The 115,343-nt window shown below is 46.9% G+C and carries 99 protein-coding genes (2 of these 99 only partly in view); 65 read left to right on the forward strand and 34 right to left on the reverse strand.

Going from position 1 to position 115,343, the window contains the following annotated elements; all coding sequences use genetic code 11:
- Positions 1–29, reverse strand: the 5' portion of a protein-coding gene (locus AC5JBY_RS01450; RefSeq protein WP_495902757.1) for an START-like domain-containing protein. It extends 352 nt beyond the left edge of the window; 29 of the gene's 381 nt are visible here — the first part of the coding sequence; it begins with the start codon at positions 27–29; its stop codon lies beyond the left edge, outside the window.
- 311 nt (positions 30–340) lie between these two features.
- On the opposite strand from AC5JBY_RS01450, the gene AC5JBY_RS01455 reads away from it, so the two are divergent.
- From AC5JBY_RS01455 to rimM, 4 genes are all read left to right on the forward strand, one after another.
- Complete coding sequence (locus tag AC5JBY_RS01455; protein ID WP_495902758.1) at positions 341–1,216, forward strand: sigma-70 family RNA polymerase sigma factor; 876 nt, start codon at positions 341–343, stop codon at positions 1,214–1,216.
- 141 nt (positions 1,217–1,357) lie between these two features.
- Positions 1,358–2,677: a signal recognition particle protein gene (gene ffh, locus AC5JBY_RS01460; RefSeq protein WP_495902759.1), complete on the forward strand. Its 1,320-nt coding sequence runs from the start codon at positions 1,358–1,360 to the stop codon at positions 2,675–2,677.
- 203 nt (positions 2,678–2,880) lie between these two features.
- Positions 2,881–3,318, forward strand: a complete 438-nt coding sequence (rpsP, locus tag AC5JBY_RS01465; protein WP_315818048.1) for a 30S ribosomal protein S16 — start codon at positions 2,881–2,883, stop codon at positions 3,316–3,318.
- A 76-nt stretch (positions 3,319–3,394) separates the two neighbouring features.
- On the forward strand, positions 3,395–3,910 hold the full coding sequence (rimM, locus tag AC5JBY_RS01470; RefSeq protein ID WP_495902760.1) for a ribosome maturation factor RimM: 516 nt from the start codon (positions 3,395–3,397) through the stop codon (positions 3,908–3,910).
- A gap of 3 nt (positions 3,911–3,913) precedes the next feature.
- On the opposite strand, the gene AC5JBY_RS01475 is transcribed toward rimM, so the two are convergent.
- Complete coding sequence (locus tag AC5JBY_RS01475) at positions 3,914–4,645, reverse strand: LytR/AlgR family response regulator transcription factor (RefSeq protein WP_495902761.1); 732 nt, start codon at positions 4,643–4,645, stop codon at positions 3,914–3,916.
- 2 nt (positions 4,646–4,647) lie between these two features.
- Complete coding sequence (locus AC5JBY_RS01480; protein WP_495902762.1) at positions 4,648–5,757, reverse strand: sensor histidine kinase; 1,110 nt, start codon at positions 5,755–5,757, stop codon at positions 4,648–4,650.
- Positions 5,758–5,933: 176 nt separating this feature from the next.
- Between AC5JBY_RS01480 and AC5JBY_RS01485 the strand changes: the two genes are divergently transcribed.
- The 3 genes from AC5JBY_RS01485 (at position 5,934) to AC5JBY_RS01495 (ending at position 10,792) form a co-directional block, all read left to right on the forward strand.
- Complete coding sequence (locus AC5JBY_RS01485; RefSeq protein WP_495902763.1) at positions 5,934–8,135, forward strand: outer membrane beta-barrel protein; 2,202 nt, start codon at positions 5,934–5,936, stop codon at positions 8,133–8,135.
- Between the two features lie 9 nt (positions 8,136–8,144).
- Positions 8,145–9,488, forward strand: coding sequence for an erythromycin esterase family protein (locus AC5JBY_RS01490; RefSeq protein ID WP_495902764.1), 1,344 nt, complete (start codon positions 8,145–8,147; stop codon positions 9,486–9,488).
- A gap of 131 nt (positions 9,489–9,619) precedes the next feature.
- The gene (locus AC5JBY_RS01495) at positions 9,620–10,792 is read left to right on the forward strand and encodes a serine hydrolase domain-containing protein (protein ID WP_495902765.1); all 1,173 of its coding nucleotides are present in this window, start codon (positions 9,620–9,622) and stop codon (positions 10,790–10,792) included.
- A gap of 5 nt (positions 10,793–10,797) precedes the next feature.
- Here AC5JBY_RS01495 and AC5JBY_RS01500 read toward each other — a convergent pair whose 3' ends face one another.
- From AC5JBY_RS01500 to AC5JBY_RS01510, 3 genes are all read right to left on the reverse strand, one after another.
- Positions 10,798–11,406, reverse strand: a complete 609-nt coding sequence (locus AC5JBY_RS01500; RefSeq protein WP_495902766.1) for a DinB family protein — start codon at positions 11,404–11,406, stop codon at positions 10,798–10,800.
- A gap of 147 nt (positions 11,407–11,553) precedes the next feature.
- On the reverse strand, positions 11,554–12,255 hold the full coding sequence (locus AC5JBY_RS01505) for a hypothetical protein (RefSeq protein WP_495902767.1): 702 nt from the start codon (positions 12,253–12,255) through the stop codon (positions 11,554–11,556).
- Positions 12,256–12,365: 110 nt separating this feature from the next.
- Positions 12,366–12,953: a Crp/Fnr family transcriptional regulator gene (locus tag AC5JBY_RS01510; RefSeq protein WP_495902768.1), complete on the reverse strand. Its 588-nt coding sequence runs from the start codon at positions 12,951–12,953 to the stop codon at positions 12,366–12,368.
- A 136-nt stretch (positions 12,954–13,089) separates the two neighbouring features.
- On the opposite strand from AC5JBY_RS01510, the gene dinB reads away from it, so the two are divergent.
- The 4 genes from dinB to AC5JBY_RS01530 all read left to right on the forward strand — a co-directional run bounded on the left by dinB (position 13,090) and on the right by AC5JBY_RS01530 (position 18,152).
- A complete protein-coding gene (gene dinB, locus AC5JBY_RS01515; RefSeq protein WP_495902769.1) occupies positions 13,090–14,232 on the forward strand; it encodes a DNA polymerase IV in 1,143 nt (380 codons plus the stop codon).
- Between the two features lie 222 nt (positions 14,233–14,454).
- A complete protein-coding gene (locus AC5JBY_RS01520) occupies positions 14,455–15,096 on the forward strand; it encodes a peroxiredoxin (RefSeq protein WP_495902770.1) in 642 nt (213 codons plus the stop codon).
- 105 nt (positions 15,097–15,201) lie between these two features.
- On the forward strand, positions 15,202–16,512 hold the full coding sequence (locus AC5JBY_RS01525) for a metal-dependent hydrolase family protein (protein WP_495902771.1): 1,311 nt from the start codon (positions 15,202–15,204) through the stop codon (positions 16,510–16,512).
- Positions 16,513–16,643: 131 nt separating this feature from the next.
- On the forward strand, positions 16,644–18,152 hold the full coding sequence (locus AC5JBY_RS01530) for a glycosyltransferase family protein (RefSeq protein WP_495902772.1): 1,509 nt from the start codon (positions 16,644–16,646) through the stop codon (positions 18,150–18,152).
- Between the two features lie 53 nt (positions 18,153–18,205).
- Here AC5JBY_RS01530 and AC5JBY_RS01535 read toward each other — a convergent pair whose 3' ends face one another.
- The 4 genes from AC5JBY_RS01535 to AC5JBY_RS01550 form a co-directional block, all read right to left on the reverse strand.
- Complete coding sequence (locus AC5JBY_RS01535; protein WP_495902773.1) at positions 18,206–18,925, reverse strand: RluA family pseudouridine synthase; 720 nt, start codon at positions 18,923–18,925, stop codon at positions 18,206–18,208.
- 2 nt (positions 18,926–18,927) lie between these two features.
- Complete coding sequence (locus tag AC5JBY_RS01540; RefSeq protein WP_495902774.1) at positions 18,928–20,361, reverse strand: pseudouridine synthase; 1,434 nt, start codon at positions 20,359–20,361, stop codon at positions 18,928–18,930.
- Positions 20,362–20,452: 91 nt separating this feature from the next.
- Positions 20,453–21,508 carry a dual-specificity RNA methyltransferase RlmN gene (rlmN, locus tag AC5JBY_RS01545; protein ID WP_495902775.1) on the reverse strand — a complete coding sequence of 352 codons (1,056 nt, stop codon included), beginning with the start codon at positions 21,506–21,508 and terminating at the stop codon, positions 20,453–20,455.
- Between the two features lie 31 nt (positions 21,509–21,539).
- Positions 21,540–22,940: an amidohydrolase family protein gene (locus AC5JBY_RS01550; protein ID WP_495902776.1), complete on the reverse strand. Its 1,401-nt coding sequence runs from the start codon at positions 22,938–22,940 to the stop codon at positions 21,540–21,542.
- A 132-nt stretch (positions 22,941–23,072) separates the two neighbouring features.
- On the opposite strand from AC5JBY_RS01550, the gene AC5JBY_RS01555 reads away from it, so the two are divergent.
- The 5 genes from AC5JBY_RS01555 to AC5JBY_RS01575 all read left to right on the forward strand — a co-directional run bounded on the left by AC5JBY_RS01555 (position 23,073) and on the right by AC5JBY_RS01575 (position 26,518).
- Positions 23,073–24,275 carry a thiolase family protein gene (locus AC5JBY_RS01555; RefSeq protein WP_495902777.1) on the forward strand — a complete coding sequence of 401 codons (1,203 nt, stop codon included), beginning with the start codon at positions 23,073–23,075 and terminating at the stop codon, positions 24,273–24,275.
- A gap of 61 nt (positions 24,276–24,336) precedes the next feature.
- Positions 24,337–24,912 carry a hypothetical protein gene (locus tag AC5JBY_RS01560; protein WP_495902778.1) on the forward strand — a complete coding sequence of 192 codons (576 nt, stop codon included), beginning with the start codon at positions 24,337–24,339 and terminating at the stop codon, positions 24,910–24,912.
- Complete coding sequence (locus tag AC5JBY_RS01565) at positions 24,909–25,382, forward strand: DinB family protein (protein ID WP_495902779.1); 474 nt, start codon at positions 24,909–24,911, stop codon at positions 25,380–25,382. The genes AC5JBY_RS01560 and AC5JBY_RS01565 overlap by 4 nt, the downstream gene beginning before the upstream one ends.
- Positions 25,383–25,439: 57 nt before the next feature.
- On the forward strand, positions 25,440–25,766 hold the full coding sequence (locus AC5JBY_RS01570) for a hypothetical protein (protein ID WP_495902780.1): 327 nt from the start codon (positions 25,440–25,442) through the stop codon (positions 25,764–25,766).
- Positions 25,767–25,837: 71 nt separating this feature from the next.
- Positions 25,838–26,518 carry a hypothetical protein gene (locus AC5JBY_RS01575; RefSeq protein ID WP_495902781.1) on the forward strand — a complete coding sequence of 227 codons (681 nt, stop codon included), beginning with the start codon at positions 25,838–25,840 and terminating at the stop codon, positions 26,516–26,518.
- A 25-nt stretch (positions 26,519–26,543) separates the two neighbouring features.
- On the opposite strand, the gene AC5JBY_RS01580 is transcribed toward AC5JBY_RS01575, so the two are convergent.
- From AC5JBY_RS01580 to AC5JBY_RS01600, 5 genes are all read right to left on the reverse strand, one after another.
- Positions 26,544–27,740 carry an FtsX-like permease family protein gene (locus AC5JBY_RS01580; RefSeq protein ID WP_495902782.1) on the reverse strand — a complete coding sequence of 399 codons (1,197 nt, stop codon included), beginning with the start codon at positions 27,738–27,740 and terminating at the stop codon, positions 26,544–26,546.
- Between the two features lie 24 nt (positions 27,741–27,764).
- Positions 27,765–28,406: an ATP-binding cassette domain-containing protein gene (locus AC5JBY_RS01585; protein WP_495902783.1), complete on the reverse strand. Its 642-nt coding sequence runs from the start codon at positions 28,404–28,406 to the stop codon at positions 27,765–27,767.
- Between the two features lie 101 nt (positions 28,407–28,507).
- Entirely contained in the window at positions 28,508–30,124 is a 1,617-nt protein-coding gene (locus AC5JBY_RS01590) for a DUF4836 family protein (RefSeq protein ID WP_495902784.1), read from the reverse strand.
- A 109-nt stretch (positions 30,125–30,233) separates the two neighbouring features.
- Positions 30,234–31,631, reverse strand: a complete 1,398-nt coding sequence (gene hisS, locus AC5JBY_RS01595) for a histidine--tRNA ligase (protein ID WP_495902785.1) — start codon at positions 31,629–31,631, stop codon at positions 30,234–30,236.
- Positions 31,632–31,646: 15 nt separating this feature from the next.
- The gene (locus tag AC5JBY_RS01600) at positions 31,647–32,105 is read right to left on the reverse strand and encodes a low molecular weight protein-tyrosine-phosphatase (RefSeq protein WP_495902786.1); all 459 of its coding nucleotides are present in this window, start codon (positions 32,103–32,105) and stop codon (positions 31,647–31,649) included.
- A 441-nt stretch (positions 32,106–32,546) separates the two neighbouring features.
- Between AC5JBY_RS01600 and AC5JBY_RS01605 the strand changes: the two genes are divergently transcribed.
- From AC5JBY_RS01605 to AC5JBY_RS01705, 21 genes are all read left to right on the forward strand, one after another.
- Positions 32,547–33,377 carry an energy transducer TonB gene (locus AC5JBY_RS01605; protein WP_495902787.1) on the forward strand — a complete coding sequence of 277 codons (831 nt, stop codon included), beginning with the start codon at positions 32,547–32,549 and terminating at the stop codon, positions 33,375–33,377.
- Between the two features lie 114 nt (positions 33,378–33,491).
- Complete coding sequence (locus AC5JBY_RS01610; RefSeq protein ID WP_495902788.1) at positions 33,492–33,743, forward strand: hypothetical protein; 252 nt, start codon at positions 33,492–33,494, stop codon at positions 33,741–33,743.
- Between the two features lie 176 nt (positions 33,744–33,919).
- On the forward strand, positions 33,920–34,861 hold the full coding sequence (locus AC5JBY_RS01615; RefSeq protein ID WP_495902789.1) for a PstS family phosphate ABC transporter substrate-binding protein: 942 nt from the start codon (positions 33,920–33,922) through the stop codon (positions 34,859–34,861).
- Positions 34,862–34,914: 53 nt separating this feature from the next.
- Positions 34,915–36,609 (forward strand): tetratricopeptide repeat protein, encoded by a 1,695-nt coding sequence (locus AC5JBY_RS01620; protein WP_495902790.1) that lies wholly within the window; start codon positions 34,915–34,917, stop codon positions 36,607–36,609.
- A 137-nt stretch (positions 36,610–36,746) separates the two neighbouring features.
- Positions 36,747–37,151, forward strand: a complete 405-nt coding sequence (locus tag AC5JBY_RS01625) for an NADH-quinone oxidoreductase subunit A (RefSeq protein WP_495902791.1) — start codon at positions 36,747–36,749, stop codon at positions 37,149–37,151.
- A 127-nt stretch (positions 37,152–37,278) separates the two neighbouring features.
- Entirely contained in the window at positions 37,279–37,857 is a 579-nt protein-coding gene (locus AC5JBY_RS01630; RefSeq protein WP_495902792.1) for an NADH-quinone oxidoreductase subunit B, read from the forward strand.
- 5 nt (positions 37,858–37,862) lie between these two features.
- Positions 37,863–38,381, forward strand: a complete 519-nt coding sequence (locus AC5JBY_RS01635; RefSeq protein ID WP_495902793.1) for an NADH-quinone oxidoreductase subunit C — start codon at positions 37,863–37,865, stop codon at positions 38,379–38,381.
- Between the two features lie 85 nt (positions 38,382–38,466).
- Positions 38,467–39,702, forward strand: coding sequence for an NADH-quinone oxidoreductase subunit D (locus AC5JBY_RS01640; RefSeq protein ID WP_495902794.1), 1,236 nt, complete (start codon positions 38,467–38,469; stop codon positions 39,700–39,702).
- Positions 39,703–39,726: 24 nt separating this feature from the next.
- Complete coding sequence (locus AC5JBY_RS01645) at positions 39,727–40,224, forward strand: NADH-quinone oxidoreductase subunit NuoE family protein (RefSeq protein ID WP_495902795.1); 498 nt, start codon at positions 39,727–39,729, stop codon at positions 40,222–40,224.
- 27 nt (positions 40,225–40,251) lie between these two features.
- A complete protein-coding gene (locus tag AC5JBY_RS01650) occupies positions 40,252–40,725 on the forward strand; it encodes a copper resistance protein NlpE (protein WP_495902796.1) in 474 nt (157 codons plus the stop codon).
- 14 nt (positions 40,726–40,739) lie between these two features.
- Complete coding sequence (gene nuoF, locus AC5JBY_RS01655; protein ID WP_495902797.1) at positions 40,740–42,101, forward strand: NADH-quinone oxidoreductase subunit NuoF; 1,362 nt, start codon at positions 40,740–40,742, stop codon at positions 42,099–42,101.
- A gap of 41 nt (positions 42,102–42,142) precedes the next feature.
- Positions 42,143–43,228, forward strand: coding sequence for an NADH-quinone oxidoreductase subunit G (locus AC5JBY_RS01660; RefSeq protein WP_495902798.1), 1,086 nt, complete (start codon positions 42,143–42,145; stop codon positions 43,226–43,228).
- A gap of 28 nt (positions 43,229–43,256) precedes the next feature.
- The gene (gene nuoH / locus AC5JBY_RS01665) at positions 43,257–44,321 is read left to right on the forward strand and encodes an NADH-quinone oxidoreductase subunit NuoH (RefSeq protein WP_495902799.1); all 1,065 of its coding nucleotides are present in this window, start codon (positions 43,257–43,259) and stop codon (positions 44,319–44,321) included.
- 99 nt (positions 44,322–44,420) lie between these two features.
- A complete protein-coding gene (gene nuoI / locus AC5JBY_RS01670; protein ID WP_495902800.1) occupies positions 44,421–44,978 on the forward strand; it encodes an NADH-quinone oxidoreductase subunit NuoI in 558 nt (185 codons plus the stop codon).
- Between the two features lie 17 nt (positions 44,979–44,995).
- Positions 44,996–45,499: an NADH-quinone oxidoreductase subunit J family protein gene (locus AC5JBY_RS01675; RefSeq protein ID WP_495902801.1), complete on the forward strand. Its 504-nt coding sequence runs from the start codon at positions 44,996–44,998 to the stop codon at positions 45,497–45,499.
- Between the two features lie 15 nt (positions 45,500–45,514).
- A complete protein-coding gene (nuoK, locus tag AC5JBY_RS01680; RefSeq protein ID WP_495902802.1) occupies positions 45,515–45,844 on the forward strand; it encodes an NADH-quinone oxidoreductase subunit NuoK in 330 nt (109 codons plus the stop codon).
- A gap of 72 nt (positions 45,845–45,916) precedes the next feature.
- Positions 45,917–47,836 carry an NADH-quinone oxidoreductase subunit L gene (gene nuoL, locus AC5JBY_RS01685; RefSeq protein WP_495902803.1) on the forward strand — a complete coding sequence of 640 codons (1,920 nt, stop codon included), beginning with the start codon at positions 45,917–45,919 and terminating at the stop codon, positions 47,834–47,836.
- A 72-nt stretch (positions 47,837–47,908) separates the two neighbouring features.
- Complete coding sequence (locus AC5JBY_RS01690; RefSeq protein ID WP_495902804.1) at positions 47,909–49,378, forward strand: complex I subunit 4 family protein; 1,470 nt, start codon at positions 47,909–47,911, stop codon at positions 49,376–49,378.
- Positions 49,379–49,399: 21 nt separating this feature from the next.
- Positions 49,400–50,779: an NADH-quinone oxidoreductase subunit N gene (locus AC5JBY_RS01695; RefSeq protein WP_495902805.1), complete on the forward strand. Its 1,380-nt coding sequence runs from the start codon at positions 49,400–49,402 to the stop codon at positions 50,777–50,779.
- 70 nt (positions 50,780–50,849) lie between these two features.
- Positions 50,850–52,127 (forward strand): ABC transporter permease, encoded by a 1,278-nt coding sequence (locus AC5JBY_RS01700; protein ID WP_495902806.1) that lies wholly within the window; start codon positions 50,850–50,852, stop codon positions 52,125–52,127.
- 90 nt (positions 52,128–52,217) lie between these two features.
- Positions 52,218–53,654: a vWA domain-containing protein gene (locus AC5JBY_RS01705; protein ID WP_495902807.1), complete on the forward strand. Its 1,437-nt coding sequence runs from the start codon at positions 52,218–52,220 to the stop codon at positions 53,652–53,654.
- Positions 53,655–53,730: 76 nt separating this feature from the next.
- On the opposite strand, the gene AC5JBY_RS01710 is transcribed toward AC5JBY_RS01705, so the two are convergent.
- A complete protein-coding gene (locus tag AC5JBY_RS01710) occupies positions 53,731–56,283 on the reverse strand; it encodes a zinc-dependent metalloprotease (protein ID WP_495902808.1) in 2,553 nt (850 codons plus the stop codon).
- A 469-nt stretch (positions 56,284–56,752) separates the two neighbouring features.
- On the opposite strand from AC5JBY_RS01710, the gene AC5JBY_RS01715 reads away from it, so the two are divergent.
- The 6 genes from AC5JBY_RS01715 to mnmE all read left to right on the forward strand — a co-directional run bounded on the left by AC5JBY_RS01715 (position 56,753) and on the right by mnmE (position 62,496).
- The gene (locus AC5JBY_RS01715) at positions 56,753–57,613 is read left to right on the forward strand and encodes a MotA/TolQ/ExbB proton channel family protein (protein ID WP_495902809.1); all 861 of its coding nucleotides are present in this window, start codon (positions 56,753–56,755) and stop codon (positions 57,611–57,613) included.
- Between the two features lie 148 nt (positions 57,614–57,761).
- Entirely contained in the window at positions 57,762–58,430 is a 669-nt protein-coding gene (locus tag AC5JBY_RS01720; RefSeq protein ID WP_495902810.1) for a biopolymer transporter ExbD, read from the forward strand.
- A gap of 31 nt (positions 58,431–58,461) precedes the next feature.
- Positions 58,462–58,989 carry an ExbD/TolR family protein gene (locus tag AC5JBY_RS01725; RefSeq protein ID WP_495902811.1) on the forward strand — a complete coding sequence of 176 codons (528 nt, stop codon included), beginning with the start codon at positions 58,462–58,464 and terminating at the stop codon, positions 58,987–58,989.
- Positions 58,990–59,057: 68 nt separating this feature from the next.
- Positions 59,058–59,894: an energy transducer TonB gene (locus AC5JBY_RS01730; RefSeq protein WP_495902812.1), complete on the forward strand. Its 837-nt coding sequence runs from the start codon at positions 59,058–59,060 to the stop codon at positions 59,892–59,894.
- 204 nt (positions 59,895–60,098) lie between these two features.
- Complete coding sequence (locus AC5JBY_RS01735; protein ID WP_495902813.1) at positions 60,099–60,932, forward strand: energy transducer TonB; 834 nt, start codon at positions 60,099–60,101, stop codon at positions 60,930–60,932.
- 184 nt (positions 60,933–61,116) lie between these two features.
- The gene (gene mnmE / locus AC5JBY_RS01740; protein WP_495902814.1) at positions 61,117–62,496 is read left to right on the forward strand and encodes a tRNA uridine-5-carboxymethylaminomethyl(34) synthesis GTPase MnmE; all 1,380 of its coding nucleotides are present in this window, start codon (positions 61,117–61,119) and stop codon (positions 62,494–62,496) included.
- A gap of 30 nt (positions 62,497–62,526) precedes the next feature.
- On the opposite strand, the gene AC5JBY_RS01745 is transcribed toward mnmE, so the two are convergent.
- Genes AC5JBY_RS01745 through AC5JBY_RS01755 form a run of 3 tightly spaced genes read right to left on the reverse strand, consistent with a single transcriptional unit; the run spans position 62,527 to position 64,053 of the window.
- Positions 62,527–63,513: a type II toxin-antitoxin system HipA family toxin gene (locus AC5JBY_RS01745; protein WP_495902815.1), complete on the reverse strand. Its 987-nt coding sequence runs from the start codon at positions 63,511–63,513 to the stop codon at positions 62,527–62,529.
- A gap of 1 nt (position 63,514) precedes the next feature.
- Complete coding sequence (locus AC5JBY_RS01750) at positions 63,515–63,838, reverse strand: HipA N-terminal domain-containing protein (RefSeq protein WP_495902816.1); 324 nt, start codon at positions 63,836–63,838, stop codon at positions 63,515–63,517.
- On the reverse strand, positions 63,835–64,053 hold the full coding sequence (locus AC5JBY_RS01755) for a helix-turn-helix domain-containing protein (protein WP_495902817.1): 219 nt from the start codon (positions 64,051–64,053) through the stop codon (positions 63,835–63,837). Before AC5JBY_RS01755 ends, AC5JBY_RS01750 begins: the two co-directional genes overlap by 4 nt.
- Before the next feature lie 294 nt (positions 64,054–64,347).
- Here AC5JBY_RS01755 and AC5JBY_RS01760 point away from each other — a divergent pair, with 294 nt between their 5' ends.
- Positions 64,348–64,881: a hypothetical protein gene (locus AC5JBY_RS01760; protein WP_495902818.1), complete on the forward strand. Its 534-nt coding sequence runs from the start codon at positions 64,348–64,350 to the stop codon at positions 64,879–64,881.
- 105 nt (positions 64,882–64,986) lie between these two features.
- Here the strand turns inward: AC5JBY_RS01760 and AC5JBY_RS01765 are convergent, their stop codons facing one another.
- The 3 genes from AC5JBY_RS01765 to AC5JBY_RS01775 form a co-directional block, all read right to left on the reverse strand.
- On the reverse strand, positions 64,987–65,598 hold the full coding sequence (locus AC5JBY_RS01765; RefSeq protein WP_495902819.1) for a peptidylprolyl isomerase: 612 nt from the start codon (positions 65,596–65,598) through the stop codon (positions 64,987–64,989).
- 398 nt (positions 65,599–65,996) lie between these two features.
- On the reverse strand, positions 65,997–66,407 hold the full coding sequence (locus AC5JBY_RS01770) for a DoxX family protein (RefSeq protein ID WP_495902820.1): 411 nt from the start codon (positions 66,405–66,407) through the stop codon (positions 65,997–65,999).
- 36 nt (positions 66,408–66,443) lie between these two features.
- Positions 66,444–66,911 (reverse strand): YHS domain-containing (seleno)protein, encoded by a 468-nt coding sequence (locus tag AC5JBY_RS01775; protein WP_495902821.1) that lies wholly within the window; start codon positions 66,909–66,911, stop codon positions 66,444–66,446.
- A gap of 260 nt (positions 66,912–67,171) precedes the next feature.
- Here AC5JBY_RS01775 and AC5JBY_RS01780 point away from each other — a divergent pair, with 260 nt between their 5' ends.
- Positions 67,172–70,333 carry a TonB-dependent receptor gene (locus AC5JBY_RS01780; protein WP_495902822.1) on the forward strand — a complete coding sequence of 1,054 codons (3,162 nt, stop codon included), beginning with the start codon at positions 67,172–67,174 and terminating at the stop codon, positions 70,331–70,333.
- Positions 70,334–70,437: 104 nt separating this feature from the next.
- The gene (locus AC5JBY_RS01785) at positions 70,438–71,349 is read left to right on the forward strand and encodes a PLP-dependent cysteine synthase family protein (protein WP_495902823.1); all 912 of its coding nucleotides are present in this window, start codon (positions 70,438–70,440) and stop codon (positions 71,347–71,349) included.
- Between the two features lie 75 nt (positions 71,350–71,424).
- Here the strand turns inward: AC5JBY_RS01785 and AC5JBY_RS01790 are convergent, their stop codons facing one another.
- Positions 71,425–73,824 (reverse strand): TonB-dependent receptor, encoded by a 2,400-nt coding sequence (locus AC5JBY_RS01790; protein ID WP_495902824.1) that lies wholly within the window; start codon positions 73,822–73,824, stop codon positions 71,425–71,427.
- 123 nt (positions 73,825–73,947) lie between these two features.
- On the reverse strand, positions 73,948–75,030 hold the full coding sequence (locus AC5JBY_RS01795) for a helix-turn-helix domain-containing protein (RefSeq protein WP_495902993.1): 1,083 nt from the start codon (positions 75,028–75,030) through the stop codon (positions 73,948–73,950).
- Positions 75,031–75,110: 80 nt separating this feature from the next.
- Between AC5JBY_RS01795 and AC5JBY_RS01800 the strand changes: the two genes are divergently transcribed.
- The gene (locus tag AC5JBY_RS01800; RefSeq protein ID WP_495902825.1) at positions 75,111–75,944 is read left to right on the forward strand and encodes an alpha/beta hydrolase; all 834 of its coding nucleotides are present in this window, start codon (positions 75,111–75,113) and stop codon (positions 75,942–75,944) included.
- Between the two features lie 314 nt (positions 75,945–76,258).
- Here the strand turns inward: AC5JBY_RS01800 and AC5JBY_RS01805 are convergent, their stop codons facing one another.
- From AC5JBY_RS01805 to AC5JBY_RS01835, 7 genes are all read right to left on the reverse strand, one after another.
- Complete coding sequence (locus AC5JBY_RS01805; protein ID WP_495902826.1) at positions 76,259–77,251, reverse strand: ABC transporter ATP-binding protein; 993 nt, start codon at positions 77,249–77,251, stop codon at positions 76,259–76,261.
- 47 nt (positions 77,252–77,298) lie between these two features.
- On the reverse strand, positions 77,299–78,375 hold the full coding sequence (locus AC5JBY_RS01810) for a Gfo/Idh/MocA family protein (protein ID WP_495902827.1): 1,077 nt from the start codon (positions 78,373–78,375) through the stop codon (positions 77,299–77,301).
- Positions 78,376–78,503: 128 nt separating this feature from the next.
- Positions 78,504–79,244 (reverse strand): SDR family oxidoreductase, encoded by a 741-nt coding sequence (locus AC5JBY_RS01815; RefSeq protein ID WP_495902828.1) that lies wholly within the window; start codon positions 79,242–79,244, stop codon positions 78,504–78,506.
- Positions 79,245–79,316: 72 nt separating this feature from the next.
- Complete coding sequence (locus tag AC5JBY_RS01820; protein WP_495902829.1) at positions 79,317–79,919, reverse strand: TetR/AcrR family transcriptional regulator; 603 nt, start codon at positions 79,917–79,919, stop codon at positions 79,317–79,319.
- Positions 79,920–80,059: 140 nt separating this feature from the next.
- Positions 80,060–80,887 (reverse strand): aminotransferase class IV, encoded by an 828-nt coding sequence (locus tag AC5JBY_RS01825; RefSeq protein ID WP_495902830.1) that lies wholly within the window; start codon positions 80,885–80,887, stop codon positions 80,060–80,062.
- Between the two features lies 1 nt (position 80,888).
- A complete protein-coding gene (locus AC5JBY_RS01830) occupies positions 80,889–82,016 on the reverse strand; it encodes a DmpA family aminopeptidase (protein WP_495902831.1) in 1,128 nt (375 codons plus the stop codon).
- A 206-nt stretch (positions 82,017–82,222) separates the two neighbouring features.
- Entirely contained in the window at positions 82,223–85,129 is a 2,907-nt protein-coding gene (locus AC5JBY_RS01835; protein WP_495902832.1) for a M16 family metallopeptidase, read from the reverse strand.
- A 259-nt stretch (positions 85,130–85,388) separates the two neighbouring features.
- Between AC5JBY_RS01835 and AC5JBY_RS01840 the strand changes: the two genes are divergently transcribed.
- The 6 genes from AC5JBY_RS01840 to AC5JBY_RS01865 all read left to right on the forward strand — a co-directional run bounded on the left by AC5JBY_RS01840 (position 85,389) and on the right by AC5JBY_RS01865 (position 92,531).
- Complete coding sequence (locus AC5JBY_RS01840) at positions 85,389–87,380, forward strand: patatin-like phospholipase family protein (protein ID WP_495902833.1); 1,992 nt, start codon at positions 85,389–85,391, stop codon at positions 87,378–87,380.
- Between the two features lie 39 nt (positions 87,381–87,419).
- On the forward strand, positions 87,420–89,795 hold the full coding sequence (locus AC5JBY_RS01845; protein ID WP_495902834.1) for an AAA family ATPase: 2,376 nt from the start codon (positions 87,420–87,422) through the stop codon (positions 89,793–89,795).
- On the forward strand, positions 89,792–90,667 hold the full coding sequence (locus tag AC5JBY_RS01850; protein WP_495902835.1) for a retron system putative HNH endonuclease: 876 nt from the start codon (positions 89,792–89,794) through the stop codon (positions 90,665–90,667). Before AC5JBY_RS01845 ends, AC5JBY_RS01850 begins: the two co-directional genes overlap by 4 nt.
- Before the next feature lie 48 nt (positions 90,668–90,715).
- On the forward strand, positions 90,716–90,838 hold the full coding sequence (locus tag AC5JBY_RS01855; protein WP_495902836.1) for a hypothetical protein: 123 nt from the start codon (positions 90,716–90,718) through the stop codon (positions 90,836–90,838).
- Between the two features lie 61 nt (positions 90,839–90,899).
- Entirely contained in the window at positions 90,900–91,445 is a 546-nt protein-coding gene (locus AC5JBY_RS01860) for a DUF1415 domain-containing protein (protein ID WP_495902837.1), read from the forward strand.
- A gap of 126 nt (positions 91,446–91,571) precedes the next feature.
- Complete coding sequence (locus AC5JBY_RS01865; protein ID WP_495902838.1) at positions 91,572–92,531, forward strand: c-type cytochrome; 960 nt, start codon at positions 91,572–91,574, stop codon at positions 92,529–92,531.
- A 5-nt stretch (positions 92,532–92,536) separates the two neighbouring features.
- On the opposite strand, the gene AC5JBY_RS01870 is transcribed toward AC5JBY_RS01865, so the two are convergent.
- Positions 92,537–93,424 (reverse strand): diacylglycerol/lipid kinase family protein, encoded by an 888-nt coding sequence (locus AC5JBY_RS01870; protein WP_495902839.1) that lies wholly within the window; start codon positions 93,422–93,424, stop codon positions 92,537–92,539.
- A 53-nt stretch (positions 93,425–93,477) separates the two neighbouring features.
- Here AC5JBY_RS01870 and AC5JBY_RS01875 point away from each other — a divergent pair, with 53 nt between their 5' ends.
- The gene (locus tag AC5JBY_RS01875) at positions 93,478–94,452 is read left to right on the forward strand and encodes an App1 family protein phosphatidate phosphatase (protein WP_495902840.1); all 975 of its coding nucleotides are present in this window, start codon (positions 93,478–93,480) and stop codon (positions 94,450–94,452) included.
- Here the strand turns inward: AC5JBY_RS01875 and AC5JBY_RS01880 are convergent.
- Positions 94,449–96,878, reverse strand: a complete 2,430-nt coding sequence (locus tag AC5JBY_RS01880; protein ID WP_495902841.1) for an outer membrane beta-barrel protein — start codon at positions 96,876–96,878, stop codon at positions 94,449–94,451. The genes AC5JBY_RS01875 and AC5JBY_RS01880 overlap by 4 nt on opposite strands.
- Positions 96,879–97,023: 145 nt before the next feature.
- On the opposite strand from AC5JBY_RS01880, the gene AC5JBY_RS01885 reads away from it, so the two are divergent.
- Positions 97,024–97,548 carry a DinB family protein gene (locus AC5JBY_RS01885; RefSeq protein WP_495902842.1) on the forward strand — a complete coding sequence of 175 codons (525 nt, stop codon included), beginning with the start codon at positions 97,024–97,026 and terminating at the stop codon, positions 97,546–97,548.
- Positions 97,549–97,551: 3 nt separating this feature from the next.
- On the opposite strand, the gene AC5JBY_RS01890 is transcribed toward AC5JBY_RS01885, so the two are convergent.
- Positions 97,552–98,502, reverse strand: a complete 951-nt coding sequence (locus AC5JBY_RS01890; protein ID WP_495902843.1) for a hypothetical protein — start codon at positions 98,500–98,502, stop codon at positions 97,552–97,554.
- A gap of 129 nt (positions 98,503–98,631) precedes the next feature.
- On the opposite strand from AC5JBY_RS01890, the gene AC5JBY_RS01895 reads away from it, so the two are divergent.
- The 10 genes from AC5JBY_RS01895 to AC5JBY_RS01940 form a co-directional block, all read left to right on the forward strand.
- Positions 98,632–99,678 (forward strand): nucleoid-associated protein, encoded by a 1,047-nt coding sequence (locus AC5JBY_RS01895; protein ID WP_495902844.1) that lies wholly within the window; start codon positions 98,632–98,634, stop codon positions 99,676–99,678.
- Positions 99,679–99,721: 43 nt separating this feature from the next.
- Positions 99,722–101,797, forward strand: a complete 2,076-nt coding sequence (locus AC5JBY_RS01900; RefSeq protein ID WP_495902845.1) for a CehA/McbA family metallohydrolase domain-containing protein — start codon at positions 99,722–99,724, stop codon at positions 101,795–101,797.
- Positions 101,798–101,849: 52 nt separating this feature from the next.
- Positions 101,850–103,454 carry a SusR family glycan utilization regulator gene (gene susR / locus AC5JBY_RS01905; protein WP_495902846.1) on the forward strand — a complete coding sequence of 535 codons (1,605 nt, stop codon included), beginning with the start codon at positions 101,850–101,852 and terminating at the stop codon, positions 103,452–103,454.
- A gap of 239 nt (positions 103,455–103,693) precedes the next feature.
- Positions 103,694–106,831, forward strand: a complete 3,138-nt coding sequence (locus AC5JBY_RS01910; RefSeq protein WP_495902847.1) for a SusC/RagA family TonB-linked outer membrane protein — start codon at positions 103,694–103,696, stop codon at positions 106,829–106,831.
- Between the two features lie 20 nt (positions 106,832–106,851).
- Entirely contained in the window at positions 106,852–108,678 is a 1,827-nt protein-coding gene (locus tag AC5JBY_RS01915; protein ID WP_495902848.1) for a RagB/SusD family nutrient uptake outer membrane protein, read from the forward strand.
- 1 nt (position 108,679) lies between these two features.
- Positions 108,680–110,263: an endo-1,3-alpha-glucanase family glycosylhydrolase gene (locus tag AC5JBY_RS01920; RefSeq protein WP_495902849.1), complete on the forward strand. Its 1,584-nt coding sequence runs from the start codon at positions 108,680–108,682 to the stop codon at positions 110,261–110,263.
- Positions 110,264–110,287: 24 nt separating this feature from the next.
- Positions 110,288–112,447, forward strand: a complete 2,160-nt coding sequence (locus tag AC5JBY_RS01925) for a glycoside hydrolase family 97 protein (protein WP_495902850.1) — start codon at positions 110,288–110,290, stop codon at positions 112,445–112,447.
- Between the two features lie 219 nt (positions 112,448–112,666).
- The gene (locus AC5JBY_RS01930) at positions 112,667–113,527 is read left to right on the forward strand and encodes a helix-turn-helix domain-containing protein (RefSeq protein ID WP_495902851.1); all 861 of its coding nucleotides are present in this window, start codon (positions 112,667–112,669) and stop codon (positions 113,525–113,527) included.
- Between the two features lie 239 nt (positions 113,528–113,766).
- Positions 113,767–114,525 carry an alpha/beta hydrolase gene (locus AC5JBY_RS01935; protein ID WP_495902852.1) on the forward strand — a complete coding sequence of 253 codons (759 nt, stop codon included), beginning with the start codon at positions 113,767–113,769 and terminating at the stop codon, positions 114,523–114,525.
- Positions 114,526–114,711: 186 nt separating this feature from the next.
- Positions 114,712–115,343: the 5' portion of a helix-turn-helix domain-containing protein gene (locus tag AC5JBY_RS01940; protein ID WP_495902853.1), read on the forward strand. Its footprint extends 226 nt past the window's final position; the window shows 632 of its 858 coding nt (coding positions 1–632); the start codon lies at positions 114,712–114,714; its stop codon lies off the right edge, out of view.

Here is a 115,343-nt window from a genome sequence, read left to right on the forward strand (position 1 = left end):
TCTAACGTAAATTGTTGTTTCTTACTCATCTACTCCTTGTATTGATCTTTTTGTAATACCAATGCGCAATAATAGAAAAATAATGTAACCCCCAAAATTTTTTTGTTACAACACCCGTTAAAGGTAGGGAAAGTCATATATAACCCGAAAAACTTTAAAGCTACTGACAACCAGCAATTTATAATTAAATTATTTGGATTCCGGGCCGGAATTCCTTAAATTGCTGAATACGAACTTTTACAAGTTGGTCGTCCGGATATAAGAAAATAACGCCCCCGGCGTTTTTCTTGTGTCTGATCCGTAGCCTTTAAACCTTAAAAACCCTTTAAATGACCTACCTATGAGTATGCGTCAACTCAAGATCACGAAATCGATCACGAATCGTGAATCTCAGAGCCTTGAAAAGTACCTGCAGGAAATTGGCAAAGTAGAACTGATTAGCCCCGAAGAAGAAGTGCGGTTGGCACGAAAGATTAAACAAGGCGATCAGCTGGCACTCGACAAGCTCACGAAGGCAAACCTGCGGTTTGTGGTCTCTGTAGCCAAACAGTACCAGAATCAGGGCCTCTCTCTGCCGGACCTCATCAATGAGGGTAATTTGGGCCTGATCAAAGCAGCACAGCGCTTTGATGAAACCCGTGGTTTTAAATTTATCTCCTACGCTGTTTGGTGGATCCGTCAAAGCATTCTGCAGGCCCTGGCCGAGCAGTCGCGCATTGTACGCCTCCCGCTCAACAAAGTAGGGCTCACCAACAAAATTCAAAAAGCCTTCTCACAACTGGAGCAGGAGTATGAACGGGAACCCTCACCTGAAGAACTGGCAGAACTGCTGGAACTTGAAACAGAAGAGGTTTCTGCCACACTCGGCATCGCCGCCCGCCATGTGAGCATGGATACGCCACTCTCCGAAGGGGAAGACAATACCCTCGTAGACGTGCTGGCCAATCCCAATGCCGAACATGCCAATGCCAACATCGAGCACAATGAATCCCTTAAACAGGAAATCGAGCGCTCCATGAAAATGCTCACAGAACGGCAAAAAGAAGTGATCTGCTATTTCTTCGGAATTGGTCAGGACCATCCGATGAGCCTGGAAGACATTGGGGAGAAATTCAACCTCACCCGCGAGCGTGTCCGCCAGATCAAAGACAAAGCCATCACCAAATTGCGCACCAACTCCCGCTCCAGAGAATTACGCGGATATTTGGGCGTTTAACCTTAAAAAACTAAGCACAACTACAGAAAACTTTACACGTTATAAGCGAATCTTACTGTAAATTTGCAGTCCGTTCAAAGGTGAATGTTTAACTACATTCACCTTTGATCTTTATAGGAATGCTAAAACAATCAATAGTTTATGTTTGAGTCATTATCGGAGAAACTCGAATCCGCGTTTAAACAGATAAAAGGTGAAGGCCGGATTACCGAACTCAATATTGCTGCCACCGTAAAAGATATCCGCCGTGCATTGGTAGATGCCGACGTGAACTATAAGATCGCCAAGGAGTTTACCGACAAAGTGCGGGAAACAGCCTTAGGCCAAAAAGTGCTCACCGCTGTGAGCCCCGGCCAGTTGATGGTCAAGATCGTGAAAGATGAGCTCGTAGAGCTCATGGGAGGCACTGAAAGCACTTTTAACACCAAAGGAAACCCCGCCGTCATCCTCATTGCCGGCCTGCAAGGTTCGGGTAAAACCACCTTTAGCGGCAAACTGGCCAACTTCCTCAAGTCCAAAAAGGGCCTGTCGCCCCTCCTGGTAGCAGCAGATATCTACCGCCCTGCGGCCATCGACCAGTTGAAAGTACTGGGCGGTCAGATCGGTGTCGACGTATACAGTGAGCCGGAAAACAAAGATGCGGTAGCCATTGCCACCAATGCCATCAAAGAAGCCCGCAGCAAGAATAAGAACGTAGTGATCATCGATACGGCCGGCCGTTTAGCCGTAGACGAGGCGATGATGACCGAAGTGGCCAACGTCAAATCCGCCGTTTCCCCCAACGAGATCCTGTTCGTAGTGGACTCTATGACGGGTCAGGATGCCGTTAATACAGCCAAAGCCTTCAACGACCGCCTCGACTTCTCCGGCGTGGTGCTCACCAAGCTCGATGGCGATACCCGTGGTGGTGCGGCCCTCTCTATCAAGTACACCGTCAGCAAGCCCATTAAATTCGTCAGCAGTGGCGAAAAGATGGACACTCTCGACGTATTCTACCCCGAGCGGATGGCCCAGCGTATCCTGGGGATGGGAGATATCACCACCCTCGTGGAAAAAGCCCAGGCCCAGTTCGACGAAGTACAGGCCAAAAAGCTGGAAAAGAAGATCAGGAAGAACCAGTTTGATTTTGAGGACTTTAAACAACAGCTTGATCAGATCAAGAAGATGGGTAATATCAAGGACCTCCTGGGTATGATACCTGGCGTTGGTAAAGCTGTGAAAGACATCGATATCAGCGACGATTCATTCAAAGGCATCGAAGCCCTCATCAATTCCATGACGCCTCAGGAACGCAGCAATCCCGACCTGATCAGCGCCAGCCGCAAAGCGCGCATTGCCAAAGGAGCGGGAAAAGACCTGAATGAGTTGAATGCCTTCCTCAAACAATTTGAGCAAATGAAGGAAATGATGAAGATGATGAACAAAATGCCGATGGGCCGGATGGGATTAGGCAGAAGATAAAGCAGGCACGTATTTGTTGATGAAATTCTAAAATAAAGGCCATTTTACCGTTAATATTTTTTTAATTATAATTTTGGCCAAGGTTAGCTGAGTTTTAAGACGAATTATTATATTTGGAAAAATCAACCGGATTGCTACCTTTGCAATCCTTGAAAAAGTAGAAAGTAACCCTATTTGTTCACGCATTTAAATTTCTATTTAAAATGCCAGTTAAAATCAGACTGCAACGTCACGGGTCTAAGAAAAGACCATTCTATTTCATTGTAGTGGCAGATGCCCGCTCCCCCAGAGATGGAAAATTTATCCAGAAATTAGGTACGTACAATCCGCTTACAGTTCCGGCTACTATCCAGCTTGACCGCCAAAAAGCCCTCGATTGGCTGCACAAAGGCGCTCAACCAACTGACACTGTACGCAGAATTTTGTCGTTTAAGGGAGTACTGTATCTCAAACACTTACTCCGTGGTGTTAAGCTCGGTCTGTTCGACGAGGCTGCTGCAATGGTGAAATTCCAAACATGGCACTCAGAACATGAGATCCATGTGAAGAAACGCCAGGAAGCAAACGCGAAGGACAGAAGAGTTCGCCGTGGTGGTGTTGGCGCTCCTATCAGAAGGAGAAGCGAAGGAGAAGCCTCCTAAGCGACAGTATAGCTAAAGCCAAACTCATTAAAATCCCGATGACTATCTTTGTCGTCGGGATTTTTTATATCAACTTATGACCAACTACATCAGCATCGGAAAACTGGTAGCCACCTTCGGCGTAGGAGGAGAATTAGTACTGCGCCATGATTTGGGCAGAAGAACCGCCCTAAAGGGCCTGGAAGCATTATTCATTGAAGCAAAGAAAGAAGAGTTCCTGCCCTACTTCATAGAAACAGCACGCATCAAAAGCGAGCAGGAGATATTCATCAAGCTCGAGAACATCAATACCAAAGAAGCTGCCCAGAAGCTGGTCCAAAAACAAGTATGGCTCGAAGAAGCAGCCTTCCACGAGCATGCTGGTAAATCAGCCCCTATCTCCCTGCTGGGCTTTCACATCATCGACAACGGCAATGATATTGGCGAGATACTCGAAGTAATAGAACAACCCCACCAGGTGCTCTGCCGCATCGACCTCGATGGCAAAGAAGCCCTCATTCCCATCCACGCAGAGACCCTGCAAAAATTAGACAAGAAGAAAAAACAAATAGAAGTAGACCTCCCCGATGGCCTCCTCGACATTTTCCGGTAGTAGCTATTTCTTAAATCGTTCCATCACTGTTTCCGCGTAATTCGCACTCACCGGAATATTCACCGTATTAGCCAGCACCACATTATCTGGCTTCAGCGACCTGATCTGCCTCAGAGACACAATAAACGACTTATGCGTTCTTACAAACAAGCTCGGCGGCAATGACTCCTCCAGCTTCTTCATGGTGAGATGTACAAGGTGATGCCCATTGGCGGTGAAGATCTTCATATAGTCACGCGAAGCCTCGATGTAATAGATGTCGTTGTAAGCGATCTTCATCAACCCCTCCTTCTCTTTGATCAGCAAGTAATCATTGTCGTCAGTAGCGGTAGCCGGCGTAGTCGCAGTTGTAGGCTGCAATACCTGCCTTACTTTCTCGATGGCCTTCGAGAACCGGTCGAATGAGAAAGGCTTCAACAGGTAATCAGTGACGTTGAGGTCATAACCCTCCAAGGCATAGTTGGCATACGCAGTAGTAAAGATCACCTTGGGAGGATTGGTCAACGTTTTAAGAAACGTAATACCATTCACCAATGGCATTTCTATATCGAGGAAGATGAGATCGATGGCATGTTGTTCCAGCTTGGCAAAAGCCTCCAGCGCATTGCGGCATTTGGCTACCAGCACCAGACCGGGCATTTGCAGAATATATTGCTCCAGTATCTGGTGAGCCATCAGTTCATCATCGGCAATTAAACACCGGATCACCGGACCTGTATAAGATGAATTACTCATAATTAAGATAATGACAGCGTAAGCCGCACTTCAAAAATAGTGTTATCAGAATGGATAGTAAGCGTATGCTTGCCGGGATAATACAAAGCCAGCCGTTGCCGCACGTTGTTGATCCCAACACCCCCATATTGCTTTTGCCCTGCAGGCATGTTAGCCGGCGTAGGAACGGCAAACACATCATTACGTAGCTCAAAGGTCAGAGAGTTATCATGTACCGTCAAAGAGCCATGAATAAAACCCGTATCATTCAACCGGTGGGCGCCATGCTTAAAGCTATTCTCAAGGAACTGGATAAACAGCAAAGGTGCGATCTGCTTACCGGTGGCATCACCAGTTACTGTGAATTGAATATCGGCAGCGGGATAACGGCGCTTCTCCATTTCGAGATAGTTATCGAGGAAGGCAATATCCTTTTCCAGCGCTACCTGGTTTTGCTGACAGTCATACAGGATAAAACGCATCATGTCCGACAGGCGCAGAATAAAATCAGGCGTTTGCTTATCACCGGTAAGGCTCATGCCATAAATATTATTGAGCGTATTGAACAGGAAGTGCGGGTGAAGCTGTGCCTTTAATGCGTCCAGTTGCAATACGAGATTGTCCTTCTCCAGCAGGTGCTTCTTACGTTCGTTCTCAAAAGCATACCAGGTAAAAGTGAGCGAGAGGAAGGCGATCAGGTCAGTGACGAGCAGGTTAAGGTCCCATAGCGCAATGCCCTGCGAACGGTAGGCAAGGTTCAGGTATTGGTATTCATAATACTTTACCAGCACAGGATCTGTACTCAATACATGAAAAATGACACTTACCAGCCAGCCAGCCCATTTGGCCCCAAAGCCGAAATACAGGAGCGTGGTAAGCGAAAACCAGCCATACCTCCTTTTGCGCAATAACATGGGCGCCAGCCAGCGGTAAAAAGGAATAGTGTACAGCGTCATTGCAATAGCATACAGGATCAGCTGCGGGTAAGGAAAGTTGAGGTGTAGCCCATGCGGGATCGGGGCTGCTTCCACATAATAAGAATACTTATATAAACAAACATATATGAGCCAAAGCAATAGCTCATATACATAAGGGAAACGGCTTTTTCTGTCAATAAGATGTTGCTTTTCCATGCTGCAAGAATAAAATACGCTGATCCGGGTTCCTACCATCCTTCGATGTAATCCCCATTTCTTTCGACGTAATTGGCAGGCCGAAATTATGTAGAAAAAACCTGCCCGGTAGTGGAAACCCACTGGTTGCCCTGTGTCGCATGTTGTTGTTTTGTCTCAGCAAACACGACAACAACATGCAAACAATACAAACCAACGTTATGAACCTCCTCCTCAAATTAGCAATTGTATTCCTGGTAACCATCAGCACTATTGCCACACAGGCACAACAGCCAGGTGCTGCCGCAGCCGATACCACAAAGATGAAAACCGACAGTATGAAAGCTGTCACCATTACCGCTACCAAGCCCTATATCACACAAAAGATCAATAAGACCATCGTGAATGTAGCCGGTAGCCCACTGGCAGCAGGTGGCACTGCATATGAAGTACTTTCCCGGGCGCCCGGTGTTATCGAGCAGGATGGCAACCTGCAGTTGAAAGGTAAAAGAGTAACAGTGTTGATCGATGGCAGGTATACCAACCTGAGCGGAGAAGACCTCAAGAACATGCTGAGCGCCATGCCAGCCAACGGCATTGAAAAGATAGAACTGATGTCTAACCCTTCTGCCAAGTACGATGCACAAGGCGGCGCCGTCATCAACATCATCATGGCCAAAAATCCTAAGCTTGGCCTCAATGGTACAGCCACAGCAGGCGGAAGAGCCGGCACCTATGGCTCCTGGAATACCGGCCTTTCCCTCAACTACCGCAACAAGCACATGAATGCCTACGGCAGCTATGATTACCTCGACAATCAGCAATACAACAAAAGCAACTTCAACAGGTTCCTGGGTACAGATAAGTCAGTTGCCGACAACACGGATGGCATCAGCCACCAAAGTAGTCATTCCTTCAAAGCTGGTCTGGATTATGACCTCAACAAACGCAACTCGCTGGGCATACTGGTAAAAGGAATGGTAAACACCATCAACAAAACAACCGGTACCCGTTCCGTAGCCGACAATCCTGGCACAGACAATGATTCTCTTTCTACCGTCACGGCTCTTGGTCGCACCCGCTACGTGACGCCCTCCATCAACCTGTACTACAAAACCATCCTCGATACAACCGGAAAAGAGCTGAGGTTCAATGCCGATTACTTCAGCTATGATAAAAAATGGAATGACAACTTCTCCACCAGCTTCTTCGATCCTAAAGGATGTGCCTATGCAACACAACTACTCAGGGCCCAAGCCCCGGCTTCCAATGACATCAAGTCCCTGGCAGCCGATTACACACAGCCCATTAAAAAAGGTAGCCTCGAAGCTGGTCTCAAAATATCACAGGCCACTACAGATAATGACGCAGTATGGGAAAGAGGAGAGAATGGCGGCTGGGCCAAAGACCTGGGTAAGACCAATCACTTCATCTACAAAGAAAACATCTACGCGGGCTATATAAACATCAATAAGAGCGTTAAGAAATTCAGCTTCCTGCTGGGATTACGTGCCGAACAAACACACATAGAAGGCAACTCCATTACTACCCAACAGGTGAATACCAACAACTATTTCAACCTGTTTCCCAATGCAGGCATCCAGTACCAGGCATCGGAGGCACACCAGTTTGCTTTCTCTTACCGCAAAAGCATAGAACGCTACAAATACGATGTGGTAAATCCCTTTATTATCTACAGAAGCCAATACAGCTATTCCCAGGGCAACCCTTACCTGAAGCCCGGTATCCAGCACAACTTTGAACTGTCCTACGCTTGGAACAATGAGCTCTTTGCCTCACTTACCTATGCTCGCTTCGGGGATGTGCTGGCCGATGTGTACCGCAAAGACAATACTTCCTCCGCTATCATCAGCACCTACGACAACCTCAGCAGTGCCGACTACATGGAAGCAGCCGTTACACACAGCAAATCACTTCTCAACAACAAATGGATGACCACCAATGGATTCTTTGTAGCCTATGCAAAATTCAATGCCCCTACCGGTTCTGAGTTCAACAACGCCAAGGTGATGGCCTTTGTCAACAGCGATAACACGTTCCTCTTGCCCAAAGGCTACAAACTGCAGGTGTCAGCGGCTTATTACTCTCCCATGGTGTTGGGCGTAGTAACCTACCAAGACCGCTTTAGCATGAGCCTCGGCGCTTCCAAAACCTTATTCAAAGGAAGCGGTACACTGGCGGTAAACATCAGCGATCCGTTCAATACTTACAACTCCCGCTACAGCATATCATCCTTTGGTGTACAATCAACCAACTATTCCAAACCTGAAACCCGCTTCGTGCGCGCCACCTTTACTTACCGCTTTGGCAACAAGAATGTAAAAGCCCGCACCAACCGCAAAAGCAGCATCGAAAACGAAAGCAACCGGATGCAATAAACAACAACTATGAAGAAGATCATCAATTCCCTGCTAAGCATTACGACAGTATTAAGCACAATTACTGTATCTGCAAGCGCACAACAGATACCACCCGCAACTAAAGACAGCGCCCATCAATGGGTAGAGCAGCACCGGACACCGATAGACATCAGTAACTATCCGTCTTTTAAACAATCCATGATGCCTTCACTCAACACGATGGCAGGCGCGCAGGTAGTAGGGTTAGGAGAGGGCACGCACGGCACCAGTGAGTTTCAACACGTACGTACCTGGATCACCCGCTACCTCTGTGAAGAAAAAGGATTTACCATAATAGCCTTTGAAAACAGCTACGGCTGGTGCATTGAGCTGAACAAATACCTGCAAACAGGCGCAGGCAACCTCGATACCCTGATGCGGCAAAACCTGCTGGGCATGTGGCAAAATGCAGAAATAACAGAACTGTTGCAATGGATGCGGCAGTACAACCAGACACACAGACATAAACTACAGCTGGCAGGCATGGATTATTCGGAAACCTCCACCAATGCCCGCATTATACAGGAAGCCATTAATAAGTTGAAAACCCCGACACTCACATCTCTGACAGATACACTACTGGCACGTGCACAGTTGATGGATGATGCCTATGCAGACATGAATAATGCAAAACGCACGTACGAATGGTCAGCCGTTCTCGACAACGGTGTGAAGGCATATGAAGTAACCAAACGCATAAAAGCAACGCTCGATAGCCTGAGCAGACAACTGCACCGACAGCTTAGCGGCGCTGTCATCAAAGCCCTGTACACCGCTTTATACAACAGCGAACTGGCATACTACAGCATTTACAGGCCCGTAAAAGAAGGCAAAGAAGCCTCCCGTGATGAGGCAATGGCCCAAATGGTAAAGAAAATATCGGAAGATCAGCAAGGCGCTAAAGTGATCGTATGGGCCCACAATGCCCACCTGGCCAGAGCTCAGATATTTGGTGACGCCAATAGTGGTGGTGTAGCTGGTATGTACTTGAATGAATATTTCTCCGGTAATTATTTTGTAGTGGGCACCGGAACAGCAGAAGGCGCCTACAGCAGCACTGCCGATCGTTTTATCGTTAATACCAGCCGGTTTAAAAGCCGCTCCCTTTTCCCCGCTGTTCCTGACTCATGGGAATTTTTGATAAGAGCAGGCAATGACAAGACGTGGTATATGGATACGCGTGATAGACAATATGCCCTGCCATTATTGTCGCTACGGTTTACCGGTTACAGAACTTCAGATAAAAATGACTTTATAATGAGCCGCCTCAACCAGCTTTTTGATGGGTACATATTCATACCTGTTACACAGGCTACAACTATGCAACAATAAATTGTACGGTAACCATACAGCAACTGTTCATAAACGAACACCTTGCTGCAATACAACACATAAACTATTCAAGATCAATGCTGCACAAATATGGCACGCTTTTTAACCAATGATGAGCAAAAGAAAATAAGATGAAATCGATAATTGTATTCCTGCTTTGTGTTGCCATTACCACTACTGGTTTTGCACCAGAACGGGAAGATATACCCATGCTGGATGGACGAACCAAAACAAGCAGCGAACAATTAAGTAAAAGATTACAGGCTATAGCGAAAGCTGAAAACGTCACTGGTCTTTCAGTGGTGGTGGTGAAAAACCGTGTGATCATCTATCAAAAATACTTTGGTGTAAAGAACGCAGCTACCAATGAGCCCTTCACTGATAATACGGTGTCATATGCAGCCTCACTTACTAAACCTATGTTCTCCTATCTCTTTCTGAAGTTGGTAGATAAAGGCATGTTTGAATTGGACAAACCAGTATATACGTACCTGAAGAATCCCATCGGGTCTTATGAAAAATGGAAAGACCTGGGTAAAGAACCTGAATTCAAAAACATCACAGCCCGCATGCTGTTGAGCCATAGCTCAGGCTTGCCCGTATTGCGTTATTTCGTAGGCGATAGCAATACCCTTACACTGATCAGCAAACCCGGAAAGGCTATGTATTATTCCAATGAAGGCATGAACCTCCTGGGGGCTATCGTGGAAGAGCGTACCGGTAAAGACTTGCAGACCCTGTTCAAAGAATACATCTACGAACCACTGGGCATGAAACACACAGCCATGGTATGGCAGAAAGAATATGAAGGCGACTATGCAGTAGGTCACGATAAAAATGGCAAAGTGATCGGCGCAGAGAAGCGTAGCAGCGCAAGAGCTGCCGGCTCCATGGTAACCACTGCAGCTGATTACAGTTTATTTGTAGCTGATGTATTAGGCAAAAAGGGGCTTTCCGAAAAGCTGTATAACGAGATGCTTACACCGCAGATCAAGGTGACCAGCAAGCGTGGTTTCGGTCCACTGCGCGATAGCATGACCACCCCCGGTGAGTTCAGCAATATGCAATTGTCATGGGGCCTTGGGTGGGGGCTGTTTAAAACCCCGCACGGCAAGGCATTTTTTCATGGCGGACACTCAGAAGGATGGCAGAATTACTGCGTGAACTATCCTGATAAAGGCATTTCCATTGTACTGTTGAGCAATAGCGACAACTTTGAATTGGCAGCAGGTAAAATATTAGCCACAACTATCGGAGACTCTTGGTCACCCCTGAAGTGGATGGGGTATTTCGATCAACACTAAAAATACTATTGCACTGCAACGCCGGAAGAAGGGAAAGTATAGCCATGATTACCTCGTACGGCTTGCAGTGTATTAGACACCTGCACAAAGTGACGCTGGTGATGCGCAATCAGAAAGCGGAAAGTATCACCCAGTTTTATTTTGATGAACTTCGCAATAGAGATGGGTATCTTGATCTTATTGAGATCGGAAGTGCGGGCCTGCTGCAATAACTCCAGCAACAACTTTTCCTGATTCATAAATTCATTCAATACGGTAAAGCTGTCTACATGCGGAGAAGGACGATGATTTTTGGGCGCATTCATCTTGTTGGGAATCCGGCCATCTTCCTTCGGTAGCATGGATTTCACAAAATAATCACCCAGCCATCCCGGTTTAAAAGACGCATTGGCAGGGTAGGTAGATTGCTGTAGACCCTGTTGCATCAACGGTAGATAATAACGACCATAAGAATTGAGGTGTTCCGCTATCTGCGCCACACTCCATTTGCCAGCGGCAGGTTGCTGTGTCAATACACCCGGGTCTTCCTGCAACAGGTAATGCAAGGTGAGAATGATCTGTTTGGTATCTGCTTCCAGCTGATCCAGCAACTGGTTACTTTGCATCTGTTTCATTGTTTCCTGTTTTGATACCACAAAGCTACCGGCCTCCAATTTCAAAAATCTTGGCGTACACCATGATTTTTGAAACCTGCTGGGCGTTCAAGGTGACACCTTTTCAAAACTTGTCCCGCTCTGCGGGAAGGTGTTACCTTGAACGCGTTATTTGAACCAGTTTACTTCACGTTTAATCCCGATCCCCACTGTATAAAATCCTCCATTCGAATGCTGCGTAGCTTTTACAGCAGCTCCATTTTCAGGAACATAGCCAATCTGCTGAGCCATTATTTTGTTAATGCCACCGTAGAAATTAGTACTGAGGCTGAGCAGAGTTTTAGGCCAAAGCCGGATATCGATTCCTATACCCACCTGAACCAAAGAAAATACCTGCGAAGGATAAGTCGTAGTATACATATACCGGATATTCGTAGCACCAACTTTATAGTCGGCACTATCCAGCAAACCGCCTTGCCCTTCATCGGTAACACCAAACGTAAAGCCTACTATCGGACAAATGGCCAATGCACCTTTGAACAGTGGTAGCCGTCCACCCACGCGCAGCGGCACCAAATAACCTGTCCGGTCAGTACCACTGGAACCATAATTATCATCGAACGCCACCCCCAATTTATAAGCCCTTGTATAGATGCCTCCTTCCAGGAACAGATTCTTCGATAAGGTGTGGCGTATCGTAGCGCCCAATAGTGCGCTGCTGATCTCCGGATGCGTCACCCGGCCACCAGGATCACTGATCTTGAAAAAATCAGCCGAAACGGCCACCTCAGCACCGATATAGGTGGTTGACTGCGCCAGACAGCCAACACTCAGTAAGAATGAACAGCAAAAAGTAAAGATCCGGACCATGCGGTATAGTTTATGAGGTCAATGCTACCAAACAAGCCCGGCAGGGAAATCTTAAATTGGTTGAATTGTGTGTTTGGTCGTATGAACGTATCTAATCACGGTGTCAACCGTCACTCAATCCGCACACTTGCCATCAGTTTGCTGAACGTACTGGCATCGATACCCATGTAAGAAGCGAGGTATTTGTGCGGTATCAGCTGTAATACATGCGGACTGCGCTTAAGCAGGATGCGGAACTTCTCTTCGGCACTGTAACTCAACAATTCGATCTGCCGTTCCAGCAACCCCATCATCACCCAGGAAATGGACATGCGTACCCAGCGTTCGATGTTGTGGTGTTTATCCATCAGTTGCTGTACCTGCTGGTAAGTGGTGCGCAGCATCTTGCTGGTAGTAAGCGTTTCGAGGAAATAGCGGGAAGGCTGTTGTGTGAGAAAGGAATCCACAACGCCCGAGAAAGAAGGTGCATAGCTGAAGACTACCGTAGCCTCGGGGTGACGGTCATCTACATAAAAAGCCCGCTGTACCCCTTCCGTCACAAAGTACAGGTAGCGCTCTGTTTCCCCGGCTGTGGTAAGAATAGTCTTGCGTTTGTATTGTACAGGCTGCCAAATGGCCGCAAAATCGTCCCATTCTGCTTCCGACAGCGGATGTAACGCAAAGATCTGCTTCCGTAACAGTGCCAGTTCCTGCTCCATATGGTAAAAATAGTCAAAAGCTAATAGTCGTTAGCGCTTAAAAACGAATGCTTTCCCCTATCAACTTTTCAACATGTTAACTTTCCAACTACTTCAACTTATCAACCTCTCAACTGTTACCTAACTTTACACCCACATGTCCACCCAGCGCATCATAGCACATTTCGACCTCGATGCATTCTTCGTATCTGTAGAGTGCCTCAACAACCCTTCCCTGAAGGGAAAGCCGCTGTTGGTGGGTGGCCGGGAGAGGGGCGTGGTAGCCGCCTGTAGCTATGAAGCCCGTAAATACGGCATTCATTCGGCCATGCCGATGAAAACAGCGCTGCGGCTTTGTCCGCATGCGATTGTGACCAACAACAGCCGCGGCGATTACAGCAAATATTCCCGCATCGTTACCAATATCATTGCCGAGAAGGCGCCGTTGTTTGAGAAGGCTTCCATCGACGAGTTCTACCTCGACCTTACCGGGATGGATAAATACTTCCAGCCCTTTCAGTGGACCATCGACCTGCGGCAGGAGATCATCGACAAAACAGGGTTACCTATTTCCTTTGCCCTGGCGGCTAATAAAATGATCGCCAAGATCGCTACCGATGCGGCCAAGCCCAATGGATATTTGCATATTCCGTTCGGGAAAGAAAAAGACTTCCTGGCGCCGCTGACGGTGAATAAGATTCCAGGAGTTGGAAACCATACCTACGATGCACTCAAAACACTGGGCGTTTATACCATCCGTGATCTGAGCGAGCAATTGCCTGAAGTACTGGAGAAGCGATTTGGCAAATACGGCCTTGAGTTGTGGAACAAATCACAGGGCATTCACCACGGCGAAGTGACGCCTTACTACGAGTCCAAGTCCATCTCTACCGAAAATACATTTGAGGAGAATCTGACAGACGTCAACCGCCTGATGACGGAGTTGGTCCATATGACCGAGCGCGTGGCTTATGAGCTGCGGCAGGACAACAAAACGGCCGGCTGCATTGCCGTCAAGATCCGCTATCCCGACTTCGAAACTACCTCCAAACAAACCACCATACCTTACACTTTTTACGACGATGAGTTGATTCCAAAAGCTAAGGAGTTGTTCCACAAGCTCTGGCGCAAAGGACACCCCATACGCCTCATGGGGGTGCGGCTCAGCGAACTGACCGACGAAGCAGTGCAGACCAACCTTTTCACCGATGCGGAGAAAAAGAACGGCCTCTACAAAGCCATCGACGACGTAAAGAATCGCTTCGGGAAGTATGCCATTACCAAGGCTACTGGTAAATAATGCATTGCTTTATAATTAGTTATTATGTGAAATTTGCGGCCTGTTGCCTACAAGTCCGGCACCATTCTGCTTAAATTCCGGCAACATTGCTGCAATCGGAAGTTTTCAGGGACTTAAATGGCAGGATAAGAGAAAATTAACAATTTAGTCTACTTCTTAAGTAGGGAATCAGTATCTTCGTAGCCTTTTCCGGATAATTTTTTTAACCATAAATATCTTTGTATGAGTTTAAGATTGGGAGACATCGCGCCAAATTTCCAGGCGAAAACGACTGCTGGCGATATCGACTTCTACGAATTCCTTGGCGATAGCTGGGGTATCCTCTTCTCTCACCCTGCCGATTTCACCCCCGTGTGTACAACTGAACTGGGTAAAACCGCTTTATTGCAAGGTGAATTCGAAAAACGCAATGTAAAAGTACTGGCTGTTAGTGTTGACACACTCGATCACCACTCCAGCTGGGTTAACGATATAAACGAAACACAAAGCTGTAACGTGGGCTTCCCCATCATCGCCGATACAGATCGCAATGTTGCTACCCTGTACGATATGATCCACCCCAATGCTTCAGCAACAGTAACCGTTCGTTCACTGTTTGTGATCGGACCCGATAAAAAAGTGAAGCTGACTATTACTTACCCTGCTTCTACCGGAAGAAATTTCTATGAAGTATTGCGTGTAATAGAATCACTCCAACTGACTGCTGATTACAGCGTAGCTACTCCTGCCGACTGGAAACATGGTGAAGATGTAATTGTGGTGCCTGCTGTATCTACAGAAGACGCTATCAAGAAATTCCCCAAAGGTGTACAGGTAATTAAGCCTTACCTGCGCTACACGCCCCAGCCCAACCTGGAGAAATAGTGGTTAATTGTAATTTCTGACATCGATATACAACCTTCCCGTTTTTACGGGAAGGTTTTTTGTTTTTAGCCCATTTCAGAATATCTTACTACAAATTAACTGTTCATGAGAAATGCTCTACTCCGCGGGCTGCGCGCACTAAAGCCTGCTATGCTCCTGCTCGTTGCATTCCTTCCCTTGCAGCTATTGGCCCAACGGACCATCCTGCACTGCGGTAAATTGATCGATGTTTCCAAAGGACAGGTATTGACACAATACTCCATCATAGTAGAAGGTAATAAAATAACAGATGTACAAGCCGGTTATACCAAAGCGGCAGGTACCGATAAAGTGATCGACCTGAAAGATAAAACGGTGATGCCGGGCCTCATCGATTGCCACGTACACCTCGAAGATGAAACCAGTCCCAACCAGTATATCCAGAAGTTTACTTTCAACCCCGCTGATTATGCTTACCAGTCGGTAGTGTATGCCGAGCGTACATTACAGATCGGGTTTACTACGGTGCGCGACTTAGGCGGCACGGGTGTAAACATTTCCCTGCGCAATGCTATCAATAAAAGACTGATCAAAGGGCCACGTATAGTTACTGCCGGCAAGTCCATTGCCACTACCGGCGGCCATGCCGATCCTACCAATGGTTACCGCAAAGACCTGATGGGCGATCCTGGGCCTGCTGCCGGCGTAGCCAACGGTCCCGATGAATGCAGGCAGGCAGTGCGCCAGCGCTATAAAGATGGCTCCGACCTGATCAAGATCACCGCTTCCGGTGGTGTATTGAGCGTGGCCAAAAGTGGAGAGAACCCACAGTTTACCGAAGAGGAGATCAAAGCCATTGTATCAACTGCCAAAGATTACGGCTTTAAAGTAGCAGCCCATTGCCATGGTGCAGAAGCCATGAAGCGCGCCGTGAAAGGTGGCGTAAACAGCATTGAGCATGGCACCCACATGGACGATGAGACCATGCAACTCATGAAGCAGTATGGCACCTGGTATGTACCTACCATTACAGCCGGCAAGTCGGTGGCCGACTCGGCAAAGAAGCCCGGCTATTATCCTGATCTCGTTACACCCAAAGCCCTGGCTATCGGACCTAAAATACAATCCACTTTTGGTAAGGCTTACAAGGCAGGCGTAAAGATTGCCTTTGGCACCGATGCGGGCGTGTACATGCATGGAAAGAACTGGATGGAATTTGTATACATGAACGAGGCAGGCATGCCTGTTATGGAGGCCATACAATCAGCCACGGTGTCCGCCGCAGACCTGCTGGGTATGAGCGATGTCATCGGCAGTATTGAAAAAGGCAAGCTGGCCGACATTGTAGCTGTTGACGGCGATCCTACCAAAGATGTACAGGCGATGGGCAAGATGAAGTTTGTAATGAAAGACGGCGTGGTATATAAGAATGAGTAATTTTTCCCACAGGTATACGTGTTAAATAATTGTCATTTCAAATGCAGCGGCGAAGTGAGTAATGACAGATGGTGGCAGGGAGGCAAATCTTGGCTATATTTACCCCTTCTTATTGATTATTATACCATCCCATGTTTACTGACATAAAGCGTATCATTCAAAGCGACCGCCGGCTGCAACTGATTTTAATGGGGGGCATCCTCCTTCAGCTGATTACAGCTATTACAGCTATCGGGTACTCCAGCGCAGACCAGCATTTCCAGATCATCGAATTCTCACTGTTCCAGCAAGGAGTGGATAATGGGGCGAAATACGTATGGGAGATCAACCACTTTGTTAGGCCCACCATCCAGGTATATTTATTTACGGGTTATAATAAACTCTGTAACGCTATTGGCTTTACGGACCCCTATGCCCAGTTGACCGTTCTGCGGGTGATACTGGGCCTGGTGATGTATGCAGTGTTCAACCTGATGGCCTTCCATTACTTTAAGAATGGCCCACGAAAGATATTGGTGTATGTGTTGCTGCTGATGAACTTTACATGGGTACTGCCTTATACGCGTACGCTGTTCTGCTCGGAGATGATGTCGTCTGTAGCATTTTTTGGAACACTGTTGTGGTATGATGTTAAGAAAGATAAACAACCGGGCTTTTTATTCCTGTTGTTGATTGGGTTCTTATTCAGCATAGCATTCTATTTCCGGTTCCAGATCGGGTTTGCCATGGCGGGCATAGGTATCTGGCTGTTATTCTTCGAAAAGAAATACAAGCACCTGCTGCCCATCGCTATTGGCTTTGGAATAGGCTTTGTGCTGAATGTTTACCTGGATTATCTGTTTTATAAAGAGTGGGTGCTGACACCTTACACGTATTTCTATACCAATATCTTCGACAAGCGGGCGGCTGGCTTTGGTGAAAGCAGCTTTGTGCGCTATATCGGACTGATATTGGGAGTAATGCCGGCGCCGTTATTCTGCCTGATATTTTTCTATTACGCGCTCAAATCATCCGTCAAGCTTTACCGCAACCCGATATACCTGGGCACGGTGCTGTTTGTGATCGCCCACTCGATGGTGGGACATAAGGAAGAACGTTTCATATTCCCCATCTTTAATGTGTTGCCGCTGATCATTGGCTGGACATTGCCCGACCTGGAGCATTTTTACCAGAACACCAAACAATGGGTACGGAGTTTCATGAAAGGACTGTTGTGGTTTACGATCGTGCTGAACTGTTTCGCGTTGGTGATGTTTGCGTTTGTTCCCTACGGACAAACGGTCCAGTTCTCTCACCTGTTGACAAAGAAGTTTGACGGGCAACCCGTAACGATCTATTCACTGGGACAGCATCCGTTTGAAACACCGAGTGCGAGCCCCCAGGTGTTCTACAAAAACGGTGCACCGAACATTACCATTAAGAAGTTCAAAGATCCTGATTCGATCAGGGTGATGACACAAAAGGATACCTACTTCGTGAGCACTTATAACGAGATTATTAAACACCAGGCAGTGGTAGATAGCATGGGCTTTAAGCCGGTGATGCATTCTTCCGATTTCTTATGGGGACTGAATGAGTTCCTGCACTCGAAGAAAATGAACTCTATCAATGAGATTTGGGTGTTATACAAGAAGGAGTAATACTTCCTGGATAGGCAGCGTATTACTCCTTCGTCTACTATAGAACACTATAATTACTTGCGCTTTCTCAGTTGCTGCAACAGTGCCCGCATATCTTTTGGTAGCGGAGCCTCTATGTTATAAGCTGTTCCCTGTGCATCGGTAAACTGCAGCCTGGCGGCATGCAGACCAAGCCTGCCAAGGATGGGCTTTTCTTCCTCTTCGCTTTTAGAAAGATTATAGTTGCGTTTGAAAGAAGATACAAGGATGGGTTTGGGATCACCATAAAGCTCATCCACTACGATGGGGTGACCTTCATGCTGCATGTGCACCCGTATCTGGTGCGTACGCCCCGTATGAATGCGAAACTGCATCAGGGAGAATTTTCCAAACTCTTCCAGCACCTCATAATCGGTGATGGATTGCTTTCCACGCTGATGGATCAGCATCACGCCGCGCTTGGTCATATTCTCGGCAATGGGCTCATTGACGGTCTTCTTCTTGATAGGTGGCACGCCATTCACAATACCCTGATAGTATTTCTCTACCGTTCTTTCTTCGAACGCTTTGGAAAGGAACTTGTGCGTTTCCTCATCCCGGGCAAATACGATGATGCCGCTGGTATCGCGGTCGAGGCGGTGCACGGTAAATATCTGGCCATACTTTTCCTGCAGCATTTGCTTCAGGGAAAACTCTTTGCCTTCACGATCGGGGATACTCAACAGGCCCGACGGTTTATTGAGCACAACAAAATGATCATTTTCCAACAATATCTCAGGAGCTATCTTAACCACGGTTAGACATTTTGTTTTTTAGTGTACGAACTATTGAGGTATTTCAGCAGGCGTACTTCCTTCTCGTTGAGGAAACGCCATTTGCCGCGATCTACATTTTTCTTGGTGAGGTTAGCATACATCACACGGTCCAGGTTGCGCACATCATAACCCATGTGTTCAAAGATGCGACGCACGATGCGGTTGCGGCCACTGTGTATCTCGATGCCGATCACGCTCTTGTCCTTGCTGTCGGCATAGGCCAGTGCGTCAGGGGCAATGAACCCGTCTTCGAGGGTAATACCATTCACGATGGTATCGAAATCTTTCTTCACCAACGGCTTGTCCAGCTTTACCTCATAAATCTTCTTCACCATGTAGCTGGGATGCGTTAGCTTTTGCGCCAGCTCGCCATCATTGGTGAGCAGCAACACACCGGTGGTGTTGCGATCGAGGCGGCCAACAGGATATATCCTTTCGGTCGTGGCATTCTTAATAATGTCCAGCACTGTTTTTCTGCCTTGCGGATCTTCAGTAGTAGTGATGAAATCTTTGGGCTTATTGATCAGGATGTACACCATGGTTTGGCGTATCTGTATCACTTTGCCATTCACTTTTACCTCATCCTGCTTGCTCACCTTAAAGCCTGGCTCTGTAATTACTTTGCCATTCACCACTACAATACCTGACTTCACAATATCAGCTGCATCCCTGCGTGAGGTAATGCCGGAGTGTGCAATAAATTTATTGAGAGGAAGAACGTTTGTCGCTGCTTTGCCCGAAGCAGGCTTAGCTGTCTCTTGTGTAGATTTTGTAACAGCCAGCTTAGGCTTGTTGCCGGCAACAGTTGCTTTAGCTGCAGGTGCTTTAGTAAAGGCTGGCTTGTTGGCCGGCGCTTTGGTGAAAGCAGGTTTGCTTTCCGTGCGCTTTTCAAAAGACGGTTTATTGCCTGTTGTTTGCGGTTTGCTTACTGCCGATTGCCGATTGCCGATTACCGGCTTTTTATTGCTTTCCGGCTTCTGACTCTTGTATTCTGGATTCTGAATTCTGGCTTCTGGATTCTGCATCTTCTCCGCCTGCTTCTTCTTCCGTTCCATGTAGCTCATGCGGTTATAGCCCTTGTTCACAAACTTCTTGCCGGTACCCTTTGTACCTCCTTCCCGCATGCTGTCCCTTCCACTTTGCCAGTCGTCGGTATTTTGGTTGTCGGTCGATTTAGGCTTTCTGCTTACTGCACTGGGGAAACCACCCTTGGGTGTTTTAGGAGCTGCGCCGGCAGCATTGGCTGCATTACCTTCACGGAATGCCCTGGCGTCTGCTTTCTTCTTATCAAAATAGGCTTTCGTTTCCTGGCGCACAGCTTTCTTCTCCTGGCGGATGCGTTCTTTCTTTTTTGCGCCTGTCTCTTTTTGCTGGATAAACTTACCGAATGAGGCTGAACCTTTACTCTTGCTCATAAAATTGATTTGCTGTTTTACAACAGTAATGATGAAATATAAATGATTGCTAACCTCTAAAACTAACGCCTAAAGGCTAACAGCTAAAACCTTAATTGATGATGCCTTCCTTATTGGCCAACTGGCCACAGGCAGCATCGATATCCTTACCCCGGCTTCTTCTCAGCCGTGCATTCACACGGTGCTTCTCCAGGTACTCCATAAAAGTGTTGGTCACCTTTTCATCCGGCTTGCGGAAGGTGGCCATATCGATAGGATTGTACTCTATGATATTTACTAAGTCGGCTGGTACCTGCCTGTATATCTTGATCAATTCATCGGCATCCTTGAGGCTGTCGTTGAAATTGTTGAACAGGATATATTCAAACGTGATCTCGTTCTCTGTCTTCTTATAAAAATAATTCAGCGACTCGATCAATGCCTCCAGGTTGTTGCTCTCATTGATAGGCATGATCTCATTACGCTTTTTATCATTGGCAGCGTGTAACGACAGCGCCAGCTTGAACCGCACATTGTCATCACCCAGTTGCTTGATCTGCTTGGCTACGCCAGCAGTAGAAACTGTGATACGGCGGGGGCTCATCCCCAATCCATCCGGTGAGGTGATGCGTTCGATCGACTTCAGCACATTACGATAGTTCAATAAAGGCTCACCCATACCCATGAACACAATATTCGTCAGCTTCTTTTCATACACACGTTCACTTTGCTGGTTGATCAACACCACTTCGTCGTAGATCTCGTCAAAATCAAGGTTCCGTTTACGTTCCATGTAACCCGTAGCACAGAACTTGCAGCTCAGGGAGCAGCCGATCTGTGAGGAAACGCAAGCCGTTTTACGATCGTCAGTGGGTATCAGTACACCTTCTACCAGGTGGCCGTCATGCGTTTTGAAACGCGACTTAACAGTGCCATCGGCAGAGTATTGAGTAGCATCTACAGTAAGTGCAGGAAGTGAGAAATTATCGGCGAGTTTGGCACGTAGCTCCTTGCTCAGGTTGGTCATGGCATCAAAGGATTGAGCCTGCTTCAGCCATAACCATTCATACACCTGTTTGGCGCGGAACTTCTTTTCCCCCAGTGTTTCAAAATAACTATTCAATTCATCCGGCGTGAGGTGCCGGATATTTTTCTTCGCCGTTTTCATCGCTGCAAAGGTACTTTAACCGGCCGACAATTTAGTTACCGGCCAGTTTACGGGCTTTTTGGAGCAGCGCGTCCACCCCTGAAGGGCCTATAAAACGCCCTTTTAGGATCACGGCCCCGATGTTCCGGGTATTGCCAATGTTCTCTAAAGGATTGGCTTTCAATATCAATAGGTCGGCATACTTGCCCGCAGCAACCGTTCCGTGCTCCTTTTCAATGCCGAAGTACAGGGCCGGGTTCAGGGTGGCCGTCCGGAGCGCCTGGGCGGGTGTAAGGCCACATTCCGTGAAAATCTGCAGTTCCTCATGGATCGAGAAGCCGGGATAGCAATACGGGTTGGGAATGTCTGTACCGGCCAGCAAAGGGATGCCGGCTTCGTTCAGCGCCCGGATAATCTTCTTATCCAGCTCGTAAATTCTCCGCAGCCGGTCGAAATACAAGGCATCCGCATTTTTAAACCGGAAATCCTTGGTAGGGTCCCACATGTTTTTGATCATAAGCGGCAGGTATACCGCGCGAGGATCGTTGGCAAAAGAAGAATCATTCATGATGGCAATGCCCCGGTTTACCGTCATGGTAGGGCAGAACCAGGTGCCCAGTTTCTTCAATTCTTTGATGGCTGCCGCCAGCTTTTTTTCACTGAAGGTGCGCAGCAACATTTCAGTCTTGGAGCCGGGCGCATTGTAGTTACTGTCTTTAATAACCCCTTGTATCAACTGATAATAATAATCGCTGCTATCCGAAGCTATTTCTTTGAAACCATCCATGTGCTCCATACATTTCTGGCCTGCGCGGGCAGCTTCCAGCAAAGAGACTTTGTTGGGTACGTGACCGGCCACTACCATCCCTTGCTTTTTAGCCTGGTCCATAACGGTATAGTACACATCCCTTTCCAGCAATGAGTACACTTTAATGAAATCTACTTTCAGCTGGTTCTTGAGCGAGTCTACTACCACCCGCGCCCTGGCAGTATCGCCTATGGCCGCACTGCCAGTCCAGATCGGTTTAGGACCATCCACGATGGGGCCGGCATAAAAACCACGTGGTGTAAGTTCTCCGGCGGTATTACCCTTCTGCCGCCAACCATTAATAAAGAAAGGCGACTCGAACATACCCCGGATGCCGGTAATGCCATTGGCAATAAAGAGGGAGAAGAAATAATCGGGCGCCCACACATGCGTGTGCATGTCCCACAGACCGGGAGTTAAGTATTGCCCGGTGCCATCTGCCACGCTATCCGCAGGCGTAGGTTTGAAAGTGCTGGCTTTGCTGATGGATGTAATGCGATCGCCGGTGATGACCACCGTCTGACCGGAAAGGACCTTGCCTTTCTCTACATCTACCACATTAATATTTTGGAGAATAAGTCGCTTTTGTTGGGCAAAGCTGCCCGTTGCAATGAACAGGACCAGGATAAAGGTTGTTTTTCTCATGGCTTGTTTTGGTTACCGCACAATTTAACTATAAACAGTTTGTATTTAAGCTAAAAGCTAACACTTAACGGCTAATGCCTGAAAACTAATGCCTGTTAGCTTATATTTGCCCCTCAATCCCAATAAAGCTATATGAGCAAAGTATATGTAATCGATGCTGTTCGTACCCCTATAGGAAAGTATGGTGGTGTATTGAGCACCATTCGTCCCGACGATCTGCTGGCCCACGTGATCAAATCGTTGTTACAACGCAATACCAGTATTGATATTAATGCCATTGAAGATGTGATTGCCGGCGATGCCAACCAGGCTGGTGAAGACAATCGCAACGTGGCGCGTATGGCCGCCCTGCTGGCTGGCCTGCCGGTAACGGTGCCCGGTAATACGGTTAACCGTCTGTGCGCTTCGGGCTTGCAGGCCATCATGGATGCTGCACGTGCCATTATGTGTGATGAAGGCGAGCTTTACATTGCTGGTGGCGTAGAGAGCATGACCCGTGCTCCGTTTGTAATGGCCAAGGCTGGTACTGGCTGGAGCAGGACCAACGAAATGCATGACAGTACCATTGGCTGGCGCTTTGTAAATAAAAAACTCACCGATCAATACCATCCCTATTCCATGGGCGAAACGGCCGAGAATGTAGCTAAGAAATGGAACATAGGCCGCCAGGAACAGGATGAGTTTGCTTTGCAAAGCCAGGAGAAATATTTTGCCGCACAAAGCAAAGGCATCTGGAAAGCGGAGATCAGTGGTGTGGAGATATTGGGCGGTAAGAACGAGAGCGAGAAGATATACCTTGAAACAGATGAGCCGCCCCGCAAAACTTCTATGGAGAAACTGGCTTCTCTGCGGCCTGCATTTATAAAAGATGGTTCTGTTACGGCCGGCAACTCTTCCGGTATCAATGATGGCGCTGCCGCTTTGTTGCTGGCCAGTGAAGCCGCTGTAAAAAAATACAACCTGCAGCCGATGGCTACTATCCGCTCGATGGCTGTTGCCGGTGTTGATCCTGCTATCATGGGCATCGGACCTGTGCCTGCTTCCCGCAAAGCTTTGCAGCGCGCTGGCATCACTGCCAAAGACCTTGACCTCATCGAGCTCAACGAAGCCTTTGCTTCCCAATCTATCGCCTGTATGCGCGATCTCGAACTGGATGCCACTAAAATAAATGTGAATGGAGGCTCCATTGCTATTGGTCACCCACTGGGTTGCAGCGGCGCGCGTATATCGGCTACCTTATTGCATGAAATGAAACGCCGCGGTGCGAAGCGTGGCCTGGCCACCATGTGTGTAGGCGTAGGGCAGGGCGCTGCCATTGTATACGAGAGGCTATGATAGTTGACGGGTTTTGAGTATTTTGTTGGTGGGTAATGATTACCTACTTAACTCCAAACCTATGCAGGAACATACACTTTCTACGGTATTTTATAAATACAAACGCTTTGCGGCTGCCAAAATGATCCTGTATGTGATTGCTGCAATTGGCTTTATCATTGGCGGAAGTGGTAATATTTACATGATCCTGGTGGGAGTAGCCATATTGGTGGGGGTTCCTTTATGGAGTGCGATCAATCAAAGATCTTTTTTCAGTCTGCGGGCCTGGGATGATAGAAAGCTAATCGTTACGCCCGGTTACATTCAGATAGGTGCCGATAAATATGAGTTTGAAAATATCCAATCCATAGCAATATACCTCGGAGGGTATTACGGATTCAGTTTTGGAAGGTCCTCTCAAAGCGGAAGCCGTGGTTATGGTAGCGTAAACGGCGATGATAATGTGCTGGCGTTCCGGTATCAGGGCAAAACACAGAGCTACGAGTTTTTCCTGCGTGATTTCGACAGCTATGTGGCCATTTGCCACATCATCGACGCCTGGAAAAAGAGTGGCAAATCTTTTGTACTGAAAGAACAGTTTTCACGTGATTATATTCGTGACCAGGTACGTACGCATCCAATAAATTCGCAATCATGACTATCGAACAGGTGATCATCGACTTAACCGCCCATATCAACAATATTCCGGCGCGTATCCAGGAGATACCTACAGAGGAACTGCTGGCAAAGCCAATACCTGGCAAGTGGTCGAAAAAGGAGATACTGGGCCACTTGATCGATTCTGGGATCAACAACCTCAAGCGGTTTGTAGACGTACAAAGTCAACCACAACCATATACGATACTGCGGTATATGCAGGATAGTTTAGTAGCCATCAATCGCTATCAGGATTTACCACTCGACCACATGCTGCATTTGTGGAAATCAATCAACCAACAGATCGTATACGTCATCAGCAGCGTCCCTGCTGAGAAACTTCCTTATACGGTGATCACCCCTGCCGGTGACTCCAAAACACTCGAATGGCTGATCATCGATTACATCGAACACATGGACCACCACTGGCGGCAGGTATTCGGTGAGCCTTCTGGTACTGTTGTAGTGTGATTTTATTTAATATATCGTGTGGAATCATTATCTTGCAGATAATTGCAAAATATCATAATGCAACACAGGCCTATACATACTACTTCATCAACTGCCGGGATCGATGCACAGGCTAAAGCGCTTATTGAACAGTTCGAAACAACGCTGTCCAATAGCCTCAAAGAAGATGTATTTGCCAGTACTTATAGTTCCATTGATGACATCCTTATCCGTAAATTTCACTTATCAGACATCGACAGGATGGATTTCCCTGACTTCTCCCATAAAACAGAGTTCATTCCCAAAGGAGTTCGCGGTAACATTCAAAAAGCAGAAGGAAAGATCCTAACGTACAAAGAGGCAGATGATATAGTAGACATGGGCCTGAATGAGGAAATGCCTTAATCCATTAAGTATCAGACAGAATAATTATAACTAAAGCCTGTAATAGCAGGTTTTATTGTTAACGAACTGCTATGCCATTGAACGAACAAAAAGTACAGGAAAGCATCTATGCTTTTCTAAAAGAAACATTGGATATTTTTAACCTCATTAAGAAATATTCAATTCTCATCGAAGAAAAACTACCAGATCATAAAGCGCCGGTTCATGCTGCCAATGAATTGAAAAGTCTTGTCTTTCATTTGTATAACACCATCTCCTTTCCGGAACATGTCGAGATTAATATATTGGAAGCTAAAGAACATCTATGCAGGGCGTTTTATGATTTGCATTGTATTACAATCTCTCTCTTTATAGAAGAAATAAAAGATAAAATTAGTTGCTATAAGATAACTACGGTTGCTAATGCTTTTCCGGAATACGGAAGTATAATACGGCCTGCCATCAGAAATATCCAGGAACAGTTGAGGGACATCAGAACAAACAGAAATACAGACACTACTTTATTAAATGTCGACATTGATACGTTCTCAGAGCAAGTGAGAACTATGGCAAGGTTTGATGATATTGTTGAAAGTATGAAACCGGTGCTCAATAGGTATGATGAAGAAAAGGAAGAGGAGGAAAGAAGGAGAGAAGAAAAAGACAAACGTAAAAGACATAAGGATAAGATATGGGATATTGCCAAAATAGTAATAGGTGCAGCCATAGGAGCTGTTATCACTTGGTTGATCAAAAGCAATAAATCGTCCTAATCCTTACAATCATCTAAGCCATAGCTCACACCATCTTATACAGCAACTTCCTCACCATCCTGTAATTAGTAACCAGCGAAAGGAATATCAGGAATACCGCCACTACAAACACACTCCAGTGAAGAGGCGTAGAAAGCTCATCCCTGTCGAACATAGCGAAGTGGTGGAAAGCCCACTGCATGAGTTGCGTAGCTGCCAGCGCAAAGAATACAACGAGGATATACACAGGAATAAAACGGCGCGACACATTTTTACTGAGCCAGTTGGGCGAATAGCCGAGCACCAGCAGCAATTGCAGGTTGTCCTTACTGCGTGCAATCATCAGTTGCAGGTAAAAAGAGAAAAGCATAAGTGCCAATACTACGACCAGCAAACCAAAAATGCCCAACCCGCTGAATATACCCTGCAACACTTGCTTCACGCGGCCAAACTTCGTCTTGTCCTTATTTACCTTATAATTCTTCTGCTGCAGGAAATTGAGAAAGTCAGGGTTGTTGGCATCCTTTGTTTTGATGTATAGTCGGGAGGCCCTTACGTCTTTGGTGGTGCCAAAGCGGTTGTTGGCCCAGTCTAAGAAAGTCTTTGGTACAATGATGGAGTTGATGCGATCACTCAGGGCCACTACCTGTCCGCGATAAGTTTCACGGGTGCCATCGGGGTGATAGCAGATTAATTGTAAGCCCAGCTGCGTGGCGGTAGCTTCGGATATCTGCGGCAGTCCATAACCCGGCGCAAACACATTGTAGATCTCCAGGAAGTCAGACGAAATGATAATAGGGATCACATTATCACCAGGCTGCCATTTGAAGTTGGCAGGTACGGTATCGATGAAGCTGTCATCAAGCGACTCCACAAAGAAATCACTCACGAAAGGAATGAGTGAGCCGCCGCTGATCTGGAAACGGAAGTTATTAGCCAGCAAGGGCGATACACCTTCCACAAAAGGCTTTGACTCCAGCTCCTTCATATCATCCACCGTAAAGAGGTTTTTTTCCAGCTGTCCCATCGTTTCATTGGTGATGGTCTTAGAGATGGAAATGAAGTCGTACCCATCTTTACGGGGCGAATCGCCACCCAGCAATTGCTGGATGTTGATGTACATCTGGATAGAGCAAAGCAACAAAAGCACGCCAATGCCCAGGCCTACGTAAGAGAACCAGCGGGAGGCAGCGTTGGTGCCTGTTTGCAATAATGGCCTGATGGGTTGGAAGGATAATGCCACAGCTAAATATTTTTTACAGTTTGCTTATAAGTGATACAACCGTGTCCAGGGAAAAAAATCGATGCGTTCCAGGTCGGCAAACAGGATGCCTGCGTTGCGCGCCTTCGCTTCTTCCAGCATCAGCTCCATGGCTTTCTTCGAGTTGTTGTCATCGAGGTGACTGAAAGGTTCATCGAGCAACAGGTAATCGAATGGCTGCAGCAAGGCGCGTATAATGGCCACGCGCTGTTGTTCGCCATAAGAACAGATACGGCTCTTTACCGATAGCTTGCTGCCGATACCCAACCGCTCGGCCATTTCAGTGATCTTCTCCGGTGGATGGAAAGGGTTCAGCTGACGCTTTAGCTCCAGGTTCTCCCGCACAGTTTGTTCGGGAAACAGGCGCAGGTCCTGGAATACGATGCTGATATGATCTTTCCTATACCGGGCAAAATCTTCTACCGTAAACTGGTTGATGTTGGCATCGCCATACAGGATATTCCCATTGTATTCTTTGCGCATACCATATAGGAAATGGGTAAGCGAGGATTTGCCGCTTCCGGAGGGAGCTACGATCTTGATGTATTCGCCTTTGCCAAACACCAGCTGCTTTCCCCATACTTCCGATTGCTGGCGCCGGCTCTCGTCAAAGTAAACCGGCAATACATCCTGGAGAGTAATAGTCATGGTTAAAAATAAACGATCTGTAATAATTATACCAGCCTGCAGGGTTATCTTAATAAAAAAAGGCAGGGGGTGAGCCCTGCCTGATATAAAAAGAAAAAATATTAGAAACCTTTTTTCTTGGTTGCAGCCAGTCTGTCGGCATACTGATTCAGTTGCTTCAAACTGTTGGTGCTTTTATCTACCAGGTTGATCTCAAACTGGCTGGTCATAGCGCCATCGTTGAGTTCGCCACCAGTAGCCAGCACATCTTCCCACATCTTTATAGATTCTCCCAGTAACACTTTCGCAGTGCTGTCGGAAGAAGCTGCTTCAGAAGTTTTCAGGATCTTCTGCAGGTCTACATACATGCCAAAAGGATGGCCGGAGATCTTGCTGATGAAAGGCTGTTTGTTGTTGGCGCCGCCTGCCAGGAATTTATTCACCTGATCTTCTGCGTTACCGGCAGCAAACCATTTGTCGTTGAGTGAATAGCTGATCTTAGGCATACCACCACCTTCGGGCATATCACCCATCTTGGCTTTTATGATACCCACCATCTTGTCGAATGCAGGTTTGTCGTTGATAGAAACGGCAAACAGTACTTTTACATCGGGTGTTGTTTTATTGTAGGTATAAGGCTGGCCACCTTCTTCGTAGCTGGGCATAGTCACCTGCTCACTCTTGATGTTGAAATCGCTAACCGCTACGATCATATCGCCTTTATTGGCTTTCACGAATTCATCTACACTATAACCAACTTCACCCAGGAAACCATTGGCCATACCATCCAGACCACCGAGTTTCAGGAACTCTTTCAATCCTTCGGGAGGATAGTTCCAGGCGAAAACACCGGTGATGTTATCTGAAGGGATACGTGCCAGGGCATCGGCATCCAGGTTCTTCATTTTGTATTTCTTGATCAGGCTGGCTACTTCGTCATTGTAATAACCCTTTGCTTTTACAAGGATCTTACCATTGTCGAAGCTCAGTGTCATGGCAGTCACATTACCCTTGGTAATGTCGCTGATCTTCATGGTAGACAGCATGCCACCAAACATATCGCCACCGTATATGTTTTCTGCGCTAAACCAGATGTGTACGTCACCAGCTTCTTTCAGTAATGAGCTGAATCTGCTGTCGCTGGTCAGGCTGGCGTCTCCTTTCAGGTCATACAGCCCTTTGGCAAATTTTACGAGGCTATCAGTTGTGATAGGGGCAGCTTGCGAAGCTCCGTCGTCTGAAAAGCTTCTGGAGTTATCCATCTCCGCATCAAATACGTAAATGAAGCGGCCATCTTTCCAGGTAGCGATACCGTTATCCTTTAATTTCAGGATGTTCAGATCGCCATCTTTTGAAGCGGACGCAGTAGGCTGCATCTTTTTGTTGAAAGATTCGAAAGCAGCTGCATCTTTCAAGCCACCTTCAAAAACAGCATAACCATGTTTGGCCTGGCGTTTTACGAAGAAAACCAGATCAGTCTCTGTATTGATACCTGAGTTCTCAGGATTATCCAACAGTTTTTTCGCGAGAGAATCATTTGCTTCGGTATATGCTTCCTTGAACCAGTTTGTTTGCTGAATTTCTTTCCAGCTTAATTTAGAAGATAATGAAGCGGTGTTAATTTGAAGTACGACGGCTGCATCTTTCGGAACGGCAATAGCTGCTTTATCAGCGGTACCGCAGGAAACGACCAACACCAACGTAACGGCCAACAGACCTAATAATGAAGTACGTTGCATAAAGGGTTTTTATTTATCAGTCTCAAATAAACAAAATTGTTACGGGATTTGCCAGCTTTAATGAGCCAATACCACAAAATAACCAGTCAAGTGGGTAAAAACGACTGTGTTAAGTGTTAAATACAGATTTTAGCTCATTCCAGGTTACTTCTCGCTGCTCCCCTTTGGTCAGGTCTTTTACGACACATATCTGGGCTTCCAGCTCTTTACTGCCGATAATGACGGCAAAGGGTATACTCTTTTTATCCGCGTATTTGAATTGCTTGTCGAATTTGGCTTGCTCATGATACAGCTCACAACGGATACCGGCATTGCGCAGCGACTGCATAAGGCCAAAAGCTGCTTTGCTTTCTGCCTCGCCCAGGTTGAAGAACAACGCTTGCGTGCCGGTTTGTACTTCGGCAGGGAACAACTTCAGTTCTTCCAGCACATCATAGATCCTGTCCACACCAAAGGAGATACCCACACCCGGAATATTGGGCACGCCAAACAGGCCCGTCAGGTCATCATAACGGCCACCACCACCAATGCTGCCCATTTGCACGCCATTGGCCTTTATTTCGAAGATGATGCCGGTATAATAGTTCAGGCCACGGGCAAGCGTAAGGTCGATAGCGAGCCCGGAGCCGGGTGTGTTGAGCCGGGCGTCTGGTGTGTTGACCAGTTCCCCGAAATGATGCATCACAAATTCCAGTTCTTCGATGCCTTTGGCGCCTGTGGGCAGGCTGCCGGTCAGTTCTTTCAGCTTGTTCAGCTTTTCGGCATTGCTGCCATCGATAGCAAGATATTGAGCAATGATGGCGATCTGTTGTTCATCGAGCCCCCGGGTGGCCAGTTCTTCCTTCACTTTGTCGAGCCCGATCTTGTCCAGCTTGTCGATGGCTACGGTAATATCCACCAGTTTGTCGCTGCCGCCACAGGCTTCTGCCAGGGCTGCTAGCACTTTGCGGCTGTTGATCTTGATCTCTACGCTCAGTCCCAGTTTATTGAACACCTGCCAGTAAATAGCTGCCAGCTCCACTTCGTTCAACAGGCTGTTGCTGCCTACCACGTCTGCATCGCATTGGTAAAATTCGCGGTAGCGGCCACGGGCAGGGCGGTCGGCTCTCCAAACTGGCTGAATCTGGTATCGCTTGAAGGGAAAAGTTAATTGCCCATGGTTCATCGCCACATAGCGGGCAAAAGGTATCGTCAGATCGTATTTGAGAGCTCTTTCTGTAAGCTCCTTTACATTTTTCCCTTCCAATACTTTTTCAAAAGCAGCCTGGGCCTCTGCATGCTTAGCTGGGTTGTCGAGACCATTATTGAGGATCTTAAAAATTAATTTATTGCCCTCTTCGCCATACTTGCCCATCAGTGTATCGAGGTTCTCCATGGCGGGTGTTTCCAATGGCTGAAAGCCATACAGCTCAAACACAGTACGGATGGTATTGAAAATATATTGTCTTTTGCGAACTACTTCCGGTCCGAAATCTCTTGTTCCCTGCGGTAATGATGGTTTGCTCATCGCTTTTTTCAGTTGTTATAATTTATACCGGCTAATGATAATATCACAAGCCTCGTCGATCATTTTGTATACTTCATGGTAGCCGGGTTCGGTGCCATACCAGGGGTCGGGCACGTCCATATTACTGCCGGGGAGCAGCTCGTTCATGAGCAGGTCCACCTTACCGGCCTGGAACTGCTTTTTAGCCAGCCGTTTCATGTCTTCTACCACATCGCCCGCCATGGCGTAGATCTTGTCGTATTGGTCAAAATCAACCCCGCTGAAGCGGCGAGCCCGTTGCCCGCTGATGTCGACCCCATGTAGCCGGGCTACTTTCTGGGATAGGTGGTGGGGCGCTTCGCCAACATGATAACCATTGGTACCGGCGCTGTCGACCACCCAGTCCAACCCCGCCAGCCGGCTTTTATGCTGTAAAATACCTTCTGCGAGGGGGCTTCGGCATATATTCCCCAGGCAGACCATTAAGATCTTCATAGCCGCAAAGATAATCAGGCCCGGGCAGGTTTGGGGCAACGCATTGACTGGAATGATTTTAGACTGCTGAAAAAAAGCTGAAAATCCGTGAACCTTTTGCAATGGGGCACTAAGGCATGTGTCAACCATGTGTCAGGGATGCTTCTGCCATTGGTAAACACCCCCATTTGACACATGGTTGGCACATGGATGACACAACCTTTGTGCGGTGTTGGGACTGCTGGCGCACAAGACCGCATTCCTGCTAAATCCTCTAAATCCAAAGAATCAAGGTTCAGACAAATTCTTAAAGTCTTCCTAATCATAGCCGGGATTTGTGGATTGTTTTACTGCCTGCATCTCAATAACAAGGACTTGCGCAAGTCATGCTGACAAACTCATCTTCAACGATTTATTCACGCCTTGTGGCCTATAGCGGCACCGGGCAAAAAATCAATTACGATGAAACCAGACATGATACTGCAATCGGACATGCTCGACATACTTTTTGAAGGAAGAAACAAAGACTATGGAGCTTACAGCTTGCGCAAGAACTACAACGGCCGGTTAATGAAGGCGCTCTCCGTCATGTTGTTGCTGGTGCTGCTCCTCGGGGTCGGCTATTTTTGGGCGAATAGTATGGAAAAGGATACCGTGATCCCGCCATTTGTGGACAATACAGCGGTAGTCTTGAATGTAGTAGAGGTCGAAAAGCCCATAGAACAGCCCAAACCCCTGGATAAGCTACAGAAACAAGTAGCAACTATCAAGAGTACGGTACCGGTTATCGTTCCGGAAAATGTGAAGGCCGATCCGCCACCGCCGATCGACGAGCTGGAAAAGGAAACAGCTGCCATTAGCAACGAAACAAGGGATGGAGAGGCGCCTACAGAAACTACTTCACCAGCTCCGGCCGCCTCAACCGGCGGTGCTGGTACGGCGCCTGCCGTTCCGCCTGCACCCGAGGTCGAAAAGGTGCTGCCGGTGGCAGATAAAATGCCGGAATTTCCGGGTGGCCAGGATGCCCTCCGCCGGTTTCTCGGCAGGCACCTGCGGGTGCCGGAAGAGGCCCTTGAAGTGGGTCAACGGGTGAAGGTGCCGGTACGGTTTATAGTCAGTAAAGACGGGCAGCTCTCTGGCGTAGAATTTATGGCTACGGCCGATGAGGCTTTCAAAAAGGAGATACTGCGGGTGGTGGCTAAAATGCCCCGCTGGATACCTGGTTCTGATGGAGGAAAAACGGTATCCGTATACTGCATGATCCCGATCATTTTTGAAGTACCCGAAGAATAAATTTATAATAAGAGTTCGATGATGGAAGGCGTATTAATTTTCGAGTAAAATAATACCCAAGATGTTCAATTGACGGTTATTTCTTATCTTGCCCGAACCCATTAAGCAAATCGGATGACAGCAGAATCAGAAGAAAAAAGAGCAGAAGACAAAAGACAAAAAGCCTATGTGTACAGGCGCGCGTTGATGGACTATGGCATGGGGCTTATCTATTTGGCGATGGGATTGTTTTTCCTGTTGTCCGATAAACTGGGTTTCGAACTTGAATTCCCGACCAAACCTTTCTCCTACATATTCGCAGGATTTTGTTTGTTGTATGGAGGGTTCAGAATTTACAGAGGGTATAAGAAAAACTATTTCCGCTAAGGAAATGCATCTATAAAATCCAATCCAACCGAACTGTAAATACCATTTCCGGTAAGGTATTTGAAAGGTTCTCTTATCCGGCCATTATCCGATTATTCAAACAGCTCAGCAGCGGTCATACTCGTAGCCGTTGTAAAAGGTTTTTGACTAACCGGAGAAAAGAAAATTATTGAGGGATGAAACGCAATAGGAAATTTAGCAGACTTTATAAAATAGGCATAGGGATCGTAGGAGTAGGCATGTTGTTGATGGTTGGCTGCCAAAGTGGAAATGAGCCCGTGTATAAGGACACCTTGAAAACCGGCACCATTCACATCAGCGTAGACGAATCTTTTAAACCGGTGATCGATTCTCAGATCAAAGTCTTTGAATCGCAAAACGCTAAAGCAAAGCTCATTGTAGAATATAAGCCGGAAGCAGAATGTCTGCGGGATTTGAACCAGGACAGTACGCGGCTGGTGATCGTGACCAGGGGGCTGACAGATGGTGAGACCCAAACCCTGGCAACGAAATTGAAATTCAAACCCGTATTCGGGATCCTGGCATATGACGCCATTGCCGTCGTTGTCAATAACGAAGTACGGGATACGCTCTTTACCATGCAGGACATACGCGGTATGGTAAAAGGGGTCAGCGGTTTCAAATACAAAGTGCTGTTGGATGGTACCACCTCTACCAGTACGGTGAGGTTTGTAACAGATTCCTTGCTAAAAGGCCAGCCCATGGGAAAAAATGTAGTGGCGGCTACCAGCAGTGAAGCGGTAATTGAGTATGTATCAAAGAATACGGATGCGATTGGATTGATAGGGGTGAGCTGGATCGGCAATAAAGAGGATTCAACACAGCAAACGTTCCTGCAGAAAGTGAAAATTGCGAAGCTGGAGTGTAAAGGTTGCTCAGGCACGTATGTTGATCCGGTGCAGTATAATATTGCCGCTAACCGCTATCCGATGATCAGGCCGCTGTATTATATTTTAAAGGAAAATTATGAGGGGCTTGGCAGCGGTTTCCGGAATTTTCTCGTCAATGTAGATAAGGGACAGAAGATATTTTATAGAGCTTATCTGTTACCAGGCAGGAGTACATTCGAAGTAAGGCCGATGCAAATTAAAGAGTAAAACAACCAAAAAATACCGTACATTTTAACAACTCTAAAATCAGCAATCGAGAGATGAAAAGAGCATTCACTTTATTAGTAGCAACGGTTGTCACGGCAGGCAACGTTCTTTTTGCCCAGAGCGTAGATCAGGGCAAGAAGTTTTTCTATTACGAGCGTTGGAAAAGTGCGCAGGAAACATTTGAAAAAGTACTCGCCGCCAACCCGAACAATATCGATGCTGTGTATTGGTTAGGGCAAACCTTACTGGAGTTGAAAGACTCTGTAGGCGCTAAGAACCTGTACCAGAAATCACTGACACAAAATGGCAATGCGCCCCTGTTACTCGCAGGTATGGGTCAGATTGAACTGATGGAAGGCAAAGCCAACGATGCCCGTCAACGTTTTGAAACAGCTATCACCCTTACCAAAGGGAAAGATATAGAAGTATTCAATGCAGTAGGTCGTGCTAACACACTGACAAGATCAGGAATCGGTGATCCAAACTACGCGATCGAAAAGCTGAACCTGGCTACCGCAGTTAAGAATTTCAAGGATCCTGAAACATACCTGTTGATGGGTGATGCTTACAGGAAACTGATTGACGGTGGTAATGCTGTACAATCTTACACCAAGGCACTGGGCCTTGATCCAAAACTGGCAGCAGCCAAATACAGGATCGGTAAAGTATACCTCACACAAGGCAATAAGGATTACTTCTTGCCTGCTTTTGAAGAGGCTGTAGCACTTGACCCCGCTTATACGCCTGCTTACTATGAACTGTTCTACTACTGGTATAGCCGGGACGTGAACAAAGCAGGTCCATACCTCGATAAATTCATCGCCAATGCCGACCAGGGACCTGAGCAGGAATACCTGAAAACAGACTTCCTGTTCTCTTCCGGTAAACCAGCAGAAGCAAAGACCAAGGCTGAAGCACTGATCGCTCAATATGGCGATAAAGTAAATCCCCGTATGTACCGTCTGGTAGCCTATGCTGCCGATACATTGGGTGATGCCAATGGCGCTAAAACAGCGATGAATACTTTCTTCACCAAAGCAACAGAAGAAGTTCCTATCAGAGGCACTGACTATGAAGAGCTGGCGAAGATCAACAGCAAAATACCCGGAGCAGAAGCGGAAGTATTTGCCAACCTGGAGAAGGCAATATCAGTAGATACTGCAATGGAAAATAAGCTCAAGTATATCGGCAAAGCGGCTGCATTAGCAAAAGCAAAAGGCGATCGCAACCAGGAAGCTATCTGGTTAGGAAAGGCTTACCGCATGGATCCCAATCCTACTCAGCGCGACCTGTACAATTATGGTTTTGCCCATTACCAGGCCAAGAATTATGATTCTACTATCGCGATTTTCAAGACTTACGAAGAAAAGTATCCCAACGAGATCTATGGTTACCTGTGGAGCGCCCGTGCTGCCCGTGATATAGATACGGCCCTGGAAATGCACATTGCAGCTCCTGAGTACGCTCAATTGCTGGACAATGCCAAGCGTCTTGATTCTACTAAATATAAACCACAGATCATCGAATCACTTCGTATCCTGGCTGGTTACCAGAACAACGTGAAGAAGGATAAAGATTCTGCGATCTACTATCTGCAGCGCATTCTGGATGTGGAGCCAACTGATAAAATGGCTACTCAGTTCATCGAAGCGCTCAGTAAACCAGCAAAAAGCACCACGCCTGCTACCAAGCCCAAAACTGGTGGTAACGCAGCAGGTACTGGTGGTACCAAGCCGACCGGGCGATAACGAACTGATAACATTAATAGTATAAATCCCTGTTATTGCGATAACAGGGATTTTTTTATTTTATTGAATTTGAAGTTTCAAAATTGGAAATTGCGGATGCTGTATTACTTTTGCCCCTAAACAAAAACGGGTTTTTGATGATGTACCTGTTGCAAGTTTCTACCGTTGCCCAGAATCCGGACAACTCCTTCTGGTATTTACCTATCGGTCTGCAACTCCTATTCGCTGTAGTATTTGTAGCTGTTATGATGGGGGTCACACACTGGCTTGGCCCCAAGCGTAATACGGCTGATAAGCTGGAAAACTTTGCCAGCGGTATCAAGAGCCATGGCGATGCACGCCAACCAATGGCCATTAAGTACTTCCTCGTTGCTATTCTTTTCGTTCTTTTTGATGTGGAAGTGATCTTCTTCTACCCTTATGCTGTGAATTTTAAAGGCCTTGGCTGGGATGGTTTCCTGGCTGTTCTCATGTTTGTAGGATTTTTCCTTTGCGGGTTTATATATATAATCAAGAAAGGAGCGTTAACCTGGGAAGATTAAGATTAAAATGCGTTAATGTGGCTGATTGAAAGCGTGATAGAGGCTTATGAGGGGAACCGAAGGGTGTGACAGATTGTTATAATTACGGATGCATTTTTAGATTAACTAATTCTCAAATTCAAATTGTATGGCACGTCCTGTTCAATATAATATTTACGGTCAAACCAAGGTGAAGCTGGTGCAAGAAGGCCCCGAAGGTTATATGGGCGAAGCGTTTATGGCTACCACCCTGGAGCAGGTAGTAGGTATGGCCCGTGCAAACTCTATCTGGCCTTTACCTTTTGCAACATCCTGCTGCGGTATTGAATTCATGGCCACGATGGCTTCTCATTATGACCTGGCCAGGTTTGGCGCTGAAAGGGTAGGGTTTTCCCCACGCCAGTGCGACCTCCTGATGGTAATGGGTACTATTGCCAAGAAAATGGCCCCCGTTGTAAAACAGGTGTACCTGCAAATGGCAGAACCCCGCTGGGTACTGGCCATGGGCGCCTGCGCTTCCAGTGGAGGTATTTTTGACACTTATAGTGTACTGCAGGGCATCGACCAGATCATCCCGGTGGATGTATATGTGCCCGGTTGTCCTCCCCGGCCCGAAGCGGTACTGGACGGCTTCATGCGTGTGCAGGACCTGGTGGGCAAGGAAAGCCTGCGCAGAAGGAACAGTGATAAGTACAAACTACTGATGGAAAGCTACGGAATACAATAAGCTATATGGCATTGACCTACGAACATATTAAACAACGACTGGTAGAAAAATTTGGCGAACAGGTGACTGGTTTTGAAGAACCCTTCGGCATGCTCACCTTCGAAGCGCCCAAAGAGCTCAACTTAAAAATAATGCAGTTCCTGTTTGACGACGCGGAGCTGCAATTTCGTTTTTTGACCGACCTCCAGGCGGTGCATTATCCTGATAACACCGGCAAAGAACTGGCCGTAGTGTATCATCTGCACAACCTGACCGAGAATATACGTATTCGTTTCAAGGTATATACCGACATCAGCAAGCCGGATGTATTCAGCGCTACCGCGCTGTTTTCTGGCGCCAACTGGATGGAAAGAGAGACATACGATTTCTTTGGGGTGAACTTTGTAGGACATCCCAACCTGAAACGTGTGCTCAATGTGGATGAAATGGATTACTTCCCCATGAGGAAAGAATTTCCGCTGGAAGACCAGACAAGGATCGATAAAGACGATGAGATGTTTGGCCGCGGCGGATCTGTTATATAAGATACTTTATACTGAGTTGATCGATACCCTTCGTCAGACTCAGGGTGACTAAGAACTAATTCAAGATTAAACTAACAAGACAGTAATGTCTGACGTAATACAACATTCAAATATCCGGCTACCGGAAGGCTCAATCGAGAAGCAAACCACCACGCTTAACCTGGGGCCTACGCACCCCGCTACGCACGGTGTATTCCAGAATATCCTTGAGCTGGACGGCGAGCGCATCATTTCTTCCGAGCAAACAGTAGGTTATATCCACCGGGCTTTTGAAAAGCTGGCAGAACGCCGACCGCTGTACCAGATTACCACCCTCACCGACCGTTTAAATTATTGCTCTTCTCCCATCAATAACATGGGCTGGCACCTGACCTGCGAAAAGCTGTTGGGTGTTAAGACGCCCAAGCGGGTGGATTATCTGCGGGTGATCATCATGGAGCTGGCGCGTATTTCCGACCACCTGATCTGTAACTCCATCGTGGGTGTAGACAGTGGTGCTTACACAGGCTTCCTGTATGTGATGCAATACCGTGAGCTGATCTATGAGATCTACGAAGAAGTCTGCGGATCACGCCTCACTACCAACATGGGCCGTATTGGTGGTTTTGAAAGAAACTTTACACCGCTTGCTTTCGAGAAGCTCGAAAAATTCCTCCGCGAATATCCCAAAGTGCTGAAAGAGTTTGAAAACCTCTTCAGCCGCAACCGCATTTTCATGGAGCGTACCATGGGCGCCGGCCCTATCAGCGCCGATAGAGCGTTGAACTACGGCTTCACAGGTCCCAACCTGCGTGCCGCCGGTGTCGACTACGACGTACGCATCCATACTCCTTACAGCAGCTACGAAGATTTTACATTCGAAATACCTGTAGGTTCTACCGGTGACTGTTATGATCGTTTCCTGGTGCGCAACCAGGAGATGTGGCAGTCGCTCAGTATCATTGAACAGGCTTACCAAAAGGTACAGGCTTTCAAAGGTGCAGAAGCAGAAGTATTCCACGCCGATGTGCCGGAATATTACCTGCCCGAGAAGAAGGACGTGTACACGAAGATGGAAGCGCTGATCTATCACTTCAAGATCGTGATGGGTGAGATTGATATACCGAAAGGTGAATTGTATTTCCCGGTAGAAGGAGGCAATGGTGAGCTAGGCTTTTACCTCATCAGCGATGGTGGCCGCACGCCTTACCGCCTGCACTTCCGCCGTCCCTGCTTCATCTATTACCAGGCTTATGAGGAGCTGACCAAGGGTGCGATGCTGGCCGATGCCATCATTGTAATGAGTAGCCTGAACCTGATTGCAGGTGAGTTAGACGCTTAATTGTCAAATTTTCTAATTGATATTATGGTTTTTACTGAGGACAAACTAAAGAAAGTACAGGAGATCGTTGCCCGTTACCCCGATGGCAAGCAGAAGAGTGCTTTGATACCTGTATTGCACCTGGCGCAGGAAGAGTTTGGCGGATGGCTGAGCGCTGAAGCAATGGACTATGTTGCTTCCTTGCTGAGCATCGAACCCATCGAAGTGTATGAGGTAGCTACTTTCTATAGTATGTACAATTTAAAACCGGTTGGCCGCTACCTGTTCGAGGTTTGCCAAACCGGCCCCTGTATGTTGAATGGCAGTGACCAGATCATTGACTATATCAAAGAAAAACTCGGCATTGGTGTAGGAGAAACTACTTCCGATGGCCTGTTTACCCTCAAAACCGTGGAATGCCTGGGAGCCTGTGGCTACGCGCCGATGATGCAATTGGGCAAGCATTTTCGCGAGCACCTGACCCGGGAAAAGGTTGATCAGATCATTGAAGAATGCCGTAGCAGGGCAACTTCCATGAACTGATAATTCGTTCCTGTAAAATTGCACGTTATGAGGATAATTAGTTCTTTATGTATCGCTGTATTAGTAGGTGGAGTAGCTTGTCAGGATTCAAACGCAGGTAAGACCAACGAAGAGGCAAAAGGAAGGGATACGGCTGCTATCAGCGCCGACTCTTTGTCCGATGCCATGCCTACACCGGCGCCTCCTTTGGTAACAGCCAGCTATTCGGGTGTATTACCCTGTGCTGATTGTGAAAGCCAGGAAGTGATCCTGAGCCTGCTGAGTGATTCCTCTTACCAGAAGAGAACACTGTATATGGGCAGGAAATCATCCGGACCAGGCAGTAATGAGTTTACCGATACGGGTAAGTATGTGATGCGCGGCGATACATTGATACTGGATATTAAAGATGCTCCCGGCAAATATGTGAAACAGGCTGACAACCTGGTGCAGTTGGATAAGAGTGGTAAGCGTATTACCGGGAAGTTAGCTGATAAGTACGTGTTGAAAAGAACACACTAATTTCAAATCAAGCAATGGGCAGAAAATTATTATTAGAGAAAGCACATGTTGAAGGTATACGTACCTACGACGTGTATCGCCGTGAGGGTGGCTATGCGAGTGTAGAGAAGGCATTAAAGAATATGAGCCCCGACCAGGTAACGGAAGAAGTGAAGAAGAGTGGCCTGCGTGGTCGTGGTGGTGCGGGTTTCCCTACCGGTATGAAGTGGAGCTTCCTGGCCAAGCCCGAAGGCGTGCCCCGCTACCTGGTGTGCAATGCCGATGAATCGGAGCCCGGGACCTTCAAAGACCGCTACCTGATGGAGTTCATCCCTCACCTGCTCATTGAAGGGTTGATCGTGGCTTCCTATGCCCTCGGTTCCAGCAGAACTTACATTTACATCCGCGGTGAATACGCGTGGATACCCGATATACTGGAGCAGGCTATTGCCGAAGCCAATGCCAATGGCTGGCTGGGCAAGAACATCCTGGGCACCGGCTTCGACTGCCAGATCTATGTGCAGCGTGGCGCCGGCGCTTACATCTGTGGTGAAGAAACTGCGTTGATCGAATCACTCGAAGGCAAACGTGGTAACCCACGCATCAAGCCACCATTCCCTGCCGTAAAAGGTTTGTGGGATTGCCCAACGGTGGTAAACAACGTAGAAACCCTGGCGGCTGTAGTGCCCATCATCAACCTTGGTGGCGAAGAGTATGTGAAGATCGGCGTAGGTAAATCTACCGGTACAAAATTGATCTCTGCCTGCGGTAATATCAATAAACCTGGTGTATACGAGATCGATATGACCATCTCTGTAGAAGAGTTCATCTACAGCGAAGAATATTGCGGTGGCATCCCCAATGGTAAAAAACTGAAAGCTTGTATACCTGGCGGTTCATCAGTTCCCATTCTCCCTGCCAACCTGTTGTTCAAAACAGCGAAGGGCGATACACGGATGATGAACTATGAAAGTCTGGCCGATGGCGGTTTCGCTACCGGCACCATGATGGGTAGTGGTGGTTTCATCGTACTGGATGAAGACCAGTGCGTGGTGCGCCACACATTGACGCTGGCCCGTTTCTATCGTCACGAAAGCTGTGGGCAATGCTCACCCTGCCGTGAAGGAACAGGCTGGATGGAAAAGATCTTAAAGAACATTGAATACGGGAAAGGTAAGATGAGCGATATCGACTTGCTGTGGGATATCCAGCGCAAGATCGAAGGCAACACCATTTGCCCGCTGGGTGATGCTGCTGCATGGCCCGTGGCTGCCGCCATCCGCCATTTCCGCGATGAGTTTGAATGGCACGTGCTGAACCCGGTAGAAAGCCAGCAAAGGAACTTTGGTCTGGCCCACTATGCCGATCCAAGACCGGTACCGGCAGCAACAGCGTAAGGATTTTGAACCGTACATTTTAGCCGTTAAGAAATATAACTATGGCCGAAGAAAAGAAACTATTTAAGGTTACGATCGATAACATCACCATTGATGTGGAGCCAGGAACTTCTATCCTGAATGCAGCGCGTATGATTGGAGGTGATGTTGCCCCACCGGCAATGTGCTACTACAGCAAGCTGAAAGGCAGTGGTGGTAAATGCCGTACCTGCCTGGTGGAAGTAGCTGCCGGTTCTACCGCCGACCCTCGTCCGATGCCCAAGCTGGTAGCCAGCTGCCGTACCAACGTAATGGATGGCATGGTGGTAAAGAACATTACCAGCGAGCGGGTGATCGATGCCCGTGCAGGCGTAGTAGAATTCCTCCTGCTCAACCATCCCCTCGATTGCCCGATCTGCGACCAGGCTGGTGAATGCCACCTGCAGGATCTGGGTTATGACCACGGTAAAGAAGGCACCCGCTATGAATTTGGCAGGCGCACATTCCATAAACACGACCTGGGCCCTTATATCCAATTGCACATGACGCGTTGCATCCTGTGCTACCGTTGTGTGTTCACCGCTGATCAGCTCACCAACAAACGTGTACACGGTGTACTGGACAGAGGCGACCATGCTGAGATCGCTACGTATATCGAGAAGTCATTGGACAACGATTTCATCGGCAACGTGATCGATGTATGCCCTGTAGGCGCCCTGACCGATAAAACATTCCGTTTCAAGAACCGCGTATGGTTCCTGAAACCAGTGGATGCTCACCGCGATTGTCCCAAGTGTTCTGGTAAAGTAACACTGTGGAACAGGGGCGATGAAGTATACCGCGTTACTGCCCGTAAAGATCAGTGGGGTGAGGTAGAAGACTGGATCTGTAACGAATGCCGTTTCGATAAGAAACTAACAAGCGACTGGGTGATCGAAGGGCCTACGAAGGTGAGCCGTCAGTCGGTAATATCACAAGGCCATTATGTTGGCTTGCATAAACCGAAGGAAACATTGACGGAAGTGCTGGAAGGCCGCAAGCCACGCTTACTGATGGATATCCACGATGTGAGCCAGGTGAATAAGCCGAATATCGAGCTGTCGAAGATTGCAGGGCCGGCGCATTCGGACGATTTTTCCAAGAAGTAATTAGTGATTAAAAGTTGACTCTTATAATATGTATTCTACCTTATTAGCATTTGACTGGTTGTTCCTGATCGAGAAACTGGTATTGATCGTTGGTATCATTTCCGTTTCGCTGGGCATTGCGATGTATGAAACCTGGGCCGAACGTAAGGTAGCGGCTGTAATGCAGGACCGCCGTGGTCCCAACAGAGCCGGTCCCTTTGGATTGTTCCAACCACTGGCCGACGGTCTGAAGCTGTTCATGAAAGAAGAGATCATCCCCAATACCTCCAACAAATGGCTGTTCATCCTGGGCCCTTGCCTGGCGATGCTGGCAGCGATGATGACATCGGCGGTTATTCCCTGGGGTGGTAAGATCGATTTCTTTGGCAGAGAAGTAAACCTACAGATCACTGATATCAATATTGGCATCCTCTACATATTCGCAGTCGTGAGCATGGGTATCTATGGCATCATGATCGGCGGCTGGGCTTCCAACAATAAGTTCTCCCTGATGGCCGCGCTGCGTGGTGCATCCCAGGTAATCTCTTATGAGTTACCGATGGGCCTTTCGCTGATCGCGCTGTTGCTGGTAACAGGCTCTTTGAAAATGAGTGCGATTGTTGGCGGGCAGATCGATGGTGTGTGGAATGTAGTATACCAGCCATTAGGCTTCCTCATCTTCCTGATCTGCGCTTTTGCAGAATGTAACCGTACACCGTTTGACCTTCCCGAAGCGGAGAACGAGTTGAACTTTGGTTACCACCAGGAGTACTCTTCCATGAAACTTGGATTTTATCTGTTCGCAGAATACATCAATATGTTCATCAGCAGTGCGGTAATGGCTACCCTGTATTTTGGTGGCTATGACATTCCGTTTGTGAATGATGGACAGCTGACAGAGAAGATTGGAATGAACTGGATGGCCCTGTTGCAGGGAGGTATGCTGTTTGCCAAAGTGGTAGGCTTCATCCTCCTGTTCATGTGGGTACGTTGGACCATCCCGAGGTTCCGTTATGACCAGCTGATGCACTTGGGTTGGAAGCGTTTGGTGCCGCTGGCATTGCTCAATATGATCATTACAGCTGCAGTGATACTGTACCAGCTGAAAAAATAAACAAGGAGCCGGGCATCCTGCTGTAATTAGATAATAATTCGATTTCTTTGCAGCCATAAAGATGCCTGGGTCAGCAATCGTAACATGTAATTAATTAGTATGCAAGCATTAACGAGCAGAGCGAAGCCGGTGGAGCGTAAGCCCATGACTATTGTGGAGCGGCTATACCTTTGGAATATCTTCAAGGGTATGATGATTACGCTGAAGCACGTTTTCATGAAGAAGCCCACCATCAACTATCCAAAGGAGACGCGCCCTTTCAGTCCTGTATTCCGCGGTTTGCATGTGTTGAACCGTGATGAGGAAGGACGTGAGCGTTGCACAGCCTGCGGTTTGTGTGCAGTAGCCTGCCCCGCTGAAGCCATTACGATGGAAGCAGCAGAACGTAAGAACGGTGAAGAGCACCTGTACCGCGAAGAGAAATATGCGGCCAGGTACGAGATCAATATGCTGCGTTGTATCTTTTGTGGTTTGTGTGAAGAAGCCTGTCCCAAAGATGCAGTATACCTGAGTGAGACTTTTGCTCCGGCCAACTATCAGCGCAAAGGATTTATCTATGGTAAGCCCGACCTGCTGATACCAAACCCCAAAGAGAATCCCGAAGAATATAAACAAGCACTGGGCAACCGGGCTAATAAGCAACAACAGGCGAACTAAACCACCCGCGTACTGCAATGAGCATATCTGAAATATTATTCTACTTTTTGAGTGTACTGGCACTGGGCAGCGCCCTGATGGTTGTTATCAGCCGTAATCCTGTACACAGCGTACTGTGGCTGATCGTTACATTCTTTGCCATTTCCGGCCACTATATTATGATGAATGCCCAGTTCCTGGGTATTGTGAACCTGATCGTATACGCAGGCGCCATCATGGTACTGTTCCTGTTCGTGATCATGTTGATGAACCTGAATGCAGAAACCGAGCCCAAAAAGAACAAGTGGTTACGCATGGCCGGCATTGTGGCTGGCGGCTGCTTACTCCTTGTAATGGTTGCCGCGCTGAAAGATGCCGATGTGAAGAGTTCTGCGGTGCAGTTGAATTCAGGCAACATTGGCCTTATCGAGCAACTGGGTAAAACATTGTTTACTGACTATGTAGTGCCTTTTGAGATCAGCAGCGTATTGTTTCTGAGCGCGATGGTAGGTACTGTAGTAATTGGTAAGAAAGGAGATTAATTAGCATATTGTTTTATGAATATTGAATATTACATCGTTTTGTCCATCGCGCTGTTTTGCATCGGTATCACTGGTGTACTTACACGCCGCAACGCCATCATCATCTTTATGTGCATTGAGCTCATGCTGAATGCCGTGAACCTGTTGCTGGTTGCATTTTCCAAAATGCACCACCTGAAAGGCGTGGCCGCCAATCCCACTGCAGGGATCGATGGACAACTGTTTGTATTTTTTATCATGGTGGTAGCGGCAGCGGAGGTAAGTGTGGGCCTGGCTATCATTGTAATGATGTACCGGAATGTACATTCAGTAGACGTTAATTTCCTTAACCGGTTGAAACACTAAGATCTGGAGTAAGGCGAAAAGCAGCTATGAAAAGCTGCTCACGGCTGGCTTCCGACTTCCAACAAAGGCTTTATGAAGAATGTTTTACAATTAGTGTGGTTAATTCCCTTGCTTCCATTGATCGGCTTTTTGATCAATGGCCTGTTTCGCAAGCAGCTTTCAAAATCCCTCACAGGTATTATTGGCAGTGGCGTGATCTTAGGCTCTTTCGTGATCAGCTTGCTTATCTTCCTGGAGGTAAAAGCAGGGCACACTGCTGTAGTGGACCTGTTCGACTTTATTAAGGTGGGTAAACTATCCATTCCTTTCTCCTTCCAGGTCGACCAGCTTTCTTCTCTTTTCTTGTTGATCATTACCGGTGTCGGTTTCCTGATACACGTATACTCTGCGGCTTATATGCACGAAGAGGAAGGACAGCATTTTGCCCGGTATTTTGCTTACCTCAACCTGTTCGTATTCTCCATGTTGCTGCTGGTACTCGGCTCCAACCTGGTGATCATGTTCATTGGTTGGGAAGGCGTAGGGCTTTGCTCTTACTTACTGATCGGCTACTGGTTCAAGAATGTTGATTATACCAACGCTGCCAAGAAAGCCTTTGTGATGAACCGTATCGGTGACCTCGGTTTCCTGCTGGCCATCTTCTGGATCATCAACCAATTTGGAACGGTTACTTATGGCGACCTGTTCAAGCAGGTAGCAGAAAAAGCCGGCACGCTCGAGGGCGGTGTGGTTATTACAGGCATCACTTTATTACTGTTTGTAGGTGCTACCGGTAAAAGTGCCCAGATACCATTATATACTTGGTTGCCTGATGCGATGGCGGGTCCTACACCTGTATCGGCCCTGATCCACGCGGCTACGATGGTGACGGCGGGTATTTACATGATCGCGCGCAGCAACATCATGTACACCCTGGCGCCCACCACACAAGCCGTTGTAGCAGTTATTGGTCTGGCAACTGCAGTGTTTGCGGCCACGATTGCCATCAAGCAAAATGATATTAAGAAAGTACTGGCCTATTCTACAGTGAGCCAGTTGGGTTATATGTTCCTGGGTCTCGGTGTTGGTGCTTATACCGGCGCTGTATTCCACGTAATGACACACGCTTTCTTCAAAGCCCTGTTGTTCCTTGGTGCCGGTTCAGTTATTCATGCTATGCACCATGAGCAGGACATCCGCAAAATGGGTGGTTTGAAAAAATACCTGCCCATCACGCACATTACATTCCTGTTGGGATGTATCGCTATTGCAGGTATCCCGCCTTTCTCCGGCTTCTTCTCCAAAGATGAAATACTGGCCGCAGCCTTTGCCAAGAGCCCTGTTCTCTGGGGTATTGGTTTAGTGACGGCAGGTATGACTGCTTTCTATATGTTCCGCCTGTACGCTACTACTTTCTTGGGTCAGTTCCGTGGAGCAGAGCAGCTGCATGGTCACCATCCCCATGAAAGCCCGATCGCTATGACGCTGCCTTTGATCATACTGGCAGTGTTGAGCGTGGCTGGTGGATGGGTTGGCATTCCTGAAGTGCTGATGCCGAATGCACACGCGCTGGAACATTTCCTCGATCCTATTTTCGCTGAGTCTGCCAAACATGCACATGGACATCACCTCGATCATACCACTGAATATGGATTGATGGCCGCGTCTGTAGGCCTGGCGGTGATCGCTATTTTCTATGCTATAGCGCGTTACAGCAAGCGTCCTGAGCTGGGAGAGCCTACTGGTTTTGGAAAAGTACTCGCTAATAAATGGTATGTAGACGAACTATATAATTTCATTATTGTACGTCCCCTGCAATGGCTGGGCAAATTCCTGAACAGCTTTGTAGAAAAAGATGTGATCGACTGGACGGTGAATGGCATTGGCCGGTTGGTAGGCTACAGCAGCCGCCAGGTGCGCCTGTTGCAAAGCGGTCAGGTAGGCAGCTATGTGTTGCTGATGGTGCTGGGCATACTGGCATTCTTCGTTATACAGTTCTTTGTGAAAAAGTAAGTTGTGAATAGTCAGTAGTGCGCATTGATAAGTGTGGTCAGAATCTTTAAATCAGAAATTTAGAAATCAGAAATGATACCTGTTTTACTAATCGTTATCCCGTTGCTGAGTGGTTTGGCCGCTTTCTTCATTAAACAGGAGAAGAGCGTGAAAACCTGGGCTGTATTCTCCACGGTGATTACGCTGGCTGTTTCCCTGCTTGGATTGACGGTAATGAAAAAGGCAACTGACCTGCACACCGATGTAGAGTGGTTACCCCTGTTGGGCAGCCGGTTTACAGTAGGATTGGATGGTATGGGCCAGATATTGTGCCTGTTGACAGCGGTTGCATTCCCCATGATCTTCCTGGCTACCTGGAATGCCAGTTATAAGAAAGCACATAATTTCTTTGCCTTCATGCTGCTTTCACAGGCAGGTTTGATGGGCGTATTCCTGGCGTATGATGCTTTATTGTTCTACTTCTTCTGGGAACTGGCGCTGATACCTGCTTACTTCCTGTGTTCTACCTGGGGTGGCGAAAAACGTATCGCAGTCACTTTCAAGTTCTTCATTTATACATTTATCGGTTCCCTGTTGATGTTGGTAGGTATCATTTATCTCTACCTGCATACGCCCGATCAATCTTTTGCACTCGAATCTTTTTATAAAGCCACACTTACGACCAAAGAGCAGGGCTGGGTTTTCTGGCTGTTCTTTATTGCCTTTGCCGTTAAGATGCCGGTGTTTCCTTTCCATACCTGGCAGCCCGATACGTACGAGCAATCACCCACGGCTACTACCATGGTACTGAGTGGTGTGATGGTGAAGATGGGCTTGTTTGGTATCCTGCGCTGGCTGGCGCCTGTATTGCCCATGGCTACCTGGCTCAATGGTGATACAGTAGGTCTGTTGTGTGTGATCGGAATGATCTACGCTTCACTGGTTGCTATGCAACAGGATGACCTGAAGCGCCTGATCGCTTATTCATCTATTGCCCACGTGGGCCTCATGTGCATGGCCATCTTCGTTACTTCCGACCAGGGCATGCAAGGTGTGATGATACAAATGTTCAACCACGGTATCAACATCATCGGTATGTGGATCGTGGTGGAATTGATCGAGCGTCAGCTGCACACCCGCAAAATATCTGAACTGGGAGGCATTGCACAAAAGGCGCCCGGACTGGCTATTCTGCTGGTAATAGTGGCACTGGCCAATGTGGCCCTGCCATTGACCAACGCATTTGTGGGTGAGTTCCTGTTGTTCAACGGGGTATTCAACTCTTCCGTTTCAAAAATGGGCTATGTGTTTGCAGCAGCAGCAGGTATCACCGTGATCCTGTCGGCAGTATACACGTTAAATATGATCCAGCGGGTATTTTATGGTAATACCAATACCCTCACTGCCGGTGTTCAGGATGTTAAGTTCAATGAAAGGTTTGTACTGGGTGTACTGGTCATCGCCATCCTGGTGATCGGTGTATATCCCAAACCCTTCCTGGAGCTTACGCAGGGTAGCGTAGACACCATTTTATCAAGAATGATCATTAAACAGCCATCTTAAGCGAAAGCATAGATTTAAGTTATGAATGCAATTGTAATATCGGCTATCTGGGGTGTAGTGATGATGTTCAGCGGAATATTCAGCAAGAACAATGCTGTTATCCGTGGTACCGCACTCACTGGTCTTGCCTTACTGATCGTAGTGAATATTTTGGAGATGGGTGGCACACACCTCTTCAAGGTGAACGTGCATGGCATGCTTTCCTTCGATAGCTTCAGCCTGCTCTTCAACACTATTGCTTTCGGCAGCACCTTCCTGTATTCCTTGCTGTCGGGCCGTGATATGGAAAAAGTAGGTCGCAGCACGCCTGATTATTTTGCATTGATCTTCTTTATACTCTGTGGTGTCAGCATCTCTTCTTCTTTCAACACCTTACTAATGCTGTTCCTGGGTATCGAGATCATGTCTATTCCGCTGTACATTCTTACTGGTACCGATAAAAGGAACCTCAAGAGTAACGAAGCTTCACTGAAATACTTCCTGATGGGTTCTTTCTCTACCGGCCTCATGTTGATGGGTATCACCCTGATCTATGGTGCCAAAGGAAGTTTCAACCTGAACGTGATCAGCCTGGGAACAGGAGAACTGACACCAATGGTGGGCGCTGGTTTACTATTGTTATTATTCTCCATGGCCTTCAAAGTATCGGCGGCTCCGTTCCACTTCTGGACACCCGATGTATACGATGGAGCGCCTACGGTGTTCACTTCTTTCATGGCTACGATCATCAAGGCAGCAGCGTTCATCGCCTTCCTGCGTTTGTTTGATGATGGCTTTGGTGAGTTGCGCCCACGCTGGCAGCTGGTGGTAGCGATCATTACAGCAGCCACCCTGATCATTGGTAATATCACAGCCGTATTCCAGCAAAGCGTAAAGCGGATGCTGGCCTACTCCTCTATAGCACAGGCAGGGTTCATGATGTTTGCACTGGTAGCCCTGAATGGCGTGGCCAAGCAGGGATTGATCTTCTACACAGCTGCTTACAGCATTGCCACCATTGGCGTATTTGCCGTGCTGATCAAGATGAAAGATTACACGTTTGAAGGGTTCAATGGCCTTGCCAAACGTCAGCCTGTGTTAGCTGCAGCTGCTACGGTCTTCCTGCTTTCATTAGCCGGTATCCCCGCCACAGCAGGTTTCATGGCCAAGTTCTACATGTTGACCGCCGCCGTAAATGATGGCCATGTAATGTGGCTGGTCATTGTAGGTGTGCTGTGTGCAGCCATCAGTGTTTACTACTATTTCCGCGTTATACAAGCCATGTACTTTAAAGACGGTGATAACCAGGAAGTGGAAGCTTCCCCGGCTTTCAAAGGACTGCTGGTGATCATGGCTGCTATCGTGGTATTACTGGGTATCTTCCCCCAATGGCTGATAGATAAGCTTTACTATTTCCTCTAATGTGAGGGCTATTTGATGAGCGTCTCCCGCTGTTCAGTAATATTTCTTACTTTAGTGAGACATATTTTATATGACATTCCGGGATACCTTCTCCTTAGCTTTTAGAACGGTGCGTGGCAACAGGCTACGTACGGGTATTACAGTAGCTATTATTGCACTGGGTATTGCTGCATTGATAGGCATCAATACGGCAATTGCCGCTATGCAGCAGAAGTTCCTGGAAAGCTTCTCCTCCATGGGCGCTACCGGCTTCACCATCCGCTTTCGGGAGCCGCGTAACTTCTTCGGCAACAACTCTTCGATCAAGAAGGAGCAAAAGGGTAAAAAGAAAGAAAAGAAATCCAACCAGGGTAAGCCCATCACTCAACTACAGGCCGAAACTTTCAAATCTACTTTCCAATTCCCGGCCCAGGTGAGCATGAATATATTTGGCAGCCGCAACGCTATTGTTTCAGCCGGTAGCAAAAAAACGAATCCAAACGTATGGATATTGGGTGGTGATGAAAACTATGCCGACCTAAACGGTTTTACCATTGCTTTTGGACGTAACCTCAACACACTGGATATTCAATCAGGTCGTAATGTATGCCTTATCGGACGTGACGTGGCCAAGAAGTTTTTTGGCGACAATATAGAAGCGCCGGTAGGCAAGACCATCAAGATCAATAATATTCCCTTTCTGATTGTAGGTTCTCTGGCAGCTAAGGGCTCCACATTGGGCAGAAGCCTCGATAATTCAGTCATCACTTCTTATTCCAATGTGCGTAGTTATTTCAACTCCAATGCCAACGCTTCTTTCTCTTTACAAATAAAAGTGGCTGATATCAAACTGATGGATGGTGCTATCGGCGAGGCTACCGGGATCTTCCGCCCTATCCGCAAACTGATGGTAACGGAAGATGATAATTTCGTGATCGATAAGAGCGACAGCATCGTGGAAATGCTGATGCGCAACCTGAGCTTCATCACCATTGCTGCTGTAGTAATTGGCATCATTACCCTTGCCGGAGCAGCCATTGGTCTTATGAATATTATGTTGGTGGCTGTTACTGAACGTACTAAGGAAATTGGTCTCGTGAAAGCCATTGGCGGCAAGGCAAGAAATGTACGCATACAGTTCCTGCTCGAATCTATTATTATTAGCCTGCTGGGCGCCATCATTGGCATCGTTGTCGGTATTCTTTTTGGTAACGTTGCCGGGCTGCTGTTATCTACCACCTTTGTAGTTCCCTGGGGTTGGGTGATAGCAGGTGTGGTGATCTGCTCACTGGTAGGTTTGTTTGCCGGGTTATATCCCGCTATTAAGGCCTCCCGTCTTAATCCTATCGAAGCCCTGCGCTACGAATAATCCTTCTTAACATAGCTTTAAGAGTGTTGTTGCATGCAATTGCAGCAGTTGTGCATCATTATGCATTCCTTATAACATTAAAACACTCCCATGAAACATTTCTTGCAGCCGCTATGGCTTTATGCAGTTTGCCTGCTGATGACTGCCTGCGGCATCGCTCACGCTCCCGATAAAACATTTACAGGTAATCCTCAAAAAGGTCAATCCCGTAATGACATAACATTCACCGGCTCACAAAATGAAACCAACATGGATTCATTAGGATCGGTAAGCTGGATGGCGCATGCCAACGGCAAATACTATTTGAAGAGCAATAGTTCGCAGGAGTTCTATGTATACATACAGGTAAAAGGCAATGAAGTTCAACAGGACAAGAAACGGGCACCTTTGAATATTTCCCTGGTGTTGGACAGAAGCGGCTCCATGCGAGGTGATAAAATAGCTTACGCCCGCAAAGCGGCAGCCTTCCTGGTACAACAGCTTAGCCAGGATGATGTACTGTCGCTGGTCAATTATGATAACCAGGTGGAAGTAATGAGCCCTTCAGCACCGGTAAAGAACAAAGAAGCATTGATCAAAAAAATAATGGCCTTGCAGGATCGTGGCGCCACCAATCTCTCTGGTGGTATGTTGGAAGGCTATTCACAAGTGATAGAAACGAAGAAAGAAGGATATGTAAACCGCGTGTTGCTCATGACAGATGGCCTCGCCAATGAGGGTATCACCGATCCAGAACGCCTCAAAAAAATATCAGCTTCCATGTACCTCGAAGAAGGTGTAGCACTATCTACCTTTGGATTGGGCGCCGATTACAATGAAGACCTGCTGACCATACTGGCAGAAACAGGCAGGGCTAATTACTACTTCATCGACAACCCTGATAAAATTCCCGGCATCTTTGCCGCTGAATTGAAAGGCCTGTTGAGTGTGGTGGCACAGAATTCACTGGTAGAAATCAATATACCAGACGGATTGGAATGTGTGAAAGCTTACGGTTATCCCTATGAGATAAAAGGCGGAAAAGTGCAGGTACGCCTTAACGATGTTTATTCGCGCGATGAAAAAGGCATCTTGTTTAAATTCAGGAGCCGGGGAGCTATCAGTGAATCTCTTGCTTTCAAATGCAAGTTACAATTTGTAGAAGCTACCGACTTCAAGCCGGTTACTGATTCTAAAACGATAAGCCTGGAACCTGCCAGTGAACCATCATTGGTGAAAAATTCGGAAGACCTGCTGGTGCAGGAGATGATCGCTTTATTCGAAGCTACAGATCGGTTTGATGAAGTGCTTACCCGGGTAGATGCGGGCCAGTATGATCGGGCACGTGCACTGGCCGATTCGGTAGTAACCAGCCTGCGAAAAAAACAGCAAACACTTCCATCGGCGAAACTGAAAAAACAGGAAGAAACCATCGCTGCCTATAGCAAGGACCTGGATAAAGTAAAACAAATGCGGGAGGAGGATAAGAAGATGTACCAGAAGTACAACAAAGGAACTAACTACAACTTTAAAAAAGGAAAACAATAAATTCGTTGATGTACTATAAAACAAGAGGCGACACTATTAAGTGCCGCCTCTCGCTTTATATGCAATGACATTCTCCTTATTTAGGATCCAGTATCTTACCGATACGCTCATTCAGGTCTTGCAGGTGATAACGGCTCATCTTGTCTGTATAAGCAGGAAGAGCAGCAGCGATCTCAGCTTTCAGGGCACGCAGCACACCTTTAGCTACCGATACGATATCTGTCTTTTTGGGGTCTACTACAGGACCGAAGGTGATTACAAAACCACCAAGGCTGGAAGCAGATGCAGGAGCAGGTGCCACGATAGCGCCCATTCTTTCTACATAAGCCTTCTGCAGGTTACGGCGATAGTTGTCGATGGGCTTGCGGGCAGTCAGCTCACCCCAGATACCCTTCTTCAGGTCTTCCATGAACTCATCGAGACGATAAGCACTGGCATCCCTGTTGGAAGAAGAGATCAGGCGCTGCATACGGCCGGCGTTCAACAGTGTACCCAGCCATCCGTCTTGCAACGTGCTGACGCGATCGGAAGTAGGAGCAGAGATCTTATCCAGGATGCTCTTGTCCAGCAACCAGGTAGGTGTTTCAAAATAGTTCTTCTGGATGAAGCTCATCGCTTCTTTCTGCAGGGCTTTAGGCACTACAGTATATACTTCACCGGACTGATCAGTAGTCTTGTAGTCGGTATAAACACCACCTACATAAGTAGCTGTATGACCGAGGTAGCGGCTGAACTGACCGATCAGCTCATTATATACTTCTTCGAGGTTCTCGAAGTTTTCACCCTTTTCGTTGAGCCAGCTGGGAAGCTTGGGCAACATCCATTTCAGGTTCTTGATACCATACTCGTTGGCCTTCATGTTGTTATCACCCAAAGACTCTGTTTGAGCGCGTGGGTCGATACCATTCTGATGGATGAAACGGAGGCGGGGATTATTGTAACGGCTCTTTACCCATTCGTTGAGTACAGCCTTTTCGCCATCAGCATCTTTATCGAGGATGGGTTTGTAACCCCACTCGATAGACCACAGGTCATACTCACCGATGCGGGGATATAAACCAGCAGCACCGATATTATCTTCAGGCTGAGCCACGTAGTTGAAACGGGCATAGTCCATGATAGAAGCAGTGTGGCCATTGGCTTCCACCCAGGCTTTGTCGCGCAGTTTCTCTACAGGCGTACCGGCAGAAGAACCCATGTTGTGGGGCAAACCGAGGGTATGTCCAACTTCATGAGAAGACACGAAACGGATCAGCTGACCCATCAGTTCGTCATCGAACTGGGCCTTACGGGCTTTGGGATCGCTGGGAGATGCCTGGATCAGGTACCAGTCGCGCAGCAGGCGCATTACATTGTGGTACCAGTTGATGTGAGATTCAAGGATCTCACCACTGCGGGGGTCGTGTACGTGCGGACCGCTGGCATTAGGAATGTCGGAAGGCTTGTAAACGATCGCTGAATAGCGGGCGTCTTCCAGGCTCCAGGTGCTGTCTTCAGCCTTGGTAGGGGCTACCTTGGCCATGATGGCGTTTTTGAAACCGGCTTTCTCATAAGCCTTCTGCCAGTCGTTTACACCCTGGATCAGGTAAGGAACCCATTTGGCGGGTGTAGCCGGGTCGATATAATATATAATAGGCTTTACAGGTTCCACCAGTTCACCGCGTTTGAACTTCTCCATATCCTCGGGTTTTACCTCCAATTTCCAACGTGTGATCATGCTGATGTCCTTAACGCCTTGCGGATCTGCATCAAAATCTGTGTATTCGGTGGTAAAATATGCAACCCTGTCATCATAGTATCTGGGACGCATAGGAACCTTGGGAAGTAACAGAATGGAAGTGTTCAATTCGAAGGTGGCATTACCGGTAGGGCCGGAAGGCATCAACCCCGGAATAGGAGAGGGAGCCGACATCTTACTGTAGGTCTTTACCGTTTTAATTTCAGTGTTGATGGGGTAGCTCTTGATGTCTACGATGTAAGACTTATCGGGTTGCAATCCACCAACGCGAAGCGCTGATTTAAAGAAAGGAGCGAAGAAAAAGATGTCGTTGTCTCCGCTGATATAATCGGTCAATTCGATCACAGAACCTGCGCTGTCTTTAGAAAAAGCCTTTATATCGAAGGCGGCAGCGATGGGTTGAATGTTGGAATTTTGGACCGTTTTATACATCGGCTTGGTAGAATCCTTGGCATAAACACTGAAAGAAATGTTGCGCAGGAATATCTTGTTATTAGGGCCTTTTTCGAAGCGGATCACGTTTTCATTGATCTCATCGCCGGCGTATCCAAAGAAGCCGGAACGGGTATCTGCAGGGGCTTTGGATATGCGGTTCACAACAAGGATATCCCTTCCAAGTACAGAGTCGCCAATCTCGAAAAACCATTTGTCGTCTACTTTATGAACGGCGAAAAGACCGGGACGGCTAATAGCTTTATCGGTGATAATTTCTTTGTAAGGCTTTGGGCCTGGCTTGGGAAGGGAAGGGGGGGCAATAACGGTACGGGGTTTAGTGGTATCGGTAGTTACAGGTGCTGTTGGTCTTCTGTTTTGAGCAGAGACAGAGGTTACCAAACTACCGGCAGCCACAATCAGAAAAATAGATTTTCTCAGACTGAGGGGATTCTCCATGTTAATTTTTATTTAATGGATGAAGATAAGGAAAAGGGGTTCAAAGGATATGGCAGGATTATACCAATGGTTAAAACGCAAGGATGGCACCAACTTTCAGATGAGGCTGAAACCGGTATGCAGGTAAGGCTGGTTGATAGGTTTGAAACTACCGTTTGTCAGTAAGGCCATTTGATTTATGTTGATGATGACCGGTAGCAAAATGCTTATTGCAGGCAGATTAGCGAAGCATTAAAAGCGCTAAGTATGAATGTTTTGTTTTTAAATTAATTCTACATTCGCTGCGATTTTATTCAATCAAATCGCCTATTTTTAGCGCCTCCATATAGGAAATTCCTTATCTTGTGAACCCTGTCAAAAATTTTTATTGATCAAAATCGCCTGTGGAAAAGCATTTTTCATTAGCATTGTGAGCTAATTTTTAAACTACAGATAGACTAATTTTTTCAAACACTAAAAAAACACAATCATGGCTGAAACAAAACCAACTGCGCCCGCCGCGAAGAGTAGTACATCTGTTCAACCGAAGAAGAGTAGCAATGCGATTTCGTGGATTGCGCCAGTAGTTTGTATACTTGCTGGTTATCTGATCTGGAGGTTTGGTCTGGGCGCTGCAGGTAATTTTGAACAACCCGATGCTGCTGGTGGCTTCTGGCCCAAGCACAAAGGTCCAAAGGGTGGATTAATTAAAATGTATGAAGGAGGGATCATCGTACCGTTGCTGATCGCTACTTTCCTTACTGCGATCACTTTTATCATCGAGCGTTTGCTGACTATCCAAAAAGCAACCGGTACTGGTAATATCGCTGAGTTTATCCGCAAAGTACAATATCACCTGGCTAATAAGAATGTAGATCAGGCTATTTCTGAGTGCGACAAACAAAAAGGTAGCGTAGGTAATGTAATGAAAGCTGGTCTGCGCAAGTACAAAGAAATGATTTCCAACACTGAACTGGATACTGAACAAAAAGTTCTCTCTATTCAGAAAGAGGTAGAAGAAGCTACTGCGCTTGAGCTGCCTATGTTGGAAAAGAACCTGGTGTTCCTGTCTACTATCGCATCAGTAGCTACCCTGTTGGGTCTGTTGGGTACGGTATTGGGTATGATCACTTCATTCTCTGCCCTTGGTGAAGAAGGTGGTGGTGCTGCTGCTGCTGAACTGTCTCGTGGTATCTCTGAGGCCCTGTACAACACAGCCCTGGGTATCGGTACTTCAGCTTTTGCGATCATCTTCTATAACATCTTTACCACTAAGATCGATTCTATCACTTATGGTATCGATGAGTCTGGTTTTACTTTAACACAAAGCTTTGCTTCACTGTACAAATAGTGGAGGAAAGACCAGTTTATCCGTCCTGGCCCGGTTGGTCATGTTGCCTGGTTAAGGCTATAAAGGCAAAACCGGCAAGGCTGCGACAGGTAAATATGGAAATTGGCTGAGTAAGCATCTCATTGTTAGAAAAACGAAATTTTAAATCATGCCAAAAGTTAAAGTACCTCGGAAAAGTACCTCGGTTGACATGACGGCGATGTGCGACGTGGCCTTCTTGTTGCTGTCGTTCTTCATCCTCACCACGAAGTTCAAGGCCCCGGATGTGCTGGACGTGACAACACCTAAGTCAGTGTCTACCAAGGCTGTAGAAGCTAAAAACGTGGTGTTGATAACCATGGACAAAGAAGGTAAGGTATATTTTCAGGTATCTGACGAAAACCCCGACGAGAAAGCAGAGGTAATTGACCTGGTTGACCAACTGAAGAGCTTAAGCCTTTCAGCCCAGGAAAAAGCCGCTTTCAGAAAGACGGGATCTTTTATCGGTGTACCGTTTTCCAAGTTAAAATCGTACCTTAACTTGACTCCCGACCAGATCAAAAATTACAAAGCCGATGGTATCCCTGTCGATAGCGCCAACAATGAAATGGTGGAATGGATGAGGGCTGCTGCTACTGCTTTTCAGGGTAAAAAAATGACCCTGCTGGTTAAGGGTGATAATGACGCTAAATATCCTTCTTTCAAGGGGATCATCGATGCCCTGAAAAAGAATGAGATATTTAAGTTCTCCATGATCACGGACCCCGAAGGTGTGCCTCCTGGAACAGAGTTGTTCAAGAAGAACCAGGCCACCGGTGGTAAAGCGACAGACGAGTAAACAAAGTTTCTAATCCTAAAAAAATTGCGATATGGCAGAAATGGATACCTCTGGTGGGGGTGGACATAAAAAAGGACCTGGTGTAAAGAAAGGGAAAAAGCTTTCTACCCGCGTTGACCTGACGCCGATGGTGGACTTGGGATTCCTGCTCATCACGTTCTTTATCTTCACCACTACCATGAGCCAGCCTACAGCTATGAGGCTTTTCCTGCCCAAGGATACGGAGAAGCCCGAAGAGCAAAATAAGGTAAAAGCCTCTGGCGCTTTGACCCTTATCCTGGCCAAGGACAATTCCATCTTCTATTACGAAGGGGAACTGGCACCCGATGGTAACAACTTCAAGAACACCGGTTTCAAGGAAATCAGGGACATCATCATCAACAAAAAGAAAACGACCAATCCGGAAGATTTCGTGGTGGTGATCAAGCCAACTCCTGATGCAACCTACAAGAACACGGTTGATATCTTGGATGAAATGACCATCAATGAGGTAAAACGCTATGCCCTGGTAGATATATTTGACGTTGAGCTTCAGTTAGTTAAGGCTTCCGGGAAGTAATCGTTAAAATTATTGCCAAAAGGCATATGGAATCTTAGTTGCAATGCATCTTATAACAAAGCACACGTATGGAAATCAATAAAATATTAAGCGCTGATGTTCTTGATATTATCTTCGAAGGAAGAAACAAGGACTACGGTGCTTATCAACTGCGCAAAACCTACAATAGGCGCCTGATGACGGCCCTTATTGTAACTGCGTCTGTTATCCTGCTGTCGTTTGGCGGTTATATACTGTCAACGCTGTTCGATAAAGACGACTCAAAACAGGACATGGTAGTCCAGGACGTGCAGTTGGAGGAGATCAAACAAGAAGAGAAAAAAGAAGAACCACCTCCTCCACCGCCACCAAAACCACCAGAGCCTCCCAAAGTGGAAATGGCTAAATTCACCCCTCCCAAGATCGTAAAAGATGAAGAGGTGAAGGAAGAAGAAAAACCACCAGAAGTAGAAAAGCTGGAGGAAACCAAGATCGGTACCGTAAACCAGGAAGGTGTGAAAGATGAAGGTATCGTTGCTCCTCCGGTGGAAGATGCCGGTAAAGGTGTGGTAGAAGCTCCCAAGAAAGTAGAAGAAGACTGGGATAAGACTTTCACCAAAGTGGAGATCGAATCTGAATACCCCGGTGGTTCTGCAGCATGGCAGCGTTACCTCAACAAAACGCTTCGCTATCCGCAAGACGCTATCGACAACGAAGTTCAAGGTACTGTAGTGATCCAGTTCATCGTGGATAAAGAAGGAAACGTGAGTGATGTAGAAGCGATCAGCGGACCTGAAGAATTACGTTCCGAAGCAGTACGGGTAATCAAGAAAAGTGGTAAATGGACACCTGCCGTTCAAAACGGCCGCCAGGTTAAATCCTACAAGAAGCAGCCTATCGTATTCCGTTTGGAAACTGAAGGTTAATTTAAGCCAGATAAATGATTGTAAAATCCTCTCCGGTTCCGGAGAGGATTTTTTTATGTCTGTTAGCGCCTGTCGATATAACAATAACCCATACCCTTAGTGTATAGCCGGTGATGCGTAGCGAAGCATAATGCACACGTTCCACAAAAAAATAAAGATCTGTGGAAACGATTTTCCAGGGCATCTAAATAAAAAATAATTGCCATGGAGATATCAAAGATCATGACTGCCGACGTCCTCGATATTATATTCGAGGGTCGCAATAAGACTTACGGCGCTTACGACCTTCGTAAGACCTACAAACGCCGTTTACTCACATCCCTCTCCGTTATGCTGTCGATCTTGCTGCTGCTGATTGGCGGCTACATTTTCGCGAATGCGGGGAAAGATCGGGTTGCCCAGGAGATTATCATTCCTCCCGACGCCGAGTTGACGTTGCTTGATCAGGAAGAACCGCCAGTGGAGCCACCACCACCGCTCAAACAGCCACCTCCACAGCAGATCGAAACGATCCAGTACACTGTCCCCAAAATTGCTCCGGATGAACAGGTAAAACCTGATGAGCAGCCCCCTGCCGTGGATGACCTCGCAGATGTAAAGATCGGAACAGCGAATGTAGAAGGAAACAAAGATGATGGTGTTGTTGCGCCTCCTTCAGACGATGCTGCCGGTAAAGGAATTGTTCTGATCGAAAAGAAAAAAGAAGAAGAACCAGAGATCTTTACCAAAGTAGAGATCGATGCCAAATACCCCGGCGGCCTTCCGGCATGGGCAAGGTTCCTGAATAAGAACCTGGCCAATAACTACCCCCAGGAAGCCATCGACAATGAAATACAGGGCAAGGTAGAGATTATGTTTGTGGTAGACACTTTGGGCAATGTAAGTAACGTAGAGGCCGTAGGTGGTCCCAAAGAATTGTGGGATGCTGCCGTTAAAGTGATCAAGAAGAGTGGTAAATGGGAACCTGCCATTCAAAATGGAAGGCGTGTAAAGGCCTACAAGCGCCAGCCTATCGTATTCCAGTTGAGTCAGGATTAAAATAGTATGTTTTGGTTATCCGTTACCCCGGAAGCTGATTTTAGCGTTGAACAGCCCCGCCCGAAAAGGCGGGGCTGTTGCGTTTGAGGCCAGTATGCTATTTTTGTGTGGCTTTTGTCAGAGTTTATCCCGCTTTGCGGGACTGAGCTTGTCGAAGCCTTTTGAACAATTATAAATACGAAGTATGGCAAAGCTTTTGGGATGGGATGATACGATTGTTGCCCTGGCCACACCGCCAGGGATTGGAGCAATAGGAGTGATACGCATCAGCGGCAGCAAGGCATTTGAGATCATTAACCAGTTATTCCCTTCCAAAGACTTATTGCAGCAACCTTCGCATACCATCCATGTGGGCTACCTGAAAGAAGGCGCTACAGTGTTGGATGAAGTAGTGGTATCCTTATTTAAAGGCCCTAAATCATATACGGGTGAAGATGTAATAGAAGTATCCTGCCATGGTTCTCCCTATGTACAACAGCAGGTGATACAGGCCTGTGTACATCTCGGCGCACGGCTGGCAAAGCCGGGTGAATTTACCCAGCGCGCTTTCTTACAAGGCAAGCTTGATCTTACCCAGGCAGAGGCAGTGGCTGACCTGATAGCCAGTAATACCGAAGCCTCACGCAAAGCAGCATTGCACAATATACGCGGCGGATTTTCAGATGTGCTGAAACAGTTACGAGACCAGCTAATATCGTTTTCGGCACTTATTGAGTTAGAGTTGGATTTCTCGCAGGAAGATGTGGAGTTCGCAGACCGTTCAAGATTGTATGTACTCATCAGGGAAGCGAAGGGAGCTGTAGAGCGCCTGTTACACTCGTTCAAGTTGGGCAATGTGATCAAACACGGTGTGCAGGTAGCCATTGTGGGAAAACCCAATGCGGGTAAGTCTACCTTACTGAATGCGCTGCTCAATGAGAACCGTGCCATTGTAAGCGATATTGCCGGCACTACCCGCGATACGATCGAAGAAGTGTTGAATATCGATGGCATCCTGTTCAGGCTGGTAGATACCGCCGGCATCCGGGAACATACAAGCGATATTATCGAGAGCATTGGCGTGGAGCGTAGCCTGGCCAAAATGAAGCAGGCCGATGTGGTACTCTACTTGTTTGATGTGAACAGTACCACGGTACCCGAACTGGAAGCCGTGAAAAGAGACCTTGATCAACAAAATATCCGTTACCTGTTGGTAGGCAACAAATCCGATTTGTCTAATGATACCATCCGCAATTCATTCGACAGCAGAGCCACTATACTGTTCATTGCTGCTAAAGAAAACCAGCATGTAGAAGTATTAAAAGAACGGCTGGTAGATATGGTCTTACAAGGTAAACTACAAACAGAAGACACCGTAGTCACCAATGCCCGCCATTACCACGCCTTACAGGAAGTTGCCAAATCATTACAGGATATCAACGATGGCCTCGACAACCTCATTCCGGGAGATCTGTTGGCGTTAGATATTCGCCGTTGTTTACACTACCTGGGCGAGATCACTGGCGAGATCACTACAGAAGATCAATTGGATTATATATTCAGTAAATTCTGCATTGGCAAATAAATCAAAGCGTTTTCTCTGTGGTAACGATAACTATGTCTTTTCTAATTGTTTGAATCTGCCTTGATATGATTGCCAATAATACCGTTTAGTAGTTTCATCAAGGTAGGATGAAAATATCAACTCATTTACCTTGTCCGATTTAGCAAGCATAAGTCGCCCAATATCATCTACGGTTTTCGGAGAAATGGCTGCTTCATGGGCAAGTACAGAGAACTGATGCATAATTCTCCCCTGTGCGAGATTTTTCGGCAATAAACCATCTTCTAACGCGAAATCCTTGTCCTTAATATGGATTCGACTGTTAAGCAGGTCATAGGCAGGGCTTAGGCGGTAATCCCCCATTGGTGTTTCCAGGAGAGAAAAATTCTTGAAATGTGCATCGCCATTTGAGAATAGATAGTTGAAAATAAGCAGTTTCAGCAGTTTGGGCGCTTCCACTGTATAAGCCGGGACGTACTTTTGCATGAACTGAAACAACTCAAGATAGTTGCCGAGGTATTTGTAGTGTTCTCCATGTGTTTGAGGTGTCCGCCCCGCAAGTGATGCAAAATCATCTTGCGCGAGCTTTATTCCATTTTCCTGGACATCAAAACGTTTGGTGATGTAAGCAGGCGCCCCATTTTGGAAGAAGATCAGCGCATTCTCTGCTGTTTCAATTTGATATACCTGTCTTGCAATTTGCATGGTAAGATGTTCATTTGCCGGCATCTGGTCCGGTCGTCTACCTGCAGACGGAATCGGTTTCAAGATATATCCTCCCCGCTCACCCTTATTGATCAATCGAAGTTTGTTCTTCTCGAGTAGAACAGAGAATTTTTCCTGTACACCAGAGATCGACATACGATTTCTATTTTCGTCAAATAGTTCATCTGTCGCTTCATTCGTTGAAGGTGAATCGTATGGAAGAATATGACTGACCTTTCGGCCCATGAAGACTCTGACGAGAGCCGTTCGGCTATAGGTAGCATGACCGGGGGCCAGCGTACCTGGACAGTATTGAATATCTGGTAAACTCATATTAGTCGATTTTTGACACGGTAACTGCACCGATGGTATCCGTTTTTGCAGTCGTCAGTAGTAATCCGAAATAATCGGTTTTATCTAATCGGTTAAGTTGACAGACGACCTGTTTATTGGCTCCTTCTGGCAGCATATTGTAAAAGAAGGGGAATAGGTAAGGAGAATGGTACGGTGCGACGATCTTCGGCAATGTAAGACTGATCGCTGGCTTGCTGTTATCATCTACCCATGATGAGTTATACTGGAATGTGAAAGTTCCGTCATCCTGCTGTGTCAAGACGCCGGCCTCTTGCCCTTTAAAAAAGATCTTAGCAGCTCTCATTGATTAATCTTGCTATTTTTAATGATTACTGTTACCTCCAGGCCAAGCGCATCACCAAGCTTTTGAAGTGTTTGCAAGGTTGGATTGCCCTTACCACTTTCAAATTGTTTCAAAGTTCTCAGTGCAACCCCGGAGAGTTGTGATAGCATCTCTTGTGTCACACTTAGGGACTCACGCCTCAATTTCACCGTCTTTATAATATTGTTAGAGTGCATTAAAGTGCCTTTTTTTATGCAAAAATATGGTTTTATAATCAAAATAAATTAAAAAGTGCATTAAAAAGCACTTTATGGGTTGAAAAGTGTGAAAGTAACGTTGGGGAATTGGAAAGTGCATTTTAGTGCACTTAATTCTTAAAATTTATTGATGGCAATGTCAGGGATGATTTGAATTTGCAAGTATCTGAAAATTAGGTTGAGCTAAGCAGTTGTCAATAATCATGCAACGTCCTGTTAAAACCTTTTGTCAGCTCGTAAATAGGTAACGCAAAAATATACCCGTGTACATTTATGAAACATTCCGCCTTCCTTTCTGCCCTGCTTTTAATAAGTACCTTGTTTGTATCCTGCAAAAAAGACACACTCAATCATGAAAATGAATTCGAGAAAAGCTACCACGAGTGGCAGGCATTCAAACAATCCTCGGGCGATTCATATAGATATATGGTCACCTTTGGCTCCTGGACTGGCTTTGGCACGGAAACCATTATCACTGTTACAAATGGGAAAGTAACCCAGCGTTCTTATCAATTGCTGTTGCCTCGTCAGGGCAACCCCAGCCCGGTTCCCATTCCGCCCGATCAAATGGCGTGGACGGAGAATGAAAATGAGATCAATACACATACAGAAATGGCTGCAAAGGCAATGACCCTCGACGAGGTCTATGAAAAGGCGAGAACCGAATGGTTGATCAAAAGGGAGGGCGCAGATGTGTATTTTGAAACAAAGAATAACGGGATGATCTCTTCCTGCGGATACGTGAACAATGGTTGTATGGATGATTGCTTTAACGGAATCAGAATCGCTTACATCCAACCACTATAAGAGTTTAATAAGGAGGAACAGTGTTCCTGAAAAGAATAAGGCGCCTTCCCGGGAAGGCGCCTTACTCTTTTTATAGCTACTTGTTTAATTCAATTTTAATCCAGCCTATCGACCATTTGCACGCAGCACCACAATGTCTTTCTTCACCGCGTCATCGTAAGTCTTTTTAATAATGTAGTGCCATTGTTTCTCTGTTACATCTACAAAGAAGATCTCTCCTTTAGCGTGCTTGGATACCGCATCTTGGAACTCTTTGGGGAACATCAGTTCGCCGAAAAACCAATCAGTATCGCCTTTAGTGGTATTGCCATCCATGGTATACTCATCGGATAATTTGTCAAAGGAAGCGCCCGCATTGGCTTTTTGTACAATGATCTTCTTGAGGCTATCTACCTGGGAAGGAGTTAATGAACCGCCATCGAGGAAAATGTATTGAGAGCGGTATTGAATTGACTCTGTGGCCTCTACCACTTTATAAGTAACATACCCTACAGAAAATACATCCCCTTTCTTTTGACGCAGTAAACGTTTGTCAATGAGAGAGGTATCTTTTCCTACGGAAAGCTTGAGTATGGTCGGCTTTAGTTCCGGATGGGCATCTATATATTTTTGTGCATCCGGCACGGTGTTGATCTTTTGGAAGTCTTCAGTTACTGTCTTCTGTGCAAAAACCGGGGCGGCAAATAACATCAATAATACCCAAACGCTATTTTTCATGTGTTTTATATTTTTAGACTGTTCCCTTAATAACTTGAATGCGCTGTCGTTGGTTGAAAATAATCCCGCTTTTTTCAAGATACTGTTTTTTTATAATATGGCGCCTTGCCTGCTACCTGTATCATGAAATAAAATGTTAAATAATAGTATAACTGTCAGGTAGTTAAGACTCTTATGACGGATATTTTCCTGGTTTCGTTGTATCTCCCCGGATTAAATTATACTTACCGTAGTGGAGCTTACCAAAGGATATGGGGGCGGTTAAGCAATTTACGTCGTTTGTCATTGTTACGTTGGTTCAAGGATAAAATTTCTCCCGGCAATGCGATAAATGTCAACAGCCCCTATGCATGCATAGAGGCCGTCGTTACTTCCTGGTTGAGTGCCTGCCTGAACGTCTATCTTGTTGATGCTGTTGATTTGAAAACCAGGTTAAGGATTTGATGCCTGTATACGATGGCCAGTATCAGACTGCTCACCAATACCAGCGCTGCATAGATGAATAACTGCCCGCCATCGCCTTGTACCTCGATGCCCAACTTCGTAAGGTGGAAGAATATAGCGCCGGCCATAAGTCCTACGCCCAGTACGGCGCCAAAAGCTGTAGTGCGGGGATAAAGAATAAGTAAAGAGGCGATCAATTCCAATACGCCGATTCCAATGCGACCCCAGGGCTCCATGCCCAGCGTAGTAAATATGTAAACAGATTCCGGGGCGGCAGAGAATTTAAAGAACAGGGTTTGCAGCATGATGATGGCTGCTATCAGTTTCAGTACCCAGCAAAGTATGTTTTTTGCCTGTGTTGTCATGATCGTTGTTTTTCCAGGTTAAATAGATTGGCTGTATTAATGTACGAATTTCATCCAGTTCTTATCTGCATGCGTATGCAGGTTGGCTTCGTCCTTGTTCCAGCTTTTGAGCGTGTTGTTGAAGTACTTGTTATAAAACAGGAATAGTTTACCATCAATGACCTTGAAGGTTTCAGGATCGATTTCTACCTTCTCTCCTTTAGTCCCCATGGCATACGCACACCAGCCACCATATTGTGGTTCATATTTTGCAGGATTAGCCTTGAAGGCATCCCTGTTTTGCGTGCTTGCAAACTGATAGGTAACACCATTGTACACAGTAGCTATATCTTTTTTCCCTTCAATGGCTTTATTACTAGCGAAGTAAGCTACCGGATCATAACCCTGGATAGCCAGTTCTGCTTTTTCAAGGTTATATTCTTTTTTCCGCACTTCGGTCGATTGAGCGGTTGCTTGTGTGATAATGCTCGTAAGTAAGAGCAGGATGCTGAGTAACTTTTTCATGATGACTGCTTGTTGTTTAGTATTAATAGTAAAACTTGTTTTGTAAGACAGTGCTGCTGAATGTTGCGTACTGATTACAGAACAAAAGTAGGATTACCGCATGCGCTTGTAAATGACAGTATTTCCCGTGCACTTGCCAATATTTCCCGGGCGGGGTGTTTTAACATTCCGTATGTAGTCAGGAAAAGAAGCGATATGTTGTTTTATAATTAACATTCAGGAAACACTGTGCTGTTACTTTTGCCCGCAAATACGGGAAAATGCCAAAACAACTACTATTTGCATGCACGTTAGTGCTGAGCCTTATCTTTTTTTCCTCTAACGCCTGGTCCCAAACTACACAGGCCTCCTTCACCGGAAAAATAACAGACACAGAGAAAAAGCCTTTAGCGAATGCTACTATTCTCATCAAGAATGAATCCACTGGTTTTACAGTAACTACACTCACCAACGCCAAAGGTGATTATGTATTCAAAGAGCTTCCACTGGGTGGCCCTTATTATGTACAGGCCAGCTTTGTTGGCTATGCCGCACAAAAGAAGCCAGGCTTCAACCTCAGTCAGGGTGATGTGGTGACTGTTAACTTTGAGTTGAGTAATTCAGCCACAGAGATCAGTGCAGTAACTGTCACAGCTGCTGCCAATCGCACCAAAGCAAAGATTGAAAACATCGGTGCTGCCACTGCGATCTCTTCCCGCTTAATGACACGGATGCCTATTAACGGACGCAACTTTTCCAACCTGATGGACCTGTCTCCTTTGAGCCGTGGCGGAAACCTCTCTGGTCAGTTGGGATCTTCTACCAACTATACCATCGACGGTATGAACGCCAAGAATCCTACTTCTGCCGGTGCAACCACCAGCCGTAGTGGCGCTCCTTATAGCATTTCCATCGAAGCAGTACGTGAGTTTAAAGTAGTAACGAATCAATATGATGTCACTTATGGCCGTAGCGGTGGTGGCACAGTAAGTGCCGTTACCAAATCCGGCACCAACACGCTGACTGGCTCTGTGTTTGGTTTCGGTCGCGCCAACTGGTTGTCGAGCCCCTATGATATCCGTGGTAACAAAAGGAACAACGACTATTCTACTTATCAATATGGATTTTCACTGGGCGGCCCCATCATCAAGGACAAGTTGCATTTCTTCCTGGCCTGGGATCATCAGCAGGACTTGCGTTCACTCGTGATAGCCGACGTTCAGTCTGCAGTAGATGAAAACCGGTTTAACATTACCAAGGTGATCCTTGATTCCGTAGTGAAGATTGCACGCAATCAATACGGCGTATCAAAAATACAACCACAGTACGGATCGTTTGATAAAAAGCGTAATTCAGATGCAGCCTTCCTGCGCCTCGACTGGCAGATCAACAGGAAAAACCTGCTTACTATCCGCAACAACTTCACCAACGACGTTAACAAGCTGGGGCTGGTAGATAATACAGCTATCAACTTGTATGAGTCAACTGGTAATGACTTCAACACGGATAACAGCTTTCTGGTGACGCTTCGCTCTTCCATCAATTCAAGATTGACCAATGAGCTGAAGGTTCAACATTTATATACTTACCAAAGCAGTGAGCCGGGCGATGCCTTGCCTTCTCAAAATATACCGCGGGCGGTTGTTGAGCGTGTAATATCCAATGTAGGAGGGGCTAACCGTTCAACGAACGTACAGATCGGAGGACACCGCTTTGCGCAGGAGTGGTTCAGGAACAATGTATTTCAACTGGTGAATAACCTGTATTACAACACCAACACGATCAAGTATACATTTGGCGTTGACTTCATGTATACGCGCGCAAAATCAGTATATGGCAGTGAGGTGAATGGTCGCTTCCATTACGATAGCATTATCAACTTCCTCAACAATAAGCCCTATCGTTACTTCAGGGAAGTTCCTTTAATGGCCGATCCAAGTGTAGTGTCAAATATCTACAACCTGGGTGCTTATGGTCAAATGCAAACAAAGCTGGGTAAAGGCATGGATGTTACTTTAGGCCTTCGCCTCGATTATGCTCATTACCCTACTTCTCCATTCAACCAACTGGTGTATGATGAACTGGGTCTTCGTACAGACAACAAGCTGCAGTCCTTCATTGTACAACCCCGTTTCCAGCTTACCTGGGATGTGAATGAAAAGCACACTGATTATATCCGTATAGGTGCTGGTGTATTTGCTTCAGATATCAACAACTACATGGTCATCAATAACCTCGTATTTGATGGCAAGCATTATGCAACCGTTGATGTAAGAAGCCCGAACATTCCGGCGGTCGATTTCCCCGGATATCGTGCCAACCCTGCTACTGCACCTACATTGGCAGCATTTCAAATACCTACCATCAATACCAATGGACCTGACGTAAAGATCCCTGTTGTATACAAAGCCAACATATCTTATTCACGTTTCATTACTGAAAGGTTGAAAGTAGGTGTTACCGGATTCATGACATTGGGCAGGAACAATTACCTGTACCTTGACAGGAACATGGCCAAAACACCTTTCTTCACATTACCCAATGAAGACAACAGAGGCGTTTTTGTACCCCTCGCATCTATGCCTGCCAGCGGTAATGGCGACTGGCAGCAGGGACGTATCAGCAACAAGCTGGGTCGGGTACTGGAGCTGAACAGCTTCGGAAAAGTGAACCAGTTTGCTGTAGTGGTAGATGGATCCTGGCAGTATTATAAAGATGGTGAAATTTCAGTGAGCTATACCTGGAATGATGCCAAAGACAATATCTCCTTCAACGGTAACGTAGCCAATAGCTCAACTTTATCTTTACCGGTAAAAGATGATCCAAGGAATACAGGTGTTGTCACTTATTCCGACAACCAGTTCCGTCACAAAGTAGTATTCTACGGAACTTCTCCCACCTTCTGGGGTATCAACGTGGGTGTGCGTTATTCAGGAATTGGTGGCACACGTTACAGCCTCCTGTCTGGTGTGAACAGCAATGCTGATTTCGTAGCAGGACAAAACGACCTCGCTTATATCTTCGATATGAAAGGCGGTGCTACCCCGCAGGATGTGAAGAACGGTTTGCAAGCCATCCTCGATAACCCGAACGCCAGCCAGAGCATCAAGGATTATATCACCAAGTATTCCGGTAAGATTGCTGAAAGGAACGGTGGTGAGAATGGCTTCTATGGTATTTTCGATTTGCGCATCAGCAAGAAAATATTCTTCTCGAAAAATAAGCAGCATGGCCTGGAGATCTCTGCCGACCTGTTCAACGTAGCTAACCTGATTGATAAAACAGCGGGTAACTTCAAGAACCTCGGCACGCAGGCATTATATGCCAGCAAAGGTTTCGACAAAGCCAACCAGCGTTTCAATTATGGTGTGAACACAGCGGGTGTTGTAACGCCTTCCGGCGACCCTTACCAATTCCAGTTAGGATTCAGATATACTTTCTAATAAATCCACATATCATACAACAGGGTGTATCCTAATCAGGGTACACCCTGTTTCTTTTTGTGAGCGTGCCCCGGTACCTTAACTTCATAGTCAAATAGCCATGTATGCAAGCAATTGGAAACACCCCTTTGATCAGGCTGGAAAAATTGTCCGAACCGGGCAGTGCCGACATCTATGTAAAATATGAAGGCGCCAATCCTACCGGGAGTATGAAAGACCGGATGGCATTGTCCATGATCGAAGGAGCCGAAAAGCGGGGAGAGCTTACACCCGGCGGATCGGTGGTGGAGTACACGGGTGGCAGCACCGGCAGTTCCCTGGCTATGGTGTGCGCTAATAGAGGCTACAAAGCCCACTTTGTTTCTTCAGATGCATTCTCCCACGAAAAATTACAAACGATGAGGGCATTTGGGGCCCACCTTGAATTGGTGCCCAGCGTCAACGGTAAAATATCCGCCGGGCTTATCGACGCTATGATTGCCCGCGCAAGGGAATTGAGCAAGCAACCCAATACTTTCTGGACCAACCAATTCAATAACGTCGATAACCGCAGCGCTTATCATGAGATGGCCCGTGAGATCATTGGCGTGCTGGGTAAAAATATCCATGAGTTTATCACGGGCGTGGGAACCAGTGGCAGTTTCTCTGGCAATGCCGAGATCTTCAAGCAGGAAGTGCCCGGCGTGAGGTGTATTGCCATCGAGCCATATAATGTACGGGCTTTATCTGGCGGCGATATTTCCGGCACACATCGCCTCGAAGGGATCGGGTCAGGATTCGTACCCGCTATTTGCCGCCTCGACCTTGCCGATGAGATCATACCCGTTACCGACGCAGATGCCTTCGAAACCGCCCGGAAACTGGCGCGCGTGGAAGGAATATTCGCAGGCACTACTACAGGCGCCAATGTATGGGCTGCCATACAACGCGCAAGAATTATAGGGCCAGGCAAAAACATTGTCACAATAGCTGTTGACTCCGGATTGAAATACCTCAATGGTGATTTATATAAATAAACTTCTCGAAGGGTGGGTCGCCCTCAAAGGGCGGCTCACCCTGGTTCTCACATCTCACTTTTAACGTCTCACTTCTCACAGCGCCCTGTTCTCCTCTTCATTCCTGCTGCTTTGTTTAGCGGTATGCGTCGATCTGCCAAAGTTGTAACTCAACGTTAATGCCAACCTCCGATTGCCAAACCAATGCTTCAGCCTGTTATTGATAATACGCTGCTCACGGAAAATATAATACACCTCATACGTATTGAAGATGTCATAGAAATTGAGTTTAGTATTGAGCGCTCCATTGAGCCACGTTTTCTGTAAGCCAAGGTCCACATTACCGATAGGTCGGATGATATAAAGACCTGATCCCTGGTTGTATCGATAGTTGTAATAGATATCAAAAGTAAATCCTTTGGGGAGGGTGAATACCTGGCTGCCATTGATCAAATGCCGCTTGATAGGAATAGCATAATTAACACCATGATAAGGCGTCAACTCTTTTAAGTAATAACCACCAATGGTATGGCTCATTCTCCACCATTTGGTAAGGGTAAGCGGGAAACTTACTTCTATGCTGGCAAAGTCGTTGTAAGGCAGGTTTGTTCCCAGGTACTCGAGAAAATTGGTAACAGGGTCATATTCGGGATAGCGCGTCATGGGATCTGTTTCCCTACCGGCACTCACTGCAACAGTAAAAGCTTTTTGCGTATACGAAATGTTCAGCGTATTGGTAGTCGAAGGTTGTAGATAAGGATTTCCTACTACATAGTTCAGTGGACTCAGGTAAAAGCGGAAAGGGTTCAGCTGCGTAAAGTTGGGACGGGTGATGCGTCGGCTATAAGAAAGCAGGAGTTGTTTGTCTTGATTAAAAGCATAGGTAAAACTCACGCTGGGCAGCCACGTCAGGTAATTCCTGTCGGTAACCTCTTTTAGTGTAACGGCATTGGCAATACTGTGCGTATGTTCGGCACGCAGCCCTGCCCTGAGTGTAAGTTTATTGAGCTTTCTTTCATACGAAGCATAACCGGCAGTGATGTATTCATCATAAAAGAAGCTATTGGTGCGGCCACTATCGAGTTCAAATTTGCCACCACTGCTCAGCGTATCATAGCGTAAATCATTCTTCGTAGTGGTAAAAGCAAACCGGGCGCCTGCATTCCATTTCCCTTTGCCAAGATTGCCCGAAAGATCGGCTTGCACGGTACGGATGAAAATATCATTCTTCAATTGCGTTTTCCAGTAAAAAAGCAGATCACCGGTAAGCGAGTTCCTCGTTTGAATATCCTCCTGCTGCCGGTTGTTGATACCCACCAGCGAACCTTGTATTTGCAGTTGACTACTGCCAAGCCGGGTGATATAATTCAGGTTGGCAGCATAGTTATCTTGCCCCGGATCATTGTAATTATTGGTATTGGTATGCGACACTACTTTTGTAGCTGATGAGTCAGTTGTATAGAGTGTGTTATAGGCGTGGGCTTTACGATTTATCTGGTAAGCCCTCAATGACACTTCTATCCGTTGATCTTTATTGATAATATATTCAGCACCCAGCTGGTAATTGAAATTGTTATGGCGGGTGGATATGGGAGTTCTTGTGGTAAGAATATTTTTATTGGCGTGATGCTGTAGAGCGCTGTACCGGTAGATCTTGGTGCCACCTGTATAGCCCAAACGCGCAGTATAAGTCAGCTTCTTTGTTTTATAGGTAAGCAGGAAATTGTTTTCTACGTAGGTATAGGCATTTTGCTGGATGTTCGTATTCAGGTTTCCCCGCCAACCCAATGTTTTATCCCGTTTCAATTTGATATCTATGATAGCCTTATGTTCTGCATCATACTGAGCAGAAGGATTGGTGATCAACTCTACCGACTCGATCATCTCCGGCGACAGGCTGGTCAGGTAGTTCTGCAATTCTTCCGGGCTCATCGGTACAGGTTTGCCGTCGATGAATACGGCCGGTGTAATTCTTCCCGACAGGAGAAGAGCTCCATCACCACCTACCTCCAGGCCAGGCACCTTCCTGAATATATCGAGTGCATTGGTAGCCGTTTTAAAAAAGCGGTTGCCGGCGATGTTCATCACGAGCCGGTCCCCCATGCGTTGGAAAGCAGGCTTGCTGCCGTTTACCACTACTTCGTTCAGTAGGTTGGGATCGGGAGTGAGCAACACGCTGCCCAGTTCCATAACAGGTTGCACAGGTGGCGCCAGCGACACCGTTTTGTGCAACGGCTGGTAGCCAAGAGAAGAAAGTTGAAGCAGGTATTGCCCATGGGGAATATGGAGTAGTTCAAACTGGCCGGAGGAGTCAGTCACCTGCTCTTTTACCGGAGTAGTATCCCGGGCAGTAACGAGGCGGACGGTCACAAATCCGATGCCCTGTTGATTGCTGGCATCAATCACTTTTCCCCTGATGGTGGTCTGTCCCAGGGTCGTTAGATAGCTTCCAAAAAGTAGGCTGAAGATCATCCAATACTTTACCATTACCTGCATGAGTTGCGCTTTTGCACAAACCTAACCGGCAGGCCAACTGATGAGGTATGGCTTTATGAAATCAGGCGTACGGTTTTATAAAACCGGACTATTTGGAAGAAAACCAGCCAGATTCTCAATAGATTATTCAGCATTGTTTTTTGCTATGCCTTCCTTGAAAAGAGCGGGCGTAGTATCGGTCACTTTCTTAAACGCAGTATAAAAAGTGGATTTGGAGTTGTAGCCTACCTCATATCCGATGGCTTCAAAGGTCAGGTGGCTGTCGGTAGTGATCAGCTTACAGGCTTCCCTGATCCGGTATTCATTGATATACGTAGAAAAGCTTTTGCCAAGATTGTCGTTCAGCAGCTGCGACAGTTGGTGAGTAGTGATATTGATCTTTTGGGCAAGATCGTTGAGCTTAAGATTCGGGTCTTTATATAAGTCCCTGTCTGTAATAGCCTTTTCAAGTCTGGTTATCCATACCTGCGCATCATTGTCAGTGATCCTTCTTTTTTCACTTTTGCCGGGCCTGTCTGTTGCCATCAATGGCGCCGTAATTCCCTTATGGGGGCCTGAGCCGTAAAAGAAAACACTGAGATATAAAAAGAAGGAAAATGAGATAGGGCCGGTCATGCATATATTGTGAATGATACCAGTCAGGATCAGCAGATAAGTCAGCAGGATAATGCTGTTGCCGGCATATACCAGCAGCCAGAATTTCTCAGTGGCTTTTAGAGTGGAAGGTTGATTGAAAAATGCTTTAAGGGTATCTTTAAATAAGAAACCGGTAGCAACAACATAAGCTATCCATTGCCCATAGATCACAGGCGTTAAGAGCTTATTCCATACCCAGGGAGAGGTTTGAAAAGGGAACAACACACCTATAAGTGCAATAAACCCGAGTTGAATACCCCAACCCCATTTCCAGGAAGCAGGTATTTGAGATACCTGGGTCAATTGAGATTTGGAAAAATAATACAGCGAAGGCCCGATCAGGAAGCAGGCCGAAAAGCCTATCTGGCAATAGATCCTGGGCAGATCGGTATTGAAGTACAGGAACACAGCGTGGGTCACCCGGATGCAAAGCGCCAGCAGCAGCAAGCCAAGAAAAAAGGCCGATACAGACCGCACCTTTTTACCCGCAAAAAGATAAATGGTGAGCACAAGCCCATTAAAAGCGCCCAGCAGGCTGATAAAAAACAGTATTTGCTGACCGATACTCATGATTGCCAAAAAGGGGACTTAAATGAAAATTTAAGACAAATTACGCGGAATAAAGGTTACTATTCCTAAAATTTGTACGTATGAAAAATATCCTCCTCCTGCTGCTCTTAATGAGCGCTTGCTATGCCCACGCCCAACAACAATATGTTACCGAAAAGGATATCAACTATTATGAAGATGCGGCCAGCAAAAAAGATGCTTATATAACATCCCAATGCAAGCTGGATTTTTATTATCCCAAAGGAGCTACCAACTACGCCACGATTGTATGGTTTCATGGTGGCGGACTTACCGGCGGCAACAAGGCTATACCCAAAGCGCTGATGGATAAAGGATATGCAGTAATAGCAGTAGGGTACCGGTTTTCACCCAAAGTAACAGCGCCGGCTTATATCGAAGATGCAGCGGCAGCAGTAGCTTGGGTGTATAAACACATTGGACAGTATGGAGGCAGCACCCGTCTCATCTTTTTATCGGGTCATTCGGCAGGCGGTTACCTCGACCTCATGATCACGCTGGATAAATCATACCTGCAGCGATACAATATCGATGCAAACACCATTGCGGGGATCATTCCCTTCAGCCCACAGGTAATTACCCATTTCACCATTCGCAAAGAACAAGGCATTAAGGATACACAACCTACCATCGATAAATACGCGCCATTGTACCACGTGCGGGCCGATGCGCCGCCCCTGCTGCTTATCACGGGCGATCGCGAAATGGAAATGCTCGGCCGCTACGAAGAGAATGCCTATATGAACCGCATGATGCAGCTGGCTGGTCATAAAGCTACCAGGCTTTACGAACTGGACGGCTTCAATCATGGCAATATGCCCGAACCTGCCTTCCCGCTATTACTACAGGAAGTGGCTACCATCACCAAGAAAATACTTTCTTCCCAACAGCCGTGACCGAAATGTCCTTAAATGGCCGGTCATTTAAGGACATTTCGGTCATGACGAAGCGTAAGGACGTTTTTATGTGTACGTTTGCATGAGAAATACGAAGAAATAAAGACGAAGCAAAGACGAACAAACAAAAAAGATAACGGCTGCTTAAGCCGGGGTTAACCCATGGTTAAGCCGTACTTAAGCCGTGGTAAAGCCGTAGTAATCCCGTATTAATAGCACAACAAGTCAAAAACAGCCATTTTCACTAAAAACGGCAGGGCCTCAAGTGTCCATAATTAGGTCAGCTGATTGTGCGGAAGATGGGTGGCTACCAGTTACAAGTACCAAAGTGTTCCGGGCTGCAACGAAAGATAAACAGTATCGCCTGCATTGATAGTTGACTCTGTTGTTCTCACAAGAAGTTTGTGTTTGCCGGTCATGGTAGTCACTTCATAATAACTGCCGTAATAATGAATGGCTTTCACAGCGGCAGCAACTGTGCCCGATGCATGTGTAGTAGAAATCAGCAGGTCTTCAGGCCGCGCAAAAAGTTTTGCAGACCGCTTAGCTGACTTTGCCTGACCCTCGCTGAGGATGGCTCCTGTTATTGTTTGAGGCAGCAGGTTATAATCGCCAAAGAGCCCGGCTACATATTCATTCACGGGCTGCCGATAGATTTGTTGAGGAGTACCTTGCTGTATGACCTGTCCATCCTTCATCACTAGTATTTCATCTGCCCAGGAAAGCGTGTCCAGCGGATCGTGCGACACCATGATACAGCTGATCTTCAATTTCGATCCAATATCGCGGATAACTGATTTAAGCAGTTTCTTATGCACCATGTCGGTATTGGAAAATGGCTCGTCCAGCAACAATAGGCGGGGGGAGGTGATGAGCAACTTTGCCAGGGCGATCCGTTGTCTTTCACCACCCGACAGTTGGTTGGTCCTTCTTTTAAGGAGGTGATCGATCTGGCAAATTTCATATAGAGAGGCGCCTGCTTCATCGGTTAGCAGGTTGGCATATTCCAATACCTGCTCTACCCGCAGGTTGTTAGGCAGTTCAAAATGTTGAGAGAGATAGACAATGCCGGGATGGCCGGGTATAAGTTTATCGGCGGGGCCTATGATCTTCTTTCCCTCAAATAACACCTGTCCTGCATCCGACTCTGCCAGTCCGGCAACAATCTTCATCAAAGTGCTTTTACCCGAGCCTGTTTCCCCTGCTATGGCGATCTTTTGAAACTTCTGCTGGGTAAAACTGATGTTCTTAAGCTCAAAACCTCTTTCGTCCTTTTTCGATATACCGGATACAGTTAATAAGTGCATGTCGTGAACAGGGAGACTTTATTCCCGCGTCAAAAGTAAGTATTGTTTTAGAGCTTCACTTTTTTACCTGTGCGGGCCGATTCTTTCGCCGCCTCGAGGATCTTTACTACGATCATGTTATTGGGCAAGGCGTAGAGCCCATCAGGAGCTACAGAGATCTTGCCATGTACCACATCGGCGAGGTATTTGAATGGGTCTTCATATACCGGTATATCCTGTGCAGTAACCTGCCGGTTGGTGACTTTGTTGCCTTGCCTTAATACAAGCGTTTTGCTGTCGGGTGCAAAAATATATCCCTTCTCTCCATACACTTCCATGTCTTTGCGATTGTAAGGCCAGTTCCAGGACGCTTGGATGATACACTGAGCGTCGGGATAATCCACAATGATGGTGGCGTCATCGTCTACCTTGGGATAGATCTGCGGTTTGTATTGGCGGGTAACAGCTGTCACGGCAATGGGTTGCTGACCCTTCATCAGGTGCGTCATGAGGTTGGCGCCATAACAACCAAAATCTACCAACGCGCCGGCGCCGTTCAATACGGGGTCCGTGAGCCAGGCCAGGAATTCCGGTCCACAGCCGATTTCTTTGGGCCCCTGATGGCCGTCGTGAATAACAGTTTTGCGGATGCGTCCTGTATAATTGCTATCCAATGCCAGTTGAACGGTCTTGGCAACAGAAGGATACCAGCTTGTTTCGTAATCGGTGAGCAGGTGGATATTGTGTTTCTTGGCAAGCGCTTCCATCTTGCGGGCATGTTCCACACTTACTGCAAGTGGCTTTTCAACCATCACATGGATGCCGCGCGGTGCACAGGCTTCCACTACTTCAAGGTGACTATAAATAGAGCCAAACGCAACAACGGCATCAGGCTTCACGGCATCGAGCATCTTGCCAAGGTCGGTATATACGATAGAAGGAGAGAAGCCATATCTTTTCGACTGACGGTTCACCAGCGCTGTATCCTTTTCACAAACGCCTACCAACTGTATGCTTTCTTTGTCTTTGTATCCCAATATCCACGTCGAATGACCATGAGCGGTTCCTGCTACGGCTACTTTCAGAGGCTGTGCCCACGCAGCAAGGCTGCTGCATATCAGTGCTAAAAAGATAAGTGTACGCATTCCTAAAGATAGGCGTTTTTTCAGTGTTGCTTCAGGCTGCTGCGTACTCATTAAATTAAAAGCCTCGTACAGAAACAAAACACCCATGTACTGCCATGGTAGATGGTAGTACATGGGCGCAGTTTCCCTTATCCATTCAAGGCTGCTAACGCCTGGGCAGGAGAGGAGAGGTACAATTTATAAAGATCGGCAGTTCCGCCTACGTGGATTTCATACTCATCATGTTGGAAAGCATCGATGAATGCATCTGCTACTGCAGAAGCAGGGATGCCTTTGCTGCCACCAATTTCATGCGAGAATTCAGTATCTACCAGCGGAGGCATCAATTCAAATACTTTCACATTGCCCGTTCTGGCCAGGTCAACACGCAGCGACTGTGAATACGAGTGCAGCGCTGCCTTGCTGGCACTATACGAAGGAAGTATATGATTGGGAGCGAAGGCTACGATCGATGTCACATTCACGATAGCCGCTTCAGGTTGCTTTTGCAACAGTGAAAGCAGCTTTTCGTTGAGCCTGATCACAGAAAAATAGTTCGTTTGAAATTCATCCACGCCTTTGTCAAATGCATTGACACCTTGCTCTGTCAATTTGTATACCAAGGCACGACCGGCATTATTGATCACTACGTTCAGCGTAGGGAAATCCTTTTCTATCCTGGCTACCAAAGCGTCTACATCCTTTTCGTCGGCTACATCCGATACAATGCCGGTAGTGTTCTTCAATTGAGCCACCGCTTTTTGCAAACGCTCTTTATTCCGGCCGGTGATAATAATTTGGTTACCATTTTCTGTCAGTTGTTTCGCTATGGCGAAGCCGATACCGGCAGAACCGCCGGTTATCAATACTGTGTTGTTGCTGAGTTTCATTTTATGCTTTTTTTATTATTGGGTGTATATATTATATACCGATCGGTATATGTATAAGCAAAAAAAAGGCGATCACGTAACGGATATTGCATTCACCAGGTCTTTTACGCCTTCAAGCGCGATATCCAGGTAAGCTGGTTTATGCATGGTCTTACCCAGCAATATCCCCCCTTCCACAAGCGCTATGATTGTCAGCGCTGTTTTTTCCGCGTTAGTATCCTTCTTAAATTCTTTGGTGGCAATACCGTTACTGATAATGATTTCAATCTCTTTTTTCATGTCGGAAATAGCCTTGGCCACTTTCTTCCGCAGCGGTTCAAAAGTGTCGTCTGATTCCGTACCTGCATTCAGCAGCGGGCACCCCCCTTCTATAAAAGGTTGTTTGGCCGTACTGCAAAAGGCGGTGGCGAACACCAGCAACTTCTCTTTGTTGGTGGCTGCTTTATTGATCAGTTGAGCGATTATCTTATCGCGGTGAGCAATAGTGTAATCGAATACAGCCAGCGCCACTTCTTCTTTGTTCTCGAAATTGCCATAGATGCTCCCCTTGGTAAGTTTGGTGGCCTCTGTAAGATCAGATAACGAAGTACCCGCATACCCCTTGGTATTGAATATGCCGGCTGTGGTCTCTATGATGAACCGGCGGGTCTCTTCTGATCTTGGTGTGAACTTCATGATGCAAATATACCGATCGGTATACGGGCTTTCCAAATATTCCGGCCTTTATTTTTCTAAGAGTTTGTTAAAGCCTGTGGAAGCGTAGTTTACAACTTAGATTTTCAGCGATTGACTTCTTACATCCTACCTCTGACCTCTTACTTCAGGCTTCCCTCAATAAGTTGATGCAGATCACTGGCCAGCAAGGCAGTTACAGCGCCGGGAACGCCTGCGCCAATTACCTGTCCATCTACTTTCACTACCGGCAGGATGTTTTTGGTAGTGCTGGTTATGAAAGCCTCTTTAGCCTGGTACACATCCTGCAGGGTAACTTCCTTTTCTTTTACGGCAAAGCGATTGGCGGCAAGCGCCAGCACTTGTTTGCGGATCACGCCTTGCAGGATATGATGCCCGGGTGTTACAATAGTGTCGTTGCTGGTAACGATAAAGAAGTTTGAGCGTGGGCACTCCGTAACGGCATTGTTTTGATGATACAGTACATCCTGTGCCTGCTGTTGTTTCACAAACGACTGCAGCCACACAGCCATCAGGTAGTCGATGCTTTTGGCAGCAGGCAATTGCCGTTGATGAGGGTAAGTAGCGAGGTGGATACCAGTTGTCTGCAGTGCGCGGTTATCAGGCAGCGCTTGTTGTGTTATGATAAGGTTGGGCGTGCTTAAGGTATAGCCATCTGCGGAATAGCCGCCCGTAAGCGTGATGCGGATGCCGGAGTCAGGTATATTATTATGCGCCATCAATTGCTGCAGGAGGTCTTTTAATTCCTCTCGCGGGTAATGCACGGGCAATTGCAGGATGGAGGCAGATTGATAAAACCGGTCGAGATGGTCTTCAAGAAAAATAGGTTTGTTATTGAGCGTCTTGAAAAAATCAAAGATGCCATAACCCCTTTGAATGGCAAGATCGTTTACGCGGAGAAATGCCTTATCTGCTGGAATGATTTCATTATTGATAATAGTGTATAGCATATTACCGGAGGCGATTGTATTTTTTCAGAATGGATAACACTTTATCTTTTGGTAATGCTTCAACTGCATGCCCTTTAAAACCGGAAGTGCTGGTAGCGGTAAAAAGAGAATTGATGATGGCCTCTTCTGTTGCTTCAATAGCTGCCATGAACAAAGGAGTAACAGCATCGTTGTTCAACAGGCTCACTGTTTGCAAAGGCTGTGCAGCATTATGAGGCACACGGATGGAGTCGGCAGTAGAAAAAGCGATCACATAATCGCCGCTGCCATTGGAAGCGATGCCGCCGGTTTTGGCCAATCCCATAAAAGCCCTTTTAGCAAGGCGTTGCAGGTTACGCGCATCCAGCGGTGCATTGGTAGCCACCACGATCATGCACGAGCCATCTACATTGTTCAGTAGTTGATCACTGAAGGAAAACTTGCCCAATTCCTCTCCTACAGGTGCGCCATCTATTTGCAGCACACCGCCAAAGTTGGTTTGCACCAGCACGCCCACGGTATAGCCGCCAAGATTGGCCGGCAGCTTGCGCGAAGCAGTACCAATGCCGCCTTTAAATCCAAAACACACGGTGCCGGTGCCAGCTCCCACACAGCCTTCTTTCACTGCACCGGAAGCAGCTTGCTGTATGGCTGCACGCACATCATTTTTGGTCACATGCTGCCCGCGTATATCATTCAGCCAGCCATCGTTGGTTTCACCCACCACAGCATTGACCGATTGCACATTTTCATTGCCCTTTTGCTGCAGGGTATATTCTATTACTGCATTTATGCCGGTAGCTACGCCAAGCGTATTGGTAAGGATTACGGGCGTTTCAAGATTACCCAGCTCCTGCACCTGCGTGGTGCCTGCCAGCTTGCCAAACCCGTTACCGATATACACAGCCGCTGGCACTTTCTGCTGAAAGATATTACCGTCATATGGTAGAATAGCTGTTACGCCTGTCCTGATGGAGTCCCCTTTAATGAGCGTGGTATGACCCACCTTTACACCGGGCACATCGGTAATAGCATTCCAGGTGCCAGGTTTCATAACGCCGATCTGAATGCCATGATCACGCGCGCGTTGCTGTGCATGCGTAAATAGTACACCCAATAACATTACAATAGATAGCAGAAGTCTAAGCATGGTAACAAGTGATATGAGTAAAATTAAGTAAGAAAACCAACGGCGCAAAGAAGCCACTCACTCTTCTGTCATTTCGAATAGAGCCATTAAGAATTAAAAAGACGTACGAAGCAACGGCGAAGTGAGAAATCTGCTATCGAAGCAAATGGGAAAACACAAAGGCTGCTCCCGTAGGAACAGCCTTTGCTATACTGGTGGTCTTTCTATTAAAATCCTCTTTTGGCGGAGGGATTACCATCGGCATCCACTTCCACAATTTCATAGCCCAGCCTTTTCAGTCCCGGCAGGATCAGGTCTTTGTCGCCTACCAGCACAATATTCATCTTATTCACATCGAGATACTTTTTGGCAATGCCGGTAATATCTTTGGCAGTGATAGATTCCTGTATTTTGCTTTGCTGGCTTACGTAATCGGGCGACAGATTGTATTGTTGCAGACGTCCGATGAAAGCTGCTTTCTGAATACCCGTTTCATAATTCCGGGCATCACTTTGGCCAATGGACTTTTTCATAAAGGCCAGCTCTGCTGCAGTAGGCCCGTCAGCCGCATAGTTCTTGAGTTCCTTCATTACTTCATACAAAGCACTGTCGGTGGCGCCGGCCTTGATGCCGCTGCTGAAGGTGAACAGTCCGGAATATTTATTGCCGGAAAAGCCACTTCTTGCTCCATACGTCCATCCCTTATCTTCACGCAGGTTGAGGTTTACCCGGCTATTGAAGGCGCCACCCAATATATAGTTGGCCAGCGTGGCACGGTAAAACTCACCGGTAGCATCGTACTTAAGCCCTGTAACGTAACCTACACGGAATTCCGTTTGCGCCGCTTTGGGAACATCCACAAGGTAGATCTTTGTTTTGCTCACAGGCAATGCGGCAGCAGGTGTTGGCAGGCTAAAGGATTTCGCCGGCAGCTTGCTGAGGAAAGAAAGCTTGGGAAGAATAGCAGCCTCTTTGATGTCGCCTACGATAACGATCTTACCATCTTCAGAAGTAATATAATTATCATAGTAACGCTGTATGTCCTCAAACTTGATATTGTTGATGGTTTCAGTAGTGCCATCATCCGGAATACCAAGGATGTTGTTGCTGCCATAATTCAGTTTGGCGTACAGGTTGGTAGCTACACCGGCCGGCTGGGTTTTGGCATTCTTCAACCGTTGCTCCAGTTGCCTTTTGGTCCTGTTGAATGCTTCCTCACTAAACTTTGGATAGAGCATTCTTTCTTCAAGAATTTGTAGCGTTTTATCCAGGTTCTCTTTCAGGCTTTGCACGGTAAATGTGATCGCATCATCCGAACTGCCCACGCCAACAGAGCTGCCCAGCATTTGCAGCTCCTGTGATATTTGTTCACTGCTGTAGTTTTTGGTATCCTCATTCATCATGGAGGAGAAGAGGCCTACCCAGCCTGCTTTAGAGAGGTCATTGGACTCGAGCAATCTACCCCCTTTAAGAGAGATGCTCACCGTAACTACAGGGATCTCCGTATTCTCTGTGCCAATCACCTTCATCTTATTCGGCAAACTAGCTTTCCAGAAAGCAGGAACCTTTACCACAGGGTTAGGCCCTGAACCAGGTTGTTTGGTACGATCGAAATTATCTTTTGCCTTTGTATAAATCAATCCGGCATAACCATAATCAGGCGCCTTATAATGCGATTTGTCGATGGTGTAATTATCATCGGCAGCCCGCAGGTTTTCCTGGCCCTTCGTTACCACACTTACTACCACGCGGCTTTTACCCTTGATGTATTTTTCATAAGCCTTCATTACATCTTCTTTGGTGAGGCTGCTATACTGTTGCTGCAGTTTGGACAGCATATTGGGATTGCCGGTAAAAGTTTGGAAAGCTGCCAGCTGGCTTACTTTGCCCGATACGCTGGAAAGCCCGTTGATGACACGGCTTTCATAACCAGTCTTGAATTTCTGAATGTCATCATCCGTAATACCTCTTTTCTCAAACTCAGCCAATGCTTCCTTCACCAGCGTTTCCATTTCTGCCAAAGACTTACCAGGATAAGGAGTCACCGAAATAGAAAATTCACCGGCCAGCTCACTGAAGCTGCTATTGGCACTGGCTTGCAACGCCTTCTGATCTTTAATGAGCTTTTGGTACAATACAGAGTTGCGGTTGCCACCCCCTCCACCACCACGGCCACCTCTGCCGCCGCCTCCACCACCTCCGCCGCCGAGCACTTGTGCCAGGCAGGAAAGAGCAGCAGCATCAGCCGAGTAATCGGGAACAGTGGGATAGACAATACGCAATTGAGGAGTCCGGGCGTAGTTGTCAGTATAACTTACATAGCGGTCCTTGTCCAGCACCACGGGTTCGAGTTTCACAGGCGCTACTTCCGGACCACGGGGAATGCTGCCGAAATATTTATCGGCCAGCTTTACAACGTCGGCTGCTTTTACATCACCGCCAACAGTGAGTGTAGCATTGTTGGGACCATACCAGCGGAGAAAAAAGTTTTTAAGGTCCGACAGGCTTACGCGGTTCAGTTCTTCTACATAACCAATGGTGAGCCAGGAATAAGGATGACCATAAGGATACAGGTTTTTGGCAGTTACCTCGCCAGTCAAACCATAAGGCTGGTTATCGTAATTCTGTCCCCTTTCATTTTTTACAGTGGCCCTTTGCACTTCAAACTTTTGCTGCGTCACGGCATCAAGCAGGAAACCCATACGGTCGGCTTCCAGCCACAACATCTTTTCCAGCTGGTTCGCCGGAACAGTTTCGTAGTAGTTGGTCCTGTCGCGGTTGGTGCTGCCATTAAGCGTGCCACCTGCTTCAGTAACTATTTTGAAGTGTTGTTCATCACCTACATGATCACTTCCCTGGAACATCATGTGCTCGAAGAAATGCGCGAAGCCCGATTTGCCGATCTCTTCACGCGCAGAGCCTACGTGATAAGTCACATCTACGTGGATAACAGGATCGCTGTGGTCTTCATGCACCACCACGGTGAGACCATTGGGAAGTACATATTTCTCGTAAGGAATTACCAGTTCGTCGCCTGTTTTGGTAATTTTTTCTACCAGCTTTCCCTGTGCATGGAGGTTGTTCCAGGTACAAAAAGACAGGGCAGCCAGCAGTAGTAGTAGTTTCTGTTTCATGATCTGCGTTTTGGTTAAAAGCAATAAACAAGTTAGGTTTTATTTGACGTTAAATAAAACCCCACCCTGTACGCAGAAATATAATTAACCGGGTATTAATGTATTTAATTGGCTGACTGTTTATTAAGATATCACTGCATGCCTGAAACCGTTTAAATACGTCTTTTCTGTCTCATAAAAACTATTTACATTGAGTCACTTATAATCCGTTCCCTGTTGTATTGGTAATCGATTCTTTTCACCCTTTAACAACTTAACAGTGAGCGAAAATCAAGCAAGCAGCCCCCTTTCCCTGGCCAGTGATACAGGCATTAGTCAAACCGACGACAGTCAGCAGTTCCCTCCTTTAAAAACCCCTTTCGGGAAGATTGCGTTGGCATTATCGGGCGGTGGTTTCCGGGCTGCCTCGTACAGCATTGGTGCGATGAGCTACCTCGATTACCTGAAGTACAAAGATGAGAATGGCAATGAACGCAATCTGCTGGAGAATGTGCAGTTCATTTCTTCGGCATCCGGGGGAAGCTTTGCCGGCATGTTGTACAGTGCCTATCTAAAGCAGGGAAAATCTTTCAGAGATGCCTATGATAAAATAAAGACCTTCATGAATGGCACGGGATTGCTGGAAGAAGTGCTTAAGCTGATCAACAACGACAGCGAATGGGAAGGAAGGGAAAAGAGTCGGAACTTTATCAATGCTTTTTCCCGGATCTACGACCAACATCTGTTTGACGGAAAAACGTTTGGTGTATACTGGAATGCCGGTAATGATATTGAAGTGTGTGTGAATGCTACAGAATTTTACCGGGGCATTTCTTTCCGTTTTCAAACAGACGGAAAGCTCCCTGTAAACGACAAAGACAAGAAAGGGAAAACAGGTAATGCTTATATTTTCTTCGATACAGATACGGATAATAACCTGCGTACGCTGCAACAGGTTAAGTTGGGCGATATACTGGCGGCTTCATCTTGCTTCCCCGCCGGCTTTGAGCCCATCATATATCCACAGGATTTCACCTACAAAGGTCTCGATAGCAACGCGCTGCAACAGGCCATGATTATTACAGATTACAACAATGCGAAGAGGTCACTGGATATGCCTGTAGGACTAATGGATGGCGGCATTAATGACAACCAGGGTATGAGCAGTGCTATGCTGGCCGATGAAAGAAGGCGCGATATGAACAAGGAAAATGGCTTCGACCTGATCATGGCTACGGATGTGGCGAGCTACTTCATGGATGCCTATGTGCCCCCGGTAGTTAATGAGAAAGGTTCGCGGGGGAAAAGCATCACGGACCATGTGAAAGACTTCAGTAAAACTTTGCGTGGTATCAATAAGATTGTTAACATAATGGGTATTGCCGCTATTGCAATGCTGTTGGTAGCTGTTGGGCTCCTGAATTTTACAGACGATGACGGATGGCGGAATATCGGATTCCTGGTATTATCACCAGCCATATTATTATTGCTGATCGCAGCATTTATTATCGGCTACCGGATGGGCAATCCATTATTGAAACGCATCACCCGCTTATTTAACGCTTCTGACCGGCAACTGGTAACCACTATAAAGGAAGGGCTGCCGGCGGTGGGCAATTTCTCCGATGACTCCATACAACTGTTGGTCAAATACCTGAAAGATTCTCCGGTGGGCGTTGTCGAGCAAATGCTCAGTGCCCGTGTCAATTCCATGTTGAGCCTGGTGCTGGAGGTGAACCTGAAGCAGACACGTCGGCTGATCTTTGATAGTTTCTATGACAATGCTAAGTGGGATAACCGCAGGGTCTTTAACGTGATCTATGAATTGAGCTTATTCAACAAAGTGGCAAGGGAAAGCAAGATTGTAAAGAAGTTTGGGGGATACACCACTGACGACGAGAAAGCAGATGCAATATGGAGCAAAGCTTGTATAGAACTTTTAACGAAAGGTTGCGAGCAAATGATATCCATCGCCGAAGATGCCCGTACCATGGGCACCACTTTATGGTACGATTCAAAAGATGCCCGTAACGACCGCATGAAAAAAGTAATAGCCTGCGGACAGTTTACCACCTGCGCCAAGATGTTGGAGTATGCGTTGGTAACAGAACGTTTGCTGGATATAGAAGATAAGAAGAAACCTGTGCGTAGAGCGCTTGATTTTTCTGATCATGGGCGGGCTATGTTCAAAGAGCTACGCCAAAAGCTGGAGTTGGATTGGATACAGTTTAAGAAGGACCCCTATTTTGTGTATAATGCTTACGGGAAGTAAGCTGTTCTTTTCTTTCTATAGTTTTTAAATGGTTTACTAATGATTCGCATTTATCGACCAGATACGATTCCTCCTTCATTGCAACCGAAGAAGATTGCTCTACTGATGAAGAAGATGGAAGCTTTCTATCTGCAATCGTCCGATACTAAAAAACGGCAAACCCGCTTCGAGTTTGATATAACGCCGGTCAGGGCTGCTAAAGAACAATTGGCCAAAGAGTTTAATCACAAATGTGCGTATTGTGAATCTCCTATTGAGAGGATAACGGATGCCGATCTTGAGTTTTTCCGCCCTAAGAGTGCCAAAGGGCTTAATGACGAGTTTTCTAACGATCACTACTGGTGGCTATACTACGAATGGAAGAATATATTCTATTGTTGTTCGGTATGCAATCGTACGAAGTCTAACTGGTTTCCAGTAGAAGGGAAGCGGATACCGGTGAAAACGCCTTATGCAGAGGGGATTAAAAAAGAAAATAACCTATTGATAGATCCATGTAATGAAGATCCCGAAGCGCACCTAGATTTTAATTTTTCAGGATCTATTTTTCCGCGAACGCAAAAGGGTAAATGGACGATCGAGACATTACAACTTAACAGACATGCATTGAGAGAGGCGCGAAAGATGAGCATTCGTAGCGTTCAGGGTGCTATAACGAAGCTATTTACAGGACTTTTAAATAAATTATTTCCAAGCAATAAAGCTATCAGACAAGATGCCGAAGTTGGCCCTACTGTAGAGTATATAGAACGACTGTTAAAAAACAATAGTGAAATACCTTATGCCGGAGCATTGAGAAATTGTTTGAAAAGGATAATAATGACTTATCCGCGTAAGGATAGACATATTATTCTGGAGTATATTGAAGTCCATATTTTAAATGGAGTGGATTCAGATTATTATAGCATACTGATGGCAGAAGTAACAGTACAGTCAGGTATTACAGAAGATCTGAAAGTGTCCCCTCCTATTAAAATTACTTCAAAGAAAGTTCCTAAAACCAAAGATGTAATTAAACGCCTCACAATCGACCGCTTGGTTATACATAACTTCCGGGCTATCGAAGACATGGAGATCGTTTTCCCAAAAAGTAATATTACCAATATTGATATCGCCGGCAATATGACCGCCAGCGGCAGGAACAACTGGCTCATGCTGCTGGGAGAAAATGGTGTAGGTAAAAGCTCCTTCCTCCAGGCCATTGTGCTTTCCTTGGCAGGTAGTAAATACCTGGCGAAGCTGGATATAAGCGCAAAAGATATCTTGCGACGAGGCGCAGAAAAAGGATTTGTAAAAGTATATACCGTGGGTAATGATGTTCCGATAGGCATAGAATTCTCGAAACGAAGCGCTAAGATCACATCTACGCATACTGCGCCACAAGGTTATTTGATTGCCTATGGCTCCACGCGGCTGCTCACCAGTAAAAACCTGAAACCTGAGCCCAACGCTGCCACGCGCAACATCAGGGCCATGAACCTGTTCGATCCTTCCTATGCACTCTATGGCAATCAATGGCTGGTATCGTTGAGCAAAACAAACAAGGCTCAATTTGATTATGCCTGTCGCGCCCTCATGGATATATTGTCAGAAGAACTCAACGACCCCGAGGCAATATTGAAAGTGGAGAAAGGTGAAATAATAGTGACCCATGCTCGCCGCCAGCCCGATAAGTTGAAGGAACTGAGCGATGGATACAAATCCATTATCGCGACCGCCTGCGATATGATGAGCCTGTTGTTGCGTGCCGGTACCATGGAAAGCGCAGAAGGGCTGGTTATCATCGATGAGATAGGAACACACCTGCATCCCCGCTGGCGCATGCGGGTTGTGGAAAGCTTTAGAAAAACATTCCCCCACATGCAGTTCATTGCCACTACCCACGATCCCCTCTGTCTAAGAGGATTGAACAAGAGCGAAGTGGTCATTTTCAAGAAAGACAAAGAAGATCATAAAATATACGCTATTACTGATCTGCCCGATCCTTCAAAGATGCGCGTAGACCAGTTACTGACATCCGAGTTCTTTGGGCTGAACAGCGTAATCGATCCTGCAGAAGAAAAATTATTGAATGAATATCATTTCCTGTTGAGCAAGGCGCGCCCTACGCGTGAACAAAAGGACCGGATAGCAGAATTGGAAACCGCTCTTAAACCTTACCAGGAACTCGGAAATACCTGGCGGGAAGCATTGGTGTATAAAGCAGTGGATGAAGTAGTAGCTATGAGTAAACTGAAAATGCCGGGAGAATATAAGACAGGCCCCAAAAACTATGCTACGGAATCGAACGAATCATTCGTGGTGAACGATTCCGGAGGTGGCAATCTTGCTACTGGTAACGATCTCCGCAAGCAGGCAGAAGATGAAGTAAAAGCGCGCATCCGCGCCATGTGGGATAAAAACAAAAGACAGTGATCCGCATAGACCGCAATACAATGCCCGTTCCGCAGGAGCTTACCAACCCTGCCGGGAAGGCTATGTTGGAAACCGAAAAGGCCAGGTTGCATTTTACGTCTACCAATAAAAACGAGAAGTTTGAATTCGAGGCCTATAATAACGACGAGGTAAAAGCAGCCTTAAAAAAACTATTCAACGGTAAATGCGCTTACTGCGAAAGCCCGATCCTGACAGTAACGGTAGGTGATATCGAACATTTTCGCCCCAAAGCAGCAATCGTCACCGACAATAAAAAGCTGCTGAAGCCGGGCTACTACTGGCTGGCTGCCGACTGGGATAACCTGTTACTATCCTGCAATAACTGCAACCGAAAAACCACCCAGGAGGAATTTGAAGGCGAATCATTTACCATGGGCAAGGCCAACCAATTTCCCATCGATGATGAAAAGGTTCGTTGCAAATCACATAAAGGCAATCTTGCGAAAGAAGACTGTGTACGCCTGTTGATCAACCCTTGTACAGAAGACCCGGAAGACTACCTCGAATACCTGAAAAATGGAGCCATTAAAGCAAAAGATCAGCCCGACGATTTCAAAGTCAAAAAAGCAGAACGTTCCATTAGTGTATATGCCCTGTTGCGCGATCCGTTGGTAAAAGAAAGAGCCAAACTGGTGAAGGATATTCAGTACCACATTGCTGATGTGCTGGAGATCAGGGAAGAGATTGTGATCGCTAAAACGGAAGGAGATAAAAACCGGGAAGATCGGTACTATAAAAAATTACAACGCGTATTGGATAAGCTGTCACAATACATTGAGCCCGATCAGCCGTACTCGGCAGTCGCTAAACAGTTTATTGAACCCATCTTGAAAGAGAATGGATTGATCTGATCATCGGGTGGCACGGTTTTTTAATCACGCATTAATAAACACCACATCATGAGAAATTGGCTTCGGACGCTGATCGCCGGCTACGGCGCATACAAATGGGGAGGCGGCTGCCTCGGCACCATCGTCGTTTTCATACTTATATACTGGATATTAGGCTGGGGAGGCTGTTAGCATAAGCACTACTCTGAACTCTCGACTCAGAACTCTGAACTTACTCCGTACCTTCGCGCCGATGGAACCAACAACGGCACAGGTCATTGAGCAAACCCGGAAATGGATCACAGACGTGGTAATAGCCTGCAACTTCTGCCCCTTTGCATCACGGGAAGTAAAACGCAACAGCATTCACTACCAGGTAGAGACGGGCACAAGCATTGAGAATGCCCTTACACTTATGCTGCAGGAATGCAAGCGCCTCGATGAGCATCCTGAAGTTGAAACCATCCTACTCATTTTCCCCAATGCATTTAAGTCCTTTGAGCAATACCTCGATTTAGTAGGAAAGGCCGACAAGCTCCTGAAGAAAAAAGGATACGAAGGCACTTACCAGGTTGCCAGCTTCCATCCCGACTATCGCTTTGCCGGTGCTCCTGCCGATGACGCGGCCAACTTCACCAACCGCTCCATTTATCCCATGCTCCACTTGCTGCGCGAAGCCAGCATTGAACAGGCCCTGAAACGCTATCCCGATCCTGATAGCATCCCTGCCAGCAATATTGATTTCGCCCGCAACAAAGGCGTCACCTACATGAAGATGTTGCGCGATAGTTGCCTGTAACAACAGGAACACCTTCCTATCACCGAAAGCGGGTAACTGTCTCACACATTTTATTGCCCATGGTATTTAAGTACTATTTCTGGCCGAACGGGGCCGGTTTACTTTCGTGCGCATCAATACAAAGCCATGAAGAAAGTACTTAAATGGATAGGAGTTATCTTACTGATCATTATTGCAGGATTGTATATTACCATTGAAGCGAGGCAGAACCTGCACTTTGATGCACCATTCCCCAACGTCAAAGCAAGCACGGATAGCGGAGTGATTGCACGTGGTAAAAGCCTGGTGTTTGGACCGGCGCATTGTGCCAATTGCCATGTGCCCAACGCACTGGATGCAGCTGTGCTCCGTGGAGAAGAAGTGCCATTAACGGGCGGTAAAGAGTTCGCATTGCCATTAGGTAGCCTGTATACCAAAAACCTCACACCCGATAAAACAGGAATTGGTGATATGTCGGATGCAGAGATTGCCCGCTCCCTGCGCTATGGTGTGAACGCCAAAGGCAATGCCCTGTTCGACATCATGCCTTTCCACAATACCAGCGATGCTGATCTTTCTGCGATCATTTCTTACTTGCGTAGCCAGCCAGCGGTGAAAAATGAAGTACCTAAACATAATTTCAACCTGTTGGGCAAAGCGGTACGGGCCTTTGCGCTGAAGCCGGCTGGACCTTCAGGCCCGGTATTGCAATCCATACAACCTGATACAACAATTGAATATGGTAAATACCTGGCCAACAGCGTAGCCAATTGCCGCGGCTGCCACACCAACCGCGACCTGATGACCGGCGCCTTCATTGGTGAAGATTATGCAGGGGGATTGAAGTTTGACATGACTACCGACTCAGGTACTTATTCTTTGACAACCCCTAATCTTACACCGCATGAAACCGGCAGACTGAAAGGATGGTCACAGGAACAATTCATTGCCCGGTTCAGGATGGGCAAGCTCATCGATGAAACCCACATGCCCTGGGGGCCGTTCAGCCGCATGAGCGATGATGAACTGAAAGCCATCTATAAATTCCTGCAAACAGTAAAGCCTGTTAATAATGTAGTGACATTAGGATTGGTAAAAGAGAAATAAGGAAACTAATTGTTCTCTACTGGCACAATGATAGACAAGGCATGATGCTCGATATTAGCCTCCAGAGAATTGATTTTCCCAAGATATTCACCATCCACCTGGAAGTGAGTTTTGTGGTGCGATTCCACACTTACAGAGCGGGTCTTGAACAATTCTGTCTTTACCGGGTCATAAGGTCTATGCGTTAAAAACATTTTAATGATCTCACCCAATGATATTTTGCGGATCACCACTATTTCGAATAAGCCATCATTCAGCTTTCCTTCGGGATTGATCACGGCACCGGTGCCATACCGGCTGGCATTGGCGAGCACGATCATTTGTGCATCGCGCATTACAAATTGATTGTCCGTTTCGATCTTTACCCGCATCTTCCGGTTACGCCACAATACCCGCCACGCCGCTACTACATAATTCCACATACCCCGGCGCTTCATGGATTCAAAAGTCTTGATGATAAAAGCGTTGAACCCAATATCGGAAAGATGAATACACAGCTCGCCATTCACACGGATGGCGTCGATTTTTGTAACGAGCCCTTCTGCTGCTACATCCAATGCCGTATTGGTATCGACCGGAATGCCCAATTCTTTGGCCATCCCATTGGCCGAGCCGGCCGGTAAAATACCCATGGGCAAAGGTGTGCCTGCGACCAATTCTGCTACCAGCTTCACAGTCCCATCTCCCCCCACAGCAATCACCCGGTCTGGCCCGCTGGCATGGATTTTTTGCTTTATATCATCCGCAGAACATTTTTCCGGTAGTTCATAAACCTCGGCGGTATGAGCTGAAGTAGTAAAATGTTGCTGAATGACCCCCTTCCAGTCGGTATTATTATTGCCAGACTTATGGTTGACAATGAAAAGTAATTTTATGGACCCGTTTTTGATCATATTGGGTAATATGCAAAAACGCTACCAGTATTGAAAGGCTTAACAACTTGCCCATGAGTGATGTACATGTTAAAATATATCATGGATACGGTCATACACATGATCTGATTGTATATGGGCACGTGCTCAAAAGTAAAATAGTTGTACAAAAACATTACACAAGTCGTATTCTGATTAATATCATCCACCTGCTGCGCCTCTTCTTTATAAAGCCATTACCCCGGGCAAAAGTGCGCCTGTATTGGAAAAGTGGGTACATCGACACCTTGACAGAAGATGACGGATTCTTTAAATTCGAGTGGCAGTCGCAGCATGAGATCAGCACAGGTTGGCATCCGGTTAAGGTAGATTATATTGATACCAAAGGAAGTGTAGCAGCTACCTGCGAAGGGAAAATATATGTGCCACATTCCACCCAGTATGCGTTTATCTCCGATATCGACGACACAGTGATGGTTTCTTATTCCGCCACAAAGTTCAGGCGACTGCGCGAACTGCTGATCAAAAATCCACGTACCCGGAAGCAGTTTGAAAAAGTGGCAGACTGGTACCAGCAACTCACCATAGCGCATGCCAACGCAGCAACACCCAATCCCTTCTTTTATGTATCCAGCAGCGAGTGGAACCTGTACGATTACTTGGTGGAATTCTTCAATTACAATAAACTGCCGGAAGGCATCTTTTTATTGAACCAGGTAAAGCGGTGGTATGAACTGTTCAAAACAGGTAAAACAAAACATACCGGTAAATTACTGCGGATAGCCCGCATCATGGAAGCGTTCCCCAAACAACAGTTTGTATTGATAGGCGATAATTCACAACATGATCCGGATATCTATACCTCCATCGCCGCCAAATACCCACAGAAGATATTTGCTATTTACATCCGCAACATCAGGCCTGAAAATGAAACAGCCACAAAACAAGTGCTGGCCACAGCCTCGGCTGCTGGCATACATACATTCTTATTTAAAGGAAGCGAAGAGGCGCGGGAACATGGCCGCACCATTGGATTGATACAAGCCTAATTCTGACCGATACGTTCTTTGATCTCATCAGATGCACCCGCTTTACGCGTGGCGCCCTTCAATGGTTTACCAAAGCGCCAGCTGAATGCCAGCGTAACAACCCGGCTGTCGCGGGTAAGTTTAAAATATTCCCTGGCATGCTGGAAGTCGGTCCACCCTTGCATGGCCTGTGTATAGAAAATATCGCGGATACTTAGCTTAAGCGTTGCCTTGTTTTTGAGAATTTGTTTGCCTACACCAGCAGCCACTTGGCCGGTAGGGTCCAGCACTTCCTGCAGGTCGTTCTGCGCTCGGGTAATATAAAACCCGGAAAGCTCGGCACTCCAGCCACCTTTGAAACGAAACTGATTGCTGATGTTCATATTCATCTGAGTAATGGTAGCTGAGAGCGCATTCACTACCACCCCTTCGATCTTTTTACGGTTCAGGTTGGCCTGCAAAGATAGTGTCCACCAGGAGGTGGGAGCAAGTTGAGAGCTGACAGACAAACCTACATTGGTCATTCTGCCCAGATTCCCTTCCGTATAAATGATCAGTCCGTTGGAATCGGACAGAAATATTTGCGAGAAATAATCATTCGTAACACTGTAAGATAGCGTAGTGATCAATGCCTGCTTATACAAGTGACTGAACTCGAAGTTCCAGGTAAACTGAGGCCGGAAGTAGGGATTGCCGGTCTGATACGTATACTTATTGATCACAAACACAAACGGATTTAGCTTTTGAAAAGCCGGCCTGTCGATACGCCTGCCGGCGCTAAAACTGAATGTATGAGCACTGTCAGCCTGGTAACTGGCAAAAGCAGTAGGGAACAAACTGCTGTATTGCCGGGTAAAAGAAGAATCCTTTCGGAAAGCATTACCCAGTTGATTAGCATCATAGGCGGTGTGCTCAAAACGAAGACCACCCTGCAAGTTCCACTTCGACACCTGTTGCTGTGCATTTACATACAGCGCATGAATCGTCTCAGCATACAGGAAATGATTGGTTCTGTTATAATCAGGAGCCCAGTTATTATTCTGCAGATATTCATAATCCGCCACATTATCAGTTTTCACATGAGAAGTTTTCCAACCCGTTTCCATCTTCAGAGCCTTGCCAATCGTTTGCGTATAATCAGCTTTGGCAGAGAATATCTTCAACGTGGAAGGCAAATTCCCTCTCAATCCATCTGTATAACTGGCACTCCCCGAAAGCGTGTTTAAATAAAACTGGTTATTGGAAAGATCATAATTCAGGTAATCGATGTCAACCGACAGCTCTTTATCGCTACTGAAAGAATGCCTGCCACTGACAGCAAAGCCGAGATTCTTCCAAACACTTTTATTGTCGCTGGTCGTAACAATGGTAGAGTCGATCTGGTCATTATTGTTGATCCAGTCTCCGGAAGTATGACTCCTTGTTTTGCGATCAGAATGCAGGCCGGTAACCGACAGGCCCAGGGTGGTCTTCTTGCCCAGGAAGTAATCGATGCCGGTTTTAAGATTGTGGTTCACGAATGGGCTGGTAATATAAGTAGGCTGCTCAAAACGATTGGTCACGGTTTTGTTGTCTTCTTTGTAATACCAGCGATAAGCATAAATGTCAGTAAAGTATTGAGAGATATTGGTGCCATAAGTAAGGTATAAATTATAATTGCCATTGCGGTAATTGAGCAAAAGGCTGTTGTTGTTTTTATAATAAACACCTTGTCCGTATGCAAGATTCAGGTTCCCATTAAAACCCCTTACCTTATTCTTCTTGGTTTTGATATTGATGATGCCAGCATTGCCGGCTGCATCATACTTCGAAGAAGGATTGGTCATGATCTCGATCAGCTCTATTTGGGAAGCACTTAAACCGCTGAGGTAATTGGCAAGGTCGGAGGCTGGCAGGTAACTGGGTTTGCCATCCATAAGAATTAAAACATTCTGCTTGCCTTTAAGACTGATGGTACCATTGCGGTCAACAGTTATGCCGGGAGATTTTTCAAGCACCTCCAGCGCTGTGGCGCCTACGTTAGTGACCGCTGCGTCCACATTCACAATAGTCCGGTCAGGCTTTAGCTCGATCAAAGGTTTGCGGGCTGTTACCGTTACGCCTTGCAGCATGACTGCAGCCTTTTGCAAACGAACAGGGTCGGCAGTGAAAGAAGCATTGGCGCCTGGCAAAGCAACGCGGTGCGGTGCATAACCGGTAATGGAAAACGACAACAGGTATTGACCAGGAGGAATATCTTCAAAACTATAAACACCGGAATTATCGGTACTGGTGATCTTGGCAGTAGAGGAGTCGGCAGCTTTCAGCAACATCACCGTTACAGCGGGCAACACCTGCCCGGAACTATCCGCTACGGAGCCGGAAATTTTTATACCACCAGGCTGGGCAGAAAGGGCAGTACAGATCAACAGAGAAAATAAAACAGTCAGACAATTAATCCACTTCACGAATCAGTTGGTTTTGTTGGTTGGGTAACCATAAATGTCGTTGCTTTTAAGGGGAAAATGGCTATGGCAGTGGGTTTTTATACGAGCGGTAAAAATATAAAAAACGCTTGTTCCTTTTTTACACAGCGTGTAACTTGCTGTCACTATGGTGGCATTCAATAAATTACCCGAAGTATGGTTGCGTGGCCCGCTCGAAGAAGTGCCCGCTTTATTGCAACCGGTGGCCCATGCCTTACTGCAGGCTCAGGAAGAGATACATGAAATGCTGCAAGACTTTCCCGAATCCAAATTATGGGAACAACCGGCAGGAGTGGCCTCACCTGCTTTTCATCTCCAGCACATGCCGGGTGTGCTCGACAGATTGTTTACTTATGCTGCAGGTAATATGCTATCGACGGAACAATTGGAGTACTTGTCTAAAGAAGGGAAACCTGCTCACGGCATCACCCTGTCAACGCTGCTGGCTGCCTTCGACACCCAGTTACAAAAAGCAATTACAGCATTGAAAGCCGTTGATACAGAAACTTTAACGGCTGTTCGGATGGTAGGACGTAAACAGGTTCCTTCTACGGTGTTGGGGTTGTTGTTTCATGCAGCTGAACATACCATGCGGCATACCGGCCAACTGCTGGTAACCGTACAGGTATTGAAGAAAGGCGAAGCTTCTTGATGATCAAATACGCTTGCTGAAAGTGAAACCCATATTCAGCGAGTTGTTGATGCCTGGCACGCTGTAAAAACCAAGCACATTGTTCCGTTCCTTCTTGTGCAACAACAAATTGATGGCACTCGTAATTACAGTAGTAGTTCCCATGACCACATTTACATAAGAAAGCGTATTCTGCGATTTATATTGAGTAGTGATGGTTGGGCCACCGTTGAGATAGTAGAACACTTCATCCTTCTTGAAATTTGTAACACCGAGAATGATATTCGCCGTTCCTGCTGCCAGCCCTGCAAAAGCAATAACCTTGGAACCACGATATTGCCCCGACATATTTAGTACCGAGATAGCTACGTTGGCGCCACCCAACAAACCGGACGATATGCCATAGCCTTTCGAAAGACCGGCATCTTTTGTTTGTGGAGGATAAGCAGGACCGTAAGATGGTTGTATCATGGCGCATTCTTCCACGGTAAGTCCATATTCGGCAGCCCATTGTACAATCACCTCTTCTTTCATGTCAGTAATATAATCATACTGGTGCGCTTCGTTGATGGCATCAGAGACCGCTGCACCAGCTGTCTCCCTGATCAGGTAACCTACTGCACAGATATTACCCTCACGGTCTATAAAACAAGGCCTGCGTTCATTGGGGTAATCATAATTGTTAGGGAAAACGCCCTGCTCCCAATACGCGTGCAGCAGATCGAGAACAGCCAGCCTGTTGTACTGTTGTTCGCAGGTTAATCCAGTTACTTCCCGTTGCCTTAGTAGCTGCTCAACAAATTGAAGATGAATTTGAATACGTAAAAATTCAGGAGTGTTTTCATCCGGCGCCACGCCCATAAGCGTTACATAACTTTGGTCGTTTAAAACAGCGTTCACGGGTTGGATGACTTGCTGTTGGGCAATACTGCTGAGGGTCATCAGCAGTAGCATTGCTGTGAATAACTTGTTCATCGGTTTAGTTTATTAGTTGACCCACCTGTCAAATAAAACGTTGCACAAATACCCGGTAAATTACCCGCAACGGACAATAGCCGGCAATAGATATTCTCCCTTATCTTCGCCGCCTGAAAAAAATGGACAATGACAGGACTTGATGGCGTAGTGCTGCAAAATGTAATGGTGCATAAAGTGGGAAATCCCACCCGTGGCGAAGAATTGAAACTATCCGAAAACCCGCTTACCCTCAATGATGAGATCGTGCGGGGATTACTGACCAAATACTTCCTGGGTGCATTTAATGAAAATGAATTATATCATTTTACACACCTTAGCGATATAGAACTGAACGAAGTATATAATTATGTACGCACCATTTTCGATGATGCAGATACGTTTGTGCCACAAGCTGCCCTCCTGGCCCAGTTCCTCTACAGCAAATCGACCCACGTTAAAGTAAAAGAAGGGGAGCTCTACGTGGTGATGTTCGATCGCGTATTATTTGAAAGTGAATATGTGCGGGCGATAGGCATCTTCAAATCCGAGACCAAGGAAACCTTCCTCAAAGTATTCCCACATGGAAAAAGCTGGGAAGTGATACAGGAGTCTGGTATCAATATCAATAAGCTCGACAAAGGCTGCCTGATCTTCAATACCAATACAGTTGAAGGTTATAAAGTATGTGTGGTAGACAGCACCAGCAAGCAAAATGATACCCAATACTGGGTCACTGATTTCTTGCAGGTACAGCCCTATGCAGATAGTTATCACCACACAGATAAGTACCTGAGCCTGTGCAAGAACTTTGTGACCAACGAATACGCAGAGAAATTCGATGTTAGCAAGAGCGACCAGATAGACCTCCTCAACCGCTCCATGGATTACTTCAAAACCAAAGAACAATTCAATCTCCAGGAGTTTGCCGAAGAAGTGATCCACCACCCCGAAGTAGTGAACACCTTTATGGAGTACAAAAAGAACTTCGAAACCTCCCGGAACTTTGAAATAGAAGACGAATTCGATATCCACCTCTCCGCCGTTAAGAAACAACAAAAGGTATTCAAGACTGTCCTGAAGCTGGACAAAAACTTCCACATCTATATCCACGGACGCCGTGACCTCATCGAACGGGGCATTGACGAAATGACCGGCAAAAAATATTATAAGATCTATTATGATGAGGAAACTTAAATGAATACGTTATCTTCATCCCTACACTTGCAAACGTAGCTATATGAAGAAGAGCGCCTTATTCATCCTGTCCCTGATTTGTACCATTGCCAAAGCCCAGATGCCGGTAGATGTTTCCGGTATGCAACCGGCCAGCGGAGCCACCGTTACCACCCGCAACAACATAATAGACATAAGCTGGCCAGCCGGTGGCAAGGAAAAAGCCCGGCTCCTCCTGAGCCTCGATCAACAGCAACCACTCTTTAAAAGCATACAACTCACCAGCCAGGGCGCCTATAAAGAAATAGCCACGGGGCTCGATCCCGCCTTTGTGATCACGCTGGGAAAGCGCGACCTGGTTTCCCAGAATGGCTGGAACATCTTTTTCGACCGCGTACCCTTAAAGCCATTTCAGGCCTACCCGGTCCAAATTGAAAAGCGTAGCGCCCGTATTACCAGCAGCGGAAATCATACCACCATCGCCATCTCACAAGTTACATCCGCCTCCTTTAGTGGCGATATTGAGATCACCCTGTATAAGGGTAGCCCACTTTTCAATGTAGCAGCAGTGATGTCTACAACAGTCGACTCTACTGCCTTGCTCTATGATGCAGGTTTGGTAAGTCGCACCACCCTATGGAATAAAGTAAGCTGGTCAGATGTTGACAATGTGATGCAGGCTGTGACACCGGCTGCCACCATGCCGGCCAAAAACCAGGAAGTAAAATACAGAACGATTATAGGAGCCGGAAAAGGAGGAAGCCTCGCCCTGTTCCCTGCACCACACCAATTCTTCTACCCGTTGGACGAAGCCTTCAACCTGAAGTTTACCTGGCATGGCAGCAACTACCGTGACATGATAAAAGGCTACGGCATCGGCATTCGGCAGGACTTATATGGCGACCGCCGTTTCGTGCCCTGGTTCAATGCGCCACCCGGCACCCGGCAACGGCTCAATTTCTTTTGCCTCCTAAACACGCAACAACCTGCCAATGCACTGGCAGAAGTAAAACGCTTCACCCACAACGATCGCTATCCCACCTTGCCCGGCTATAAAACCATGAGCAGCCATTTTCATATCGAACACGTGCAGGATGTGCTGGGCAATAAACCCATACCGGAAACGCCCAATTTTATTAAGGTGTTTAAAAAGACAGGCGTGGACATTGTTCACCTTGGTGAGTTTCACGGACCGGGACACCCGAAAGGCCCAGCCAACGATCGCTTGAACGAGCTGAAGACGTTGTTCGATGAATGCGAAAGACTATCCGATACGAGTTTCCTGCTGCTACCCGGCGAAGAGCCCAATAACTTTCTTGGTGGCCACTGGATGAACTTCTTTCCCAAACCTGTGTATTGGATCATGGCGCGCAAACCCGAAGAGCCCTACGTAGAACAAGACCCTAAATACGGCACGGTATACCGTATTGCTGATAAAGAGGAGATGCTGAAGCTGCTGCAAACCGAAAAAGGATTAGCATGGACAGCCCATGCTCGCACGAAAGGATCAACAGGTTATCCTGACAAATACAAAGAAGAGGACTTTTTTAAGTCAGACCGCTTTTTCGGTGCTGCCTTTAAAGCCATGCCAGCCGATCTTTCTCAGCCCTACCTGGGCAACAGGCGCATACTGGACCTGATGGATGATATGGCTAACTGGGGCCACAGAAAACATGTCATCGCAGAGGCCGATCTTTTTAAAATAGAACCGCACTTTGAAGTATACGCACACCTGAATGTAAACTACCTACAACTGGACAAGTTGCCTTCTTGGAAAAATGGCTGGCAACCGGTGCTCGATGCCATGGAGCGTGGTAAGTTCTTTGTCTCTACTGGTGAGATACTATTGCCTTCCTTTACGGTGAATGGAAAAGGAGCGGGCGAAACGGTACGCCTCACAAATGGAAAAGCAGATATCAACATAGAAGTAGACTGGACATTCCCCCTGCAATACCTCGACATTATTTCAGGCGATGGCAAACAGGTTTACCGCGAACACATCAACCTCGACAACACAACAGCCTACGGCAAAAAGAAGTTCAACTTCCCGGTCTCACTGCCCAATCGCACATGGGTGCGCATAGAAGTATGGGATGTGGCAGCCAATGGCGCGTTTACCCAAATGGTTTGGATCGATTAATAACTTTTTCCATTCCAAAAAATACCCGAAGTTTACCGGTAACCATATCGATATGAAGCAACGGATTGTTTGTTTGATGCTGCTTGTTTTGAGCACGACTGCCTGGGCTCAATCCAAAACAGATTCACTCCTCGCTGAGTTGGACCGTGCTATCGAAACCTCCGCACGGTATGATGAAGCGAAGGTCCAATCCATCCAGCAACTGAAACAGTCGGCCGGTAAAGTGCTTGCCACCGACCTGCCCGCCCGCTTCAATATTTATCTGCGATTGTATGATGAGTACAAAATATTCCATTACGATTCAGCTTATAACTATGCCCGCCAGCTACAGCAAACAGCCTCCGCCCTCAACGATCCCCTGAGGAGCGATATGGCCCGTATGAAACTGAGCTTTATCCTGCTTTCATCCGGCATGTTCAAGGAAACATACGATTCCCTGCAAACCATCCGGCTCGACCATTTTCCCGATAGCCTCAAGGCAGAATACTATACCTACATGGCCCGCTATTATTACGACCTGGCCGATTACGACAACGATCAGTACCACACACCAGCCTATAATAACAAAGGAACAGCATACGTAGATTCAGCCCTGCAGCTGTTCGCCCCGCAGTCCTTTGCCTTTAAATATTACAGCGGGCTCAGGAACATCCGTATCGGCAGGAGAGAAGAGGCGGCCCATTATTTTCAGGCCCTCATGAGCGACCCTTCCCTTTCTTACCATGAGCTGGCCCTCACCGCTTCCACCCTCAGCGATAACTATATCCAGAACGGGAAGACCGACACGGCCATACACCTGCTGATGCAGGCGGCTATTGCCGATATCAAATCCTCCACCAAGGAAACGGCTGCTATCTTTAACCTCGCCTCGCTGCTATTCAAACAGGGCGACCTGAAAAGCGCGTCTACTTATATAGAAAAGGCATTAAACGATGCCTTCTCCTATGGCGCCCGCCAGCGAAAAATACAGGTGAGCGCCATTCTCCCCCTAATCGAAGCAGAAAAAGTGAACCGGGTGGAAAGCGAAAAACGTACCCTCATTACCTACGCAGCCATCGTAACCCTGCTGCTGGGCGTGCTGGTAACACTCATTATTATTATCTTCCGCCAACTCCGTAAACTGAAACTCGCCCAGCAGATCATCACCGAAGCCAACATAAAACAACAGGAAATCAACCACAAACTTTCCGAGGCCAATAAGTTCAAAGACGAATACATTGGATATTTCTTTAATGGCAACTCTGAGTTCTATGCCAAGATGGAAAAGTTTAAAAAGAACCTCGAAGTCAAAGTAAATGACCGCAAGCTGGAAGAAATACGCCTGCTGGCCAACACTATTAATATAAAAAAGGAGAAAGAAGAACTCCTAAGCAACTTCGACCGCATCTTCCTCAAACTCTTCCCACACTTTATAGATGAATTTAATACCATGTTTGCGCCGGAAGACAAGATACATTTAAAAGAAAACGAACTCCTGAACACCGACCTCCGCATTTTTGCCCTCATCCGCATGGGTATTCATGACAGTGAAAAGATCGCCCGCATCCTCGAATATTCTGTTAACACCATCAACACCTACAAGACCCGCATCAAAAACAAATCCATAGTCCCCAACGAGGAATTTGAGCACCGCATCATGGAAATAAAGAGCATATAAACATACCAAAACAGGCTATATTTCATTATATATTAAATTCATTAATTCGATATTAAGTAATTAATAATCAGTGTTTAATATTCCCTTCAAGAAGCGTTTCGACCAATATTTCTTATACTTCACCAATATAAGTTGGAATCGCTTTACCCTCCCCGTTTCTTTGGTATGCTGAACAGGTGATACCCTTGCCTGTGAGAAAAATCTGACGATCTCATACACTTAAATTTTAAACAACTGCCATGCAAACAAAACGATTGCTGCAGCAACTCCTTTGTTGTTTCCTCTTCTTATTGGCCCAGGGAGTCGCCCGGGCACAGGACAAAACGATTACAGGTACAATTACAGATGAAAAGAACAATCCACTCACCGGCGCCACCGTGGCCGTGAAAGGTTCAAAAGCCGGCGTAAGCACCGATGTTGCCGGCAGCTTTCGCATCACTGTTCCCAATTCAGCCACCATCCTCGTGATCTCCTATGTAGGATACCAGCAGGCTGAAGTAACCATTGGTGACAAAACATCCATCAGCTATTCCCTGCAGCCATCCGTTAAATCCATCGACGCGGTAGTGGTAGTAGGGTATGGCACACAGCGCCGCAAAGATGTTACGGGCTCCGTATCGTCAGTATCCGGCACACAGATCAAAAACCTTCCGGTGACGAACGTCACAGAAGCATTGCAGGGAAGGGCCGCCGGTGTGGAGGTCATTAAAAATACGGGACAACCCGATGCGCAGCCCACCATCATCATCAGAGGCTTGTCATCACTCCACCAGCCAGGCCCATTGTATATCGTGGATGGGATACGCGTGCCGGCAGATAATATCAACGTGCAGGACATTGCTACCATCGATATCCTCAAAGATGCCAGCGCTACGGCCATCTATGGATCTGCAGCGGCAGGAGGGGTGATCGTCATCACCACCAAAAAAGGAAGCGGCAGCAAGCCTACCATCAACTTCAACGCCCGCTTTGGCACCACCAAACCCAAAGTAGTTACACTCCTCAACAAAGCAGAGTACATCAAGCTCGAAAACATACTGCACCCAACCTATTTTGCCAACGCCACCAAAACAGATACACTGGCAGATGTAGACTGGACAGACGTACTGTACCGCGATGGGACAGAACAGAACTACAACCTCTCCGTCTCCGGTTCATCACCGGTGATGAATTATCTCTTCTCTGGGTTCTACAACAAACAGGATGGTATCTACATTAAGAACTATTCCAATATTGGTGGCGCTCGCATCAACACCGATTATAAACTGGGAAAATTCCTCAAAATAGGAGAGCAGCTGGCTGTTTCCCGCCGCAAAACGTCACCACTGGGGCAAGTAGAGTCACAACTCAAAATAGCCCCCTTCCGCTCGCTGCCAATCATACCATTATATGAAAAAGATGGCCGTATAGGTTCTGTCCCTCCGGGATATGGCATCAACTTCGGAGGCCCCAATCCATACGGCGTAGTGAACTCAGCCGAGATACAGAACTTTAAGAACAACATCCAGGCCAACGTCTACGCAGAAGTGAAACTACCTTTTCACCTCACCTTCCGTACCAACGTAGGCTACAATTACTACGATGAATCACAGGACTACTTCCAGGACAACCCGAACTTTGGTCCCGGAACACCTACTTCCAATTCATTGACCAAAGCCAGTATCCGCAGCACTCAGTTGCTCACCAACTATGTGCTCACCTACGATCAGTCATTTGGTAACCACAACATCAACGCCATAGCAGGCTTCGAGCAGATCGTTTCCAAGTGGAATAACCAAACCACGACCATGAGCGCTGTAGGCTTGCCTGGGTTCTCATTTGTACAAACATCCAATTCAGCCATCACCACCAGCGGTAAGAATGATCCCAACGGTTTGGTGAAGTCATTCTTCGGAAGAGTAAACTACAACTATGATGGCCGCTATTATATTTCAGGATCATTACGCGAAGATGCAAACTTCACAGTGTTCGGCCCCAACATGCAGCGCGGTACATTCGGCGCTGTATCAGCTGGCTGGAATATCAGCGATGAGGCATTCTTCAAAGAAGCCCTGCCGCTGGTAAACTTATTGAAACTGCGCGGTAGTTATGGAACATTGGGCAACAGCAATATTCCGCCCTACTATTACCTGGCCTCCTATGCACAGTTCCAGGGTACCAGCGGTATCGCCAATGGCGGACAGAACTTTGCTCCCGGCGCACCATTGGTGATCGCCAACTCTATCAACGCCATTCCTAATCCCGACCTCCATTGGGAAACAGTATATGAAACGAACGTAGGCATAGACGGAGAATTGTTAGACGGCAAACTATACTTCACGGCAGAGTGGTACAACAAGAAAACGAAAGACATGCTGTATGCCCTGCCCCTGCCAAACAGCTCCGGTTATATTTCCCCTTACTTCGTCAACATCGGACAGGTAAGCAGCAAGGGAGTTGACCTGTTGTTGGGCTATAAAGACAAAAAAGGAGAGTTTAGCTATGATGTAAGCGTAAGCGCCGGGTTCAATAAGAACAAAGTGCTCGACCTTAATGGTATCACCAATGATGCCTTATTCGATGGTCGTAACTACTACAATAACTTAGACCAGAGCGGGTACAACCTCATGGGCACATCCCCGCTCACGATTACCAAAGCTGGATTACCCTTCGGTTCCTTCTATGGCTATAAAGTATTGGGCATCTTCAAAACAGATGCGGAAGCAGCCGGACAAAAAGTGAATGGCAAATCAGCCCATGCAGGCGACCTCATCTTCGATGATGTTAAAAAAGACGGCAACATCAATGCCGACGATCGCCAGGTACTCGGAAACCCCAACCCCAAACTGGTGTATGGAGTTAACCTTCGCCTGGAATGGAGAGGAATAGATGTAGCGATGCTGTTCAATGGCGTGGCAGGCGTTGATCTCTTCAACGGAGTAAAAGCCTATGAGCAATTCCGCTTCTCCGATGCCAACACGACCACACAAATATTCAACGCTTCCTTCTTTGGTAGCAATGGACTGACAGACCAGCCACGTGTACTGGCGCCTGATGGATCGATGGACCCGAACGGTAACTATACCTCCGTTAACAGCTACTTCGTGGAAAATGGCAGCTACCTCAAACTGAAAAACCTGCAGATCGGATACACATTCACCGGCGATATCCTGAAACGTGTAGGCATCCAGAGCGCACGGATATTCGGCATGGCCAACAACCTCTTCGTGATCACCAAATACTCAGGCGTTGATCCGGAGATCGCCAGCTCCTATTCCATACAATCCGCTGCAGGATTTGTAGGAACCACAGTAGGCGTTACCACCAGAGGCGTAGATGCAGTACCACAATATCCACAAAACAGGATCTTCTCAGTAGGCTTCGACATCACATTTTAATGATCCCAAAACTTAGTAACATGTACAAGAAACTATTTACCATATTCACCATAGCCGCTGTATTGACAGCGGGCTGTAAAAAAGACCCGGAGCTGGTGGGCCCGAAAGACCAATATTCCACGGGTAACTATCCGGCCAGCATAGCCGACCTGGAGAGCGTATTGGCCCCTTGCTATTCCAATCTTAGGGACCAGCACCTCTTTGGATTCAACTACCTCACCAAAATGATGGCGAACGCCACCCATGCCGGTAACGCTGCATATGCAGATGGCGATTGGTTGGGCTTCATCAATGTGAGCAACATGCAGCCCAGCAATGGATTTGTGGCAGGCGTATGGCAGGCATTGTTTGCAGGAGTAAAGAATACCAACGTGGCCCTTGCAGGCGCGGATTTCTTCGAAAAGAATGCAGCAAAAGAAGCCGACAAACCACAGATCAACTACATCCGTGGACAGGCCTATTTCATGCGCGCTTACTATTATTTCCAGTTGGAAAACCTGTATGGAGAAGATTACCTCCTCAACCCTACAGCTGCTGATACGATGGGAGTGCCTGTCTTTAAAGGATTGCCATCCGGCTTCGAAGCTACACAGCAGCCCCGTGCACATATCAACACGGTATGGGCACTCATTGAAAGCGATTTGCAACAGGCGGCCACTTTGCTAAAAGGAAAAGTGTGGACAGGCAACGATGTGGGAAGAGTAACAGAATGGGCGGCCAAAGGCCTGTTGGGAAAAGCCTATGTATTCCGCAAAGACTGGGCAAAAGCAAAAACCATCCTGAAAGATGTAATAGACAACAGCGGAAAAAGCCTGATGCCCTACGCCAAATACCGCGATGCCTTTATTGGTATCAGCGCCAATGAATTCAACGAAGAATCCTTATTTGAGCTCAACATCGATCAGGATTCCAAAGGCGGATATGGCGTATACAGTGGCGCAGCCAATGCTACCTCCATCAACGGATTGATATTTCCACCCTATGCCCTTGGCCTGAACGGAAAAGAAGAAACATCCTTACCACTGGGCTATGGTGGCAACATCGGCATGCATGATAAGAACATCCTGCGTTTTGGCTACAGCGAAGGCACTTACACACTGGTGAACAATCCCAACTTCGACAACACCAAAGATCCGAGCTACAGGAATCCGGAGAAAGTAATGGACCCGGTATACAAAGCAAAAGCACTGGCGGTGCGTACCAACAAAACAGCCGATCCGCGCTTATACGTAAGCACCCTCCAGCCTTGGTTGGATTCAGTAAAACGTGATGGCACGAACTGGTATCCTGTGGCAAGACCTTCTTACATCATGGGCGATGCCAACCTCAACCAGCAATTGGGATGGAGCTTCCGTAAATATGCACCCATCTTTAATGATATCAATAACGTAGGCCCTGCAGACGCCGCCAACATTTACATCCTGCGCCTCGCAGATGTGTACCTGCTCTATGCAGAAGCATGCGCCAATTCATCCGAAGCAGCAACCGCCCTTGAATTCCTGAACAAAGTAAAGCGTCGTGCATACGGTTATCCGGTCAACACTGCTTCTCCGGTTGACTATGCAAGCCTCACTGCCGAAACAATGGCTAAAAAGGCGAGTGACCCGGTGTTGGGTAACAATCCACTCTACTATGAGCGTTGGGCCGAGTTCTTCAACGAAGCACAATGGTGGTTCGACATGTGCCGCTGGCACCTGGGCGCTTCAGAAGCAACATTCTACGTAACCGCAAGAGCACTCAACGGCACGCCATTCAACTGGAACAACAAGTCCTACGCATGGCCCATACCTATTACCGAGCTCAACTCAAATCCCAAACTGACAGGACAACAAAACCCTGGATATTAATATGAAAATAGTTTGCCGGGGATTATACATTGGATGGATGTTGCTCATGACATCCATCCAACTTTCAGCGCAGGACAACCTGAAAAACCTGCCTGAACTGAGCCTGCCCATCAGCAATAAAAAACTGGTGATGGCACATTGTATGACCAACATCATACGCTACAAAGGACACAAGTTTGAAGACAGTTGCGATCCGGAATACTATGCCGCTCAGGGAAACATCACAGCCCCATTAGGCGGCTTGACACAGGTAAAAGCATTGGCTGATTCCCTAATGAAAGATAAAACCCTCGATGAAGCCGTAGAATTTGAAATGCGTACAGCCATCCAAAGCGGTATCGATGGATTCCAGTTCTATTATGTATTAGGCACGCCCGATTGGGATGATATCATCAAAGCCTATTTCAGGGTGGCAGATAAACAGCAGCTGGATTTTAAACTAACCCTCTGCATTTCACACCCCGGCGGATCAACAGAAGCTGCCAAGATCGCAGAACTGGCAAAACGCATCAATGGTATATTGGATGAAGTGGGACGCAACAACCCACACTGGATGCGTACACCCGATGGTAGGTTAGTTATCTACCTGTGGTATGGCGAGCAACTGGCAGAAATTCCAACCGATAAAAATGGATTGCCAGACAGCTATTATGTAGCCCACGCCTACAAACGATTGGGAGAAGCCGTGAAAGAAAACTTTGCATTGGTGCGTACGATCAACGAACGCATTGATACGCAAAAAGCCAATGAATACATGGATTATTTCCCCGCCGTATGGATGTGGACGGTGTCTTATATGAGTCATGATTATGCCGGCAAACTCGTGGCAGACGTATGCCGCCAGCGCAACAGGACATTCATGGGCTCGGCCTTTTCTGACTTCTACACCTCCAAGCTGCTGAAACGGGGCACTTGGGATATGTTCCACTACGCAAAAGAAGCAGTGGCAGCAGGTATTAAAAAAGTAGAGCGGAAATACATACCGACAGGATTGTCATGGACCTGGCGCAAGATGTTGGAGTTTGCCATCGAGCAGGACGTATCCGTTATCAATATCATCACCTGGAACGATTACCCGGAAGGCCATCACCTCGCGCCAGAGATTAACCACAATGATGGATTTACCATCCTGCTGAACTATTATAAAAGCCAGTGGAAAAAAGGGCCATCACCCTATCAGGGAGATGATATAGCCGTTGCCTTCTTTAAAAAGTACAAACACAATGTAATTCCCAAGCCATACAACATACCGGTAGAAAGCTTTCAGGAAGATGGCGTAGAGCGCAAGGCCGAGGATTCAATAGAGATAGTTACGATCCTCCGCGATAAAGCACAGCTGCTGATCAACGGCGCTACAGTACAGGCACCTGCCGGTTTAGGAGTAACAAGAGTGGTCATGCAAAATGGCCCGGTGCGCGTAGCCATCATAAGAGCAGGCGTTACCATAAAAAAGTTCGTTACCCCCGAAAGCATTACCAGTAAGCCATACCGCGCCGATCGCCTTACCTATTCCTGGAGCACAGAAACAGGCAAATATTATAAAACAATATTGGGAGAACAGCCGGCAGCAGCGGCAATAGAATAATAGCACAAACGAAAAATAGATAGCATGCCATTATTGAAAAAAGTAGGTTGTTACCTGGCTTTGGTCATACTCGTTCCACGAATGTATGCCCAGTCAGTCAATCCTTTGACCGTAACCATGAACAACGTAAAGCTCGAAGTATCACTCGATGCTGCGGGCACGCCTGCGTATGCATTACAGTACAACGGACAGCCGGTGATACGCACCTCAAAGTTGGGCTTTGCCTTAACAGACGACAGTACCTTTTACAAAGACTTCGAGCTACTCAATACGAGCCGTCGTTCATTCAACCAAACCTGGCAACCGGTATGGGGTGAAGTAAATACCATCCGTGAGCAATATGAGGAGTTGACCATCAGCCTGCGCCAGCGTAAAGCCCCCGGTCGCTTACTCAACATTGTATTCAGAGTATTCGAAGATGGGATAGGCTTTCGCTATGAATTTCCTTTGCAGCCAAACCTGAAGTACTTTGTTGTGGCCAATGAACTGACGCAGTTCAACCTCACAGGTGATCACAAAACGTTCTGGATACCGGGCGACTACGATACCAATGAATACCTCTACACAACATCACAGCTTAGTGAGATAGACAACACCAATATGGTGAAAACGTCTACCGACATTGCGGTGCGCACGGCCCCTGACCCACAGTCTGTGCAAACACCCCTCATGATGAAGAGCAAAGAGGGGTTATATATTAACATCCACGAGGCGGCGTTGAGTAATTATCCGGCGATGCAATTACACGTAGACAGAGCCGGTTATGCCTTGACCTCGAGCTTGGTGCCCGATGCCACAGGCAATAAAGCCTACCTGCATGCGCCAGGTAAAACACCATGGCGAACAATTATAGTGAGCGATAAAGCAGCCGATATCCTCAACTCCAAAACGATATTGAACCTCAACGAACCTACCACTCTTACCAATACATCCTGGATAAAGCCGATGAAATTCGTAGGCGTATGGTGGGAAATGCAGACGGGGAAAGCCACCTGGAACTATTCCAACTTCCCCGACAGTGCAGATGCAGCTGGAAGGCTGATACCCAATGGTACACATGGCGCCAACACAGCCAACGTAAAAAGATACATAGACTTTGCAGCAAACAATGGTATCCATGCTGTCTTGGTAGAAGGGTGGAACAGGGGATGGGAAGATTGGTTTGGCAACTGGAAAGAAAACGTTTTCAACTTCACTACACCCTATCCTGATTTTGATGTACGCGAAATTACCCGGTATGCTGCGTCCAAAGGAGTTACCATGATCATGCACAACGAAACCTCCGGATCGGCTACCGACTACGAACGGCAACTGGACACGGCTTTCCGTTTCATGAACGGCTTTGGCTACACCTCCGTAAAAACAGGCTACGTAGGAAAGATCATCCCTCGCGGAGAACACCACGATGGCCAGTGGATGGTAAACCATTACGAGCGCGTGGCGCAAAAGGCAGCAGCTCACCAGGTAACCATTGATGTACATGAACCGATGCGGCCCACGGGTCAACATCGTACCTGGCCAAACTGGATGGCCAGCGAAGCAGGCAGAGGTAATGAGTACAACGCCTTCAGCATTGGCAGTCCACCCGAGCATGAAACGATCCTGCCCTTTACACGGCTTATGGGAGGGCCGATGGATTATACGCCCGGTATTTTTAAGATGAAAGGATATGCAGGCTATGCCCCCGACAGACAAATGCATTCAACACTGGCGAAACAATTGGCTTTATATGTAACCATCTATAGTCCGGTACAAATGGCGGCCGACCTCCCGGAAAACTATGCAGCCAAACCAGATGCCTTCCAGTTCATAAAAGAGGTGGCAGTTGATTGGGACGATACAAAGATCATTGAAGCAGAACCGGGCGACTACATCACAATAGCACGTAAGGAGAAAGGAAAAGCCAACTGGTTTATAGGAGCCATTACCGATGAGAACAGCCGCACAGCAACAATACCCTTAACCTTTTTGGACAAAGCCCAGCAATATGTGGCAGTGATTTACGGAGACGCCCCAGATGCTGATTGGAAGAACAACCCGGAAGCATACAAGATCGAATCGTTTCTGGTAAATAGCACCAGTACACTGAAGTTGAAACTGGCGCCCGGTGGCGGAGCAGCAGTGCACCTTAAACCCGCCACCGCGTCAGACCTGAAACAGTATAAAAAGTATGTAGCGAAATAATTGGCGATCAGTCGCCAGCGGCTGGCTGGTGACGGCTATTTCAAAGCGGCTGGCTTTGATACTACTAAGAAGTTCTTTCAACCGCAGAAGACGTGGAGATCAATTGGAATAATAATGTGTAAGCTTACACCGCCCGGACGTTTTTTCGTTCTTGTGGGCGCCTTCCACGTCCTCTGCGGTTATTCATGCGTCTTCGTATGAATTAGTTACCTTGCTGATATGAAACTATCGGTGAGAGACCCCAAAACAGGGGGAGATTTTTTTCTGATCAACGAGGAGCCCACATTTGACCGTCATTTCTTTACCCGCGACAAAGACAACAAATACTTTAGCATCGTCTGGAACCGCGGAGAAAAACAAACGATCAATATAGATGGAGAAGACCACGATTTCATGCCCCGAACCGTATTGCCCCTGATGTTCAATCAGTCATTTACGCTGGAAAATCCCATGGCCGTCACAGCCTGGCAATTCAATAGAGAGTTCTATTGTATAGTCGATCATGATTCGGAAGTAAGTTGCGTTGGGTTCTTGTTTGCTGCTGGCGACCAGTCCTTTGTCCCCCTCGATGAAGGCACCCACCAGAAAATGGAGTGGCTGCTCAACCTGTTCATTGCCGAGTTTAAAACAAAGGATACTATCCAGCGTGAAATGTTAACAGTATTGTTAAAGCGCCTGATCATAGACATCACTAAGCTGGCCAGGACCACCTACATACCCGAAGTAAAAGAACAACCGGAACAGTTTGACATCGTGCGGCAGTTCAATCTGTTAGTCGAATACAACTTTCGTAAAGAACATTCCGTTCAGTTCTATGCCGATCAGTTGAATAAATCACCCAAAACACTCGCCAATATATTCCCGAAGTATAACCAAAAGCCACCCCTGCAAATTATCCAGCATAGGATCATGCTGGAAGCCAAGCGGCTACTGACCTACACCGAAAAAACAGTTAAAGAAGTTACCTACGAATTGGGATTTGAAGACCCTGCCTACTTTGCCACCTTCTTCAAGCGCACCACAGGCCAGTCACCGGTAGAATTCCGGAAAATGAAGCTGCCGGCCATGGAAGGAAAATAATCAGACTATTACAGGAGGTATACGATGCGCGAAGCTCTCGAAGCGCGAAGCTCTGCGAGGCTTGCAGCCTCGCAGTCCTATTCCCGGGCCTTTGGCCCGCCGGATCCACTTAAAATGCAGTTCTTGGCATCACGGGAAGAAATCAGAGTATTACGGGAAGTATGTCTATTCTTAAGGGCAGTATTTCGGCGCAACTTTGTATTGTCAAAGCAAATAAATCAAAAAACAATACAAGTAAAATGAAAAAGTTAATCATCGCCGCAAGTTTCCTTTTAGCCCTTATTAGTACAGGTAGTAACCTGCAAGCACAACAAGCTAAAAACGTAGTATTAGTACATGGAGCCTTCGCAGACGGTTCTGGTTGGAAAAACCTGTACAATGTGCTCACCAAAAAAGGCTACAACGTAACCATCGTACAAAACCCACTTAGCTCATTGGAAGATGATGTAGCAGCCACCAATCTGGCACTCGACAAACAAGACGGCCCTACCATCCTGGTTGGCCACTCCTGGGGAGGAACAGTGATCACCGAAGCTGGTAACCACCCGAAAGTAACTGCCCTGGTATATGTTGCCGCCGTTCAGCCGGATAATGGCGAAACTACCCTGCAATGGTTGCAAACAGCACCACCTGCCCCTGAAAATGGAGTACTGCCCGCCGACGAAAAAGGAATCGTTTACTTCAGCAAAGAAAAATTCCATGCCGGTTTCGCTGGAGACATTCCTAAAGCAGAGGCCGATTTTATGTATGCTTCGCAAGGAGCGTTCCATGCCAAAGGCTTCGTAACACCGATCACGAACGCCGCCTGGAGAAACAAACCTTCCTTTGCAGTGATCGCTACAGAAGACAAAGCCATTGTGCCTGAAATACAACGCAACATGTACAAACGTTCCAATACAAAAAGCACAGAAGTAAAAGGAAGCCACGTAGTATTCATCTCACAACCTGAAAAAGTAGCAGCCGTGATCATCGAAGCATCCAAAGCAACAGGAAAATAATAATAGCCATCAATTAATACACACAACAACTCCGGCATAACCTGCCGGAGTTTTGTATTATAACGGCGCTACGGAACTGACACCTGTCAGGCCGCTCAAAGCGGCCAGACTGGCTAACATATCATCTCCCATCCCGTCCAATTTCTGTAAGTTTGAACCCTGTTAAAGGCGTTAACGAATCAAAACATGGAAAGATATTTTGAGTCCAACTATAAGAAACTCGGCATGCTGCCGGTTAGCAAAGAGAACCAGGACGTGGTCAACGCCCCACAGTATAAGCCATACATCAAGATCATCTATGCCCCTGCAGGCTATTCGTTAACCATCGATTTTAAGCACTATACCACCAAAAAAAGCAGCTTATTCTTTGTACATCCCAACCAATACATGCAACTGGAACAGGCAGGCAAAGACCAGGGCTACTTCATTTGGTACAACCGTGATTTCTATTGTGTGCAGATACACGACGAAGAAGTGGCTTGCGACGGACTCCTCTTCAACAACATCTACGAAATGCCGATGACGGAGCTGCCGAAAGAAGACGACCAGTTCACCAAACTGGCCATGCAGCAGATTACAGATGAGCTGGCATCCCAGGAGTCTTCACGGGAGGAAATGGTACGCACCTACTTAAAACAGATCATCATCCGTACAACCCGTATCTGGAAGAAACAACAATTAGGGGAGCTCAATGCAGCGCCTGCGCAGGACATGGAGTTTTTCAGAACATTCAGCCGGCTGGTGGAAATACACTTCAGAGAAAAGCACAGCGTTACCGACTATGCCGACCTGTTGGCCCTCGCGCCCAAGACCCTCTC

This window comes from Paraflavitalea sp., assembly GCF_059502485.1.

Bases quoted from the DNA above. Each gene is read 5' to 3' on its own strand.
- AC5JBY_RS01455 (WP_495902758.1), top strand. From the start codon at position 341: ATGAGTATGCGTCAACTCAAGATCACGAAATCGATCACGAATCGTGAA.
- ffh (WP_495902759.1), top strand. From the start codon at position 1,358: ATGTTTGAGTCATTATCGGAGAAACTCGAATCCGCGTTTAAACAGATA.
- rpsP (WP_315818048.1), top strand. From the start codon at position 2,881: ATGCCAGTTAAAATCAGACTGCAACGTCACGGGTCTAAGAAAAGACCA.
- rimM (WP_495902760.1), top strand. From the start codon at position 3,395: ATGACCAACTACATCAGCATCGGAAAACTGGTAGCCACCTTCGGCGTA.
- AC5JBY_RS01475 (WP_495902761.1), bottom strand. From the start codon at position 4,645: ATGAGTAATTCATCTTATACAGGTCCGGTGATCCGGTGTTTAATTGCC.
- AC5JBY_RS01480 (WP_495902762.1), bottom strand. From the start codon at position 5,757: ATGGAAAAGCAACATCTTATTGACAGAAAAAGCCGTTTCCCTTATGTA.
- AC5JBY_RS01485 (WP_495902763.1), top strand. From the start codon at position 5,934: ATGCAAACAATACAAACCAACGTTATGAACCTCCTCCTCAAATTAGCA.
- AC5JBY_RS01490 (WP_495902764.1), top strand. From the start codon at position 8,145: ATGAAGAAGATCATCAATTCCCTGCTAAGCATTACGACAGTATTAAGC.
- AC5JBY_RS01495 (WP_495902765.1), top strand. From the start codon at position 9,620: ATGAAATCGATAATTGTATTCCTGCTTTGTGTTGCCATTACCACTACT.
- AC5JBY_RS01500 (WP_495902766.1), bottom strand. From the start codon at position 11,406: ATGAAACAGATGCAAAGTAACCAGTTGCTGGATCAGCTGGAAGCAGAT.
- AC5JBY_RS01505 (WP_495902767.1), bottom strand. From the start codon at position 12,255: ATGGTCCGGATCTTTACTTTTTGCTGTTCATTCTTACTGAGTGTTGGC.
- AC5JBY_RS01510 (WP_495902768.1), bottom strand. From the start codon at position 12,953: ATGGAGCAGGAACTGGCACTGTTACGGAAGCAGATCTTTGCGTTACAT.
- dinB (WP_495902769.1), top strand. From the start codon at position 13,090: ATGTCCACCCAGCGCATCATAGCACATTTCGACCTCGATGCATTCTTC.
- AC5JBY_RS01520 (WP_495902770.1), top strand. From the start codon at position 14,455: ATGAGTTTAAGATTGGGAGACATCGCGCCAAATTTCCAGGCGAAAACG.
- AC5JBY_RS01525 (WP_495902771.1), top strand. From the start codon at position 15,202: ATGAGAAATGCTCTACTCCGCGGGCTGCGCGCACTAAAGCCTGCTATG.
- AC5JBY_RS01530 (WP_495902772.1), top strand. From the start codon at position 16,644: ATGTTTACTGACATAAAGCGTATCATTCAAAGCGACCGCCGGCTGCAA.
- AC5JBY_RS01540 (WP_495902774.1), bottom strand. From the start codon at position 20,361: ATGAGCAAGAGTAAAGGTTCAGCCTCATTCGGTAAGTTTATCCAGCAA.
- rlmN (WP_495902775.1), bottom strand. From the start codon at position 21,508: ATGAAAACGGCGAAGAAAAATATCCGGCACCTCACGCCGGATGAATTG.
- AC5JBY_RS01550 (WP_495902776.1), bottom strand. From the start codon at position 22,940: ATGAGAAAAACAACCTTTATCCTGGTCCTGTTCATTGCAACGGGCAGC.
- AC5JBY_RS01555 (WP_495902777.1), top strand. From the start codon at position 23,073: ATGAGCAAAGTATATGTAATCGATGCTGTTCGTACCCCTATAGGAAAG.
- AC5JBY_RS01560 (WP_495902778.1), top strand. From the start codon at position 24,337: ATGCAGGAACATACACTTTCTACGGTATTTTATAAATACAAACGCTTT.
- AC5JBY_RS01565 (WP_495902779.1), top strand. From the start codon at position 24,909: ATGACTATCGAACAGGTGATCATCGACTTAACCGCCCATATCAACAAT.
- AC5JBY_RS01570 (WP_495902780.1), top strand. From the start codon at position 25,440: ATGCAACACAGGCCTATACATACTACTTCATCAACTGCCGGGATCGAT.
- AC5JBY_RS01575 (WP_495902781.1), top strand. From the start codon at position 25,838: ATGCCATTGAACGAACAAAAAGTACAGGAAAGCATCTATGCTTTTCTA.
- AC5JBY_RS01585 (WP_495902783.1), bottom strand. From the start codon at position 28,406: ATGACTATTACTCTCCAGGATGTATTGCCGGTTTACTTTGACGAGAGC.
- AC5JBY_RS01590 (WP_495902784.1), bottom strand. From the start codon at position 30,124: ATGCAACGTACTTCATTATTAGGTCTGTTGGCCGTTACGTTGGTGTTG.
- hisS (WP_495902785.1), bottom strand. From the start codon at position 31,631: ATGAGCAAACCATCATTACCGCAGGGAACAAGAGATTTCGGACCGGAA.
- AC5JBY_RS01600 (WP_495902786.1), bottom strand. From the start codon at position 32,105: ATGAAGATCTTAATGGTCTGCCTGGGGAATATATGCCGAAGCCCCCTC.
- AC5JBY_RS01605 (WP_495902787.1), top strand. From the start codon at position 32,547: ATGAAACCAGACATGATACTGCAATCGGACATGCTCGACATACTTTTT.
- AC5JBY_RS01610 (WP_495902788.1), top strand. From the start codon at position 33,492: ATGACAGCAGAATCAGAAGAAAAAAGAGCAGAAGACAAAAGACAAAAA.
- AC5JBY_RS01615 (WP_495902789.1), top strand. From the start codon at position 33,920: ATGAAACGCAATAGGAAATTTAGCAGACTTTATAAAATAGGCATAGGG.
- AC5JBY_RS01620 (WP_495902790.1), top strand. From the start codon at position 34,915: ATGAAAAGAGCATTCACTTTATTAGTAGCAACGGTTGTCACGGCAGGC.
- AC5JBY_RS01625 (WP_495902791.1), top strand. From the start codon at position 36,747: ATGATGTACCTGTTGCAAGTTTCTACCGTTGCCCAGAATCCGGACAAC.
- AC5JBY_RS01630 (WP_495902792.1), top strand. From the start codon at position 37,279: ATGGCACGTCCTGTTCAATATAATATTTACGGTCAAACCAAGGTGAAG.
- AC5JBY_RS01635 (WP_495902793.1), top strand. From the start codon at position 37,863: ATGGCATTGACCTACGAACATATTAAACAACGACTGGTAGAAAAATTT.
- AC5JBY_RS01640 (WP_495902794.1), top strand. From the start codon at position 38,467: ATGTCTGACGTAATACAACATTCAAATATCCGGCTACCGGAAGGCTCA.
- AC5JBY_RS01645 (WP_495902795.1), top strand. From the start codon at position 39,727: ATGGTTTTTACTGAGGACAAACTAAAGAAAGTACAGGAGATCGTTGCC.
- AC5JBY_RS01650 (WP_495902796.1), top strand. From the start codon at position 40,252: ATGAGGATAATTAGTTCTTTATGTATCGCTGTATTAGTAGGTGGAGTA.
- nuoF (WP_495902797.1), top strand. From the start codon at position 40,740: ATGGGCAGAAAATTATTATTAGAGAAAGCACATGTTGAAGGTATACGT.
- AC5JBY_RS01660 (WP_495902798.1), top strand. From the start codon at position 42,143: ATGGCCGAAGAAAAGAAACTATTTAAGGTTACGATCGATAACATCACC.
- nuoH (WP_495902799.1), top strand. From the start codon at position 43,257: ATGTATTCTACCTTATTAGCATTTGACTGGTTGTTCCTGATCGAGAAA.
- nuoI (WP_495902800.1), top strand. From the start codon at position 44,421: ATGCAAGCATTAACGAGCAGAGCGAAGCCGGTGGAGCGTAAGCCCATG.
- AC5JBY_RS01675 (WP_495902801.1), top strand. From the start codon at position 44,996: ATGAGCATATCTGAAATATTATTCTACTTTTTGAGTGTACTGGCACTG.
- nuoK (WP_495902802.1), top strand. From the start codon at position 45,515: ATGAATATTGAATATTACATCGTTTTGTCCATCGCGCTGTTTTGCATC.
- nuoL (WP_495902803.1), top strand. From the start codon at position 45,917: ATGAAGAATGTTTTACAATTAGTGTGGTTAATTCCCTTGCTTCCATTG.
- AC5JBY_RS01690 (WP_495902804.1), top strand. From the start codon at position 47,909: ATGATACCTGTTTTACTAATCGTTATCCCGTTGCTGAGTGGTTTGGCC.
- AC5JBY_RS01695 (WP_495902805.1), top strand. From the start codon at position 49,400: ATGAATGCAATTGTAATATCGGCTATCTGGGGTGTAGTGATGATGTTC.
- AC5JBY_RS01700 (WP_495902806.1), top strand. From the start codon at position 50,850: ATGACATTCCGGGATACCTTCTCCTTAGCTTTTAGAACGGTGCGTGGC.
- AC5JBY_RS01705 (WP_495902807.1), top strand. From the start codon at position 52,218: ATGAAACATTTCTTGCAGCCGCTATGGCTTTATGCAGTTTGCCTGCTG.
- AC5JBY_RS01710 (WP_495902808.1), bottom strand. From the start codon at position 56,283: ATGGAGAATCCCCTCAGTCTGAGAAAATCTATTTTTCTGATTGTGGCT.
- AC5JBY_RS01715 (WP_495902809.1), top strand. From the start codon at position 56,753: ATGGCTGAAACAAAACCAACTGCGCCCGCCGCGAAGAGTAGTACATCT.
- AC5JBY_RS01720 (WP_495902810.1), top strand. From the start codon at position 57,762: ATGCCAAAAGTTAAAGTACCTCGGAAAAGTACCTCGGTTGACATGACG.
- AC5JBY_RS01725 (WP_495902811.1), top strand. From the start codon at position 58,462: ATGGCAGAAATGGATACCTCTGGTGGGGGTGGACATAAAAAAGGACCT.
- AC5JBY_RS01730 (WP_495902812.1), top strand. From the start codon at position 59,058: ATGGAAATCAATAAAATATTAAGCGCTGATGTTCTTGATATTATCTTC.
- AC5JBY_RS01735 (WP_495902813.1), top strand. From the start codon at position 60,099: ATGGAGATATCAAAGATCATGACTGCCGACGTCCTCGATATTATATTC.
- mnmE (WP_495902814.1), top strand. From the start codon at position 61,117: ATGGCAAAGCTTTTGGGATGGGATGATACGATTGTTGCCCTGGCCACA.
- AC5JBY_RS01745 (WP_495902815.1), bottom strand. From the start codon at position 63,513: ATGAGTTTACCAGATATTCAATACTGTCCAGGTACGCTGGCCCCCGGT.
- AC5JBY_RS01750 (WP_495902816.1), bottom strand. From the start codon at position 63,838: ATGAGAGCTGCTAAGATCTTTTTTAAAGGGCAAGAGGCCGGCGTCTTG.
- AC5JBY_RS01755 (WP_495902817.1), bottom strand. From the start codon at position 64,053: ATGCACTCTAACAATATTATAAAGACGGTGAAATTGAGGCGTGAGTCC.
- AC5JBY_RS01760 (WP_495902818.1), top strand. From the start codon at position 64,348: ATGAAACATTCCGCCTTCCTTTCTGCCCTGCTTTTAATAAGTACCTTG.
- AC5JBY_RS01765 (WP_495902819.1), bottom strand. From the start codon at position 65,598: ATGAAAAATAGCGTTTGGGTATTATTGATGTTATTTGCCGCCCCGGTT.
- AC5JBY_RS01770 (WP_495902820.1), bottom strand. From the start codon at position 66,407: ATGACAACACAGGCAAAAAACATACTTTGCTGGGTACTGAAACTGATA.
- AC5JBY_RS01775 (WP_495902821.1), bottom strand. From the start codon at position 66,911: ATGAAAAAGTTACTCAGCATCCTGCTCTTACTTACGAGCATTATCACA.
- AC5JBY_RS01780 (WP_495902822.1), top strand. From the start codon at position 67,172: ATGCCAAAACAACTACTATTTGCATGCACGTTAGTGCTGAGCCTTATC.
- AC5JBY_RS01785 (WP_495902823.1), top strand. From the start codon at position 70,438: ATGCAAGCAATTGGAAACACCCCTTTGATCAGGCTGGAAAAATTGTCC.
- AC5JBY_RS01790 (WP_495902824.1), bottom strand. From the start codon at position 73,824: ATGCAGGTAATGGTAAAGTATTGGATGATCTTCAGCCTACTTTTTGGA.
- AC5JBY_RS01795 (WP_495902993.1), bottom strand. From the start codon at position 75,030: ATGAGTATCGGTCAGCAAATACTGTTTTTTATCAGCCTGCTGGGCGCT.
- AC5JBY_RS01800 (WP_495902825.1), top strand. From the start codon at position 75,111: ATGAAAAATATCCTCCTCCTGCTGCTCTTAATGAGCGCTTGCTATGCC.
- AC5JBY_RS01805 (WP_495902826.1), bottom strand. From the start codon at position 77,251: ATGCACTTATTAACTGTATCCGGTATATCGAAAAAGGACGAAAGAGGT.
- AC5JBY_RS01810 (WP_495902827.1), bottom strand. From the start codon at position 78,375: ATGCGTACACTTATCTTTTTAGCACTGATATGCAGCAGCCTTGCTGCG.
- AC5JBY_RS01815 (WP_495902828.1), bottom strand. From the start codon at position 79,244: ATGAAACTCAGCAACAACACAGTATTGATAACCGGCGGTTCTGCCGGT.
- AC5JBY_RS01820 (WP_495902829.1), bottom strand. From the start codon at position 79,919: ATGAAGTTCACACCAAGATCAGAAGAGACCCGCCGGTTCATCATAGAG.
- AC5JBY_RS01825 (WP_495902830.1), bottom strand. From the start codon at position 80,887: ATGCTATACACTATTATCAATAATGAAATCATTCCAGCAGATAAGGCA.
- AC5JBY_RS01830 (WP_495902831.1), bottom strand. From the start codon at position 82,016: ATGCTTAGACTTCTGCTATCTATTGTAATGTTATTGGGTGTACTATTT.
- AC5JBY_RS01835 (WP_495902832.1), bottom strand. From the start codon at position 85,129: ATGAAACAGAAACTACTACTACTGCTGGCTGCCCTGTCTTTTTGTACC.
- AC5JBY_RS01845 (WP_495902834.1), top strand. From the start codon at position 87,420: ATGATTCGCATTTATCGACCAGATACGATTCCTCCTTCATTGCAACCG.
- AC5JBY_RS01855 (WP_495902836.1), top strand. From the start codon at position 90,716: ATGAGAAATTGGCTTCGGACGCTGATCGCCGGCTACGGCGCATACAAA.
- AC5JBY_RS01860 (WP_495902837.1), top strand. From the start codon at position 90,900: ATGGAACCAACAACGGCACAGGTCATTGAGCAAACCCGGAAATGGATC.
- AC5JBY_RS01865 (WP_495902838.1), top strand. From the start codon at position 91,572: ATGAAGAAAGTACTTAAATGGATAGGAGTTATCTTACTGATCATTATT.
- AC5JBY_RS01870 (WP_495902839.1), bottom strand. From the start codon at position 93,424: ATGATCAAAAACGGGTCCATAAAATTACTTTTCATTGTCAACCATAAG.
- AC5JBY_RS01875 (WP_495902840.1), top strand. From the start codon at position 93,478: ATGAGTGATGTACATGTTAAAATATATCATGGATACGGTCATACACAT.
- AC5JBY_RS01885 (WP_495902842.1), top strand. From the start codon at position 97,024: ATGGTGGCATTCAATAAATTACCCGAAGTATGGTTGCGTGGCCCGCTC.
- AC5JBY_RS01890 (WP_495902843.1), bottom strand. From the start codon at position 98,502: ATGAACAAGTTATTCACAGCAATGCTACTGCTGATGACCCTCAGCAGT.
- AC5JBY_RS01895 (WP_495902844.1), top strand. From the start codon at position 98,632: ATGACAGGACTTGATGGCGTAGTGCTGCAAAATGTAATGGTGCATAAA.
- AC5JBY_RS01900 (WP_495902845.1), top strand. From the start codon at position 99,722: ATGAAGAAGAGCGCCTTATTCATCCTGTCCCTGATTTGTACCATTGCC.
- susR (WP_495902846.1), top strand. From the start codon at position 101,850: ATGAAGCAACGGATTGTTTGTTTGATGCTGCTTGTTTTGAGCACGACT.
- AC5JBY_RS01910 (WP_495902847.1), top strand. From the start codon at position 103,694: ATGCAAACAAAACGATTGCTGCAGCAACTCCTTTGTTGTTTCCTCTTC.
- AC5JBY_RS01915 (WP_495902848.1), top strand. From the start codon at position 106,852: ATGTACAAGAAACTATTTACCATATTCACCATAGCCGCTGTATTGACA.
- AC5JBY_RS01920 (WP_495902849.1), top strand. From the start codon at position 108,680: ATGAAAATAGTTTGCCGGGGATTATACATTGGATGGATGTTGCTCATG.
- AC5JBY_RS01925 (WP_495902850.1), top strand. From the start codon at position 110,288: ATGCCATTATTGAAAAAAGTAGGTTGTTACCTGGCTTTGGTCATACTC.
- AC5JBY_RS01930 (WP_495902851.1), top strand. From the start codon at position 112,667: ATGAAACTATCGGTGAGAGACCCCAAAACAGGGGGAGATTTTTTTCTG.
- AC5JBY_RS01935 (WP_495902852.1), top strand. From the start codon at position 113,767: ATGAAAAAGTTAATCATCGCCGCAAGTTTCCTTTTAGCCCTTATTAGT.